The organism is Streptomyces sp. NPDC015661 (assembly GCF_043077765.1).
Taxonomy (GTDB): Bacteria; Actinomycetota; Actinomycetes; order Streptomycetales; family Streptomycetaceae; genus Streptomyces.
In genome coordinates this window covers 448,290-561,639 of sequence record NZ_JBIBST010000001.1, presented here as the reverse complement: position 1 = coordinate 561,639, position 113,350 = coordinate 448,290, and the positions used below count along the sequence as shown (strand labels likewise).

General features: G+C 72.9%; 102 protein-coding genes (2 of these 102 only partly in view). 70 read left to right on the top strand and 32 right to left on the bottom strand.

The genetic code is table 11. From position 1 onward, the window contains the following. The 8 genes from map to truA all read left to right on the top strand — a co-directional run. Positions 1 to 50: the 3' portion of a type I methionyl aminopeptidase gene (map, locus tag ACF07V_RS02640; protein WP_392151055.1), read on the top strand. 802 nt of this gene lie to the left of the window's left edge; 50 of the gene's 852 nt are visible here — the last part of the coding sequence; the start codon falls outside the window, past its left edge; the stop codon is at positions 48 to 50. A gap of 313 nt (positions 51 to 363) precedes the next feature. Beyond that, positions 364 to 585: a translation initiation factor IF-1 gene (gene infA / locus ACF07V_RS02635; RefSeq protein ID WP_003956442.1), complete on the top strand. Its 222-nt coding sequence runs from the start codon at positions 364 to 366 to the stop codon at positions 583 to 585. Between the two features lie 62 nt (positions 586 to 647). Continuing rightward, positions 648 to 761, top strand: a complete 114-nt coding sequence (gene rpmJ, locus ACF07V_RS02630) for a 50S ribosomal protein L36 (protein ID WP_003956441.1) — start codon at positions 648 to 650, stop codon at positions 759 to 761. A gap of 189 nt (positions 762 to 950) precedes the next feature. After that, positions 951 to 1,331, top strand: coding sequence for a 30S ribosomal protein S13 (rpsM, locus tag ACF07V_RS02625; protein WP_015035595.1), 381 nt, complete (start codon positions 951 to 953; stop codon positions 1,329 to 1,331). A gap of 66 nt (positions 1,332 to 1,397) precedes the next feature. Continuing rightward, entirely contained in the window at positions 1,398 to 1,802 is a 405-nt protein-coding gene (rpsK, locus tag ACF07V_RS02620; protein ID WP_003956432.1) for a 30S ribosomal protein S11, read from the top strand. Positions 1,803 to 1,959: 157 nt separating this feature from the next. Beyond that, complete coding sequence (locus ACF07V_RS02615) at positions 1,960 to 2,982, top strand: DNA-directed RNA polymerase subunit alpha (protein WP_004946635.1); 1,023 nt, start codon at positions 1,960 to 1,962, stop codon at positions 2,980 to 2,982. Between the two features lie 204 nt (positions 2,983 to 3,186). Continuing rightward, positions 3,187 to 3,657 carry a 50S ribosomal protein L17 gene (rplQ, locus tag ACF07V_RS02610; protein WP_189847048.1) on the top strand — a complete coding sequence of 157 codons (471 nt, stop codon included), beginning with the start codon at positions 3,187 to 3,189 and terminating at the stop codon, positions 3,655 to 3,657. Between the two features lie 81 nt (positions 3,658 to 3,738). After that, complete coding sequence (gene truA, locus ACF07V_RS02605) at positions 3,739 to 4,596, top strand: tRNA pseudouridine(38-40) synthase TruA (protein ID WP_392151054.1); 858 nt, start codon at positions 3,739 to 3,741, stop codon at positions 4,594 to 4,596. On the opposite strand, the gene ACF07V_RS02600 is transcribed toward truA, so the two are convergent. Continuing rightward, positions 4,567 to 5,550, bottom strand: coding sequence for a hypothetical protein (locus tag ACF07V_RS02600; protein ID WP_392151053.1), 984 nt, complete (start codon positions 5,548 to 5,550; stop codon positions 4,567 to 4,569). The two genes, truA and ACF07V_RS02600, sit on opposite strands and share 30 nt — an antisense overlap. 56 nt (positions 5,551 to 5,606) lie before the next feature. On the opposite strand from ACF07V_RS02600, the gene ACF07V_RS02595 reads away from it, so the two are divergent. From ACF07V_RS02595 to glmM, 4 genes are all read left to right on the top strand, one after another. Next, the gene (locus tag ACF07V_RS02595; protein WP_392151052.1) at positions 5,607 to 7,229 is read left to right on the top strand and encodes an ABC-F family ATP-binding cassette domain-containing protein; all 1,623 of its coding nucleotides are present in this window, start codon (positions 5,607 to 5,609) and stop codon (positions 7,227 to 7,229) included. 419 nt (positions 7,230 to 7,648) lie between these two features. Then, positions 7,649 to 8,092, top strand: a complete 444-nt coding sequence (gene rplM / locus ACF07V_RS02590; RefSeq protein WP_388844090.1) for a 50S ribosomal protein L13 — start codon at positions 7,649 to 7,651, stop codon at positions 8,090 to 8,092. A 44-nt stretch (positions 8,093 to 8,136) separates the two neighbouring features. Further along, positions 8,137 to 8,649, top strand: coding sequence for a 30S ribosomal protein S9 (gene rpsI / locus ACF07V_RS02585; RefSeq protein ID WP_015035601.1), 513 nt, complete (start codon positions 8,137 to 8,139; stop codon positions 8,647 to 8,649). A 115-nt stretch (positions 8,650 to 8,764) separates the two neighbouring features. Further along, a complete protein-coding gene (gene glmM / locus ACF07V_RS02580) occupies positions 8,765 to 10,123 on the top strand; it encodes a phosphoglucosamine mutase (RefSeq protein ID WP_392151051.1) in 1,359 nt (452 codons plus the stop codon). A gap of 87 nt (positions 10,124 to 10,210) precedes the next feature. Here glmM and ACF07V_RS02575 read toward each other — a convergent pair whose 3' ends face one another. Further along, entirely contained in the window at positions 10,211 to 11,158 is a 948-nt protein-coding gene (locus ACF07V_RS02575) for a DUF389 domain-containing protein (RefSeq protein WP_392151050.1), read from the bottom strand. An 18-nt stretch (positions 11,159 to 11,176) separates the two neighbouring features. After that, positions 11,177 to 12,229: a type I pantothenate kinase gene (coaA, locus tag ACF07V_RS02570; protein ID WP_392151049.1), complete on the bottom strand. Its 1,053-nt coding sequence runs from the start codon at positions 12,227 to 12,229 to the stop codon at positions 11,177 to 11,179. Positions 12,230 to 12,360: 131 nt separating this feature from the next. On the opposite strand from coaA, the gene glmS reads away from it, so the two are divergent. From glmS to ACF07V_RS02530, 8 genes are all read left to right on the top strand, one after another. Beyond that, positions 12,361 to 14,208, top strand: a complete 1,848-nt coding sequence (gene glmS, locus ACF07V_RS02565) for a glutamine--fructose-6-phosphate transaminase (isomerizing) (protein ID WP_392151048.1) — start codon at positions 12,361 to 12,363, stop codon at positions 14,206 to 14,208. A 7-nt stretch (positions 14,209 to 14,215) separates the two neighbouring features. Then, positions 14,216 to 14,584, top strand: coding sequence for a holo-ACP synthase (locus ACF07V_RS02560; protein WP_392151047.1), 369 nt, complete (start codon positions 14,216 to 14,218; stop codon positions 14,582 to 14,584). A 97-nt stretch (positions 14,585 to 14,681) separates the two neighbouring features. Beyond that, positions 14,682 to 16,139, top strand: a complete 1,458-nt coding sequence (locus ACF07V_RS02555; protein WP_392151046.1) for an NAD(P)H-hydrate dehydratase — start codon at positions 14,682 to 14,684, stop codon at positions 16,137 to 16,139. A 278-nt stretch (positions 16,140 to 16,417) separates the two neighbouring features. Continuing rightward, positions 16,418 to 17,275 (top strand): L,D-transpeptidase, encoded by an 858-nt coding sequence (locus ACF07V_RS02550; protein WP_392151045.1) that lies wholly within the window; start codon positions 16,418 to 16,420, stop codon positions 17,273 to 17,275. A gap of 20 nt (positions 17,276 to 17,295) precedes the next feature. Next, positions 17,296 to 18,444, top strand: a complete 1,149-nt coding sequence (alr, locus tag ACF07V_RS02545) for an alanine racemase (RefSeq protein WP_392151044.1) — start codon at positions 17,296 to 17,298, stop codon at positions 18,442 to 18,444. 6 nt (positions 18,445 to 18,450) lie between these two features. Further along, positions 18,451 to 19,614, top strand: a complete 1,164-nt coding sequence (locus ACF07V_RS02540) for an alpha/beta fold hydrolase (protein WP_392151043.1) — start codon at positions 18,451 to 18,453, stop codon at positions 19,612 to 19,614. A gap of 10 nt (positions 19,615 to 19,624) precedes the next feature. Next, a complete protein-coding gene (tsaE, locus tag ACF07V_RS02535; protein ID WP_392151042.1) occupies positions 19,625 to 20,125 on the top strand; it encodes a tRNA (adenosine(37)-N6)-threonylcarbamoyltransferase complex ATPase subunit type 1 TsaE in 501 nt (166 codons plus the stop codon). A 115-nt stretch (positions 20,126 to 20,240) separates the two neighbouring features. Continuing rightward, entirely contained in the window at positions 20,241 to 20,396 is a 156-nt protein-coding gene (locus ACF07V_RS02530) for a hypothetical protein (RefSeq protein WP_392151041.1), read from the top strand. An 82-nt stretch (positions 20,397 to 20,478) separates the two neighbouring features. Here ACF07V_RS02530 and ACF07V_RS02525 read toward each other — a convergent pair whose 3' ends face one another. Further along, positions 20,479 to 21,045: a hypothetical protein gene (locus ACF07V_RS02525; protein ID WP_392151040.1), complete on the bottom strand. Its 567-nt coding sequence runs from the start codon at positions 21,043 to 21,045 to the stop codon at positions 20,479 to 20,481. Between the two features lie 96 nt (positions 21,046 to 21,141). Between ACF07V_RS02525 and tsaB the strand changes: the two genes are divergently transcribed. From tsaB to ACF07V_RS02485, 8 genes are all read left to right on the top strand, one after another. Continuing rightward, on the top strand, positions 21,142 to 21,798 hold the full coding sequence (gene tsaB, locus ACF07V_RS02520) for a tRNA (adenosine(37)-N6)-threonylcarbamoyltransferase complex dimerization subunit type 1 TsaB (RefSeq protein WP_392151039.1): 657 nt from the start codon (positions 21,142 to 21,144) through the stop codon (positions 21,796 to 21,798). A gap of 20 nt (positions 21,799 to 21,818) precedes the next feature. Further along, the gene (gene rimI, locus ACF07V_RS02515) at positions 21,819 to 22,283 is read left to right on the top strand and encodes a ribosomal protein S18-alanine N-acetyltransferase (RefSeq protein ID WP_351192155.1); all 465 of its coding nucleotides are present in this window, start codon (positions 21,819 to 21,821) and stop codon (positions 22,281 to 22,283) included. Then, complete coding sequence (gene tsaD / locus ACF07V_RS02510) at positions 22,283 to 23,383, top strand: tRNA (adenosine(37)-N6)-threonylcarbamoyltransferase complex transferase subunit TsaD (RefSeq protein ID WP_392151038.1); 1,101 nt, start codon at positions 22,283 to 22,285, stop codon at positions 23,381 to 23,383. The genes rimI and tsaD overlap by 1 nt, the downstream gene beginning before the upstream one ends. An 11-nt stretch (positions 23,384 to 23,394) precedes the next feature. Continuing rightward, positions 23,395 to 23,640, top strand: coding sequence for a hypothetical protein (locus ACF07V_RS02505; RefSeq protein WP_190101912.1), 246 nt, complete (start codon positions 23,395 to 23,397; stop codon positions 23,638 to 23,640). A gap of 57 nt (positions 23,641 to 23,697) precedes the next feature. Next, positions 23,698 to 24,576: a polysaccharide deacetylase family protein gene (locus ACF07V_RS02500; RefSeq protein WP_392151037.1), complete on the top strand. Its 879-nt coding sequence runs from the start codon at positions 23,698 to 23,700 to the stop codon at positions 24,574 to 24,576. A gap of 99 nt (positions 24,577 to 24,675) precedes the next feature. Further along, positions 24,676 to 25,041 carry a YciI family protein gene (locus ACF07V_RS02495; protein WP_392151036.1) on the top strand — a complete coding sequence of 122 codons (366 nt, stop codon included), beginning with the start codon at positions 24,676 to 24,678 and terminating at the stop codon, positions 25,039 to 25,041. Positions 25,042 to 25,102: 61 nt separating this feature from the next. Further along, complete coding sequence (locus tag ACF07V_RS02490) at positions 25,103 to 26,308, top strand: RNA polymerase sigma factor (protein WP_392151367.1); 1,206 nt, start codon at positions 25,103 to 25,105, stop codon at positions 26,306 to 26,308. Between the two features lie 103 nt (positions 26,309 to 26,411). Next, complete coding sequence (locus tag ACF07V_RS02485; protein WP_392151035.1) at positions 26,412 to 27,077, top strand: hypothetical protein; 666 nt, start codon at positions 26,412 to 26,414, stop codon at positions 27,075 to 27,077. On the opposite strand, the gene ACF07V_RS02480 is transcribed toward ACF07V_RS02485, so the two are convergent. Further along, complete coding sequence (locus ACF07V_RS02480; protein ID WP_392151034.1) at positions 27,016 to 28,197, bottom strand: SAM-dependent methyltransferase; 1,182 nt, start codon at positions 28,195 to 28,197, stop codon at positions 27,016 to 27,018. The genes ACF07V_RS02485 and ACF07V_RS02480 overlap by 62 nt on opposite strands. 108 nt (positions 28,198 to 28,305) lie before the next feature. Between ACF07V_RS02480 and ACF07V_RS02475 the strand changes: the two genes are divergently transcribed. From ACF07V_RS02475 to groL, 4 genes are all read left to right on the top strand, one after another. After that, positions 28,306 to 29,247 carry a polysaccharide deacetylase family protein gene (locus ACF07V_RS02475; protein ID WP_392151033.1) on the top strand — a complete coding sequence of 314 codons (942 nt, stop codon included), beginning with the start codon at positions 28,306 to 28,308 and terminating at the stop codon, positions 29,245 to 29,247. Continuing rightward, on the top strand, positions 29,244 to 29,498 hold the full coding sequence (locus ACF07V_RS02470; RefSeq protein WP_392151032.1) for a hypothetical protein: 255 nt from the start codon (positions 29,244 to 29,246) through the stop codon (positions 29,496 to 29,498). The genes ACF07V_RS02475 and ACF07V_RS02470 overlap by 4 nt, the downstream gene beginning before the upstream one ends. Before the next feature lie 146 nt (positions 29,499 to 29,644). Further along, positions 29,645 to 29,953, top strand: coding sequence for a co-chaperone GroES (gene groES / locus ACF07V_RS02465; protein ID WP_017239619.1), 309 nt, complete (start codon positions 29,645 to 29,647; stop codon positions 29,951 to 29,953). A gap of 144 nt (positions 29,954 to 30,097) precedes the next feature. Then, positions 30,098 to 31,726, top strand: coding sequence for a chaperonin GroEL (gene groL, locus ACF07V_RS02460; RefSeq protein WP_189800352.1), 1,629 nt, complete (start codon positions 30,098 to 30,100; stop codon positions 31,724 to 31,726). Between the two features lie 62 nt (positions 31,727 to 31,788). Here groL and ACF07V_RS02455 read toward each other — a convergent pair whose 3' ends face one another. From ACF07V_RS02455 to ACF07V_RS02430, 6 genes are all read right to left on the bottom strand, one after another. Continuing rightward, entirely contained in the window at positions 31,789 to 32,487 is a 699-nt protein-coding gene (locus ACF07V_RS02455; RefSeq protein ID WP_392151031.1) for an ester cyclase, read from the bottom strand. Between the two features lie 48 nt (positions 32,488 to 32,535). Next, the gene (locus ACF07V_RS02450) at positions 32,536 to 33,555 is read right to left on the bottom strand and encodes a hydroxyacid dehydrogenase (protein ID WP_392151030.1); all 1,020 of its coding nucleotides are present in this window, start codon (positions 33,553 to 33,555) and stop codon (positions 32,536 to 32,538) included. A 17-nt stretch (positions 33,556 to 33,572) separates the two neighbouring features. Next, positions 33,573 to 34,424: a carbohydrate ABC transporter permease gene (locus ACF07V_RS02445; RefSeq protein ID WP_392151029.1), complete on the bottom strand. Its 852-nt coding sequence runs from the start codon at positions 34,422 to 34,424 to the stop codon at positions 33,573 to 33,575. Beyond that, positions 34,421 to 35,365, bottom strand: coding sequence for a carbohydrate ABC transporter permease (locus ACF07V_RS02440; RefSeq protein WP_392151028.1), 945 nt, complete (start codon positions 35,363 to 35,365; stop codon positions 34,421 to 34,423). Before ACF07V_RS02440 ends, ACF07V_RS02445 begins: the two co-directional genes overlap by 4 nt. A 4-nt stretch (positions 35,366 to 35,369) precedes the next feature. Next, a complete protein-coding gene (locus ACF07V_RS02435) occupies positions 35,370 to 36,686 on the bottom strand; it encodes an ABC transporter substrate-binding protein (protein ID WP_392151027.1) in 1,317 nt (438 codons plus the stop codon). Between the two features lie 102 nt (positions 36,687 to 36,788). Next, the gene (locus ACF07V_RS02430; protein ID WP_392151026.1) at positions 36,789 to 37,886 is read right to left on the bottom strand and encodes a LacI family DNA-binding transcriptional regulator; all 1,098 of its coding nucleotides are present in this window, start codon (positions 37,884 to 37,886) and stop codon (positions 36,789 to 36,791) included. 175 nt (positions 37,887 to 38,061) lie between these two features. On the opposite strand from ACF07V_RS02430, the gene ACF07V_RS02425 reads away from it, so the two are divergent. Further along, positions 38,062 to 39,903, top strand: a complete 1,842-nt coding sequence (locus ACF07V_RS02425; protein ID WP_392151025.1) for a DUF2264 domain-containing protein — start codon at positions 38,062 to 38,064, stop codon at positions 39,901 to 39,903. After that, a complete protein-coding gene (locus ACF07V_RS02420) occupies positions 39,900 to 41,426 on the top strand; it encodes a right-handed parallel beta-helix repeat-containing protein (protein WP_392151024.1) in 1,527 nt (508 codons plus the stop codon). The genes ACF07V_RS02425 and ACF07V_RS02420 overlap by 4 nt, the downstream gene beginning before the upstream one ends. A 5-nt stretch (positions 41,427 to 41,431) precedes the next feature. On the opposite strand, the gene ACF07V_RS02415 is transcribed toward ACF07V_RS02420, so the two are convergent. Both ACF07V_RS02415 and ACF07V_RS02410 read right to left on the bottom strand, forming a co-directional pair. After that, entirely contained in the window at positions 41,432 to 42,205 is a 774-nt protein-coding gene (locus ACF07V_RS02415; RefSeq protein WP_392151023.1) for an SDR family NAD(P)-dependent oxidoreductase, read from the bottom strand. A 28-nt stretch (positions 42,206 to 42,233) separates the two neighbouring features. Beyond that, entirely contained in the window at positions 42,234 to 42,920 is a 687-nt protein-coding gene (locus tag ACF07V_RS02410; RefSeq protein WP_392151022.1) for an MOSC domain-containing protein, read from the bottom strand. Positions 42,921 to 42,999: 79 nt separating this feature from the next. Here ACF07V_RS02410 and ACF07V_RS02405 point away from each other — a divergent pair, with 79 nt between their 5' ends. Further along, positions 43,000 to 43,893 (top strand): LysR family transcriptional regulator, encoded by an 894-nt coding sequence (locus ACF07V_RS02405; protein WP_392151021.1) that lies wholly within the window; start codon positions 43,000 to 43,002, stop codon positions 43,891 to 43,893. Positions 43,894 to 44,000: 107 nt separating this feature from the next. Here the strand turns inward: ACF07V_RS02405 and ACF07V_RS02400 are convergent, their stop codons facing one another. Beyond that, positions 44,001 to 44,375: a WhiB family transcriptional regulator gene (locus tag ACF07V_RS02400; protein ID WP_392151020.1), complete on the bottom strand. Its 375-nt coding sequence runs from the start codon at positions 44,373 to 44,375 to the stop codon at positions 44,001 to 44,003. A gap of 443 nt (positions 44,376 to 44,818) precedes the next feature. On the opposite strand from ACF07V_RS02400, the gene ACF07V_RS02395 reads away from it, so the two are divergent. The 4 genes from ACF07V_RS02395 to ACF07V_RS02380 all read left to right on the top strand — a co-directional run bounded on the left by ACF07V_RS02395 (position 44,819) and on the right by ACF07V_RS02380 (position 49,179). Beyond that, complete coding sequence (locus ACF07V_RS02395; RefSeq protein ID WP_003948568.1) at positions 44,819 to 45,430, top strand: response regulator transcription factor; 612 nt, start codon at positions 44,819 to 44,821, stop codon at positions 45,428 to 45,430. Between the two features lie 243 nt (positions 45,431 to 45,673). Further along, entirely contained in the window at positions 45,674 to 46,276 is a 603-nt protein-coding gene (locus ACF07V_RS02390; RefSeq protein WP_392151019.1) for a sigma-70 family RNA polymerase sigma factor, read from the top strand. 169 nt (positions 46,277 to 46,445) lie between these two features. After that, complete coding sequence (gene guaB, locus ACF07V_RS02385; protein ID WP_392151018.1) at positions 46,446 to 47,948, top strand: IMP dehydrogenase; 1,503 nt, start codon at positions 46,446 to 46,448, stop codon at positions 47,946 to 47,948. 106 nt (positions 47,949 to 48,054) lie between these two features. Beyond that, positions 48,055 to 49,179 (top strand): GuaB3 family IMP dehydrogenase-related protein, encoded by a 1,125-nt coding sequence (locus ACF07V_RS02380; RefSeq protein WP_086828596.1) that lies wholly within the window; start codon positions 48,055 to 48,057, stop codon positions 49,177 to 49,179. A 131-nt stretch (positions 49,180 to 49,310) separates the two neighbouring features. On the opposite strand, the gene ACF07V_RS02375 is transcribed toward ACF07V_RS02380, so the two are convergent. Next, complete coding sequence (locus tag ACF07V_RS02375) at positions 49,311 to 50,552, bottom strand: nucleotide sugar dehydrogenase (protein WP_392151017.1); 1,242 nt, start codon at positions 50,550 to 50,552, stop codon at positions 49,311 to 49,313. Positions 50,553 to 50,879: 327 nt separating this feature from the next. On the opposite strand from ACF07V_RS02375, the gene ACF07V_RS02370 reads away from it, so the two are divergent. The 6 genes from ACF07V_RS02370 (at position 50,880) to ACF07V_RS02345 (ending at position 64,072) form a co-directional block, all read left to right on the top strand. Continuing rightward, a complete protein-coding gene (locus tag ACF07V_RS02370) occupies positions 50,880 to 52,616 on the top strand; it encodes a glycerol-3-phosphate dehydrogenase/oxidase (RefSeq protein ID WP_392151016.1) in 1,737 nt (578 codons plus the stop codon). A 186-nt stretch (positions 52,617 to 52,802) separates the two neighbouring features. Then, positions 52,803 to 55,136 (top strand): protein kinase, encoded by a 2,334-nt coding sequence (locus tag ACF07V_RS02365; RefSeq protein WP_392151015.1) that lies wholly within the window; start codon positions 52,803 to 52,805, stop codon positions 55,134 to 55,136. A 158-nt stretch (positions 55,137 to 55,294) separates the two neighbouring features. Beyond that, entirely contained in the window at positions 55,295 to 58,558 is a 3,264-nt protein-coding gene (locus ACF07V_RS02360) for a protein kinase (protein ID WP_392151014.1), read from the top strand. Between the two features lie 220 nt (positions 58,559 to 58,778). Further along, positions 58,779 to 60,392 carry a protein kinase gene (locus tag ACF07V_RS02355; RefSeq protein WP_392151366.1) on the top strand — a complete coding sequence of 538 codons (1,614 nt, stop codon included), beginning with the start codon at positions 58,779 to 58,781 and terminating at the stop codon, positions 60,390 to 60,392. 167 nt (positions 60,393 to 60,559) lie between these two features. Beyond that, positions 60,560 to 62,227 carry a succinic semialdehyde dehydrogenase gene (locus ACF07V_RS02350; RefSeq protein WP_392151013.1) on the top strand — a complete coding sequence of 556 codons (1,668 nt, stop codon included), beginning with the start codon at positions 60,560 to 60,562 and terminating at the stop codon, positions 62,225 to 62,227. Positions 62,228 to 62,266: 39 nt separating this feature from the next. Next, positions 62,267 to 64,072, top strand: a complete 1,806-nt coding sequence (locus ACF07V_RS02345; protein ID WP_392151012.1) for a GMC oxidoreductase — start codon at positions 62,267 to 62,269, stop codon at positions 64,070 to 64,072. A 673-nt stretch (positions 64,073 to 64,745) separates the two neighbouring features. Here the strand turns inward: ACF07V_RS02345 and ACF07V_RS02340 are convergent. Beyond that, complete coding sequence (locus ACF07V_RS02340; protein ID WP_392151011.1) at positions 64,746 to 65,039, bottom strand: chorismate mutase; 294 nt, start codon at positions 65,037 to 65,039, stop codon at positions 64,746 to 64,748. Between the two features lie 386 nt (positions 65,040 to 65,425). On the opposite strand from ACF07V_RS02340, the gene guaA reads away from it, so the two are divergent. The 4 genes from guaA (at position 65,426) to ACF07V_RS02320 (ending at position 70,264) form a co-directional block, all read left to right on the top strand. Continuing rightward, the gene (gene guaA, locus ACF07V_RS02335; RefSeq protein ID WP_392151010.1) at positions 65,426 to 67,018 is read left to right on the top strand and encodes a glutamine-hydrolyzing GMP synthase; all 1,593 of its coding nucleotides are present in this window, start codon (positions 65,426 to 65,428) and stop codon (positions 67,016 to 67,018) included. A 123-nt stretch (positions 67,019 to 67,141) separates the two neighbouring features. Continuing rightward, entirely contained in the window at positions 67,142 to 67,930 is a 789-nt protein-coding gene (locus tag ACF07V_RS02330; protein ID WP_392151009.1) for a class II aldolase/adducin family protein, read from the top strand. Positions 67,931 to 68,117: 187 nt separating this feature from the next. Beyond that, positions 68,118 to 69,350 (top strand): hypothetical protein, encoded by a 1,233-nt coding sequence (locus ACF07V_RS02325; RefSeq protein WP_392151008.1) that lies wholly within the window; start codon positions 68,118 to 68,120, stop codon positions 69,348 to 69,350. 464 nt (positions 69,351 to 69,814) lie between these two features. Beyond that, entirely contained in the window at positions 69,815 to 70,264 is a 450-nt protein-coding gene (locus ACF07V_RS02320; protein WP_392151365.1) for a DoxX family protein, read from the top strand. A 156-nt stretch (positions 70,265 to 70,420) separates the two neighbouring features. Here ACF07V_RS02320 and ACF07V_RS02315 read toward each other — a convergent pair whose 3' ends face one another. Then, the gene (locus ACF07V_RS02315; protein ID WP_392151007.1) at positions 70,421 to 71,761 is read right to left on the bottom strand and encodes a PspC domain-containing protein; all 1,341 of its coding nucleotides are present in this window, start codon (positions 71,759 to 71,761) and stop codon (positions 70,421 to 70,423) included. Between the two features lie 156 nt (positions 71,762 to 71,917). Between ACF07V_RS02315 and ACF07V_RS02310 the strand changes: the two genes are divergently transcribed. Both ACF07V_RS02310 and ACF07V_RS02305 read left to right on the top strand, forming a co-directional pair. After that, positions 71,918 to 73,180 (top strand): PspC domain-containing protein, encoded by a 1,263-nt coding sequence (locus ACF07V_RS02310; protein ID WP_392151006.1) that lies wholly within the window; start codon positions 71,918 to 71,920, stop codon positions 73,178 to 73,180. Continuing rightward, positions 73,177 to 73,893: a LuxR C-terminal-related transcriptional regulator gene (locus ACF07V_RS02305; RefSeq protein ID WP_392151005.1), complete on the top strand. Its 717-nt coding sequence runs from the start codon at positions 73,177 to 73,179 to the stop codon at positions 73,891 to 73,893. Before ACF07V_RS02310 ends, ACF07V_RS02305 begins: the two co-directional genes overlap by 4 nt. A 176-nt stretch (positions 73,894 to 74,069) precedes the next feature. Here ACF07V_RS02305 and ACF07V_RS02300 read toward each other — a convergent pair whose 3' ends face one another. Next, entirely contained in the window at positions 74,070 to 75,179 is a 1,110-nt protein-coding gene (locus ACF07V_RS02300; protein WP_392151004.1) for an NlpC/P60 family protein, read from the bottom strand. A 344-nt stretch (positions 75,180 to 75,523) separates the two neighbouring features. Between ACF07V_RS02300 and ACF07V_RS02295 the strand changes: the two genes are divergently transcribed. Together ACF07V_RS02295 and pcrA are read left to right on the top strand one after the other, a co-directional pair. Further along, positions 75,524 to 75,877, top strand: coding sequence for a hypothetical protein (locus ACF07V_RS02295; protein ID WP_392151003.1), 354 nt, complete (start codon positions 75,524 to 75,526; stop codon positions 75,875 to 75,877). 131 nt (positions 75,878 to 76,008) lie between these two features. Then, entirely contained in the window at positions 76,009 to 78,459 is a 2,451-nt protein-coding gene (gene pcrA, locus ACF07V_RS02290; RefSeq protein ID WP_392151002.1) for a DNA helicase PcrA, read from the top strand. Positions 78,460 to 78,544: 85 nt separating this feature from the next. On the opposite strand, the gene ACF07V_RS02285 is transcribed toward pcrA, so the two are convergent. Next, the gene (locus tag ACF07V_RS02285) at positions 78,545 to 80,107 is read right to left on the bottom strand and encodes a M23 family metallopeptidase (protein WP_392151001.1); all 1,563 of its coding nucleotides are present in this window, start codon (positions 80,105 to 80,107) and stop codon (positions 78,545 to 78,547) included. 222 nt (positions 80,108 to 80,329) lie between these two features. Next, a complete protein-coding gene (locus ACF07V_RS02280; RefSeq protein WP_392151000.1) occupies positions 80,330 to 81,121 on the bottom strand; it encodes a lipase family alpha/beta hydrolase in 792 nt (263 codons plus the stop codon). 302 nt (positions 81,122 to 81,423) lie between these two features. On the opposite strand from ACF07V_RS02280, the gene ACF07V_RS02275 reads away from it, so the two are divergent. Beyond that, entirely contained in the window at positions 81,424 to 81,831 is a 408-nt protein-coding gene (locus ACF07V_RS02275; RefSeq protein ID WP_041130843.1) for a cobalamin B12-binding domain-containing protein, read from the top strand. A 296-nt stretch (positions 81,832 to 82,127) separates the two neighbouring features. Here ACF07V_RS02275 and ACF07V_RS02270 read toward each other — a convergent pair whose 3' ends face one another. Further along, the gene (locus ACF07V_RS02270; protein WP_392150999.1) at positions 82,128 to 83,792 is read right to left on the bottom strand and encodes a DUF5691 domain-containing protein; all 1,665 of its coding nucleotides are present in this window, start codon (positions 83,790 to 83,792) and stop codon (positions 82,128 to 82,130) included. A gap of 53 nt (positions 83,793 to 83,845) precedes the next feature. Beyond that, positions 83,846 to 85,192, bottom strand: coding sequence for an SWIM zinc finger family protein (locus tag ACF07V_RS02265; protein ID WP_392150998.1), 1,347 nt, complete (start codon positions 85,190 to 85,192; stop codon positions 83,846 to 83,848). Positions 85,193 to 85,339: 147 nt separating this feature from the next. On the opposite strand from ACF07V_RS02265, the gene ACF07V_RS02260 reads away from it, so the two are divergent. The 6 genes from ACF07V_RS02260 (at position 85,340) to sucD (ending at position 93,091) form a co-directional block, all read left to right on the top strand. Further along, positions 85,340 to 85,753, top strand: coding sequence for a hypothetical protein (locus ACF07V_RS02260; protein ID WP_392150997.1), 414 nt, complete (start codon positions 85,340 to 85,342; stop codon positions 85,751 to 85,753). A gap of 107 nt (positions 85,754 to 85,860) precedes the next feature. Continuing rightward, on the top strand, positions 85,861 to 87,018 hold the full coding sequence (locus ACF07V_RS02255) for an AAA family ATPase (RefSeq protein WP_392150996.1): 1,158 nt from the start codon (positions 85,861 to 85,863) through the stop codon (positions 87,016 to 87,018). A 50-nt stretch (positions 87,019 to 87,068) separates the two neighbouring features. Then, a complete protein-coding gene (locus ACF07V_RS02250) occupies positions 87,069 to 89,474 on the top strand; it encodes a DUF5682 family protein (protein ID WP_392151364.1) in 2,406 nt (801 codons plus the stop codon). Beyond that, positions 89,471 to 90,607 (top strand): VWA domain-containing protein, encoded by a 1,137-nt coding sequence (locus ACF07V_RS02245; RefSeq protein ID WP_392150995.1) that lies wholly within the window; start codon positions 89,471 to 89,473, stop codon positions 90,605 to 90,607. The genes ACF07V_RS02250 and ACF07V_RS02245 overlap by 4 nt, the downstream gene beginning before the upstream one ends. Positions 90,608 to 91,006: 399 nt before the next feature. Then, positions 91,007 to 92,185, top strand: coding sequence for an ADP-forming succinate--CoA ligase subunit beta (sucC, locus tag ACF07V_RS02240; protein WP_392150994.1), 1,179 nt, complete (start codon positions 91,007 to 91,009; stop codon positions 92,183 to 92,185). A gap of 21 nt (positions 92,186 to 92,206) precedes the next feature. Beyond that, the gene (gene sucD / locus ACF07V_RS02235; RefSeq protein WP_351189857.1) at positions 92,207 to 93,091 is read left to right on the top strand and encodes a succinate--CoA ligase subunit alpha; all 885 of its coding nucleotides are present in this window, start codon (positions 92,207 to 92,209) and stop codon (positions 93,089 to 93,091) included. A 102-nt stretch (positions 93,092 to 93,193) separates the two neighbouring features. Here sucD and ACF07V_RS02230 read toward each other — a convergent pair whose 3' ends face one another. Then, complete coding sequence (locus ACF07V_RS02230) at positions 93,194 to 94,705, bottom strand: helix-turn-helix domain-containing protein (protein ID WP_392150993.1); 1,512 nt, start codon at positions 94,703 to 94,705, stop codon at positions 93,194 to 93,196. A 119-nt stretch (positions 94,706 to 94,824) separates the two neighbouring features. On the opposite strand from ACF07V_RS02230, the gene ACF07V_RS02225 reads away from it, so the two are divergent. Beyond that, positions 94,825 to 96,441: a DUF6350 family protein gene (locus ACF07V_RS02225; RefSeq protein WP_392150992.1), complete on the top strand. Its 1,617-nt coding sequence runs from the start codon at positions 94,825 to 94,827 to the stop codon at positions 96,439 to 96,441. Between the two features lie 4 nt (positions 96,442 to 96,445). Here the strand turns inward: ACF07V_RS02225 and ACF07V_RS02220 are convergent, their stop codons facing one another. Further along, positions 96,446 to 97,183 carry a hypothetical protein gene (locus tag ACF07V_RS02220; protein WP_392150991.1) on the bottom strand — a complete coding sequence of 246 codons (738 nt, stop codon included), beginning with the start codon at positions 97,181 to 97,183 and terminating at the stop codon, positions 96,446 to 96,448. Between the two features lie 219 nt (positions 97,184 to 97,402). Between ACF07V_RS02220 and purN the strand changes: the two genes are divergently transcribed. Together purN and purH are read left to right on the top strand one after the other, a co-directional pair. Beyond that, positions 97,403 to 98,032: a phosphoribosylglycinamide formyltransferase gene (gene purN, locus ACF07V_RS02215; RefSeq protein ID WP_392150990.1), complete on the top strand. Its 630-nt coding sequence runs from the start codon at positions 97,403 to 97,405 to the stop codon at positions 98,030 to 98,032. Continuing rightward, the gene (purH, locus tag ACF07V_RS02210) at positions 98,007 to 99,572 is read left to right on the top strand and encodes a bifunctional phosphoribosylaminoimidazolecarboxamide formyltransferase/IMP cyclohydrolase (RefSeq protein ID WP_392150989.1); all 1,566 of its coding nucleotides are present in this window, start codon (positions 98,007 to 98,009) and stop codon (positions 99,570 to 99,572) included. Before purN ends, purH begins: the two co-directional genes overlap by 26 nt. A gap of 65 nt (positions 99,573 to 99,637) precedes the next feature. On the opposite strand, the gene ACF07V_RS02205 is transcribed toward purH, so the two are convergent. The 4 genes from ACF07V_RS02205 to ACF07V_RS02190 all read right to left on the bottom strand — a co-directional run bounded on the left by ACF07V_RS02205 (position 99,638) and on the right by ACF07V_RS02190 (position 103,299). Next, positions 99,638 to 100,099 carry a hypothetical protein gene (locus ACF07V_RS02205; protein WP_392150988.1) on the bottom strand — a complete coding sequence of 154 codons (462 nt, stop codon included), beginning with the start codon at positions 100,097 to 100,099 and terminating at the stop codon, positions 99,638 to 99,640. A 61-nt stretch (positions 100,100 to 100,160) separates the two neighbouring features. Further along, positions 100,161 to 101,039: a hypothetical protein gene (locus tag ACF07V_RS02200; RefSeq protein WP_392150987.1), complete on the bottom strand. Its 879-nt coding sequence runs from the start codon at positions 101,037 to 101,039 to the stop codon at positions 100,161 to 100,163. Positions 101,040 to 101,167: 128 nt separating this feature from the next. Next, positions 101,168 to 102,532 carry a protein kinase gene (locus ACF07V_RS02195; RefSeq protein WP_392150986.1) on the bottom strand — a complete coding sequence of 455 codons (1,365 nt, stop codon included), beginning with the start codon at positions 102,530 to 102,532 and terminating at the stop codon, positions 101,168 to 101,170. After that, positions 102,529 to 103,299: an FHA domain-containing protein gene (locus ACF07V_RS02190; RefSeq protein ID WP_392150985.1), complete on the bottom strand. Its 771-nt coding sequence runs from the start codon at positions 103,297 to 103,299 to the stop codon at positions 102,529 to 102,531. The genes ACF07V_RS02195 and ACF07V_RS02190 overlap by 4 nt, the downstream gene beginning before the upstream one ends. A 202-nt stretch (positions 103,300 to 103,501) precedes the next feature. On the opposite strand from ACF07V_RS02190, the gene ACF07V_RS02185 reads away from it, so the two are divergent. Next, a complete protein-coding gene (locus ACF07V_RS02185) occupies positions 103,502 to 104,935 on the top strand; it encodes a DUF2079 domain-containing protein (protein WP_392150984.1) in 1,434 nt (477 codons plus the stop codon). 103 nt (positions 104,936 to 105,038) lie between these two features. Here the strand turns inward: ACF07V_RS02185 and ACF07V_RS02180 are convergent, their stop codons facing one another. Next, the gene (locus tag ACF07V_RS02180; RefSeq protein ID WP_392150983.1) at positions 105,039 to 105,650 is read right to left on the bottom strand and encodes a hypothetical protein; all 612 of its coding nucleotides are present in this window, start codon (positions 105,648 to 105,650) and stop codon (positions 105,039 to 105,041) included. Positions 105,651 to 105,899: 249 nt separating this feature from the next. On the opposite strand from ACF07V_RS02180, the gene ACF07V_RS02175 reads away from it, so the two are divergent. The 3 genes from ACF07V_RS02175 (at position 105,900) to ACF07V_RS02165 (ending at position 108,602) form a co-directional block, all read left to right on the top strand. Next, positions 105,900 to 106,760: a bifunctional methylenetetrahydrofolate dehydrogenase/methenyltetrahydrofolate cyclohydrolase gene (locus ACF07V_RS02175; RefSeq protein ID WP_362653660.1), complete on the top strand. Its 861-nt coding sequence runs from the start codon at positions 105,900 to 105,902 to the stop codon at positions 106,758 to 106,760. Next, positions 106,702 to 107,226 carry a DUF3017 domain-containing protein gene (locus ACF07V_RS02170; protein WP_392150982.1) on the top strand — a complete coding sequence of 175 codons (525 nt, stop codon included), beginning with the start codon at positions 106,702 to 106,704 and terminating at the stop codon, positions 107,224 to 107,226. The genes ACF07V_RS02175 and ACF07V_RS02170 overlap by 59 nt, the downstream gene beginning before the upstream one ends. A 386-nt stretch (positions 107,227 to 107,612) precedes the next feature. Further along, entirely contained in the window at positions 107,613 to 108,602 is a 990-nt protein-coding gene (locus ACF07V_RS02165; RefSeq protein WP_392150981.1) for a malate dehydrogenase, read from the top strand. Between the two features lie 574 nt (positions 108,603 to 109,176). Here the strand turns inward: ACF07V_RS02165 and ACF07V_RS02160 are convergent. Together ACF07V_RS02160 and ACF07V_RS02155 are read right to left on the bottom strand one after the other, a co-directional pair. Continuing rightward, positions 109,177 to 109,911 (bottom strand): isocitrate lyase/phosphoenolpyruvate mutase family protein, encoded by a 735-nt coding sequence (locus tag ACF07V_RS02160; protein ID WP_392150980.1) that lies wholly within the window; start codon positions 109,909 to 109,911, stop codon positions 109,177 to 109,179. After that, the gene (locus tag ACF07V_RS02155) at positions 109,908 to 110,408 is read right to left on the bottom strand and encodes a carboxymuconolactone decarboxylase family protein (RefSeq protein ID WP_392150979.1); all 501 of its coding nucleotides are present in this window, start codon (positions 110,406 to 110,408) and stop codon (positions 109,908 to 109,910) included. The genes ACF07V_RS02160 and ACF07V_RS02155 overlap by 4 nt, the downstream gene beginning before the upstream one ends. A 47-nt stretch (positions 110,409 to 110,455) precedes the next feature. Here ACF07V_RS02155 and ACF07V_RS02150 point away from each other — a divergent pair, with 47 nt between their 5' ends. After that, positions 110,456 to 111,880, top strand: coding sequence for a PLP-dependent aminotransferase family protein (locus ACF07V_RS02150; RefSeq protein ID WP_392150978.1), 1,425 nt, complete (start codon positions 110,456 to 110,458; stop codon positions 111,878 to 111,880). Between the two features lie 3 nt (positions 111,881 to 111,883). On the opposite strand, the gene ACF07V_RS02145 is transcribed toward ACF07V_RS02150, so the two are convergent. Beyond that, positions 111,884 to 112,735: a hypothetical protein gene (locus ACF07V_RS02145; protein WP_392151363.1), complete on the bottom strand. Its 852-nt coding sequence runs from the start codon at positions 112,733 to 112,735 to the stop codon at positions 111,884 to 111,886. A gap of 125 nt (positions 112,736 to 112,860) precedes the next feature. Here ACF07V_RS02145 and ACF07V_RS02140 point away from each other — a divergent pair, with 125 nt between their 5' ends. Both ACF07V_RS02140 and ACF07V_RS02135 read left to right on the top strand, forming a co-directional pair. Further along, positions 112,861 to 113,160, top strand: coding sequence for a hypothetical protein (locus ACF07V_RS02140; RefSeq protein ID WP_392150977.1), 300 nt, complete (start codon positions 112,861 to 112,863; stop codon positions 113,158 to 113,160). Between the two features lie 15 nt (positions 113,161 to 113,175). Continuing rightward, positions 113,176 to 113,350, top strand: the beginning of a protein-coding gene (locus tag ACF07V_RS02135) for a glutathionylspermidine synthase family protein (protein ID WP_392150976.1). It continues 1,010 nt past the right edge of the window; only the first 175 of its 1,185 coding nucleotides appear in the window; its start codon is at positions 113,176 to 113,178; its stop codon lies off the right edge, out of view.

Below are 113,350 nucleotides of genomic sequence, written 5' to 3'. Positions count from 1 at the left end.
CGAAGCTCGCCGAGCTGGGCGTGACGGCGGCGCCGGACCCGCTGGCGTAGCGCGGCTTCCGGGCGCCGTGCGCCGAGTGGGCCCGGAGCCCCGGCTCCCCGGTCCGGCGGACGGAGTCCGCCGCAGCGGCCCGAAGCCTGTGAGGCGCCCCCGGGCGCCGAGCCCGGGAGGGCTGCGGCGGGGGCCGGTGTCCCGTCGGCGTAGCGGATTCGGTTCTCGCGTAATGATCTTCTACGGTGGGCAGACTTCCCGATTCGTCTTTTCCTGGGGCCTGACGTAGACTGATGCGTCGGCTCTCGTGTACCCGTGTGTCCGCACCCGGCGGCGAGAGTCGATCAAGGTAGCCGATTCGAAAGGCGAAGCGTGGCCAAGAAGCAAGGTGCCATCGAAATCGAGGGCACCGTGATCGAGTCCCTCCCGAACGCCATGTTCAAGGTGGAGCTCCAGAACGGTCACAAGGTCCTCGCGCACATCTCCGGCAAGATGCGGATGCACTACATCCGAATCCTCCCGGACGACCGGGTCGTCGTGGAGCTCTCTCCGTACGACCTGACGCGTGGCCGGATCGTCTACCGGTACAAGTAGATCTTGCCCGCACCCGCCCTTCCGCGCGGGTGGTGGCACTGACCCGGAGAACCTCACATCCCATGAAGGTCAAGCCGAGCGTCAAGAAGATCTGCGACAAGTGCAAGGTGATCCGCCGTCACGGCCGGGTCATGGTCATCTGCGACAACCTGCGCCACAAGCAGCGCCAGGGCTGACGCACGCCGACCGACCTGCATTTCGCAGTTCTTCGCGCGACGCATAGCAATACGTACATACGCAGAGCCCGTCCGACCGTGTCCCACGGTTGACGGCACCTCCGGCGGGGGCCGGGGACCCGACCTGTACCTCATACGGCAGCCGGGAACGGTTCTGCAGCAGACCCCCGAGAACACAGGAGCCATTGAATGGCACGCGTTTCCGGTGTTGACATCCCGCGCGAAAAGCGTGTGGTGGTCGCACTCACCTACGTCTTCGGCATCGGGCGTACCCGGTCCGAGGAGATCCTCGCCGCGACCGGCGTGAACCCGTCCACCCGTGTCCGCGACCTTGCCGAGGAAGACCTCGTCAAGATCCGCGAGTACGTGGACGCCAACCTCCAGACCGAGGGTGACCTCCGCCGCGAGATCGCCGCCGACATCCGCCGCAAGGTCGAGATCGGCTGCTACCAGGGCCTCCGCCACCGTCGTGGCCTGCCCGTCCGCGGCCAGCGCACCAGCACGAACGCTCGTACCCGCAAGGGCCCGCGTCGCGCCATCGCCGGCAAGAAGAAGCCGGGCAAGAAGTAGTCCTCAGCGGACGCTTGACCAGACGGTCTTCGCTGTAGGACCGACCACCTCCCGTAGGAGATTTAGATGCCCCCCAAGGGTCGTCAGGGCGCTGCCAAGAAGGTGCGCCGCAAGGAAAAGAAGAACGTCGCTCACGGCCACGCGCACATCAAGAGCACGTTCAACAACACGATCGTCTCGATCACGGACCCCTCGGGCAACGTGATCTCCTGGGCCTCCGCCGGCCACGTCGGCTTCAAGGGCTCGCGCAAGTCCACCCCGTTCGCCGCGCAGATGGCCGCCGAGTCGGCCGCTCGCCGCGCGCAGGAGCACGGCATGCGCAAGGTCGACGTCTTCGTCAAGGGTCCCGGCTCCGGCCGTGAGACCGCGATCCGCTCCCTCCAGGCCACGGGCCTCGAGGTCGGTTCGATCCAGGACGTCACCCCCACGCCGCACAACGGCTGCCGTCCCCCCAAGCGCCGCCGCGTCTGACGCACAGGCTGCTTGAGCAGGACTTTTCGGGCGGTGCGTCCCCTTGTGGGGCGTACCGCCCGTACCCTTGCAGTACGTGCAGCAAAACCATCGGGCCGCCGCCCGGTGGCTGTCGGGCGTCAAATAGTGGGCGTCCACGACTGAAGGAAACGCAGACATGCTTATCGCTCAGCGTCCGTCGCTGACCGAAGAGGTCGTCGACGAGTTCCGCTCCCGGTTCGTCATCGAGCCGCTGGAGCCGGGCTTCGGCTACACCCTCGGCAACTCCCTCCGCCGTACCCTCCTCTCCTCGATCCCGGGTGCCGCTGTCACCAGCATCCGCATCGACGGTGTCCTGCACGAGTTCACCACCGTGCCGGGCGTCAAGGAGGACGTCACCGACCTCATCCTCAACATCAAGCAGCTGGTCGTCTCCTCGGAGCACGACGAGCCGGTCGTGATGTACCTGCGCAAGCAGGGCCCGGGTCTGGTCACCGCCGCCGACATCGCGCCCCCGGCCGGTGTCGAGGTGCACAACCCCGACCTCGTTCTGGCGACCCTGAACGCCAAGGGCAAGCTGGAGATGGAGCTGACCGTCGAGCGCGGTCGCGGCTACGTCTCCGCCGTCCAGAACAAGCAGGTCGGCCAGGAGATCGGCCGTATCCCGGTCGACTCCATCTACAGCCCCGTGCTGAAGGTCACCTACAAGGTCGAGGCGACCCGAGTCGAGCAGCGCACCGACTTCGACAAGCTCATCGTCGACGTCGAGACCAAGCAGGCCATGCGCCCGCGTGACGCCATGGCGTCCGCCGGCAAGACCCTGGTCGAGCTGTTCGGTCTGGCCCGCGAGCTCAACATCGACGCCGAGGGCATCGACATGGGCCCGTCCCCGACGGACGCCGCCCTGGCCGCCGACCTCGCGCTGCCGATCGAGGAGCTCGAGCTCACCGTTCGTTCGTACAACTGCCTCAAGCGTGAGGGCATCCACTCCGTGGGTGAGCTCGTCGCCCGCTCCGAGGCCGACCTGCTCGACATCCGCAACTTCGGTGCGAAGTCGATCGACGAGGTCAAGGCGAAGCTGGCCGGTATGGGCCTCGCGCTGAAGGACTCGCCGCCCGGATTCGACCCGACCGCCGCCGCCGACGCCTTCGGCGCCGACGACGACGCGGACGCGGGCTTCGTCGAGACCGAGCAGTACTGAGAGCTCGGACCTCACGGTCCGTACCCGGGTGCGGGAGCGCTGTGCTTGATCGCGCCGCGCGGCGGAGCCGCAGATTGACTCCGCCCCCGCGCCCCTTCCGGCCTCGCCCCTTCGGGCGCGGCCGGATCTCCGACGGGTGACCGCCCGCTCGGACACTGACATCGGTACCTCATACGGCCGGTGCAGATCACAAGGAGAAACACCATGCCGCGTCCCGCGAAGGGTGCCCGCCTCGGCGGTTCCGCCGCGCACGAGAAGCTGCTCCTCGCCAACCTGGCGAAGTCGCTCTTCGAGCACGGCCGCATCACCACGACCGAGGCCAAGGCCCGTCGCCTGCGTCCGGTCGCCGAGCGCCTGATCACCAAGGCGAAGAAGGGCGACATCCACAACCGTCGCCTGGTGCTGCAGACGATCACCGACAAGGGCGTCGTCCACACCCTCTTCACCGAGATCGCCCCGCGTTACTCGGAGCGTCCGGGTGGCTACACCCGCATCACCAAGATCGGCAACCGTCGTGGCGACAACGCCCCGATGGCCGTGATCGAGCTGGTCGAGGGCGAGATCGCCAAGAAGGCGACCGTTGCCGAGGCCGAGGCCGCCACCAAGCGCGCCGTCAAGGAGGCCGACGAGGCCGCCGCCGTCGAGGCGACCGAGGACGAGGCGAAGGACGCGTAAGCGTTTTTCGTACGTTTCTCGTGAGCGGGCCCGTACCCCTGGGGTGCGGGCCCGTTCCCGTGTGTTTGAGAGGATCTCCGCGTGAGCGATGACGTGCAGGACGGGTTCGTACGGGTTCGGCTCGACCTTTCGTACGACGGCAAGGACTTCTCCGGCTGGGCCAAGCAGGCCCAGGGGCAGCGGACCGTACAGGGAGAGATCGAGGACGCCCTGCGGACCGTGACCCGGTCCAAGGAGACGTACGAGCTGACCGTCGCCGGCCGGACCGACGCCGGGGTGCACGCGCGCGGTCAGGTCGCCCATGTCGACCTGCCCGTGGAGCTGTGGGCCGAGCACCGCGACAAGCTGCTCAGGCGGCTCGCGGGGCGGCTCTCGCACGATGTGCGGGTCTGGTCCGTGGAAGAGGCCCCCGCCGGCTTCAACGCGCGTTTCTCGGCCGTCTGGCGGCGCTACGCCTACCGCGTCACCGACAACCCCGGCGGCGTCGACCCGCTGCTCCGCGGGCATGTGCTCTGGCACGACTGGGCCCTCGACATGGACGCCATGAACGAGGCCGCCACCGCGCTCGTCGGCGAGCACGACTTCGCCGCGTACTGCAAGAAGCGCGAGGGTGCCACCACCATCCGCACGCTCCAGGTGCTGCGCTGGGAGCGGCGGGACGACGGGATCCTGGAGGCGACCGTGAAGGCGGACGCCTTCTGCCACAACATGGTCCGCTCGCTCGTCGGCGCCCTGCTCTTCGTCGGCGACGGCCACCGGCCGGTCGACTGGCCCGGCAAGGTGCTCGCCGCAGGCGTCCGGGACTCGGCCGTCCACGTCGTACGCCCGCACGGGCTCACCCTCGAAGAGGTCGGCTACCCGGAGGACGCCCTCCTTGCCGCGCGCAGCAAGGAGGCCCGCAACAAGCGGTCACTCCCCGGGAGTTCCGGCTGCTGCTGAGGCCTGGGCGCGGCCCCGGGCGTAGATCTGGTTGAAGGCGAAGGTGCCGAGGTCGTCGCTGGTCTGGAAGACGGGCTTGTCGGCCGTGGTGACCTTCTTGCCGTTGGCGAAGCCGCCCTGGGTGAAGTACGCGTACCGGCCGATCGCGTTCGAGCGGCGCAGGCAGACGGTGGCGTGGCAGAAATCACCCACGCCCGCGCCCGTCAGGGGCGCGATGCCGCCGGTGGCCTGGTCCTTCGCCTTCTGGGCCGCCGCCTCGGACGGGAAGACGGCGACGCCGACGGTGATCGCCACGCCGTCCTTCACATAGGTGGCGCGGAGCACCCGCTGGCAGCCGTTCCGCTTCAGGACCGTGCCGAGGCCGCCCTGGGTGACGGCCGCGCAGTTGGTCGTCGCGGAGGTCGCGCCCTTCTTGTAGGCGCGGCCGTTCATGCTCATCTTCTTGCCCGGGAAGAGGCCCTCGGCGGTGAGCGGGGCCTTGTCCTTCTTCGGGTCCGAGATGTAGTCCTTCGGGTTCGGCGGGGGCGCCGGCGCCACCGAGGAGAAGGTCGGCTCCGGCGTCGGCGTGCCGGTGGCGGAGACCGTGCCGGTGGGGACCGGGCCGTTCTTGGCCTCGTCGTTCTTCTGGTTGGTGCTCACGACGGCCGTCGCGACGATCGCGCCCACCGCCACCGCGGCCAGGACGCCGCCGGCGATCAGCAGGAGGCGCTTGCGGCGGCCGCGCGAGGCGCTGGCGTCGGCGAGGGCGCCCCAGTCGGGGGTGTCACCGCTGCCCTGCGCGCCCGGGAACGGGTTCGGCTGCGCCGGCTGCTGGGGGTGCGGGTATCCGTACCCCTGCTGCTGCTGCTGCCCGTGCCCTTGCTGCGGCGGGTAGCCGTACCCGGGCTGCTGTCCGTACCCCTGCTGCCCCTGCTGCTGCGGCTCCTGCGGCCACTGCGGTCCCCCAAAGCTCATGCCGCGCATCCTAATCCGGTTGGGCCGGGCCTACGCGGGCGGTGACAATGCATCCCATGGGACATGTCGAGGCCGCGCATCTGGAGTACTACCTTCCCGACGGGAGGGTCCTCCTCGGGGACGCCTCCTTCCGGGTGGGGGAGGGCGCCGTGGTCGCCCTCGTCGGGGCCAACGGCGCCGGCAAGACCACACTGCTCCGGATGATCGCCGGGGAGCTCCAGCCGCACGGCGGCACGGTCACCGTCAGTGGCGGCCTCGGTGTGATGCCGCAGTTCGTCGGCTCCGTACGGGACGAGTCCACCGTCCGTGACCTGCTGGTCTCGGTCGCGCAGCCCCGGATCCGGGAGGCCGCGAAGGCGGTCGACGAGGCCGAGCACCTGATCATGACGGTCGACGACGAGGCCGCGCAGATGAAGTACGCGCAGGCCCTCAGCGACTGGGCCGAGGTGCAGGGGTACGAGGCCGAGACCCTCTGGGACATCTGCACCATGGCCGCGCTGGGCGTCCCGTACGAGAAGGCGCAGTTCCGTGAGGTCAGGACGCTCTCCGGCGGCGAGCAGAAGCGGCTGGTCCTGGAGTCGCTGCTGCGCGGCCCCGACGAGGTGCTGCTCCTCGACGAGCCCGACAACTACCTCGACGTCCCCGGCAAGCGGTGGCTGGAGGAGCGGCTGCGGGAGACCCGCAAGACCGTGCTCTTCATCTCCCACGACCGGGAGCTGCTCTCCCGGGGCGCCCAGAAGATCATCGCGGTCGAGCCCGGTCCCGCCGGGTCGGACGTCTGGGTGCACGGCGGCGGCTTCGACACCTTCCACGAGGCCCGGCGGGAGCGGTTCGCCCGCTTCGAGGAGCTGAAGCGGCGCTGGGACGAGAAGCACGCGCAGCTGAAGAAGCTGGTGATCAACCTGCGGCAGGCGGCCGCGGTCAGCCACGAGATGGCGTCCCGGTACGCGGCGGCGCAGACCCGCCTGAGGAAGTTCGAGGAGGCGGGGCCGCCGCCGGAGCCGCCGCGCGAGCAGGACATCCGCATGCGGCTGCGCGGCGGGCGTACCGGCGTACGGGCTGTGACCTGCGAGAACCTTGAGCTGACCGGGCTGATGAAGCCGTTCTCCCTGGAGATCTTCTACGGGGAGAGGGTCGCCGTCCTCGGCTCGAACGGCTCCGGCAAGTCGCACTTCCTGCGGCTGCTCGCCGGGGACCCGACCGTCGCCCACACCGGCGTGTGGAAGCTCGGCGCGCGGGTCGTGCCGGGGCACTTCGCGCAGACCCACGCCCACCCGGAGCTGGCCGGGCGGCCGCTCGTCGACATCCTGTGGACCGAGCACGCCAAGGACCGGGGCGCGGCGATGTCGATGCTGCGGCGGTACGAGCTGGAGCGGCAGGGCGACCAGTCCTTCGACAAGCTGTCGGGCGGGCAGCAGGCCCGGTTCCAGATCCTGCTCCTGGAGCTGGCGGGCACCACCGCGCTGCTCCTGGACGAGCCCACGGACAACCTGGACCTGGAGTCGGCGGAGGCGCTCCAGGACGGCCTGGAGTCGTACGAGGGGACGGTGATGGCCGTCACGCACGACCGGTGGTTCGCGAAGTCCTTCGACCGGTACCTGGTCTTCGGCTCGGACGGCGTCGTCCGCGAGACGAGCGAGCCCGTGTGGGACGAGCGGCGGGTGGAGCGGGCGCGGTGACGCCGGCCACGACCGGCGGACGGAGTCCGGCGCAGCGGGGCGAAGCCGGAGCGGCCCCCTGGGGCCGGGCCGTGCGAGGGCGGCGTGGGGGATGGGACGAGCGGCGGGTGGAGCGGGCGCGGTGAGCCGGGCACCCCGAAGCCGGGGAGGCCCCCAGGGGCCGGGCCGTGCGAGGGCGGCGTCAAGGGTGGGGGCGCTGCGGTCCCGCGGCGTTTTGACCCGCCCGGGGTGGCGCGGGTACTGTTGCGGTTTGTTATGCGTATTGGCTTCGTCGTTCTCACGCGAAGGGCCCTTACGCAGGTTCCCTGGAGCAGTTACCAGTGGCTCGCATACGGGCGTTGACCCGGCAGTGCAGGCCCCAGCTGCATGATCGCTTCAGGTGTCTGGACTCCATCCACTGAAGAAGCGAAGGCTACGAAGTGCGTACGTACAGCCCCAAGCCCGGCGATGTCACTCGCCAGTGGCACATCATCGACGCGCAGGACATCGTCCTGGGCCGTCTGGCGACGACGGCTGCGAACCTCCTGCGAGGCAAGCACAAGCCCGTCTACGCCCCCCACATGGACATGGGCGACTTCGTCATCATCATCAACGCCGACAAGGTTCACCTGTCCGGCAACAAGAAGACCCAGAAGATGGCCTACCGCCACTCTGGCTTCCCGGGTGGTCTGCGCTCCGTCCGTTACGACGAGCTGCTCGACAAGAACCCCGAGAAGGCCGTCGAGAAGGCCATCAAGGGCATGATCCCCAAGAACTCCCTGGGCCGTCAGATGCTCTCGAAGCTGAAGGTCTACTCGGGCGAGAACCACCCGCACGCTGCCCAGCAGCCGGTTCCGTTCGAGATCACCCAGGTCGCGCAGTAATTCCGGCCACACCCCCTAAGAACGAAAGAAATCTGAGGAGCATCGTGGCCGAGACCACCCCCGAGACCCCCGTCGACGAGTTCGAGGGCGTCGAGGAGTACACCACCGAGACCGAGCTCGTCGAGGGTGAGTACACCTCCGAGTCGCTCGCGTCCCGCTTCGGCGACCCGCAGCCGGCCGCCGGCCTGGGCCGTCGCAAGAACGCCATCGCCCGCGTCCGGATCGTCCCGGGCACCGGCAAGTGGAAGATCAACGGGCGTACGCTCGAGGACTACTTCCCGAACAAGGTCCACCAGCAGGAAGTCAACGAGCCCTTCAAGGTGCTCGAGCTCGACAACCGCTACGACGTCATCGCCCGCATCGCGGGTGGCGGTGTCTCCGGCCAGGCCGGCGCCCTGCGCCTCGGCGTGGCCCGTGCGCTGAACGAGGCCGACGTCGAGAACAACCGCCCGGCGCTGAAGAAGGCCGGCTTCCTCTCCCGTGACGACCGTGCGGTCGAGCGGAAGAAGGCCGGTCTCAAGAAGGCCCGCAAGGCTCCGCAGTACAGCAAGCGCTAATCACGCCTGCTCGCTGCTTTCGTACGCCCCGGCGGCACTGCCCGTGCCGTCGGGGCGTACGTTTTTTCATAACCTCTTTCTCTTTCGCTTGGGCACGTATTTTCGGAGGACAGCTGTGGGACGACTCTTCGGCACGGACGGCGTACGCGGCGTCGCCAACGCGGACCTGACGGCGGAGCTGGCGCTCGGCCTGTCGGTCGCGGCCGCGCACGTGCTCGCCGAGGCGGGCACCTTCGAGGGCCACCGGCCGACCGCCGTGGTCGGGCGGGACCCGCGCGCCTCCGGAGAGTTCCTCGAGGCGGCCGTCGTGGCCGGCCTCGCCAGCGCCGGCGTCGACGTGCTGCGCGTCGGCGTCCTGCCCACCCCGGCCGTGGCCCACCTCACCGGCGTCCTCGGTGCCGACCTCGGCGTGATGCTCTCCGCCAGCCACAACGCCATGCCCGACAACGGCATCAAGTTCTTCGCGCGCGGCGGCCACAAGCTCGCCGACGACCTCGAGGACAAGATCGAGGCCGTGTACGAGGAGCACCGCACCGGCGCCCCCTGGGAGCGCCCGACCGGTGCCGGCGTCGGCCGCGTCCGCGACTACGACGAGGGCTTCGAGACGTACGTCTCCCACCTCCTCTCCGTCCTCCCCAACCGCCTCGACGGGCTGAAGATCGTCCTCGACGAGGCCCACGGCGCCGCCGCCCGCGTCTCGCCCGAGGCCTTCACCCGGGCCGGCGCCCAGGTCGTCACCATCGGCGCCGAGCCGGACGGCCTCAACATCAACGACGGCTGCGGCTCCACCCACCTGGAGCTGCTCAAGGCCGCCGTCGTCGAGCACGGCGCCGAGCTGGGCATCGCCCACGACGGCGACGCCGACCGCTGCCTCGCCGTGGACGCCGCCGGCAACGAGGTCGACGGCGACCAGATCCTCGCCGTGCTCGCCCTCGCCATGCGCGAGGCCGGCGCCCTGCGCGGCGACACCGTCGTCGCGACCGTCATGTCCAACCTGGGCTTCAAGCTCGCCATGGAGCGCGAGGGCCTGAACCTCGTCCAGACCGCGGTCGGCGACCGCTACGTCCTGGAGTCCATGAAGGAGAACGGCTACGCCCTCGGCGGCGAGCAGTCGGGCCACGTCATCGTGCTCGACCACGCCACCACCGGCGACGGCACCCTCACCGGCCTGATGCTGGCCGCCCGCGTCGCCGCCACCGGCAAGTCGCTCGCGGACCTCGCCGGCGTCATGGAGCGGCTGCCGCAGATCCTCATCAACGTCAAGGACGTCGACAAGTCCCGGGTGAACACCTCCGGCGAGCTCGCCGCCGCCGTCACCGACGCCGAGCGCGAGCTCGGCTCCACGGGCCGTGTCCTGCTCCGCCCCTCGGGCACCGAGCCGCTGGTCCGTGTCATGGTCGAGGCCGCCGACATCGAGCAGGCCCGCGCGGTCGCGCAGCGCCTCGCGGACGTCGTGAAGTCCGCGCTGGGCTAGCCTTTCTGAGGCACCGTCATGCAAGGGTGAGGGCCCCCGCCGGGTTCGTCGAGTTCTGACGGCCGGTGGGGGCCCTCGTCCGTGCGGTCAGATCCTCGGGGCGCGCCGCCATCGGCCGCGCTGGGTGCGCCACAGCATCTTCTGCCCGTACAGGGTGAGCGTCCCGGACAGCATGATGCCGAAGAGGTTCAGCGTCAGCTGCGCGATCGAGCCCCACATCTGGGGCAGATCGCCGTAGCTGAGCGCCACCGCCGCGTTCGCGGCCGCCGGGACCGTCGTCACCGAGATCGCCACGCCCACCAGGGCCCCGGACTTGGAGGACGTCAGGGACAGGGTGCCGGCGATGCCCGCGAGCAGCGCCACGACGAAGGAGAACGGGTCCGGCTGCCAGATGAAGCTGGTGTTGGGGCGGTCCGCGTCCAGCTGCTCCTTGCTGAACAGCCCGAGTGCGTCCATCCCCAGGCTGAACACCGTCGTCGCCACCATCGCCGCCGTGAAGCCGACGAACAGCGCCATCAGCGAGCGCGCCGCCAGCTTCGGATGGCGCTGCACGACCGCCGTGCAGACCCCGGCCAGCGGGCCGAACTCCGGGCCGACCGCCATCGCGCCCACGATCAGGATCGCGTTGTCCAGGACGACACCGCAGGCCGCGATCATCGTCGCCAGGATCATGAACGCGCTGTACGTGATCGAGAGCGTCGACTCCTCGTGCGTCGCCCCCGCCAGCTGCTCCCAGATCACCGCGTCGGCGGGCTCGCCCGGGGCCTCCAGCTCGGCGGCGTCCGCCCGCGTCGACAGCGACAGGTCGATGTTCTCGACGGCGATCGAACCGTCCTCGTCGATCCTCAGTTCGCGCAGCCCGTGCAGCACTTCGTCACCCGCCTCGCGGGCCACGTCGCACATCACCACGTCGCCCGAGGGGTCCCGGGCCGCGCCGGTCAGCACCACCAGATGGGCGGTGCCGACCGTCGACTCGATCAGCCGGACCGCGGCGAGGGTGCGGTCGGGCGGGACGATCATCCTCAGATGCAGCATGAGGAGAGCGTACGGAGGTCAGAGCTTCCGCAGGCTCAGCCGCTGCACCTTGTGGTCGGGGCCCTTGCGGACGACGAGGGTCGCCCGGCCGCGGGTCGGGGCCACGTTCTCCAGGAGGTTCACCTTGTTGATGGTGCGCCACATCGTGCGGGCGTAGTCGAAGGCCTCGTCCTCGGAGACCTGCGTCCAGCGCCGGAAGTACGAGGACGGGTCCTGGAACGCGGTGTCGCGGAGCTTGCGGAAGCGGTTGAGGTACCAGCGCTCGATGTCCTCGGGGCGCGCGTCCACGTACACCGAGAAGTCGAAGTAGTCGGCGAGACCGACGCGGGTCCGGCCGTCCTTGCCGGGAAGCGCCGGCTGCAGGACGTTCAGGCCCTCCACGATGAGGATGTCCGGGCGGCGCACGACGAGCCGCTCGCCGGGCACGCGGTCGTAGATCAGGTGCGAGTAGACCGGGGCCGTGACCTCGTCTTTGCCCGCCTTGACGTCCGCGACGAAACGGGTCAGGGCCCTGCGGTCGTACGACTCGGGGAAACCCTTCCGGGACATCAGGCCGCGCGCCTTCAGCTCCTCCATCGGGTAGAGGAAGGCGTCCGTGGTCACCAGCTCCACGCGCGGGTGCTCCGGCCAGCGGGCGAGCAGGGCCTGGAGGAGGCGCGAGACGGTCGACTTGCCGACGGCCACCGAACCGGCGACCCCTATGACGAAGGGGGTGCCGCGCTGCTCGGCGTTCTCGCCGAGGAAGGTGTTCAGCGCGCCGCGGAGGCCGCTGGTGGCCTGCACGTACAGGTTGAGCAGCCGGGAGAGCGGCAGGTAGATGTCCCGGACCTCGTCGAGGTCGATGACGTCCCCGAGACCGCGCAGCCGCTCGACCTCGTCGGCGCTCAGCGGGAGCGGCGTCTTGTCGCGCAGGGCGCTCCACTCGGCCCGGGTGAGGTCGACGTACGGGGTCGCCTCGGAGGGCCGGCGCTGACCGGTCCCGTTCCGGGGAGTCCCCTGTCCGGCGCCCGCTCCGGTTCCGGCGCCGTCGCCGGGGGGTCCGTCGGGGCTTCGTGGCGGCGAAGTGATCACCCCGCCATTGTCGGGGGTCGGCGGGCTCCGTGGGCCGTGGGGTCGGTCACGCGCCGCCGTGGTTGACGCGGCCCGCGGCGACTCCGGTCCGGGTCCGGCCGGTGGGGCGGGTTCCGCCGTAGTCTGCCGTCATGTGCGGAATCGTGGGATACGTCGGCGGGCAGTCGGCGCTTGATGTGGTGGTCGCGGGTCTCAAGCGGCTCGAATACCGGGGCTACGACTCGGCCGGTGTCGCGGTGCTCGCCGACGGCGGGCTCGCCGCCGCCAAGAAGGCGGGCAAGCTCGTCAACCTGGAGAAGGAACTCGTCGACCGGCCGCTGCCGGGCGGCTCCGTCGGCATCGGGCACACCCGCTGGGCCACCCACGGCGGGCCGACGGACGCCAACGCGCACCCGCACCTCGACAACGCCGGGCGGGTCGCCGTCGTCCACAACGGCATCATCGAGAACTTCGCCCGCCTGCGGGAGGAGCTCGCCGAGCGCGGCCACACACTGCGCTCCGAGACCGACACCGAGGTCGTGGCCCACCTCCTCGCCGAGGAGTTCTCCTCCGCCGGGGACCTCGCCGAGGCCATGCGGCTCGTCTGCCGCCGGCTCGACGGGGCCTTCACCCTCGTCGCCGTCCACGCCGACCAGCCCGACGTCGTCGTCGGCGCCCGCCGGAACTCGCCGCTCGTGGTCGGCGTGGGGGAAGGGGAGAACTTCCTCGCCTCCGACGTGTCCGCGTTCATCGCGCACACGCGGTCCGCCATCGAGCTCGGCCAGGACCAGGTCGTCGAGCTGACCCGGGACGGCGTCACCGTCACCGACTTCGACGGGGTGCCCGCCGACGTACGGGCCTACCACGTCGACTGGGACGCCTCCGCCGCCGAGAAGGGCGGCTACGACTACTTCATGCTCAAGGAGATCGCCGAACAGCCCAAGGCCGTCGCCGACACCCTCCTCGGGCGGATCGACGCGGCCGGCCGGCTCACCCTCGACGAGGTCCGCATCCCCGACACCGTGCTCCGCGAGGCCGACAAGGTCGTCATCATCGCGTGCGGCACCGCCTTCCACGCCGGGCTCATCGCCAAGTACGCCATCGAGCACTGGACCCGGATCCCCTGCGAGGTCGAGCTCGCCAGCGAGTTCCGCTACCGCGACCCCATCCTCGACCGGCGCACCCTGGTCATCGCGATCTCCCAGTCCGGCGAGACCATGGACACCCTCATGGCGCTGCGGCACGCGCGGGAGCAGGGCGCGAAGGTGCTCGCCGTGTGCAACACGAACGGCTCGACGATCCCGAGGGAGTCGGACGCCGTCCTCTACACCCACGCCGGGCCCGAGGTCGCCGTCGCCTCGACGAAGGCCTTCCTCACCCAGCTCGTGGCCTGCTACCTGCTCGCGCTGTACCTCGGCCAGGTCCGCGGCACCAAGTGGGGCGACGAGATCCACGCCGTCGTCCGCGAGCTCGCCCGGATCGGCGACGAGGTCGAGCGCGTCCTGGAGACCATGGAGCCGGTACGGGCCCTGGCCCGGTCCCTCGCCGACAAGAACACCGTGCTGTTCCTGGGGCGCCACGTCGGCTACCCCGTGGCCCTGGAGGGCGCGCTGAAGCTGAAGGAGCTGGCGTACATGCACGCCGAGGGCTTCGCGGCGGGCGAGCTCAAGCACGGGCCGATCGCGCTCATCGAGGAGGACCTGCCGGTCGTCGTGGTCGTGCCCTCGCCGCGGGGGCGGTCCGTCCTCCACGACAAGATCGTCTCCAACATCCAGGAGATCCGGGCGCGGGGTGCCAGGACCATCGTCATCGCCGAGGAGGGCGACGAGGCCGTCGTCCCGTACGCCGACCACCTCGTCCGCATCCCCGCCACGCCTACGCTGCTCCAGCCGCTGGTCGCCACCGTGCCGCTCCAGGTCTTCGCCTGCGAACTCGCCACCGCGCGGGGCAACGAGGTCGACCAGCCGCGCAACCTGGCCAAGTCCGTGACCGTGGAGTGAGTGGGAAATGATCATTGGGGTGGGGATCGACGTGGCGGAGATCGACCGGTTCGCCGCGTCGATCGAGCGCACACCGGGGCTGCTTCAGCGGCTCTTCGTCGAACGGGAGCTGCTCCTTTCGAGCGGCGAGCGACGCGGGACCGCCTCGCTCGCCGTGCGGTTCGCCGCGAAGGAGGCCGTCGCGAAGGCCCTCGGCGCGCCGGGCGGGCTGCACTGGACGGACGCGGAGGTGTACGTCGAGGACAGCGGGCAGCCGCGGCTGCGGGTCCGCGGGACGGTGGCGGCGCGGGCGGCGGAGCTGGGTGTCAGGCACTGGCACGTCTCGCTGAGCCATGACGCGGGGGTGGCGTCGGCGGTGGTGATCGCGGAGGGCTAAGGCCCCGGCCCCCGTTGTGCCCACCCGTTCCGCTGCTTGCGGAACGCCTGCCCGCAACGGGCGGGCGCCGCCCGGTGGGGCGGGGCAGACTGCTGGCATGCGTACCGCTTATCGCGTGGAGACCGTCCGGGCCGCCGAGGCCGAGCTCATGGCCCGGCTGCCGCACGGCGCCCTCATGCAGCGCGCCGCCGCCGGGCTCGCCGCCGCCTGTTGCTCGCTGCTCGGGAAGGGGCGGGTGTACGGCGCCCGGGTCGTCCTCCTCGTCGGCAGCGGCGACAACGGCGGCGACGCCCTCTACGCCGGCGCCCGGCTCGCCCGGCGCGGCGCCGGCGTCACGGCCGTGCTGCTCGGGGAGCACGCGCACGAGGGCGGGCTCGCCGCGCTGCGGGCCGCCGGCGGACGCGTCGCCGACGAGCCGTTCGAGCCCCTCGCCCGCGCCGACCTCGTCCTCGACGGCATCACCGGCATCGGGGGACGCGGTGGACTCCGGCCCGGCGCCGTCCCCGTCGCCCGCGCCGCGCGCGGCTCCGACGCCGTCGTCGTCGCCGTCGACCTGCCCAGCGGGGTCGACGCCGACACCGGTGAGGTCCACGGGGAGGCGCTGCCCGCCGACGCGACCATCACCTTCGGGGCGTACAAGCCGGGCCTGCTCGTCGACCCCGCCCGTGAGTACGCGGGCGCGCTGCGGCTCGTCGACATCGGCCTGGGTGATGTCCTTCCGGGCGTGCCGGATCTGGAGGCCCTCCAGCACCACGACGTGGCGTGGCTGCTGCCCGCGCCGGGTGCCGAGAGCGACAAGTACCGGCGCGGTGTCGTCGGCGTCCTCGCCGGGTCCGTCCGCTACCCGGGCGCCGCTGTGCTGGCGGTGGCCGGCGCGCTGCGGGGCGGGGCGGGGGCCGTGCGGTACGTCGGCCACGCCGGCGACGCCGTGATCGCCGCGCACCCCGAGACCCTGGTGCACCCCGGTCCCCCCGACAAGGCCGGGCGGGTCCAGGCCTGGGTCGTCGGGCCGGGCCTCGGCGAAGGGCCGGGGGCCAAGGTCGCGGTCGGCGAGGTCCTGGACTCCGACGTCCCCGTCCTCGTCGACGCGGACGGCCTGCGCGGGCTCGCGCCGGAGGCCGTCCGGGCCCGTACGGCCCCGACCCTGCTCACCCCGCACGCCGGCGAGGCGGCGGCGCTCCTCGGCGTCGCCCGTGAGGAGGTCGAGGCCGGCCGGCTCGCCGCGGTCCGCGAACTGGCGGGCCGGTTCGGGGCGACGGTGTTGTTGAAGGGCTCGACGACGCTCGTGTGCGGGGCGGGTGGGACCGGCCCCGTGCGGGTCAACCCGACCGGGACCTCCTGGCTCGCCACGGCCGGCAGCGGGGACGTCCTCTCCGGCCTCGCCGGCTCCCTCCTCGCGGCCGGCCTCCCGGCCCTGGACGCGGCCTCCTGCGCGGCCTACCTCCACGGGCTCGCCGCGCGGCGGGCGTCCGAGGGCGGGGCGCCGGTGACGGCGACGGAGGTGGCGGACCGCCTGCGGGGCGCCTGGCAGGACGTGACGGCGGGCGGCGCGTAGGGGAACGGGCGGGGCCGACCCCGCGTGTAGGGGAACGGGCCGGGCCGACCCCGCGTGTAGGGGAACGGGCCGGGCCGACCTCGCGTGTAGGGGAACGGGCCCGGCCAACCTCGCGTGTAGGGGAACGGGCCCGGCCAACCTCGCGTGTAGGGGAACGGGCCGGGCCGACCCCGCGCGTAGCGGAACGGGCGGGGCCGACCCCCACACGGGCCAACCCCGTTCGCCCAGCCGTGGGTTCCGGCGCGCCCGTCCGGCGGGGGGCGGATTGGGTGGGTGGGGTGACCAGTTGGAGAAGTCGTACCGCGCCGTTGTTGTTCGTCCTCGCCGCCTCCCTCGCTCTCGGGCCCGTCGCCTCCGCCGCGTCGCCCGGCGGGGATCCCGATCCGCTCGTGCCCGGCGTCGCCGGGGGCGGGCGGGCCGAGTACCCGATGGACACGCCCGACCAGGTGCTGCCGCCCCTGCACGACGTGGAGGGCGGCGTCCCCGTGCCCGAGCCCGAGGAGGAGGTCGACGAGCTCGTCGAGTACCTGCCCCGGAGCGCCGTCGGAGCCGCCTGCACCGTCCGGGCCGGCATCCACCAGCGGCGGGTCGAGCGGCTCCTCGGGCTGCCCGTCGACGGGAAGCAGTCCGCCGCCGACTGCCGGGCCATCCGCGCCTTCCAGGTGAAGGAGAAGATCAAGCCGGCCGTCGGCTACGCCGGGCCCGTCACCTGGGCCCGCGCCGAGCTGCTCGCCGCCCGGAAGAACCTCGACCCCGCCCGGCGCTGCCCCGTGAAGACGTACGCCGTCGCCTGCGTCGACCTCGACCGTCAGCTCATGTGGGTGCGGAAGGGGAAGAAGGTCACGTACGCCGTGGTCAACATGCGCAGCGGGCGGCCCGGGTACGCCACCCGTACGGGCTGGCACACCGTCTACTGGCGCCACAAGGACCACTGGTCGTCCATCTACGACACCCCCATGCCGTACGCCCAGTTCTTCAGCGGCGGCCAGGCCTTCCACGCCGTCTACGGGCAGCTCGCCACGCCGGGCGGCAGCCGCGGCTGCGTCAATCTCAGCAACGGGAACGCGCGGAAACTCTGGGACGTCCTCCGTAAGGGTGACCGGGTCTACATCTGGGGAAAGCGGCCCGGCAGCTGACACCTGAGAGACTGGGCGCGATGACTGAGACACCTCCGCCCCCCAGGGCCCGCGCCGAGATCGACCTCGGCGCGCTGCGTGCGAACGTCCGCACGCTGCGCGCCCGTGTCGCCCCCCACGTCCGGATCATGGCCGTGGTCAAGGCCGACGCGTACGGACACGGCGCCCTGCGCTGTGCCCGCGCCGCCCTGGACGCGGGCGCGGACTGGCTCGGCACCGCCACCCCCCACGAGGCGCTCGCGCTGCGCGCCGCCGGGATCACGGACGTTCCCGTCATGTGCTGGCTCTGGACCCCCGGAGACCCGTGGGACCGGGGCATCGAGGCCGGGCTCGACATGTCCGTGAGCGGGATGTGGGCCCTGGACGAGGTCGTCGAGGCCGCCAGGGCGGTCGGGAAGACCGCCCGGATCCAGCTCAAGGCCGACACCGGGCTCGGGCGCAACGGCTGCCAGCCCGCCGACTGGCCCGAGCTGGTCGAGGCCGCGCTGAAGGCCGAGGTCGACGGGCTCGTCAAGGTGACCGGCCTCTGGTCGCACTTCGCCTGCGCCGACGAGCCGCACCACCCCTCCATCGCGGCCCAGCTGGAGGTCTTCCGCTCGATGCTGGACCACGCGGAGCGGGCGGGTGTCCGCCCCGAGGTCCGGCACATCGCGAACTCGCCGGCCACCCTCACCCTGCCCGAGGCCCACTTCGACCTGGTCCGGCCCGGCATCGCGATGTACGGCGTCTCGCCGAGCCCCGAGCTCGGCACCTCCGCCGAGCTCGGCCTGCGGCCCGTCATGTCGCTCAAGGCGAGCGTCGCCCTCGTCAAGCACGTGCCCGCCGGGCACGGGGTGAGTTACGGGCACCACTACGTCACCGAGGGGGAGACCACCCTCGGGCTCGTCCCGCTCGGGTACGCCGACGGCGTTCCCCGGCACGCCTCCGGGCGCGGGCCCGTCCTCGTCGGCGACCGCGTCCGTACGGTTGCCGGGCGGGTCGCCATGGACCAGTTCGTGGTCGACCTCGGCGGGGACACCCCCGAGCCCGGCACCGAGGCCGTGCTCTTCGGCCCCGGCGACCGGGGCGAGCCGACCGCCGAGGACTGGGCGGTGGCCGCCGACACCATCGCGTACGAGATCGTCACCCGGATCGGGGCGCGCGTCCCGCGGGTCTACCTGGGGGAGTAGCCCGCCATGGCGGAGTCGACTGGCAGCAGCTGGAGGCGTGCCGGGTTCGCCGGTGCCGCGATAGGCGTCCTCGCCGCCGGCGCGGCCGCCGGGGTCGCCGTCGAGCGGCTCACCGTCGGCCGCTCCGTACGGCAGAAGGCGCGGCTCGCCCTGGACGCCACCGGCCCGTACGGCGGCCTGCGCGGCACCGCCGGGCGGGCGCTCGCCGACGACGGGACCGTCCTCCACTACGAGGTGGACGAGGTCGAGGCGGATGCCCCGCCGGCCCGCCGACGGAGGCTCTTCGGGCGCCGGGAGCCCGCGCCCGTCACCGTCGTCTTCAGCCACGGCTACTGCCTCAACCAGGACTCCTGGCACTTCCAGCGGGCCGCCCTGCGCGGGCTCGTCCGTACCGTCCACTGGGACCAGCGCAGCCACGGCCGCTCCGGGCCCGGGGTCTCCCAGGCGGGGCCCGACGGGGTGCCCGTCTCCATCGACCGGCTGGGCCGCGACCTCAAGACCGTCCTCGACGCGGCCGCTCCCGAGGGGCCGCTCGTCCTCGTCGGTCACTCGATGGGCGGCATGACGGTGATGGCGCTCGCCGAGCAGTACCCGGAGCTGATCCGCGACCGGGTCGTCGGCGTCGCCCTCGTCGGCACTTCGGCGGGGAGGCTCGGGGAGGTGTCGTACGGGCTGCCGCTCGCCGGCGTCAACGCCGTCCGGCGGGTCCTGCCGGGCGTCCTGCGGGCCCTCGGCTCCCAGGCGGAGCTGGTCGAGCGCGGGCGCCGGGCGACCGCGGACCTCTTCGCCGGGCTGATCAAGAAGTACTCGTTCGCCTCGAAGGACGTGGACCCGGCGGTCGCCCGCTTCGCCGAGCGGATGATCGAGTCGACCCCGATCGACGTCGTCGCCGCCTTCTACCCGGCCTTCGCCGAGCACGACAAGGCCGAGGCCCTCGCCGCCTTCCGCGAGCTGCCGGTGCTGGCGCTCGCCGGGGACAACGACCTCGTCACCCCCAGCTCGCACACCGAGGCCATCGCCGCCCTGCTGCCGGACGCGGAGCTGGTCATCGTCCCGGACGCGGGCCACCTGGTGATGCTGGAGCATCCGGAGGCGGTCACCGACCGGCTCGCCGACCTGCTGGTGCGGGCCGGCGCCGTCCCGGCCGGGGAGACGTTCCGTACGCGCTAGGTTTGCGGGTATGGAAGCAGCACATCCGCCCGTCTCCGGCGCCACCCTCTCCGTCGACTCCCCGCAGCGGATGCAGGAGCTCGGCCGCCGGCTCGCGAAGATCCTCCGGCCCGGCGACCTCGTCATGCTCACCGGTGAGCTCGGTGCCGGGAAGACCACTCTGACCCGCGGCCTCGGCGAGGGCCTCGGGGTGCGGGGGGCCGTCACCTCGCCGACCTTCGTCATCGCCCGCGTCCACCCGTCCCTCGTCGGCGGTCCGGCCCTGGTCCACGTCGACGCGTACCGCCTCGGCGGCGGTCTCGACGAGATGGAGGACCTCGACCTGGACGTCTCGCTGCCCGAGTCCGTGGTCGTCGTCGAGTGGGGCGACGGGAAGGTCGAGGACCTGACCGACGACCGGCTGCACCTGCTGATCCACCGGGTGACCGGCGACACCGACGACGACCGGCGCACGGTCGTGCTGCGCGGGATCGGCGCGCGCTGGGCGGACGAGGACCTCGATCTGTTCTGACGCGGGGGTACGTAGGTTCCGACAACGTGTCGGGAAGGTGTTGCGTGGGTCGCACGAGCCGTGGTCACATGGATGCACGAGCTGGTTAGGTGTACCTAACCTACGGGAGGCAAGCATGGCGACGCCCGAACGCGCGGAACCCGGCCGGGACCACGTCTCGATGAGTGAGCTGCTCGCGTCCTGCGCGGCCGCCCGGGCCCTGTCGACCCCGCCGCCGGAGCAGCAGCAGCCGGAGCAGGAGACGGAGTCCGTCCGCGACGAGGCCGCCTAGGGTCCGCGCGTCAGAGAGGGCCTGCGCGTCAGGTAGGGCCGGCGCGTCAGAGGGGGCCGGCGCGTCAGGTAGGGCCGGCGCGTCAGGCGACGACGACGACCTTCGCGCCGATCACCGCGAACGTCCACATCGCGTCACCGTCGGCCCGCTTCATCCGGATGCCGCCGGTCTTCCGCGCCGGGTCCGGGGACGGCGTCGAGCCGTCGACCGCCGCGCTGAAGCCGATCGCCACGTCCTGGGCCGTCGCGAACCGCACCACGTGCTCGATCTTCACCCCGTCCGAACCGGTCACCGAACCCGAGCGCGAGGTCACCGCGTACGCCCCCGGCACCGGGTCGACCGTGCTCGGCCACACCGCGAACGTCCGGGTCGCCTTGCCCTTCCCGTCCACGATCCACACCCGGCGGTCCGTGAGCGAGTACACGACCCGCTCGCCGCTGCCCGAGTTCGCGGGGACGGCGAGGGGGTCCTCGGCGGGCTGCTTCGGGCCGCCGCTCGGCGAGACCGAGGGCACGGCCGTGCCCGGCGTCCGCGGCTTCACCGACAGATCGGCGGGCGCGTTCGCCGAGGCCTGGTAGGCGAGGACGCCGACCGCGACAATGGCCGCCGCCGTGAGCCCGGCCACGAATCCCGAGCTGCTCCGTGCCACCGTGCCCACCTCTCGTACGTACGTATCGAAGGGTGACGGTAGCAGCCGCCCGCCCGAGGTTCGGGGCAGCGTGCCCGGGAGCCGTAGGCTGTTCGCGTGCTGTTGCTCGCCATGGATACCGCCACCCCCGCCGTCACCGTCGCCCTCCACGACGGCGAGGCCGTCGTCGCCGCGTCGAGTCAGGTCGACGCCCGCCGTCACGGGGAGCTGCTGCTGCCCGCCGTCGACCGCGTCCTCGCCGAGGCCGGGCTGAAGCTCGACGCGGTCACCGGGATCGTCGTCGGCGTCGGCCCCGGCCCGTACACCGGGCTCCGCGTCGGCCTCGTCACGGCCGCGGCCTTCTCGTCCGCGCTCGGTGTGCCGGTGCACGGCCTGTGCACCCTCGACGGCCTCGCCTACGCCTCCGGGATCGACGAGCCCTTCGCCGTCGCGACGGACGCGCGCCGCAAGGAGGTGTACTGGGCGCGGTACGAGAACTCCCGCACCCGCGTGACCGACGCGGCCGTCGACCGGCCCGCCGACATCGCCGCCTCGCTCGCCGGACTCCCCGTCGTCGGCGCGGGCGCCCTCCTCTACCCCGAGGCCTTCCCGGACGCCCGCGAGCCCGAGCACCAGTCGGCCGCCGCGCTCGCCGGGCTCGCGGCCGAGAAGCTGGCCGCGGGCGAGGGCGGCTTCCTCGACCCGCTGCCGATGTACCTGCGCCGCCCCGACGCGCAGGTGCCGAAGAACTACAAGGTGGTCACCCCCAAGTGACGGGTGTGGAACTGCGCGAGATGCGCTGGTGGGACATCGAGCCGGTGCTCGCGCTCGAAGCCGAGCTGTTCCCCGAGGACGCCTGGTCGGAGGGGATGTTCTGGTCGGAGCTCGCGCACGCCAGGGGGCCGCGCGCCACCCGCCACTACGTCGTCGCCGAGGACCCGGCCGACGGCCGGCTCGTCGGGTACGCCGGTCTCGCCGCCGCGGGCGGCCTGGGCGACGTGCAGACGATCGCCGTCTCCCGCGACCAGTGGGGCACCGGCCTCGGTGCCCGGCTCCTCACCGACCTGCTGAAGGAAGCCACCGCCTTCGAGTGCGAGGAGGTCCTCCTCGAAGTGCGCGTGGACAACACCCGGGCCCAGAAGCTCTACGAGCGCTTCGGCTTCGAGCCCATCGGGTTCCGGCGCGGCTACTACCAGCCGGGCAATGTCGACGCGCTCGTGATGCGACTGATCGTTCAAGGAACTGGGACTGAGATCTGATGGCTGCTGACGAACCGCTGGTACTCGGCATCGAGACCTCCTGCGACGAGACCGGCGTCGGCATCGTCCACGGGACCACCCTCCTCGCCGACGCCGTCGCCTCCAGTGTCGACACCCACGCGCGCTTCGGCGGCGTCGTCCCCGAGATCGCCTCCCGCGCCCACCTGGAGGCCATGGTCCCGACGATCGAGCGCGCCCTGAAGACGGCCGGGATCTCCGCGAAGGACCTCGACGGCATCGCCGTCACCGCCGGACCCGGCCTCGCGGGCGCCCTGCTCGTCGGCGTCTCCGCCGCCAAGGCGTACGCCTACGCCCTCGGCAAGCCGCTCTACGGCGTCAACCACCTCGCCTCGCACATCTGCGTCGACCAGCTGGAGCACGGCAAGCTGCCCGAGCCGACGATGGCCCTGCTGGTCTCCGGCGGGCACTCCTCGCTGCTGCTCTCCTCCGACATCACCTCCGACGTGCGGCCGATGGGCGCCACCATCGACGACGCGGCCGGCGAGGCCTTCGACAAGATCGCCCGCGTCCTCGACCTCGGCTTCCCCGGCGGACCGGTCATCGACCGGCTCGCCAAGGAGGGCGACCCGGCGGCGATCGCCTTCCCGCGCGGCCTCAGCGGCTCCCGGGATCCCGCGTACGACTTCTCCTTCTCCGGCCTCAAGACCGCCGTGGCCCGCTGGATCGAGGCCAAGCGGGCGGCCGGCGAGGACGTGCCCGTACGGGACGTCGCCGCGTCCTTCCAGGAGGCGGTCGTCGACGTGCTCACCCGCAAGGCAGTCCGGGCCTGCAAGGACGAGGGCGTCGACCACCTGATGATCGGCGGTGGCGTCGCCGCGAACTCGCGGCTGCGGGCCCTCGCCCAGGAGCGCTGCGAGCGTGCGGGGATCCGGCTGCGGGTGCCGCGTCCCGGCCTGTGCACGGACAACGGCGCGATGGTCGCGGCCCTCGGCTCCGAGATGGTCGCCCGCAACCGGCCGGCCTCGGACCTGGAGCTGTCCGCGGACTCCTCGCTGCCGGTGACGGACCCGCACGTGCCCGGCGCGTCGCACGACCACGACCACGTGCACGAGGTCAGCAAGGAGAACCTGTACTCGTGAGGCTCACGCTCATGTGGGAGGCCCGGGCCGCTCAGGGCCGGGGCGCCGAGCTCCTGGAGTGGGCGCGGGCCCGGGCCCGGGTCCTCGCCCGGGAGCCGGTCCGCCGGGAGATCTTCCGGGCCCCGCAGGACCGGGTCCTCGTCCTCACCTGGTGGGAGGCGGAGACCTTCGACGCCGAACTGCCCGAGCTGCCGGAGCCGGACGCGGAGCTGATCACCCGTCCGGTCCACCGCTGGCGCTTCGAATCGGTCGAGTAGGCGATTCCCGGCCGGAAATAGAGCAACCTTTCGATCGTTTCGGGCATCCCACAGCGCGTGAAGAAGACGATCGCGCTGTGGGCGGCCCTGACCGCCGCCGCCGTCCTGGTGACCGGCTGTACGGCCTCGGCGGCCGAGGAGCGCGGAGCCGGCGCTCCCGCTCGGACGGCGTCCCCGGCCACGGGGGAGTCCGGGGAGACCGGAGACTCCGGGAAGGCCGGCGAGGCCGGGCGCGAGGCCCCCGGTGCCGCCGCGGCCGCCGCGTACCGGAAATGGGGCCTGAAGCCCTTCGCCGCCCCGCCCGCCCCGCCCGCGGTCAAGCCGGTCGTCCGCCCGGCCGGCGGGCCGGTGCCCGTCATCAGCGAGATACCCACCCGCGAGAAGATCGTCTTCATCACGATCGACGACGGGGCCGAGAAGGACCCCGAGTTCGTCCGGATGATGAAGGACCTCGACGTTCCGGTCACGATGTTCCTCACGGACTCGGCCATCCGCGCCGACTACGGGTACTTCGCGCCGCTCGTCGCCCAGGGCCACGGCCTCGCCAACCACACCCTCACCCACCCCAACCTGCGCACCCTCTCCCAGGAGGGGCAGCGCCGGGAGATCTGCGGCCAGCAGACGAAGCTGAAGGAGCGGTACGGCACGACCCCACGGCTCTTCCGCCCGCCGTACGGCAACTGGAACGAGGCCACGCGCGCGGCGGCGGGGGAGTGCGGCGTCGACGCGATCGTGCTGTGGCGCGAGTCCATGCAGATCAAGAACATGCAGTACCAGCGCGGCGACAGGAAGCTGCACCCCGGCGACATCATCCTGGCCCACTTCCGGGGCCCGTCCGAGCTCAAGGGCCGGACGATGACCGAGATGACGGCGACCATGCTGCGGAAGATCCAGGAGCAGGGCTTCACGGTCGCGCGCCTGGAGGACTACGTCTGAGAAATTCTCCGGGCGCGGTGTCGATGCGGACGGCTCCCGTTCGACGTAAGTGTGGACGGCGGGGAACGGCCCCGCCCACCGCACCACCGAGGAGTCGTCATGCCCCGCTTCCTGTCCCTCGTCCGCATCGAGGAGAACACCATCGACATGGAGAGCGCCGACCCCGGCTTCGAGCAGCGCATGGGCGCGCTCTTCGAGGAGATCACCAAGGCCGGCGCCATGGTGGACACGGCCGGGCTCAGGCCGACCGCCGAGGCCACCCGGATCACCTGGTCGGACGGGACGCTGTCGTTCACCGACGGCCCGTTCACCGAGACCAAGGAGGTCGTCGGCGGCTACGCGATGCTCCAGTGCAAGGACATGGCCGAGGCCGTCGAGTGGGGGAAGCGCTTCCTGGCCGTCCACCCGCCGCACTGGAAGGTCGGCCTGGAGGTCCGCGAGGTCGAGGAGATGCCGGAAGGCTGACCCGCGCTGTGCTGTCATACGAGATGTGACGGTGGAGAGCACGCTGGAGACGGTCTTCCGGATGGAGTCGGCGCGGATCATCGCCACGGTGGCGCGGATCGTCAGGGACGTCGGCATCGCCGAGGAGATCGCCCAGGACGCGCTCGTCTCCGCCCTGGAGCAGTGGCCGCGGTCGGGGGTCCCGGAGCGCCCGGGAGCCTGGCTGACGGCCACCGCCAAGCACCGCGCCGTCGACCTCGTGCGGCGGCGCGAGACGTACGCCCGGAAGCTCGCCGAGGTGGGCCGGACGCTCGCGGAGGAGTCGTACGACCCCGAGCCGTCCGGCCCGGGCGACATCGACGACGACGTCCTCCGGCTCGTCTTCACGACCTGCCACCCGGTGCTCTCCGCCGACGCGCGGGCGGCGCTCACGCTGCGGCTCGTCGGCGGGCTGCGGACGGACGAGATCGCCCGCGCCTTCCTCGTGCCGGAGGCGACGGTCGCGGCGCGGATCACCCGGGCCAAGCGGACGCTCGCGAGGACGGGCGTGGAGTTCGAGGTGCCGTACGGGGAGGACCGGGCGGCCCGGCTCGGCTCCGTCCTGGAGGTCGTCTACCTGATCTTCAACGAGGGGTACGCGGCCACCGCGGGCGACGACCTGCTGCGGCCCGGCCTGTGCGAGGACGCGCTGAGGCTCGCCCGGGGCCTGGCCGCCCTGATGCCGGGGGAGAGCGAGGTGCACGGCCTCGCCGCCCTGCTCGAACTCCAGGCGTCCCGGACGGCGGCAAGGACCGGCCCCGACGGGCGGCCGGTGCTCCTCGCCGACCAGAACCGCAGCCGCTGGAACCGGCTGCTGATGCGCCGTGGATACGCGGCCCTCGCCCGGGCCGGGGACGGCCGCTCCTACGGGCCGTACGCCCTCCAGGCCGCGATCGCCGCCTGCCACGCGCGGGCCGCCTCGTACGAGGCCACGGACTGGCCGACGATCGCCGCGCTGTACGCCCGGCTCGGCACCCTGGCACCGTCCCCGGTGGTCGAACTGAACCGCGCGGTCGCGGTGTCGATGACCGAGGGCCCCGAGGCCGCCCTCCGGATCGTCGACGCCCTCGCCGCCGAACCGGCCCTGGCCCGCTACCACTTGCTCCCGAGCGTCCGGGGCGACCTGCTGGCCAGGCTCGGCCGGACGGCGGAGGCGCGGGCGGAGTTCGAGCGGGCGGCCGAACTCACCCGCAACGAGAGCGAGCGCGAACTGCTGCTCGGGCGGGCGCGGAAGTCGGGCGCGGCGTAGGGGGAGTTGGGTGTGGTGACGGGGGCAGGGGGGCGAGCGTCCGGGCGGAGGGTCCCAGGGGGTGTCCGGTCTCCTCGGCGAGGAGCACCTTAGGGTGCTGGACATGTCCCCGCGTACCCCGCTTCCTCCTCCGCCTCCGCCCGCCGAGCTCCAGAGCTGGCCCGACCGGGACGCGCGGCTCGCCGACCGGGCGCTGGCGCTCGACGAGTTGGGGCGGCGGCTGCTCGGCGCCGGGCGGCTCGCGCTCTTCCTGCTCTGGTTCTTCCTGCTGGAACTGGGCTGGTCGCTGATCGGCGTGCTGCTGACCGCGCTCGGCGCACCGCTCGCCGACCCGATGACGACGATGCTCGGGGTCTTCGCGGCGGTCCCCGGCATCGGGGTCTTCGTGACGTCCGTGTGGCTGACCGTCCGCAGCCTGCGGCGCGACCGGACCGTCCGTGAGCGCCTGGCCCTGTGGGCGGCCCTCGACCGGCACGGTCCGACGGACGCCCGGCTGCGCGCCCCCGTCCTCAGTGCCGGCTGGCTGCTGCTGTCCTTCGCGATGTGCGGGGTGGGCCTCTGGCTGGGCTTCGCGGTCCCGGCGGGCGCCGGTCGCGACGACGGTTACGGCGTGGTCGCGTACGGCATGGGCGCCGCGCTGATCCTGTGGGTCACGGGGCTGACCGGTCTGGCGAAGGCCGTCGGCCACTACCGCTTCGCGGTGCGGCTCACCGGCCCCCGCCGGCCGGCCGGCCGATCAGCATCGTCGGGGCTCCCGCGACCCGAGTGAGGAGGACGGTCGCCGCGTGCGGGCCCTTCGGCTTCACCTTGCGGCGGATCTCCTCCGGTTCGACCGCCGAGCCGCGCTTCTTCACCGTCAGGGTGCCGACCTCCCGCTCCCGCAGGAGGGCCTTCAACTTCTTCAGGTTGAAGGGGAGTTCGTCGGTGATCTCGTAGGCGGCGGCGTACGGGGTGGGGGTGAGGGTGTCCGCCGTGACGTACGCGATCGTCTCGTCGATCAGGCCGCCGCCGAGTTCCTCCGCCACCTCGGCGACCAGGTGCGCGCGGATGACGGCGCCGTCCGGCTCGTACAGGTAGCGGCCGACCGGGCGGACCGCCGGGTCGGGCAGTCCCCGGCCCGTCAGGGTGGTCCCGGAGGGCAGCAGGGTGGCCCGGCGGGCGCCCGGCTCCGTGCCGAACCAGAGCACGGCCTCCTTCACGTCCCCGCCGTCCGAGATCCACTCGGCCTCGGCCTCCTCGGGCACCGCCTCGTGCGGGACGCCCGGCGCGATCTTGAGTGCGGCGCGCGGGGCCCTGCGAGCCGCCCCGATCGCCCAGGAGAGCGGTGGGGAGTACGCCTCGGGGTCGAAGATCCTGCCCCGGCCGCCGCGCCGCGCCGGGTCGACGAAGACCGCGTCGTAGGGGCTCGTGTCGATCTCCGTCACGTCGGCGCACCGCACCTCGATCAGCTCCGCGAGGCCCAGCGCCTCGGCGTTGGCCCGGACCGCCGCGGCGGTCAGCGGGTCCCGGTCGACGGCGAGGACGGAGATCCCGGCGCGGGCGAGGGCGATCGCGTCGCCGCCGATCCCGGAGCAGAGGTCCGCGACGCTGCCGACGCCCATGGCCTTCAGCCGGGCCGCCCGGTACGTGCCCACCGAGGCGCGGGTCGACTGCTCGACGCCGTTCGGCGTGAAGTACATCCGGTACGCGTCCTCGGCGCCGAACTTCGCCACCGCCCGCTGCCGCAGCCGCGCCTGCCCGAGGGCCGCGCTGACCAGCTCGGCGGGGTGGTCGCGGCGCAGCCGGGAGGCGATCGCCAGCTCCTGGGCGGGGTCGTAGTCGCGCAGGGCGGCGAGGAGCGTCTGCCCCTCGGGGGTGAGCAGGGCGGCGAAGGAGGCGAGGTCGGTCACCGTCCCATTCTGATCCCTGGAAGGGTGTGGGCCGGCCGGGGGACGGCGGGGGCGGTACGGCGGTGTCGCGGCCCGGAAGGGGCTTCCGCGCTGACAGGATGCGGCGCCATGCAGCTCGTACGACAAAAGGACCAGATGATGGCAAAAGGTGTGCACCGCTCCCGTCGGACGTTCGGGGCGGCGCTCGCCGTGGCCGCCCTCGCCTCCGCCGCCACGGCCTGCTCCGGCAGCGCCGAACCCGAGCGCGGCGCCCCCGCCCCCGCCGCCGAGAAACAGGCCCCCGCCGCCGGCGCCCTCAACGCCTACGTCGAGAAGGTCCGCGCGCAGCGGGCCGCCCGCGTGCTCGCCGCCAAGAAGTGGGGCCTCGCCAAACCCCCGCTCGACGCGCCCGCCCCGCCCAAGGTCAAGCCGAAGATCACCACCCGCAAGGGCTTCGAGACGGACGGCGAGGGCCTGCCGCCCGTCTTCACCACCGTGCCGACCAAGCAGAAGGTCGTCTTCCTGACGATCGACGACGGCGCCGAGAAGGACCCCCAGCTGCTGAAGATGATGAAGGAGCTGCGGATCCCCTACAGCGCCTTCCTCAGCAACTACCTCGTCAAGGACGACTACGGCTACTTCGCGAAGATGCAGAAGTCGGAGGAGTCCGGCGTCTCCCTGCACAACCACACCCTCAACCACCGCTACCTGCCCGGACTCTCCTACAGCGAGCAGAAGCGCGAGATCTGCGGCATGCAGGACGTCATCGAGAAGCAGTTCGGCAAGCGGCCCCCGCTCTTCCGCCCGCCCTACGGCAACTACAACGAGGACACCCTGCGCGCCGCGAAGTCCTGCGGCGTCAAGGCGGTCCCGCTCTGGGCCTCCGAGGCCTTCCCCGACCACATGGAGTGGCGCGAGTGGGACCGGGACCTGCACCCCGGCGACATCGTGCTCACCCACTTCCGGGGCAAGGAGGACTGGAAGGGCACCATGCCGGACATGATCCGGCGTGTGATGAACGTGATCACGTCGAAGGGGTACGCGGTGGCGAAGCTCGAGGACTACGTGTGAGCACGAGGGCACACCGGCGGGTCGCCGCCCTCGCCGTGACCGGGGCGCTCCTCGCCCTGCCCGCCTGCGCCTCCTCGGTCGACCCGATCGAGCGGCTCGGCCGGAAGGCGGCGGAACGGGTGAGCCCCCGGCCCACCCCGGTCGAGACCGTACGGGCGGCGCCGGACAGGAAGAGCTGCGAGAGGGCTCCGGCACCCCGTACGGTCACGCCACGGAGCGATGAATTGGCACTCCGCTTGACCGAGTGCTAATCGCGGTCATAGTCTCGGCTCTGGCACTCCCCACTGGAGAGTGCCAACACAGCGACGGGCAGGTCCGGCACCCGCGACGACGGATCCACCTGGTCGCCACCTCAGACAGTTAACCCCGTGAGATCTCCGAAGGGGGAGGTCGGATCGTGACGACCACCAGCTCCAAGGTTGCCATCAAGCCGCTCGAGGACCGCATCGTGGTCCAGCCGCTCGACGCCGAGCAGACCACCGCCTCTGGCCTGGTCATTCCGGACACCGCCAAGGAGAAGCCCCAGGAGGGCGTCGTCCTGGCCGTGGGCCCGGGCCGCTTCGAGAACGGCGAGCGCCTGCCGCTCGACGTCAAGACCGGCGACATCGTGCTGTACAGCAAGTACGGCGGCACCGAGGTGAAGTACAACGGCGAGGAGTACCTCGTCCTCTCGGCTCGCGACGTGCTCGCGATCGTCGAGAAGTAGTACGGGGGTCTGGGGGTCGCCCCCCAGAAGACTCTGTACCGAAGTATCTGAACCAGATGCTTTGAGCTGCGCCCCCTGACCCCGCACCGGGCGTCCGGGGGCGCAGTTCGTTCCACCCCATTCCGAGAGGGCTGAACCGCTCCCATGGCGAAGATCCTGAAGTTCGACGAGGACGCCCGTCGCGCCCTTGAGCGCGGCGTCAACAAGCTTGCCGACACGGTGAAGGTGACGATCGGCCCCAAGGGCCGCAACGTCGTCATCGACAAGAAGTTCGGCGCCCCCACCATCACCAACGACGGTGTCACGATCGCCCGCGAGGTCGAGATCGAGGACCCGTACGAGAACCTCGGCGCCCAGCTCGTGAAGGAGGTGGCGACCAAGACCAACGACATCGCGGGTGACGGCACCACCACCGCCACCGTGCTCGCCCAGGCCCTGGTCCGCGAGGGTCTGCGCAACGTCGCCGCCGGTGCCTCCCCGGCCGCCCTGAAGAAGGGCATCGACGCCGCCGTCAAGGCCGTCTCCGACGAGCTGCTCGCCACCGCGCGCCCGATCGAGGACAAGTCCGACATCGCCGCCGTCGCCGCGCTCTCCGCGCAGGACCAGCAGGTCGGCGAGCTCATCGCCGAGGCGATGGACAAGGTCGGCAAGGACGGTGTCATCACCGTCGAGGAGTCCAACACCTTCGGCCTGGAGCTCGACTTCACCGAGGGCATGGCCTTCGACAAGGGCTACCTGTCCCCGTACATGGTCACCGACCAGGAGCGTATGGAGGCCGTCCTCGACGACCCGTACATCCTGATCAACCAGGGCAAGATCTCCTCGATCCAGGACCTGCTGCCCATCCTGGAGAAGGTCATCCAGGCCGGCGCCAGCAAGCCGCTCCTGATCATCGCCGAGGACGTCGAGGGCGAGGCCCTCTCCACCCTCGTCGTGAACAAGATCCGCGGCACGTTCAACGCCGTGGCCGTCAAGGCCCCCGGCTTCGGCGACCGCCGCAAGGCGATGCTCGGCGACATGGCCACCCTCACCGGTGCCACCGTCATCGCCGAGGAGGTCGGCCTCAAGCTCGACCAGGCCGGTCTCGACGTGCTGGGCACCGCCCGCCGCGTGACCATCACCAAGGACTCCACCACCATCGTCGACGGTGGCGGCAACGCCGAGGACATCGCGGGCCGCGTCGGCCAGATCAAGGCCGAGATCGAGTCCACGGACTCCGACTGGGACCGCGAGAAGCTCCAGGAGCGCCTCGCGAAGCTCGCCGGCGGCGTCTGCGTGATCAAGGTCGGCGCCGCGACCGAGGTCGAGCTCAAGGAGAAGAAGCACCGTCTGGAGGACGCCATCTCCGCGACCCGCGCCGCGGTCGAGGAGGGCATCGTCTCCGGTGGTGGCTCCGCGCTCGTCCACGCCGTCAAGGTCCTCGAGGGCAACCTCGACAAGACCGGCGACGAGGCCACGGGTGTCGCGGTCGTCCGCCGCGCCGCCGTCGAGCCGCTGCGCTGGATCGCCGAGAACGCCGGCCTCGAGGGCTACGTCATCACCTCGAAGGTGGCGGAGCTCGACAAGGGCCAGGGCTTCAACGCCGCGACCGGCGAGTACGGCGACCTGGTCAAGGCCGGCGTCATCGACCCGGTGAAGGTGACGCGCTCCGCCCTGGAGAACGCCGCCTCGATCGCCTCCCTCCTCCTCACCACCGAGACCCTCGTGGTGGAGAAGAAGGAAGAGGAGCCGGCGGACCACGGCCACGGCCACGGTCACGGCCACTCCCACTGAGGCAGCTGACTGACCACTGAGGCCCGGTGTCCCCGTCGCGGGGGCACCGGGCCTCGTGCTGTTCAGGCCTCCACGGCGCCGAGCTGCCCCATGAGCCCGAGCATGTCGTACTGCCACCAGCCCTCGACGGCCTTGCCGTCCTCCCGGAAGCGGTGGACGACCATCCCGGTCATGCTCACCTCCATCCCCGTCGGCTGGATGCCCATGAAGTCGCCGACATGGGTGCCGTTCCAGGTCCAGCGGGTGCAGACCCGGTCGCCGTCGGCGATCTGGTCCTCGACGGTGAAGGTGAAGTCGAAGGCCGCCCGCCACATCTCGGCCTCGCGCCGCACCGCGTCCATGCCGTACGCGTCGCTCGGGTTGCTCGGATCGTGGTCGTGGTACCCCTCGGCGAACACCTCGTCGAGCGGCGGAAGCTCCCCGGGCATCGAGACCAGCTCGAAGAAGCGGCGGGAGGCGGCCTTGTACATCTGCTCGTCCCGGACCACGTCCAGATCGGTGAAGGTCGGCATCTCGTCACAGAGCGCGACCATCTCCCGGAAGATCCGGTCGGTCTCGGGGAGCTGCGAGTTCCGCATGGCCACGTCGTACGAGGGGAACTCGACGATCTCCACGACGTGCGAGGCGTCGGAACGGTCCTTGCCGACGATGCTGTGCGTCGCGGTCCGCTTGCCCTTGGTCTGCTCGACCCACCGGTCCATGAGCCGGTTCAGGTCCTCGACCCGGCTCGTCTTGCAGTCGATGATCTGCACGAAAGTCATGACGCCTCCCGACCCAGGTAGGACCTTTCCAGTCTAGGCCGGGGGCGGCTACGCCGATCGCTGGAGGTCCGAGGCCCGTACCTCCTCCAGGAAGGGTTCCCCCCTCCCGTAGCGGGCCACCTCCTCCAGGGCCTGGTCCGTCATGCGGTGGAGTTCGTTGCCGAGGGAGCCGGCGACGTGGGGGGTGAGGAGGACGTTCGGGAGCGTCCACAGGGGCGAGTCGGGCGGTGGGAGTTCCGGGTCCGTCACGTCGAGGATCGCGTGGAGGCGGCCCGAGGCGAGGTGCGGGAGGAGGGCCGGCTCGTCGACGAGGGAGCCGCGGGCGGTGTTGATCAGCGTGGTGCCGTCGGGCATCGCGGCGAGCTGGGCGGCGCCGATCATCCCGTGCGTGGCGGGGAGTTGGGGCGCGTGGACGGAGACGACCGTGCTGCGGGCGCAGAGTTCGTCGAGGTCCACGAGTGCGGCGCCGGGCGGCGGGGTCGTCACGTACGGGTCGTACAGCAGGATCTCGAAGTCGAAGGGGCGCAGGAGTTCGACGACCCGGCGGCCGATGCGGGAGGCGCCGACGATGCCGATCGTGCGCCGGTGGTTGCCCCAGGCGGCGGATTCGGCCAGCCAGGAGTCGTCGGCGCGGAGTTCGGCGTAGCGCCGGGCGGAGCGCAGGACTCCCTTGCCGGCGAAGAGGATCGCGGCGAGCGTGTACTCGGCGACCGGCAGCGCGTTGGCCGCGGCGGCCGAGGTGACGCGGATGCCGCGCTCCCAGCACGCGTCGGTGATGTGGTGCTTCACGGACCCGGCCGCGTGGACGACGGCCCGCAGACGGGGCGCGCGGTCGAGGACCTCGGCGGTGAGCGGGGTCGCTCCCCAGCAGGTCAGGAGGATCTCGGCCTCGGCGAGGGCGGCGGCGACCGGTGGGCCGGGCGCGGTCAGGTCGTGGGCCACCAGGTGGGGGTCGGTGTGCGCGAGCCGGGTCAGGCGGGTGCGGTGGGCGGGTGTGAGGAGGCGTTCGTCCACGCCCCGGCCCATCGCGAGCAGGAGGTTCGGGCGGTTGTCAGTGGTCGGGTGCATCGTGGTACCTGTGCTCCTCACTTGACGCTGCCGGCCGTCAGACCGGCCTTCCAGTGGCGCTGGAGGGAGACGAAGGCGACGACGAGGGGGACGACGGCGAGCAGGGATCCGGTGACGACGAGGGGGTAGTAGTCGGGTTCGGCGTGGGCGTTGCTGTTCCACGCGTACAGGCCGAGGCTCAGGGGGAAGAGCTTCTGGTCCGAGAGCATCACCAGGGGGAGGAAGAAGTTGTTCCAGACGGCGGTGAACTGGAAGAGGAAGACGGTCACGAAGCCGGGCATGACCATGCGCAGGCCGATGGACCAGAAGACGCGCATCTCGCCCGCCCCGTCGATACGGGCGGCCTCCAGGGCCTCGTCGGGGATGTAGCCGGCGCAGAAGACCCGGGAGAGGTAGACGCCGAAGGGGTTGACGAGGACGGGGATCAGGACGGCCCAGTAGGTGTTGACGATGCCGACCTCGCTGGCGAGGAGGTACATCGGCAGGGCGAGCGCGGTGGTGGGGACGAGCACGCCAAGCAGCACGAGGCCGAAGAGCTTCTCCTTGCCCCGGAAGTCGTAGACGTGGAAGGCGTATCCGGCGGCGACGCTGATCAGGGAGCAGGCGAGGGCGCCGACTCCCGCGTAGAGGAGGCTGTTGGCGTACCAGTGGAAGTAGACGCCGTCGTTGTAGGCGGCGAGCCGGGAGAGGTTGCCGCCGAGGTCGAAGCCCTCGAAGGAGAAGGCGTTTCCGGCGAGGAGGCCGCCGGCGTCCTTGGTGGCGGCGGTGACCAGCCAGACCAGGGGGAAGAGCATGTAGACGACGGCGAGGACGAGGGCGCCGTTGACGGCGGCCCGGGAGAGCCACGGCTTCTTCGTACGGGTGCTCATGCCGTCTGCTCCTTCCGGGCGGGGGCGGGCTGCCGCGACGGAGCCTGCTGCGGTGCCGTGCCCGCCTTCCGGCGCCCGGTCAGCCTGGTCACCGCGAAGGAGAGCAGCGCCGCCGTCAGGGCGAGGAGTACGGAGGCCGCGGCGGCGAGTCCGTAGTCGTTGCGGTCGAAGGCCGCGGTGTAGGCGTACATGTTCGGCGTCCAGGTGGAGGTGACGGCGGAGCCGGTGCCCTTGTTGAGGATGAGCGGCTCGGTGAAGAGCTGGAGGGAGCCGATGATCGTGAAGAGGGCGACCATCGCGAGGGAGGCCCTGACGAGGGGGATCTTGATGGCGAAGGCGATGCGCCAGGCGCCGGCGCCGTCGACGGTGGCGGCTTCGATGACGGAGCGGTCGATGGCCTGGAGGGCGGCGTAGAAGATGACCATGTTGTAGCCGAGCCATTCCCACAGGGCGATGTTGACGACGGACGGCAGGGTGCCCTCGGGGGAGAAGAAGTCGAAGCCGATGCCTCCGGTCTCCATGGCCTGCACGACCGGGCTGAGCTGGGGTGTGTAGAGGTAGACCCAGATCAGGGCGGCGATGATGCCGGGGACGGCGTGCGGCAGGAAGAGCGCGAGCTGGAAGAAGCGGCGGGCGCGGGCGAGTGCCGAGTCGAGCAGAAGGGCGAGGCCGAGGGCCCCGGCGAGCAGCAGCGGGATGTAGAGCAGGCAGTACCCGAGCAGGACGCCGAAGCCCTCCAGGAAGGCCCGGTCACCCAGCGCCGCGGTGTAGTTGTCGAGGCCGGTGAAGACGGTCTCGGTGCCGCCGAAGCCCAGTCCGGACTGCTTCTCGGTGAAGAGGCTGAGCCAGACCGCGTATCCGATCGGCACCACCATCACCGCGGTGAACAGGACGAAGAAGGGGGTCAGCAGGAGTGCGGCGGCGCGGGTGCGGGCCTTCACCGGCTCAGCCCTCGACCTTCAGGCCGCGCTTGCCGAGTTCGGCGACGGTGGCGTCGTGGCCGGCCTTGACGGCGTCGGCGATGCCGGGGCCGCCCTGTGCGATCTTGCCGAAGTTGTCCTTGATGGCGGTGTTGGTGGTGCCGGTGGTCGGGCCCCAGGACCAGTTGGGGTTGATGGAGGCGCCGGCGGCCTCGAAGAGGGTGTAGATGTCCTGGCCGCCGTAGAAGCTCGCGTCGAAGGCCTTCTTGGCGACGGGGCGGAGGTCGGCGGCGGCGGGGAAGGCGCTGGAGGTGCCGGAGGCGATCCGGGCCTTGATGCCGGCCTCGGTGGTGGACATCCATTCGGCGAAGGTGACGGCCGCGGCCTTCTGCTTGCTGTCCTTCGTGACGGCGAAGGAGGTGCCGCCGAGCATGCCGCTGGCGGGCTTGCCGTCCCAGGTGGGGATGGGGGCGACGGCCCACTTGCCGGTCATCTCGGGCACGTTGCCCTTGAGGACGCCGGCGCCCCAGGAGGCGCCGAGGTAGCCGACGGTGGTGCCGTTCTTGAGGGAGCCGACCCACTCGGGGCTGAAGGAGGCGTCCTTCTGGACGAGGTCGGCGTCGAGGAGGCCCTGCCAGTAGGAGGTGACCTTGGTGGTGGCCGGGTCCGTGGTGGTGATCTTCCAGGTGTCGTTCTCGGCCTTGAACCACTGGGCGCCGGCCTGCCAGGCCATGGCCTCGAAGGTGGTCGGGTCGTCGGGGAAGAAGGTGGCGATACGGGCCTTGGCGTCGGCCTTCTTGACCTGCTCGGCGGCCTTCCTGAAGGCGTCCCAGGTGGTGGGGACCTCGACCTTGTACTTCGCGAAGAGGTCCTTGCGGTAGAAGAAGGCCTGCGGGGCGGCGTCGAAGGGGACGGCCCAGGACTTCCCGCCGAGGGTGGTGAGTTCGACGGTCTGCGGGAGGAGCTTGGCGCGGTCGGCCTCGGTGAACTGGTCGCCGATGTCCTGGAGGGCGCCGGAGCTCACGAACTCGGGGAGCGAGGCGTACTCGATGGAGACCAGGTCGGGGGCGTTGCCCGCCTTCACGGCGTTGGAGATCTTCGCGTAGCCGCCGGCGGTGCCGGAGGGGATCTCCTCGAACTTCACCTGGATGTCGGTGTGGGAGGCGTTGAAGGCGTCCACGACGTCCTTGGAGCCCTTGGCCCAGCCCCAGAAGGTGATGGTCACGGGGCCGTTCGGCTTGCTTGCGGTGTCGTCACCGCCGCCGCCGCAGGCCGTGAGGACGGCCAGGGCGGTGGCGGTGCCGGCTATGACGCGGGACGTTCTGCTCCAGGTACGGGTCACGGCACGGCTCCTGAGGGCGGGGCGGCTGGGTGGTTGTGGCCGTGATCCTGTGACCGTTCATGACCGAAGTCAAGAGCGAAAGATTGATTGATCGAAAAAAGATCAAACTGAGGGTGTCGTGCTCGCCCCGCACGAGGCCCGTACCCGCAGCCACGGCAGCAGGCTCAGATGGCGCCGCGCCGCGTCCTCGCCGGGGGCCTCCGTGAGCCGCTCCACCAGCAGTTCCGTGGCGTGCCGGCCCACCTGCCGCTTCGGCGGGGCGACCGCCGTCAGCGGGGTGTCGGCGAGCGCGGCGACCTCGTCGTCGTACGCGATCACGGCCAGGTCCTCCGGAACCCGCACGCCCAGCTCGGCCAGGCGCTGCACGATCTCGATCGCGTCCACGTCGTTGTGGACCAGGGCCGCGCTCGCCAGGCCCGAGCCCACGGCCTCGTGCAGCGCCCGCACCGCCCGCTCGAAGCCCTCCGGGTCCGCCTCCGCCGGTACGGACTCGATGACCGGGCGGGGCTCCTTCAGGCCCAGCGTCCCCAGCGCCTCGGCGTAGCCCGCGCGCACCGCGAACGCGGTCGGGGAGTCCCGGCGGGCCACGAGCAGGGGCGTCGCGTGGCCGAGCGAGAGCAGATGGCGCAGGGCGAGCAGCACGCCGTGGGCGTGGTCGGAGGCGACCCGGTCAAGGCCGTCGAGCGGGCTGCCGGGCTCGGCGCGGCGCTCCAGGAGGACGGCCGGCACGGGCAGCTCGGCCAGCCAGTCCCCGTACGCGAGCCGGTCCTCGGGCAGTCCGCGCCAGCCGGGCGCGACGAGGACGCCCTCGGCGCCCGCCGCGAGGAGGCCCTCGGTGCGGGCGCGGTCCTCCTCCGGCCGGTAGTCGGAGATCCGCAGCACGAGCCGTGCCCCGGCGCGGGCGGCCGCCTCGTGCGCGCCCCGGATGACCTCGGCGAAGTAGTACGTGGCGGAGGGGACGAGCAGGCCGAGGACCAGGCCCTCGCCGGAGCGTCCGGCGCCGGCGGCCCCCTGCTGCGGCCAGGAGACCTGGCCGTGCACCCGGTCGAGCAGGCCCCGGCCGGCCAGGACCTCGACGTCCCGGCGGGCGGTGACGGGGGAGACCCCGAGGCGTTCGGCCAGTTCGGAGACGCGGGCGGTGCCGCGCTCGCGCACCAGGGCCAGCAGTCGGTCGTGTCGTTCGGCAGCACTCTCGCGCACGGCGCAGTTCCCCCTCGCGGTGGTGGTGGTCCGTCGAGCCTAGCTCCAGAAATGATCGAACGACAGAAGTTTCGATCATTCGCTCCGATTCCCTTGACGTTCGATCGGAGTCTGTTCAGGATTCCCGGCGATGCAGACAGCGACGCAGACGTCGCAGGGAGCCCCAGGGAGCATCATGCCCACGCCGCCCGAGAACCGTGAGCTCAGCCCGTACACCGGCTGGACCCGTGCCCACTGGGAGGCCGCGGCCGACCGGCTCCTCCTCGACGTACGCCCCTTCGCCTCGCCCGGAGGCGGCCTCGTCGACCTCCCCGGGCCCCGCCCCAGCTGGTCGGGACCCCGCTCCGACGGCCTGGAGGGCTGGGCCCGCACCTTCCTCCTCGCCGCCCTCCGGGTCGCCGGCGCCCGGGGCGAGGACCCCCACGGCCACCTCGACCGTTATGCCCGAGGTCTCGCGGCCGGGACGGAGAAGCCCGGACGGGAGGACGAGGACTCCTGGCCCCTGATGGCCGGCACCCGCCAGGCGGTCGTCGAATCCGCCTCGATCGCCCTCGGCCTCCGCCTCACCCGCCCCTGGCTCTGGGACCGCCTCGACGACCGCACCCGACGACGGGTCGCCGACTGGCTCCTCCCCGCCCTCGGACCCTCCCCCGTCGACAACAACTGGTGGCTCTTCGGCCTCACCGTCGCCGGCTTCCTCCAGGACGCCGGGATCGAGACCGACCGCGCCTCCGCCACGATCGACCGCTCCCTCGCCAGGATCGAGGACTGGTACCTCGGCGACGGCTGGTACAGCGACGGCGACAACCGCGCCTTCGACCACTACAACGCCTGGGCCCTGCACTTCTACCCCGTCCTCCACGCCCACTTCGCCGGCGACCGGGACCTCCTCGGCCGGTACGGCCCACGGCTGCGGGCCCACCTCGACGCGTACGTCCACCTCTTCGACGCGAACGGCGCCCCCCTCCCTCACGGGCGGTCCCTGATCTACCGCTTCGCCGCGGCCGCCGCCCCCTGGCTCGGCACCCTCACCGGCCACACCCCGCTCACCCCCGGCGCCACCCGCCGCCTCGCCTCCGGCACCCTGCGGTACTTCCTCGACCGCGGCGCCACCGACGAGCGCGGGCTCCTCACCCTCGGCTGGCACGGCCCCCACGCGCCGCTCGTCCAGGAGTACTCGGGACCCGGCTCCCCCTACTGGGCTTCCAAGGGCTTCCTCGGCCTCCTCCTGCCCGCCGGCCACCCCGCCTGGACCGACCCCGAGGAACCCCTGCCCGCCGAACGCGCCGACACGGTCCTCCCCGCCGCCCCCGCCGGACTCCTCGTCCAGACCACCGCCGCCGACGGGCTCGTACGCCTCCACAACCACGGCAGCAACCACGTCCACAGCGCGCCCGGTGAGCAGGACGACCCCGGCTACGCCCGCCACGCCTACTCCACCCGTACGGGACCCACCACGGGAACCGCCGACAACCACTTCGCCCTGCTCGTCGAGGGACGGGCCACCTCGCGCGGCCCCGCCACCCCGCTCGGCACCGGCCCCGACCGGGCCGCCTCCCGCCACCACCCGCTGCCCGGCGTCCGCGTCGTCTCCGCGACCCTCGTCCACGGCCGCGCCGAACTCCGCGCCCACCTCGTCCTGGGCGCCCCGGAAGGCACCCCCGTACGCCAGACCGGCTGGGCCGTCACCCCCGACGGCCCCCACGCCCAGCTCCACCCGGTGCACGGATACCGCCCCGAAGCCGCCGAACTCCCCACCGGGGAAACCCTTCAGGGCCCCGGCAGCCGCACCCTCGCCCTGCACGGCACCACCCGCGGACCCGCCGCGCTCTTCGTGGCCCTCGCTTCCCTCACCGCCGCACCCGACCCCGCCCCCGTGTCGGACCTCGCAGACGTCCGGGTCACCGGCCCCCACACCCTCACCGTGACCTGGCAGAACGGCACCACCGCACACCTCGATCTCGAAGAGCTCGAAGCCCTCGATGCCCTCGAAGCCCCCGATTCGGAGGACCTGTGACCCAGCGCCGTACGTACACCGCGCTCGCCGCCCTCACGCTGTCCCTGCTCGCGGCCGCCCCCGCCCAGGCCGCGCCACCGCCCGGCGACCGCCACTACGTCGACTGCTCCGCGCCCGCCCCCGGCGACGGCTCCGTCCAGCACCCCTGGACCACCCTCGCCGAGGCCAACGCCCACCCCTACGGGCCCGGTGACCTGCTCCTGTTCAAGCGCGGCACCACCTGCACCGGCACCCTCGGCCCCCGGGGCTCCGGCTCCGCCGCGTACCCCTTCACCATCGCCGACTACGGGGACGCGGCCGGGCGCGCGGTCATCGACGGGAACGGCGCCCACGACGCCGTACTCCTCGCCGACAGCCAGTACCTGCGCCTCACCCGCCTGGAGATCACCAACGCCGCCGCCCCCGGCACCGAGCGCAACGGCGTACGGCTCCGCCTCGCCGACTTCGGCGCCGCCAAGGGCATCACCCTCGACCACCTGTCGATCCACGACGTGCGCGGCGGCGACTTCAAGACCATCACCGGCTCCAGCGCCATCCACATCGCCGTCGAGGGAACGACCGTCCCCAGCTGGTACGACGGCCTGGAGATCCACCACAACGACATCCGCGACGTCGACCGCGAGGGCATCTACTTCAAGTCGCGCTTCTCCAAGCGCGACCTGGTCGGCAACCAGCAGGACCCGAACGTCTACCCCGGAGCCTGGACCCCGAGCCTGAACGTCCGGATCCACCACAACACCCTGACCTCGCTCGCCGGCGACGGCATCAAGATCGACACGACCTCCGGCGCCCAGATCGACCACAACCGCCTCGACGGCTTCCAGCTCCGCTCCAAGGCCGCCAACGCCGGCATCTGGACCTTCAACACCGACGACACCGTCATCGAGTACAACGAGGTCTCCGGCGGCGGCAACACCAAGGACGGCATGTCCTTCGACGCCGACGGGGCCTCGAAGGGCACGGTCTTCCAGTACAACCACAGCCACGACAACGCCGGCGGCTTCCTGCTGATCTGCCCCTACAGCGGCGCCAAGACCCTCGACACGGTGGTCCGTTACAACCTCAGCGTCGACGACGGCGCCCGGCTCGTCCAGAACTGCTGGGGCCCCATCCTCAACACGCAGATCTACAACAACACCTTCGTGAACAGGACCGCGCGTCCCGGCTACCTCGTCCAGGACGACGCCGGCAGCCCCGCCACCACCCAGCACGAGCTGTCGATCCGCAACAACATCTTCGTCAACGAGGGCGCGAGCGGCGGCTACGCCTTCAAGAACCCCACCCCCGGGCTCTCCTTCTCGCACAACCTCTTCCACGGCGTCGCCATGACCCGCCCCAACCCCGGCGGCGTCGACGCCGACCCGCTGCTCCGCCCCGACCTGCGGCTCGCCGCCGGCTCCCCGGCCCTGTCCGCCGGCACCCCGATCACGGACAACGGCGGCAGGGACTGGTTCGGAAACGCCGTGTCGGCGACGGCGGCTCCCAACGTCGGGGCGTACGAGGGACCGGGACTGCCCTCCTAGGAGGCCTACTCCGGGCCGTACTTGCGGCCCGCCTTCGAGGAGACCCCGCCGAGCAGGCCGCGCGGCGCCAGCTTCACCACACCCATCAGGGCCTTGTAGCGGGGGTCCGGAATCGACAGGGTCTTCCCCCGCTCCAGGTCGGTGAGCGCCGCCGTCACCAGCTTGTCCGCGTCGAGCCACATCCAGCCCGGGATGTTGTCCGTGCCCATCCCGGCCCGCTCGTGGAACTCGGTGCGCACGAAGCCGGGGCAGAGCGCCATCAGCCGCACCCCGCTGCCCGCGAGGTCCCGCGCCGCGCCCTGGGTGAACTGCACGACCCAGGCCTTCGAGGCGCCGTAGGTGCCGCGGGGCACGAAGGCCGCCACCGACGCCACGTTCACCACGGCGCCCCGGTGGCGGCCCTTCATCGAGGCGGCGGCCGCCGAGGTCAGCCGCAGCACCGCCTCGCAGTGCACCGTCAGCATCTTCAGCTCGTCGGCCATGGAGACCTCGAGGAAACGGCCCTTGTTGCCGAAGCCGGCGTTGTTCACCAGCATGTCCACCGGCTGCTTCGGGTCCGAGAGCCGGGCCTCGACGGCGGCGATGCCCTTCTCGTCGGAGAGGTCCGCCGCGAGCACCTCGGCCTCGACGCCGTGCCGGTCGTGCAGCTCCGTCGCCTGCTCCCGGAGCCGCTTCACGTCCCTGGCCACGAGCACGACATCGTGGCCGTCCGCCGCCAGTCTCCGTGCGAAGGCGGCCCCGATGCCCGCGGTGGCGCCCGTAATCAGTGCAGTCGTCATACGGGCAACCTAGTGCCCCTCCCGCGGACTACGCCCGGCCGTCCTCCCGGGCGTACTTCTCCTTGTACTGGCGGGCGAGCGCGAGGAGCCCGGACTCCATCCACTCGGCTGCGGCCAACATGTCGGGCAGCAGGGCGCGTTCGGTGGTCGCCGCGCGGTGGAGACGCGCCACGGTGATGTCGTGGTCCGGCCGGTGCACCACCGTGATCGGATCGCCGGCCCGCACCTCGCCCGGCACGATCACCCGCAGCAGCGCGCCGGGACCGGCCTCGGACTGCGTGAAGCGCTTCACCCAGCCCTTCTCCTCGACGAAGCCCGCGAAGGTACGGCACGGGATGCGGCCACCGGTCACCTCCAGGACCACCTCCTCGCCGATCCGCCACCGCTCGCCGATCAGGGCGCCGTTCACGTCGAGGCCCCGGGTGGTGAGGTTCTCGCCGAAGGAGCCGTTGGCCAGTTCGCGGCCGAGCTCCCGCTCCCACAGGTCCATGTCCTCCCGGGCGAAGGCGTACGCCGCCCGGTCGTCGCCGCCGTGGAAGCGCAGGTCGCAGACCGCGTCGCCGGCGACTCCGCTCGCCCCGACACCGGGCGCCCCCGGTGCCTCGATCCGTACGGGCCCCTCCACGGGCCGCTTGTCGATGCCCGTCATCCCCGAGGCGGCGTCGGTGTACTCCACGGGCCTGGCGCGGCCCACATTCACGCTGAGCAAGGTCATGCGGGCACTGTACGGGCGCAATCTCAAAGGCGCTCGCGAGAATGGGCGGCTTCACCCAAGAGTCGCTTATGCTGGACGCATGATCGAGGCACGCCACCTCCGCGTCCTGCGCGCCGTCGCCGCCACCGGCTCCTTCTCGGCCGCCGCGCGCGAACTCGGCTGCACCCAGCCCGCCGTCAGCCAGCAGATGAAGGCGCTCGAAGCCTCCGCCGGCACGCCGCTGCTGATCCGCACGGGACGCGAGATGCGCCTCACCCAGGCCGGCGAGGTCCTGGTGCGCCACGCCTCCGGCATCCTCGCCGGGCTGACCGCCGCCGAGGAGGAGGTCGCCGCCATCGCCGGGCTCCGGGCGGGCCGCGTCCGCCTGGTCTCCTTCCCGAGCGGCAGCTCGACCCTCGTGCCCACGGCGCTCGCCGCGCTGCGGGCCGCGCACCCCGGCACCCGGGTCTCCCTCGTCGAGGCCGAGCCGCCGCGCTCGATCGAGATGCTCCGCGAGGGCGACTGCGACATCGCGCTCGCGTTCCGGTACGGGGCGGGGCAGGCCGAGTGGGACGACCTGGTGGTCCGCCCGCTCCTCGCCGACCGGCTCGTCGGCCTGGTGCCCGAGGGGCACCGGCTCGCCGGGGCCGGCTCGGTCGGCATCGCGGAACTCGCCGACGAGTCCTGGATCGCGGGCTGCCCGCGCTGCCGCCGTCAGCTCGTGGACGTCTGCGAGGACGCGGGCTTCACGCCCCGCATCGACTTCGCCACCGACGACTACCCGGCCGTCGTGGGCCTGGTCGGCGCCGGTCTGGGCGTCGCCGTCCTGCCCGAGCTGGCCATCGAGTCCGTACGGCCCAAGGGGGCGCGGACCGTGGCCGTGGAGCCGGCCGTGGAGCGGGAGATCGTGGCCCTGACGCTGCCCGACCTCGCGCAGGTCCCGGCCGTGGCGGCCACGCTCGACGAGCTGATCCGCGCCGCCACGCGCGCGTAGTCAGCGACGCGCGCGGGCGCGCGGGTCCGTTCGGGTGGCGCTCGGCCCGTGATGCTCAGCTCGTGGTGCTCAACTCTTGGTGCTCAGCTCGTTGGAGAAACGTTCCTTCACATACGTTCCCCGATGGATGTCATGGACGTCATGGGTGTCACGGACGCGGCCGACGTGACCGGCGGGGAGGCCGGTGCCGTCGTGATCAGACGATTGCGCGCGCGTCCCATGAGTTCTTCGCGTTCGTCCTCGGTGAGGCCGCCCCATACGCCGTAGGGCTCCCGCACGGCGAGTGCGTGTGCCGCGCACTCCGCGCGCACCGGGCACCGCATGCAGACCTCTTTCGCCGAGTTCTCACGCGCACTCCGTGCCGCGCCGCGCTCTCCCTCGGGGTGGAAGAACAGGGAGCTGTCCACCCCGCGGCAGGCCGCGAGGAGTTGCCAGTCCCACAGATCGGCGTTGGGTCCGGGAAGGCGGGAGAAATCTGCCATTGCGCTTGTCCCCTTGAAACCGTGTCGAACGGATAGGTGGGCGGGTGGATGGCTGATCGCCGGGGCTCCTCGGGTCCCGACAGGTCCGGTAGCTACACCTACTGTCGAAGTAGATGTAAATATGACTCATTGCGAATCTAGCCACAGACACTGCGAAAAGGGAAGAAAACCCGCTAAATGGGGCATAGCTTTTGATGTGGGGACGAACGACCTGCGACACTCCGCTCCATGTACGACCCGCGCACGACCTCTCACGTAGAGTGCCGAAGGCTGCTGTCCGACCCGTAACTCTTTCGAGTGACCGTCGTTGAGAGTGCGGAGGCGGTTGAAGGAACAAGCGATCGGGCAAACGTCCGAGAGCGTCAACCGCACAGGTGACGATACGTACAGCCCTGGAGGCTCAAGGTGACGCGCAACAGCTGCGAGAGCCGCGGAGGTCAGGCATGACATCCGTCCTCGTCTGCGACGACTCCCCGCTTGCCCGAGAGGCGCTCCGCCGCGCGGTCGCGACCGTGCCCGGCGTCGAGCGCGTGACCACCGCGGCCAACGGCGAGGAAGTCCTCCGCCGCTGGGGCGCGGACCGCTCGGACCTGATTCTGATGGACGTACGCATGCCCGGTCTGGGCGGCGTGGAGACCGTCCGCCGGCTGCTCTCCGCGGACCCCGGCGCCCGCATCATCATGCTCACGGTCGCCGAGGACCTCGACGGCGTCGCCCTCGCGGTCGCCGCGGGCGCCCGTGGCTACCTGCACAAGGACGCCTCGCGCGCCGAGCTGCGGGCCACGGTCACCCAGGCGCTCGCCGACCCGACCTGGCGGCTCGCCCCGCGCCGCCTCCGTTCGGCCGAGATGGGCGCCGCGCCCACCCTCACCGCGCGCGAGATCCAGGTCCTCGAAGGCATGAGTCACGGCCGGTCCAACGCGGAGATCGGGCGCGAGCTCTTCCTCTCCGAGGACACGGTCAAGACGCACGCCCGGCGCCTCTTCAAGAAGCTCGGCGCCTCCGACCGGGCGCATGCCGTCGCGCTCGGATTCCGCTGGGGCCTGGTCCGCTGAATCGCAGGTCACCTGCCCTTTCCCCGTCCTCGCCCGCGTCCGTCGTGGGGTGGACGGGGCGGGCTTGTGTCACTTACTCGCGGAATGCCGCATCCTTGAGATGTGGAGTTCCTCGGGGACGAGTCGATCGAGCGGGACGGGAGGGCGCGGGAGATGAGTGCCGGCGCACCTGCTCATAACGCTTCGGTGCACAACTACGGACGCGGTGCCACGAACGCGGAGGCGTCGGGGCACCATGGAGCGATGCGCGACGACGAGACCGTGGGTACCCCCATGCCTGCCGGGCAGGGGGAGATCGGCGCGCTCGTCCGCCGTGCGGTCGACGGCGACGCGCAGGCCACGCACGACCTGCTCGCGCGCGTCCACCCGCTCGCCCTGCGGTACTGCCGCACCCGCCTCAACCGGCTGCCCGGCGACGCCCGGCACTTCGTCGAGGACCTGGCCCAGGAGGTCTGCGTCGCCGTCCTGATGGCGCTGCCGCGCTACAAGGACACGGGCAGGCCCTTCGAGGCCTTCGTCTTCGCCATCGCCGGACACAAGGTCGCCGACCTCCAGCGGGCCGCCATGCGGCACCCCGGGTCCACGGCCGTCCCCTCCGACGAGATGCCCGAGCGGCCCGACGACTCCCTCGGCCCCGAGGAGCGTGCCCTGCTCAGCGACGACGCCGAGTGGGCCAAGAAACTGCTCGCCAACCTCCCGGAGAACCAGCGCGAACTGCTCGTGCTGCGGGTCGCGGTCGGACTGACCGCCGAGGAGACCGGCCAGATGCTCGGCATGTCCCCGGGCGCGGTCCGGGTCGCCCAGCACCGCGCCCTCAGCCGGCTCCGGGCGCTGGCCGAGCAGTGATCCGACCGCGCGCACTGGCCGGGCAGTAAGCCTTGCCGGGCGCCGTCATCCCTTTCGTACACGTGCGAACGTCCAAAGCTTCCCGGTGATCTTGCTCGTGGAATGAGACACCGCTCAAGCCCGTTAGCATGGACATCCCGCACCGATCAAGGCCATTTGGGAAGGTGTCATGACTGCCAACGTCGACGGAGTGCCCGAGAAATTCGCGACACTCGGGCTGACCTACGACGACGTGCTGCTGCTGCCGGGCGCGTCCGACATGGCGCCCGACCAGATCGACACCGCCTCGTACATCTCGAAGAACGTGCGGGTGAACATCCCGCTGCTCTCCGCCGCGATGGACAAGGTCACCGAGTCCCGCATGGCGATCGCCATGGCGCGACAGGGTGGTGTCGGTGTGCTGCACCGCAACCTCTCCATCGCCGACCAAGCGAACCAGGTCGACCTCGTGAAGCGCTCCGAGTCCGGCATGGTCTCGGACCCGATCACGGTCCACCCGGACGCGACGCTCGCCGAGGCCGACGCGATCTGCGCCAAGTTCCGCATCAGCGGCGTCCCGGTGACCGACCCGGCCGGCAAGCTGCTCGGCATCGTCACCAACCGCGACATGGCCTTCGAGTCGGACCGCAGCCGCCAGGTGCGCGAGGTCATGACCCCGATGCCGCTGGTCACCGGCAAGGTCGGCATCTCCGGCGTGGACGCCATGGAGCTGCTGCGCCGCCACAAGATCGAGAAGCTGCCGCTCGTCGACGACGCGGGCATCCTCAAGGGCCTCATCACGGTCAAGGACTTCGTCAAGGCCGAGAAGTACCCGAACGCCGCCAAGGACAAGGAAGGCCGGCTGCTCGTCGGCGCCGCCGTCGGTGTCGCCGGTGACGCGTACGAGCGCGCCCAGGCCCTGATCGAGGCGGGCGTCGACTTCATCGTCGTCGACACCGCGCACGGCCACTCCCGCCTGGTCGGCGACATGGTCGCCAAGATCAAGTCGAACTCCTCGGTCGACGTCATCGGCGGAAACGTCGCCACCCGCGACGGCGCCCAGGCGCTGATCGACGCCGGTGTCGACGGCATCAAGGTCGGTGTCGGCCCCGGCTCCATCTGCACCACCCGCGTGGTCGCCGGCATCGGCGTCCCGCAGGTCACCGCGATCTACGAGGCCTCCCTCGCCGCCAAGGCGGCCGGCGTCCCGGTCATCGGCGACGGCGGTCTGCAGTACTCCGGCGACATCGCGAAGGCCCTGGTCGCCGGCGCCGACACGGTGATGCTCGGCTCGCTGCTCGCGGGCTGCGAGGAGTCCCCGGGCGAGCTGCTCTTCATCAACGGCAAGCAGTTCAAGTCGTACCGCGGCATGGGCTCGCTCGGCGCCATGCAGTCCCGCGGCGAGCAGCGCTCCTTCTCCAAGGACCGCTACTTCCAGGAGGGCGTCGCCTCCGACGAGAAGCTCGTCCCCGAGGGCATCGAGGGCCAGGTGCCCTACCGCGGCCCGCTCTCGGCCGTCGTCCACCAGCTGGTGGGCGGTCTGCGCCAGTCGATGTTCTACGTCGGCGGGCGCACGGTGCCGGAGCTTCAGGCGAACGGCCGCTTCGTCCGGATCACCTCGGCGGGCCTCAAGGAGAGCCACCCGCACGACATCCAGATGACGGTCGAGGCGCCGAACTACAGCAGGAAGTAACACAGCGCGACGCGTGGGGGCGGTTCCGGCATGTGGCCGGAGCCGCCCCTCACGCTTGTGTCGGGGATACTGGTAGGCGCAGACGTAGAGGGAAAGGCCACACATCGTGACTGAGATCGAGATCGGGCGCGGCAAGCGCGGCCGCAGGGCGTACGCGTTCGACGACATCGCCGTCGTGCCGAGCCGGCGCACCCGGGACCCGAAGGAGGTCTCGATCGCCTGGCAGATCGACGCCTACCGCTTCGAGCTGCCGTTCCTGGCCGCCCCGATGGACTCGGTCGTGTCGCCGCAGACCGCCATCCGCATCGGCGAGCTGGGCGGCCTCGGCGTCCTGAACCTGGAGGGTCTCTGGACCCGGTACGAGGACCCGCAGCCGCTCCTCGACGAGATCGCCGAGCTGGACGAGGCGACCGCGACCCGCCGTCTGCAGGAGATCTACGCCGCTCCGATCAAGGAGGAGCTGATCGGGCAGCGCATCAAGGAGGTGCGCGACTCCGGTGTCGTCACCGCCGCCGCGCTCTCCCCGCAGCGCACCGCCCAGTTCTCCAAGGCCGTCGTCGACGCCGGCGTGGACATCTTCGTCATCCGCGGCACGACGGTCTCCGCCGAGCACGTCTCGGGCGCGGCGGAGCCGCTGAACCTGAAGCAGTTCATCTACGAGCTGGACGTCCCGGTCATCGTCGGCGGCTGCGCCACGTACACCGCGGCCCTGCACCTGATGCGCACCGGCGCGGCGGGTGTCCTGGTCGGCTTCGGCGGCGGCGCCGCGCACACCACCCGTAACGTCCTGGGCATCCAGGTCCCGATGGCGACCGCGGTCGCCGACGTGGCCGCGGCCCGCCGCGACTACATGGACGAGTCCGGCGGCCGGTACGTGCACGTCATCGCCGACGGCGGCGTGGGCTGGTCCGGCGACCTGCCGAAGGCGATCGCCTGCGGCGCCGACGCCGTGATGATGGGCTCCCCGCTGGCCCGTGCCACGGACGCGCCCGGCAAGGGCCACCACTGGGGCATGGAGGCCGTCCACGAGGACGTGCCGCGCGGCAAGCTGGTCGACCTGGGCATCGTCGGCACCACCGAGGAGATCCTCGCGGGCCCGTCGCACATCCCGGACGGCTCGATGAACTTCTTCGGCGCCCTGCGCCGCGCGATGGCCACCACGGGCTACAGCGAGCTCAAGGAGTTCCAGCGCGTCGAGGTCACCGTCGCGGACGCCCAGCACAAGCGCTGAGCGCCGACGGCTTCGTCCTGAGGTCCTGAGGTCCTGAGGTCCCGAGGTCCTGAGGTCCCGAGGTCCTGAGGTCCCGAGGTCCTGAGGTCCCGAGGGCCCCGCACCGGTCGGTGCGGGGCCCTTCGGCGTCCTCAGAGGCGGTGCGCCGCCCCCGCGGGGGTGGCGCCGCGGGTGTCGAGGAGGAGCTGGGCCTTCACCGAGAGGCCCTGGAGGTCGTACGTGCGGTGGTGCTGGAGGAGGATCGTCAGGTCGGCGTGGGCGGCGGCCTCGTAGAGGGAGTCCGCGCGGGGGACGGGGAGCTCGCGGACGCGCCAGTCGGGGACGTGGGGGTCGTGGTAGCTGACGGCCGCGCCGAGGTCCATGAGGTGGCGGGCGATCTCGTCGGCGGGGGAGCCCTGCCGGTCGGGGAGGTCGGGCTTGTACGTGATGCCGAGCAGCAGGATGCGGGCGCCGCGGGCCGACTTGCCGTGCTCGTTGAGGAGGGTGGCGGCGCGCCGGACGACGTACTGCGGCATGCGCTCGTTGACCTGGCCGGCGAGCTCGACGAGCCGCAGCGGGCGGTGGGCGCCGACGGTGTCGACGGGGACGCCGTGGCCGCCGACGCCGGGGCCGGGGCGGAAGGCCTGGAAGCCGAAGGGCTTGGTCTCGGCGCAGCGGATGACGTCCCACAGGTCGACGCCGAGTTCGTGGCAGAGGACCGCCATCTCGTTGACGAGGGCGATGTTGACGTGCCGGAAGTTGGTCTCCAGGAGCTTGACCGTCTCCGCCTCGCGGGGGCCACGCGCGCGTACCACCTTGTCGGTGAGCCGGCCGTAGAAGGCGGCCGCGGACTCGGTGCAGGCCGGGGTGAGGCCGCCGATGACCTTGGGGGTGCCGGCGTAGCCGTGGGTGCGGCTGCCGGGGTCGAGGCGGCCGGGCGAGTACGCGAGGTGGAAGTCGCGTCCGGCGCGCAGGCCCGAGCCCTCCTCCAGGACCTCGCGGAGGAGGCCCTCGGTGGTGCCCGGCGGGACCGGGGACTCCAGGAGGACGGTGGTGTGGGGGCGCAGCCGGGCGGCGAGGGCGCGGGCGGCGTCGGTGACGGCGGTGAGGTCGAGGGTCCGGTCGGGGCCGGGGGCGGTCGGGGCGCAGAGGACGGCGGTGCGGACCCGGCCGAGCTCGGCGGGGTTGGTGGTCGGCCGGAAGCCCCCCGCGAGCATCCGGCGGATCTCGGGGGTGGTGAGCGAGCCGTCGACCGGGGAGCGGCCGGCGGCGAGTTCGGCGACGGGGCGGGGGTCGGTGTCGTAGCCGATGGTGTCGATGCCTGCGGCGGTGGCGGCCTGGGCCAGGGGGAGTCCGTGGTGGCCGAGGCCGATGACGGCGAGATCAGCGGGCATGGGGGGTGGGCCGTCCTTCCCAGTAGCCGGAGGGGACGCGACGCGCAAGCCCGGTGGCCGGAACGGGTCGAGCGCAATGTCAGACTAGGCGTAAATATGACCGATATGCGGCATTGTGCGGTCGAAGGTCGCCGAGTGTTATCCACAGGTCCGCGGCGAGGCGGTGGCTGAAGTCGCGGGACCGGGCCAGAATCGAGCTGTGAGCCGGACCACACGGGCCCGGTTCACGGTTCGTGTACGCACGGCCGGTGCACACGTGCGGCGCCTGCGCCGCACGTGTGCGCCCGCCGCGCGCCGGACAGACGGAGGACGACGGGAGGCAGCAGCGTGAGGACAGCGACACTGGGACCCGCCGAGCGCGCCGAGGCGCTCGCGGCCATGGCCGAGCGAGAGCTGGACGTGCTGGTCGTCGGCGCCGGAGTCGTCGGCGCCGGAACCGCCCTCGACGCCGCCACGAGAGGGCTCTCCACCGGCATCGTGGAGGCCCGCGACTGGGCCTCCGGCACCTCCAGCAGGTCCAGCAAGCTCATCCACGGCGGCCTGCGCTATCTGGAGATGCTCGACTTCGCCCTCGTGCGGGAGGCGCTCAAGGAGCGCGGACTCCTCCTGGAGCGGCTCGCCCCCCACCTGGTGAAGCCGGTCCCCTTCCTCTACCCGCTCCAGCACAAGGGCTGGGAGCGGATCTACGCCGGCTCGGGCGTCGCGCTGTACGACGCGATGTCGCTCTCCTCCGGCCGCGGCCGCGGCCTCCCCGTCCACCGGCACCTCTCCCGGCGGAACGCCCTGCGCGTCGCGCCCTGCCTGAGGAAGGACGCCCTGGTCGGCGCCCTGCAGTACTACGACGCCCAGATGGACGACGCCCGCTTCGTCACCACCCTCGTGCGGACCGCCGCCTCCTACGGTGCCCGGGCCGCCAGCCGGGCCCGCGTCACCGGCTTCCTCCGCGAGGGCGAGCGGGTCGTCGGCGCGCGCGTCCAGGACGTCGAGGCGGGGGTCGCGTACGAGATCAGGGCCAAGCAGATCGTCAACGCCACCGGTGTGTGGACCGACGACACCCAGGCCCTCATCGGGGAGCGCGGCCAGTTCCACGTCCGCGCCTCCAAGGGCATCCACCTCGTCGTGCCCAAGGACCGCATCCACTCGACCACCGGACTGATCCTGCGCACCGAGAAGTCCGTGCTGTTCGTCATCCCCTGGGGACGCCACTGGATCATCGGCACCACCGACACCGACTGGGACCTCGACAAGGCCCACCCCGCCGCCTCCAGCGCCGACATCGACTACCTCCTGGAGCACGTGAACACCGTGCTCGCCACCCCGCTCACCCGGGACGACGTCCAGGGCGTCTACGCGGGCCTGCGGCCGCTCCTCGCCGGCGAGTCGGACGCCACCAGCAAGCTGTCCCGCGAGCACACCGTCGCCCACCCCGTCCCCGGCCTCGTGGTCGTCGCCGGCGGCAAGTACACGACGTACCGCGTCATGGCGAAGGACGCCGTCGACGAGGCGGTGCACGGCCTCGGCCCTGGGGCATCCCCTGCACGAAGCGCTTGGGGAAGCGTCGCCCCCTGCGTCACCGAGGACACCCCGCTCCTCGGCGCCGAGGGCTACCGCGCCCTGTGGAACGCCCGGGCCAGGATCGCCGCCGGAAGCGGGCTGCACGTCGTCAGGGTCGAGCATCTCCTCAACCGCTACGGCTCCCTGACGGAGGAGATCCTCGACCTGATCGCGGCGGACCCCGGACTCCGCGAACCGCTCGCCGCGGCCGAGGACTACCTGCGCGCCGAGATCGTCTACGCCGCCTCGCACGAGGGCGCGCGCCACCTCGACGACGTCCTCACCCGGCGGACCAGGATCTCCATCGAGACCTTCGACCGGGGCACGCTCAGCGCCCGCGAGTGCGCGGAACTGATGGCACCGGTCCTCGGCTGGGACGACGGCCAGATCGCCAAGGAGGTCGAGCACTACGAGAAGCGGGTGGAGGCCGAGCGCGAGTCGCAGCGCCAGCCCGACGACCTGACGGCGGACGCAGCGCGGCTCGGGGCCCCCGACATCGTGCCGATCTGACGGGACGTCCGGATCCCCGTCCCCCGGGAACCTCGGGGGTGCCCGGGGGCGTCGTATCCCGGAGTGCGGACCCGGGGGCGCCACCCGTCCCGAGGTGAGGGACAATGGCCTCTCTTCCAGGGCGGGTTACCGCATCGCGCGGGAAGCGGCAGACGCGGCGAAGATCAGGGATCGCAGAGGGGACGCATGTCGGAGGCGGAGCAGTCGCGGGACAAGGCGAGGGACCCCAGGCGGGACGCCGCCGCGGGGGCCGCGACCGACGGCGACCGAGGAGCGGTCCCGGCCGCGCGTGAGTCGGCACGGGACACCGAGGACCCGCAGGTCAGCCGGGGTGCGCAAGCCCCGGAGGGCGCGCGTGGACCGGAGCGGGGCGTCGAGGACGCGCAGCCCGCGAAGGCCCCCGGGGACGTGAGGGACGCTCAGGAGATGAAGGGCCCTCAGCACGCCCCGGCGGAAGGGGCGACGGGTTCGGGCGCGGCCGCGACCGGGACCGCCGGTGACGACGCCGTCGCGAACGGGCGGCTGCGCGGAACCGAGCCGTCGACCGGACGGGCCGGTTTCGGCGCCGGGGACGGCGACGGCGAGAGCGACCGCAGGCCGGCCGCCGGCGGCACGCGCGGCGGCGACAGGCTCCGCAAGGAACCGGCCGGCGAGGGACGGCTGCTCGCGGGCCGCTACCGGCTCGGCGCGGTCCTCGGCCGCGGTGGCATGGGCACCGTGTGGCGCGCCGTCGACGAGACCCTCGGCCGCACCGTCGCCGTCAAGGAGCTCCGCTTCCCCACCAGCATCGACGAGGAAGAGAAGCGACGCCTCATCACCCGGACCCTGCGCGAGGCCAAGGCCATCGCCCGGATCCGCAACAACGGCGCCGTCACCGTCTACGACGTCGTCGACGAGGACGACCGCCCGTGGATCGTCATGGAGCTCATCGAGGGCAAGTCCCTCGCGGACGCCGTCCGCGAGGACGGCACGCTCACCCCCCGGCGCGCCGCCGAGGTCGGCCTCGCCATCCTCGACGTGCTGCGCTCGGCCCACCGCGAGGGCATCCTGCACCGCGACGTGAAGCCGTCCAACGTCCTCATCGCCGAGGACGGCCGGGTCGTCCTCACCGACTTCGGCATCGCCCAGGTGGAGGGCGACCCCTCCATCACCTCCACCGGCATGCTCGTCGGCGCCCCCTCGTACATCTCCCCGGAGCGCGCCCGCGGCCACAAGCCCGGTCCCGCCGCCGACATGTGGTCGCTGGGCGGTCTCATCTACGCCGCGGTCGAAGGCAGCCCGCCGTACGACAAGGGCTCGGCCATCGCCACCCTCACGGCCGTGATGACCGAACCGGTCGACCCGCCGAAGAACGCCGGCCCCGAGCTGGAGAAGGTCATCTACGGCCTGCTCGCCAAGGACCCGGCACAGCGGCTCGACGACGCCGGCGCCCGGGTCCTGCTGCGGGCCGTGCTCGACGCGCCCGAGGCGCCGCCCGCGGCCTCGCCCGAGGCCACCACCGTCATACCGCTGCCGCCGCGCCCCGAGCAGGCCCCGGTGGCCCCGGCGGCCGACCGGGGCCCCGACGCGGCCGCCGAGCGGATGCGCGGCGCGCTGAACTCCGTACGGAACGCGGCCGCCTCCGTGAAGGCCGAGCCGAAGCCCGCGCCGCGACCGGCGACCGAGCCGCTGCGGGGCGGCGGGAAGCCCACCCCGACCCGCGCCCCGCTGACCGACGTCGTACCGCGCCGGACTCTGGTGATCATCGCCGCGGTCGCCGTCCTCGCCGTGCTCGGGACGATCCTCGCGGTCTCCCTCGGCGGCGGGGGCGACGAGGGCAACCAGGGCAAGGGCGACGGGGGCACCACGGCCTCGGCCGGCGCCTCGACCGGCGGCTCGGCCGGCTCCGGCGGCGCCCAGGGCCAGTCCTCGGGCGGCGGTCCCGGCCAGCAGGGCGGCACCCAGCCCGGCGACAACGGCGCCACGGGATCGACGGGCAGCACCGGCGGCACCACGGGGTCCACGGGCGGGCAGAACGGCACCACGCCCTCCGGGAAGCCCGGCGCCGACGCCGGGAAGCAGCTGCCCGCCGGCTACACCCTCGTCACCAACGGCCCGCTGCACTTCTCGATGGCGATGCCGGCCTCCTTCAAGCAGCGCTCGATCCCGGGCTACTCGCTCGGCGCGATCTTCAGCGAGAGCGGCGGCTTCCCGCGCGTCCAGGTCGACTACAACGGCAGCCCGAAGGACGACGCGGCGAGCGCCTGGGAGCTCGCCCGGTACGGCGTGGCCGCCACCAGCCAGGACTACAAGCACCTCGGCATAAGGACGGTCTCCTACAAGGGCTACCCGACCGTCGCCGACTGGGAGTTCGAGCGCACCCAGAAGGGCATCCGCGTCCACGTCCTCAACCGCGGCTTCAAGGTCGACGCCACGCACGGCTACTCCATCATGGTCAGCTGCGCGGCGGACGAGTGGAACGGCGCCGAGTGCAGGACGCTGCGGGAGACGGCGTTCGCCACGTTCAGCCCCAAGGACTGACCGCTGGCACGTATCGTGAGGTTCGTGGACCGAACTCAGCCGAACAGAGCCGCCAACTGCTCGGTGCCGGACCGGAACTGACGGAACTCGCGTGATCCCGCCCGATCCCGAGGGATCCGCGGGGCCACGGGGGACAGCGTGCGCGCGGGGGAGGCGTCGTGGACGACTACGCGGGAAGGGTGCTCGCCGACCGCTACCGCCTGCCGCTGCCGCCGGCGGACGCCGACGCGTACGAACCGGTGGAGACGCGCGCGTTCGACACGTACAGCGGGCAGGAGGTCCTGGTCCGCCAGGTGCCGCTGCCGGAGTTCGTCGACGCCGAGGTCCTCGACGGCCGGGGCGGTCCCGCCGGGCCCCACGGCGGCACGGGCGCGGCCACCCGCCGGCCGGCCGAGCCCGTCGTGCGCCGCGCCATCGAGGCGGCCCAGGCGGCCGCGCAGATCCCCGACCATCCCCTGCTCGACCAGGTCTTCGACGTCTTCGCGGAGGCCGGATCGCTGTGGATAGTGAGCGAGCGCGTGGCGGCCAGACCGCTGGCCGCGCTCCTCGCCGAGCGGCCCCTCAACCCGTACCGCGCGGCCGAGATAGGCGCCGACGTCCTCACCGCCCTGCGTGCCCTCCACGCCCACGGCTGGGTGCACCGGAACATCACCGCCCGGACCGTGCTCGTCTGCGACGACGGGCGCGTGGTCCTCAGCGGCCTCGCGGTGGGCGCCGCCGAGGAGGCCCTCTGCGGCTACGCCCCGGTCCCGGAACAGGCCGACGAGTTCGCGCCGCCCCCGACCGCCGAGCCGGAGCTCCACGAGCCGGAGCTCCACGAGCCGGAGCTCCACGAGCCGGACGAGCCCGAGCCGGGTGCTCACGCGGCGGGTCCGTATGCGGCGGAGGGGTACGGGGCGAAGGCTTACGGGACGGAGGAGTACGAGGCGGGGGAGTACGAGGTCGGGGCGTACGGCTCCGAGGTGTACGGCTCCGAGGCGTACGGCTCCGAGGGGTACGCGCGTGAGCCGTACGAGCGGGAGCCGTACGCCCTTGAGCCGTACGAGCGGGAGCCGTACGCGTTCGGGCCCGTCGACGCGTACGAGTCAGAGGTGTACGACCCCGAGGCGTACGACGTCGAGGTGTACGAGGAGATCGGCGAGGAGCCGGAAGGCGGGTCCGGTGGCGAGCCGTACGCGGCCTCCCCCGACCGCCACGGGGCCCCGGACGCGGACGACACCGGCACCGACACGGGCACCGGTACCAGCACCGAACCAGGCACCGAACCAGGCACCGGTCCCGGCACCGAACCAGGCACCGGTCCCGGCACCGAGCCAGGCACCGGTCCCGGCACCGACGCCGGTCCCTACGGGGCCTACGGTGCCGACCCCTACGGGCGGGCCACGCCGGCCGTCGCCGAGACGCAGCCCGTGGCCGCGCCGCCCACCGCCGACGTGCGGGCCGCGCGGGCCGGGGCCATCGCCGCGTACCGGGCCGGTGCGCGGGCCGCGGCCCGGCTCGGCGAGACCGGGGCGCTCCCCGTCCAGCGCCCCGCGCCGCCGGAAGGACCCGAGCCGCCCCCGCCGCCCACGGCACAGGCGTCCGGAGCGCCCGAACCGCAGTGGTGGGCCCGGGTGGCGGACGACGAGGAGGACGACGAGGACGACGGCGACGAGCCGTACGGCGGCGGCCCGCAGGCCGGCCCGCCGCCGCGGGTGATGCTGGCCGGCAGCTGGAGCGACGGCCCGCACGCCGCGCGGGACGGCTCGGGGCCGATCCCGGCCGGCGGGGGCTCGGTGCTGCCCGGTTCGGGCCGCCCGGCGCTGCCCGCCGGCTACACGGCGGCGAACCCCGGTCCCGCGCGGCTTCCGGCCCCCGCCGCGCCCCGCGAGGAGGCGCCGGTCGCGATCCCGGCCCAGGGGCACCGCGGTCCCACCACGCGGCTCGCCGCCGAACGGGCCCGCCAGACCCGGATCGCGGTCGTCGGCGCGGTGACCGAGCGCTGGGCGCCGGAGCAGGCCGGACCCGTGCACGAGAACTGGCGCCTCGCCCCGCCGATCACACCCGCGACCGACCTGTGGGCGCTCGGCGCGCTCCTCTACCGGGCCGTCCAGGGCCATGCACCGTACCCCGAGGACAGCGCGGCCGAGCTCGTCCAGCTGGTCTGCGCCGAGCCGCCGGCCTTCGCCGAGGAGTGCGGGCCGCTGCGCCCGGTCGTGGAGTCGCTGCTGCGCCAGGACCCCACCGAGCGCCCCGACTTCGAGGAGCTGCGCGGCTGGCTGCGCTCCCTGGTCCGCTCGGCGCCGGAGCCGGAGGCCGGGCTCGGAGTCGTACCGCTGCCGTCCTTCGACGAGGCGCGGCTGCCGATCGTGCGCCAGCGCGGGGAGCTGCGCCGGTGGCGCGGGGGAGCGGGGGCGGGCCGCCATCGCAACAAGCGTGGCAAGGACCCGGGGCCGGCGGCCCGGCGCCAGGCCTCGCGGGACCCCGAGCGCGGACCCGGGCGCGGACCCGGACGCGGCCACGACCTCGGCCACGACCTCGGCCACGACCTCGAACACGACGGGGAGTTCGGCCACGCGTACGGGCACGCGCGCGTACAGCCGGATCACCGCGAGGAGTTCCGCGACGAGTCCCGGGGCGGCGGCTTCCGGGAGATGTTCCGCGAGGACTTCGACGAGGAGATCCCGCAGCGCGCCCCGCGCGCGCCCCGGTCCTCCGCGCGCCCGTCGTCCTCCCGGACACCGGGCTCCCCGCGCTCCCTGGGCCGTACGCTCCTGATCCTCGTCTTCCTGCTGCTCGCGGGAGGCGTCGCGTACGCCGTCCTGTTCATGCCCCGCGAGGGCGAGCAGCCCCGTACGCCGACCGTCACCGCCACCGGCCCGGCCGCGACCACGAAGCCGTCCGCCGCACCGACCGCGAAGCCGTCGGCGGAACCGACCACCGCACCGGCCACCACCCCGGCCCCCGCGGACAGTTCGGCCCCCGTGCTCGCCGCCGGATACGACCTGCGGCAGGACCCGGAGGGCTTCCGGATCGGGGTTCCGAAGGGATGGCGACGCAGCCAGATCAACGACGCCGGGCAAGTGCGCTACACCGGCGGCGACTTCACGCTGATCGTCGTCCCCGGGCGGGACAGCGTCCGGGACAACGGCTCGGACCCGCTGGCGTACCAGAACGACAAGGAGCGCGAGCTGGCGCCGTACCGGTCCTCCAGCTGGTCGCGGGTGGAGAAGGCGCGCCGGGTGGACATCGGCCGGACGCCGACGGCCGAGGGGTACTACACCTGGCTGGACAGCACGGGACGCGAGGTGTTCGTGCGCAACCTCGCCCTGATCGACGGCGGTCGGTACCACGTCGTGCAGGTCATCGGGCCGGAGAGCGAGCGTGACAAGGTGTCGGAGATCTACGAGCAGGCCACGAAGGGGTTCCGTCCGGGGCGCTGACGTCCGGGAGGCTGATACGAATGTCCCATCGGCCCCCGGTCACAGTGCTGTTCCTATGACCGCCCCGAGGTTCCGCCGCCCGTACCCCCCTCCGTAACCTGGCATCAGAAGGAACGGGCGGGGGCAAGTGGAACATTCTCAGAGCGCTTCTCAGAGCACAGGATCGGGGCTGCTGCTCGCCGGTCGCTACCGGCTGGGCGAGTCCATCGGGCGCGGCGGCATGGGCAAGGTCTGGCGCGCGCACGACGAGGTGCTGCACCGTGTGGTGGCGGTCAAGGAGCTGACGGCGGGCCGGTTCGTGGCCGAGGCCGACCGGCTCGTGCTGCACGCCCGTACACAGAAGGAGGCGCGGGCCGCCGCGCGGATCACGCACCCGGGTGTGGTGACCGTCCACGACGTCCTGGAGCACGACAACCGGCCGTGGATCGTCATGCAGTACGTCGACGGGCCCTCGCTCGCCGACGCCGCCAAGGAGGCCGGCACGATCGAGCCCCGCGAGGCGGCCAGGATCGGGCTGCACGTCGTCGGAGCGCTGCGCGCCGCGCACGCGGCCGGGGTGCTGCACCGGGACGTCAAGCCGGGCAACGTACTGCTCGCGCGCGACGGGCGCGTCCTCATCACCGACTTCGGGATCGCGGCGATCGAGGGGGACTCGACGATCACCCGGACGGGCGAGATCGTCGGCTCCATCGACTATCTGGCGCCCGAGCGGGTGCAGGGCGGCGATCCGGGCCCCGCCTCCGACCTGTGGTCCCTCGGCGCCACGCTCTACACGGCGGTGGAGGGCACCTCGCCGTTCCGCCGCACGTCCCCGATCAGCACCATGCAGGCCGTGGTGACCGAGGAGCCGCCGCACCCGGAGAAGGCGGGCCCGCTGGCCTCCGTCATCGTGGCCCTGCTGCGCAAGGACCCGGCGCAGCGGCCGCGCGCGGACGAGGCCGAGCGGATGCTGCTCGACGCGATGGAGGGGCGTGCGCCGGCGGCGGCCCAGGCGTACGTGCCGACCCAGCGGGTGGCCAGGGAGGACCTGGACGCGGCGGCGCGCGAGGCCCAGGAGGCGGACGGTACGGGTACGGAGGTCCTGGCGGGCGGGACGCGGAAGGCCACGGCGCAGTGGCCCCGGTCGGGCGGGCAGCCCCAGCCGTCCTCCGCACCTCACCAGCCGCAGGGGTCCCACCCCACCCTCGTGCCTTCCTCCCCGACCCCCTCCGGCCGTGGCCGCTGGCGTTCGGCCGTGCTCGCCGCGCTGCTCGCGGGGGTCGTCGCCGGCGGGGCCGTCTTCGCCGCCATGAACTACGCGGGCGGCGGCCGCGACGGCCGTGCCGACGGTGGCCGGACCACACCGGCGACCGCCCCCGCCACCAAGGGCGCAGGGGACGGCGTCCCGGCCGGCTGGCACCGCGTCGAGGACCCGGAGGGCTTCAGCCTCCTCGTACCGGACGGCTGGAAGCGTCAGACGGAGGGCGACCAGATCGACTACACCCCGGACAACGGCCGCCACCGCATCCGGATCAGCATCGACAAGAGCCCCGACTTCGAGAACCCGTACATGCACGCCCTCGACCTGGAGCGCCAGTTGGGGAAGCGCATGGACTACGACCGGATCAAGCTCCTCCAGACCACCTACCGCGACCAGGTCCGCTCGTGTCTCTGGGAGTTCACCTGGACCGAGAAGAAGACCTTCCCCGGGCCGCGGCACGCGATCGACCAGATGTACTACGAGGACGACGGCACCGAGTACGCCATCTACATGTCCTCGCCGGAGTCGAGCTGGCAGACCACCCGGGAGCAGTTCGACATCGTCGTCCAGCACTGGCGCGCACCGGAGAGGTGAGGGGGCGGCCCCTGGGGGGCGGAAAAATCTCCGCGGTCGGCCTCCGGTGGCCGTAAGCCCCTGATCAGGACTTATGTGCCAGTGATCGCTGGCGCGATGTGCGGAGAGGGTGAAAACGCGTTACCGACGGGTACCCAAAGGTCGGAACGCGGCCTACGCTCGCCCTCATGACGGACTCGCAGGCCACCGCCGCCCCCACGGTTCCCGCCGACACCGCCGCAGAGGCGGCCCGCCCGGCCGTGCCCGCCGACGCGACCAACCCGGTCGCGCCCGCGCCCGCCGGTGTGCGGACCGCCGCCGACGTCGTCACGCCGGAGCTGGTCGCGCGGCTCACGCGCGGGGTCGTCGGCTCCGGCCGGACCGCCAACCACACCCCCTTCACCGGGGAGAAGCTGGCGGACCTGCCCGAGTCCACCCCCGAGGACGTCGCCGAGGCCTTCACGCGCGCGCGTGAGGCCCAGGCCGTCTGGGCCAAGACCCCCGTCCGGACCCGCGCCGCCGTCCTCCTGCGCTTCCACGACCTCGTCCTCCAGCGGCAGGGCGAGGTCCTCGACCTCATCCAGCTGGAGACGGGCAAGGCCCGCCTGCACGCCCACGAGGAGGTCCAGGCGGTGGCCGTCGCCGCCCGCCACTACGGCCGCAAGGCCTCCTCCTACCTGCGCGCCAAGCGTCACACCGGCGTCGTGCCGACCCTCACCAAGGTCACCGAGCTGCGCCAGCCTCGCGGGGTCGTCGGCCAGATCGCCCCCTGGAACTACCCCCTCGAACTCTCCGTCGGCGACGCCCTCCCCGCCTTCGTCTCGGGCAACGCCGTCGTCATGAAGCCCGACACCGAGACCGCGCTCACCGCGCTCTGGGCCCGTGACCTGCTCATCGAGGCCGGACTGCCCGCCGAGGTCTTCCAGGTCGTCCTCGGCGAGGGCCCGGTCGTCGGCCCCGAGGTCGTCAGGCACGCCGACTACGTCTCCTTCACCGGCTCCACCCGCACCGGCCGCGAGGTCGCCCGGGGCGCCGCCGACCGGCTCGTCGGCGTCTCCCTCGAACTCGGCGGCAAGAACGCGATGCTCGTCCTCAAGGACGCCGACATCGAGAAGGCCGCCGCCGGAGCCGTCCGCGCCTGTTTCTCCTCCGCCGGACAGCTCTGCATCTCCATCGAGCGGCTGTACGTGCACGAGTCGATCGCCGACGCCTTCCTGGAGCGCTTCGCCGCCCGCACCAAGGCCATGCGCCTCGGTGGCTCCCTCGCGTACGGGGCGGACATGGGCTCCCTCGTCGGCGAGCGGCAGATGGAGGCCGTCACCCGGCACGTGGAGGACGCGGTCGCCAAGGGCGCGAAGCTCGTCGCCGGCGGCGTCGCCCGCCCCGACATCGGCCCCCTCTTCTACGAGCCCACCATCCTCGACGGCGTCGAGGCCCCGATGGCCGTCTGCGGCGAGGAGACCTTCGGCCCGGTCGTCTCGGTCTACCGCTTCACGGACGAGGACGAGGTCGTCGAGCTCGCCAACGCCACCCCGTACGGCCTCAACTCCTCCGTCTGGACGAAGGACTCGCGCCGCGGCCACGCCGTCGCGGCCCGGCTGCGCACCGGAACCGTCAACATCAACGAGGGCTACGCGCCCGCGTACGGCAGCGTGCAGTCCCCGATGGGCGGCATGAAGGACTCGGGGCTCGGCCGCCGGCACGGCTCCGAGGGCATCCTCAAGTACACCGAGGCGCAGACCGTCGCCCAGCAGCGGCTGATCCCGCTCGCGCCGTCCTTCGGGATGGACGACGAGAAGTACGCCGCGTTCATGAGTGCGTCCCTGAAGGCGATGAAGGCCCTGCGCCTGCGCTGACCCTCCGTCCCACCCGCCCCTTTTCGTACGAGGAGAGCCATGACCGCGGTACCCCCTGCCCAGAATCAGGGCGAGGACAGTTCGTACGACTACGACGTCCTCGTCGTCGGCTCCGGCTTCGGCGGATCGGTCACCGCCCTCCGCCTCACCGAGAAGGGCTACCGGGTCGGCGTCCTGGAGGCCGGGCGCCGCTTCGCACGCGACGAGCTGCCGAAGAACTCCTGGGACCTGAAGAACTTCCTGTGGGCGCCGACGCTCGGCATGTACGGCATCCAGCGCATCCATCTGCTGGGCAACGTCATGGTCCTCGCCGGCGCGGGCGTCGGCGGCGGTTCCCTGAACTACGCCAACACCCTCTACGAGCCGCTCGCGCCGTTCTTCGACGACCCGCAGTGGAAGGACATCACCGACTGGCGTGCGGAGCTCGCGCCCTACTACGACCAGGCCAAGCGGATGCTGGGCGTGCGCCTCAACCCCACGATGACGCCCTCCGACGTCCACCTGAAGGCCACGGCCCAGGCGATGGGGATCGGCGACACCTTCCACATGGCGCCGGTCGGCGTGTTCTTCGGGGACGGGGAGGACGGCGACGGGACGGCGAAGGCGAAGCCGGGCGGCGAGGTCGCAGACCCGTTCTTCGGCGGCGCGGGTCCCTCCCGCAAGGCCTGCACCGAGTGCGGCGAGTGCATGACCGGCTGCCGCCACGGCGCCAAGAACACCCTCAACGAGAACTACCTCTACCTCGCCGAGAAGGCGGGCGCTGTCGTCCACCCGATGACCTCGGTCGTCGCGGTCACCGAGGACTCGCGAGGCGGCTACGCGGTCAGGACCCTGCCGACCGACAACAAGAAGAAGGGCGCGGGCCGGACCTTCACCGCCCGCAAGGTCGTCATCGCCGCCGGCACGTACGGCACGCAGACCCTGCTCCACCGGATGAGGGACACCGGGCTGCTGCCCCGCATCTCCGCCCGGCTCGGCGAGCTGACCCGTACGAACTCCGAGGCGCTGGTCGGCTCGCAGACCACCGACCGGCGCTACCGCAAGCGGCACGGCAAGGACCGGGTCGACTTCACCAAGGGCGTCGCGATCACCTCGTCGATCCACCCGGACGACAACACCCACATCGAGCCGGTCCGCTACGGCAAGGGCTCCAACTCCATGGGCGGCATGACGGTCCTCCAGGTGCCGTACGGCGCCCACCGGGTGCGCAGGTGGCTGCTCGAACTGGTCAAGCACCCCGGGCTCGCGGCCCGCTCGCTGTCCAACCGGCGCTGGTCGGAGCGGACCATCATCGGGCTCGTCATGCAGTCCCTGGACAACTCGCTGACCACCTACCGCAAGCCCGGCGGCATCGGGAAGGGCCTGCTCACCGCCCGCCAGGGCCACGGCGCCCCCAACCCGACGCAGATCGAGGCGGCCACCCAGGCCGCCACCCTCCTCGCCGAGGAGATCAACGGCTTCGCGGGCTCCAACGTCGGCGAGCTGATGGGCACCCCGCTGACCGCGCACTTCCTGGGCGGCTGCCCGATCGGCGCCGACGGTGAGACCGGCGTCATCGACCCGTACCACCGGCTCTTCGGCCACCCCGGGATCTCCGTCGTCGACGGCGCGGCCGTCTCCGCCAACCTCGGCGTCAACCCGTCCCTGACGATCACGGCCCAGGCGGAGCGCGCCATGTCCTTCTGGCCGAACAAGGGCGAGGAGGACCCGCGCCCGCGGCAGGGGGAGGCGTACGTACGGCTCTCGGCGGTCGAGCCGAAGTCCCCCGCCGTCCCGTCCGAGGCCTTCGGCGCCCTGCGGCTGCCGTTCCTGGGGATGCCGGCGGTCCCGCCGAGGAAGGACTGAGCCCGCTCACAGCGCCCGCTCGCGGCCCGTGCGCGGTTCGCGCGCGGGCCGTACGCGGCCGTACGTGGTCCGTACGCGCGAAAGGGCGCTGCACCCCCCTCCGAGTGCAGCGCCCTTCCAGCTTTGGTGTTGCTGCATAGATGACCTTCGGTCCCCGCGATTGGTTGTAGCGGTTGCACAGGATCTTTGTGTGACGCGCGTCACGTCCTGTGAGTGGAGGTTCGGCGGACGTGAAAAGGGCCCCGCGCTCGCGATTCCGGTCGCGGCGCGGGGCCCTCGAGGTCGGCACCGGTGTCAGGGCAGCGGCGGTGCCGAGCGGGGCGGCGCCGGGGGGTTGCGCCGCGTGGGGGAGGGGATCGGGGGGATCAGGGGGACGGGAGGATCGGGAGATCGGCCGGTTGCGGCCGGCCCCGGGCGTCCCCGGGACCGACCGCCCTTTCTGGGTGACCGGGCTGCTGTCCCCTGCTGCCCGGTCACACGCGCTGGTGCGAGGTCCCACGACGTACCGGAGAGGTACGCCACACGCCCCAGCGAAGCCACGCGTGGTTTCTACGGGCCCGCCCCTGGCTGGCACGGACACCCGGACCAACGAAGCCCGGCCGGAGCCGGTCACGCGCCGTACGGGTGAGGGCGCTCCCGAACTCGGGTACGGGAGCCCACCCGCACGCGTCCCTCAGATGCGGCCCCGGCACAGCTCCAGCATCGTCATCGCGAGCGCCGTGCCCGGCTTGCCCAGCGCGTCCCTGTAGTGGCCGAGGACCTCCATCTCGCGGGTCAGGTTCACCCGGCGGCCGCCGGAGGAGATCCGGGCCTCCTGGATGACGGCCGACACGGCCATCCGTTCCTGGATGAGGCCGATGATCCGGTCGTCGAGGGCGTCGATGCGCTCACGGGCGCCGCCGATCAGCGTCGCCGCCTCGTCGGTGCGGGCGCCGGTCTTCTCGGTCGTGGCGGTGTTCGTCGTCATGGTGGGGCTCCTCGGGGTGTCGGACGCCCTGGAGCGACATCGCCCGGAGACAAGCAGAACGCCCCGGGCCTTGTCGGCCCGGGGCGCCTGGGAAGTCGCTTGTCAGTTGCTCAAGCAGCACGACCATGGCAGCCGGTGGGCCGGTTGCCATAGGTAAAGACGAAGGTCGGGTGCTTGCGCATGGCGACAGTATGGACCCCGCCCGGCGCCCGGCGGCAACTCGGGCCCGGATCGTGAGACGAAGGCCACTCCGGTTCGGATGGTGAGACGAAGGGCAAGTGCGCCGCGCCGGTAGAATCGACAAATAGCCCCCCTTTCGAGGGAACGCCGGGGAACCCCCGGGGGACCTCCGAGGGAACCTCTCCTACCGCCGGAAGGCCGCCGTAGTGTCATCAGCGACTCCCGCTGCCGCGCCCGACGTCTCCAACCCGGACGTAGTCCTCGTTGTCGACTTCGGCGCCCAGTACGCCCAGCTCATCGCCCGTCGCGTCCGTGAGGCGCGGGTCTACAGCGAGATCGTCCCGTCCACCATGCCGGTGGCCGAGATGCTGGCCAAGAAGCCGAAGGCGATCATCCTCTCCGGCGGTCCGTCCTCCGTGTACGCCGAGGGCGCCCCGCGCCTCGACCGCGCGCTCTTCGAGGCGGGCGTCCCCGTCTTCGGCATGTGCTACGGCTTCCAGCTGATGGCGACCACCCTCGGCGGCACCGTCGACAACACCGGCGCCCGCGAGTACGGCCGGACCCCGCTGCACGTCTCCAAGGCCGGCTCCACCCTCTTCGAGGGCACCCCGGTCGAGCAGTCCGTGTGGATGTCGCACGGCGACGCCTGCTCCGCCGCCCCCGAGGGCTTCACCGTCACCGCCTCCACGGACGTCGTGCCGGTCGCCGCCTTCGAGAACGACGAGAAGAAGCTGTACGGCGTCCAGTACCACCCCGAGGTGCTGCACTCCACGCACGGCCAGCAGATCCTCGAGCACTTCCTCTACCGCGGCGCCGGCATCGAGCCGAGCTGGACCACGGGCAACGTGATCGAGGAGCAGGTCGCGGCCATCCGTGCCCAGGTCGGCACCAAGCGCGCCATCTGCGGTCTCTCCGGCGGCGTCGACTCCGCCGTGGCCGCCGCGCTCGTGCAGAAGGCCATCGGCTCGCAGCTCACCTGCGTGTACGTCGACCACGGTCTGATGCGCAAGGGCGAGACCGAGCAGGTCGAGAAGGACTTCGTCGCCGCCACCGGCGCCAACCTGGTGGTCGTCGACGCGCAGGAGCGGTTCCTCGACGCGCTCGCCGGCGTCTCCGACCCGGAGACCAAGCGCAAGATCATCGGCCGCGAGTTCATCCGCGTCTTCGAGCAGGCGCAGCTGGAGATCCTCCAGGAGGAGGGCCCCGAGGTCGCCTTCCTCGTGCAGGGCACGCTCTACCCGGACATCGTCGAGTCCGGCGGCGGCACCGGCACCGCCAACATCAAGTCCCACCACAACGTGGGCGGTCTCCCCGACGACATCGAGTTCGAGCTCGTCGAGCCGCTGCGCCAGCTCTTCAAGGACGAGGTCCGCATGGTCGGCCAGGAGCTCGGCCTGCCCGAGGAGATCGTCCAGCGCCAGCCGTTCCCCGGCCCCGGCCTCGGCATCCGCATCGTCGGCGAGGTCACCAAGGAGCGCCTGGACCTGCTGCGCGAGGCCGACGCCATCGCCCGCGAGGAGCTCACCGCGGCCGGCCTCGACCGCGAGATCTGGCAGTGCCCGGTCGTCCTGCTCGCCGACGTCCGCTCCGTGGGCGTCCAGGGCGACGGCCGCACCTACGGTCACCCGATCGTGCTGCGCCCCGTCTCCTCCGAGGACGCCATGACGGCCGACTGGTCGCGCCTGCCCTACGAGGTGCTGGCCAAGATCTCGACCCGCATCACCAACGAGGTCGCCGACGTGAACCGTGTCGTCCTCGACGTCACGAGCAAGCCGCCGGGCACCATCGAGTGGGAGTAAGCCCTCCCGCACGCGCACGAGGCCGCCGTCCCCGCACTCCGGGGCGGCGGCCTCGCCGCTTCCCGGCCCGGATGTCCGTCCGGACTCTGGTGACTTGACCGGCCGGGCGTTACCTTCCGGCGCATGAGCGTGATACCCGACCCCGTCCCCGTCGAACGGCTCCACTTCGCCCTGCCGCCCGTCCACGCGACGGCCGAGGAGGAACGCACCCACCGCAAGCAGCGGCTCGCCGGCGCGCTCCGGCTCTTCGGACGGCTCGGGTACGAGGAAGGCGTCTCGGGCCACATCACCGCCCGCGACCCGGAGTACCCCGACAGCTTCTGGGTGAACCCCTTCGGGGCGCCGTTCGAGGACCTCACCGCGAGCGACCTCATCCTGGTCAACGGCGACGGACAGGTCCTCCGCGGCGGCCACCACGTCAACCAGGCCGCCTTCACCGTCCACGCCCAGGTCCACCGGGCCCGGCCCGACGCCGTCGCCGTCGCCCACACCCACTCCGTCCACGGGCGGGCCCTCGCCGCGCTCGGTGGACTCCTCGACCCGATCACCCAGGAGGCCTGCGCCTTCTACCAGGACCACGCCCTCTACGACGCCTACACCGGCGTCACCGTGGACGCCGAGGAAGGCCGCCGGATCGCCGTCGCCCTCGGCACCTTCAAGGCCATCGTGCTCCGCAACCACGGGCTGCTCACCGTCGGCACCTCCGTCGACGCCGCCGCCTGGTGGTTCATCGCGCTCGAACGCTGCGCCCAGGTCCAGCTCGCCGCGCGGGCCGCCGGCAAACCCGTGCTCATCGACCACCGCGAGGCCGTCGCCACCCGGGAACAGCTCGGCAGCGACCTCGTCGCCTGGATCAACTACCAGCCCCTCTGGCGCAGGATCAGCCGAACGGACCCCGAACTCCTGTCGTAACACCATCGCCTCACCCTTCTGTACGTCAATGAGATGGCGCGGCAATCACTCTCCGGCGGGGCGCACGCGGCAGGCGCGGGAGCCGCCGGTACGGCACAATTCCGTGGAATCAACGGCTGGTTGGCCCTTCGGGGAGCGCCGGGACGCATCGACGCGGGCCGTGAAGTGAGCTCCGGGAGTGAGCACCGTGGCGGTTCAAGAGGCGAGACAGTACGGCGAGCACGCGACGGCCTGCGCCGGCTGTGCCCACTGCGGGCAGGCAGGACACCGGCGGGCCGTCGCCGCCTTCCTGGCCCGGCGCGACGAACTCGCCGCCGGGCACGGTGTCCCCGCGGCCGTCGCCCACTCCCCGGTCGCCGCCCGCCAGTGGGTCTCCGACGAGCTCGCCCAGTCCGCCCGCGCCGTGGCCGCACGCGGCCGGGAGGCGGGGCTCGCCTGGCTCGACCGGGTACGGAGCGGGGGTCTCGGCGCGGTCTGGGGCGCCGTCGTGGCCCTCCTCCTCGGCCAGGCCCTCACCGCCATCGACGGCGGCTGGACCGGTGCCCGCACGGCCGGCCTCTGCACGGCCCTGGTCCTCGCCGTCCTGCTCAGCGCCGCCGCCCACGCCCACCGGGCCCGCGGCGGTCTCCTCGCCCCGCTGATCGGCGAGGACAACCGGCTCTCCACCACCCGCGCCGTCGCCGCCGGCTGGCTCCTCCTCCTCGGCTACACCCTTCTCTACCTCGCCTTCCGCTCCCCGGGCGGGACCGCCTTCGGCCTGGCCCGGGGCGCCGGCCTGCTGACCGTCCTCGGCCTCGTCGCCTCCGTCACCGTCACCGCCCGTCTCGTCGTCGCCCTGGGCATCGCGGCCGGCCGCCTCCAGAAGGTCCGCGCCGACCGCCCGCGCGCCGCCGACCTGGTCTGCGACGACAGCGGCCGGGCCGCCCTCGCCGACGTCCAGTACCTCCTCGTCTCCGGCGCCGTCCTCGCCCTGGCCGCGGTCGGTCTGGCCCGCGACCCCGACCGGCTCCCCGAAGTGCCCTGGTCCCTCGTGCTGCTCGTCGGCGTCTCGGCGGCCTGGCACCTGGCCGCGAAGTGCACCGAGGGCGTCCGCCCCACGATCCACTCCGTGGTCCGGTCCCGGGAGGCGGGCGACCTCGACGCCCCGATCCGCACGGGCGACGACATCGAGATCCGCGGCTGCGGCTTCGTCCCGCCCGGCGCCGGCGCCCCCGACCCGCTGACCCGTCTCGTCGTGCGCATCGGCCCCGTCCACGCCCATGTGCCGCTGGTCCCGGTCCCGGGCGGCTTCGCCAACCCCACCGACGCGTCCCTGACCGTCCCCCTCCCGGCGGACGTGGAACCGGGCCGGGTGGAGGTCTCGGTCGTCACGGCGGCCGGTGTGGAGACCAACCGGGTCACGATCGACGTCGTGGACTGAGCGTCCGGCCCCCTTCCCGCGTCCCGGACACCCGGTGCGAGGAGAATCGTCCGCGAACAGTCGTACGGGGCGTGGAGAGGTGACCGACGATGACGGGACAGACGGACCGACCGCACGACCCGAGCGACGACCCGGGCGGCACCGGGGACCCGGGCGGGTCCGCCGGCTCGGGCGGCACCAGGGGCCCGGCGGGCGGGCCCGCAGGTTCGGGCGGGGCCCGGGGCTCGGCGGGCGGGTCCGCAGGTTCGGGCGGGGCCAGGGGCCCGGCGGGCGGGTCCGCAGGTTCGGGCGGCACCAGGGGCCCGGCGGGCGGGCCCGCAGGTTCGGGCGGGGCCCGGGGCTCGGCGGGCGGGTCCGCAGGTTCGGGCGGGGCCCGGGATGCCGGCGGTGCCGGCGGTACCGGCGATGACGGTGCCGGCGGGCGCTTCGTCGAGCGCAGGGCCACCTTCGACCAGTGGCGGGCGATCGCCTCCCGCTACGCCCTCCTTCCGCTGCGGATCTTCCTCGGGGTCACCTTCGTCTACGCCGGACTCGACAAGCTCACCGACTCCGCCTTCTTCGCCGACACGGGCAGCGGCTCCATCGGCGAGATGATGCGCGGCGTCCGCGACAGCTCCGCGATCCCCGCCCTCGTCGACCTGGCCCTCAACAACCCGACCGGCTTCGGATACGCCATCGCCTTCGGAGAGCTCGCCGTCGGGCTCGGGACCCTCTTCGGCCTCTTCGCCCGGCTGGCGGCGCTCGGCGGCGCCCTGATCTCACTGAGCCTCTGGCTGACGGTGAGCTGGCAGGTGCACCCGTACTACCTCGGCAACGACCTGGCCTATCTGATGTCCTGGCTCCCGCTGCTGCTGGCCGGGGCCCCGGTGCTCTCACTGGACCGGCTCCTCGCCGAACGGCGCCGTATTCGATAGGCGACCCAGGTCGCGACGGCGGCGGTCCCCAGTCCGCCGCACAGCACCGGGACCACCGCGTACCACGGGGTCGTCCAGGCGCCGGCGGCGTCGCCCGCGTAGAGCGCAGCCAGCGCGAGGGCGGTCAGGCCGACGAGCAGCCGGCCGGGGCGGAACTCATGAAGCAGCACGGGTGACCTCCACCTGTCCGAGTCCGACTTCCAGCGAGAGGTTCAGGGTGCCCGCCGGGGTCGTCCCGGCCGGCGGGGTGAGCGTCCGGGTCACGTCACGGTCCGGCGCGATGTCGATGTCGCCGGCGGGCGCCCCCGGCAGCTGCAGATCGCCCAGACCCACCTGGGCGTGCAGCTTCACCACCGCGCTCTTCGGGACGATCACCTTGAGCTGCCCGGCGCCCACGGAGGCGCGCGTCGTCACCGTCGTGCCGGCCGGGAGCGGGAGCCGGGACAGATCGAGCGTCCCGACCCCGGTGCCCAGCCCGTAGTCCGGCTGCACGGCGGCCACCGAGGCGGGCTGCCACGCCTCACGGACCCATTCCGTGGCGATCCGGTCCGGCAACGCCGAGGCCAGTGCGAGCAGGCCCGCCGTGACCACGGTCAGGAAGACCGTGCCGAACCCGGTCCGCCCGAGGAAACTGCTGACGACGAGGCCGAGGCCGAACACGGCCAGCGCGGCCGCCAGGCCGATCTGCAGGCTGGTGCCCAGTGGGTGGCTGTCCCACGTCAGGCCCGTGCCGAGGCCGCCCGCGAGCAGGGCGAGCAGGAAGACGAGACCTCCGATGGAGAACGGGCTCCGGCGGACGGAGGGCGTCGGACGCCCGGCCGCCGACGGGTCGGGACCCCACTGACTGCCCGGCTTCGGCACCTCGCCGTTCACCTTGCCGTCCTCGTCGAGGAGTCCGTGCGGACCCCACAGGTAGCCGACGGCCACCTTGCCCGTCGAGCCGTCCTTGACGATCGGGTCCCTCCACCAGGAAGGGGACTCGTAGATCGGCGGGGCCTTCGTCTCGGGCGGCGCCTCGGCGACCGTGAGGACCGTCGCGGACTCCGCTCCGCCCTCGGTCTCGCCGCCGGCCCGCCGCCTTTGCGACCAGACCGCCGCCCCGCACACCGCCAGCGTCAGCGTCAGCGTGAAGCCGAGCAGCTGCCCGCTGTGCAGCGTCGACAGGAAGATCCCGCAGCCGATCAGCGCCATCAGCAGGGCCGCGAGGGAGGCCCCGGACACCCGGCCCGTCAGCAGTCTGCGCCCCTCGCTCTCCTCCTCGCCCGCGAGCGGGATCAGCAGCCACGCGAAGCCGTAGAACACGAGCCCCAGGCCACCCGTCACCGCCAGCACGCCGATCACCACCCGGAATATCACCGGGTCGAGGTCGAAGTACCGCCCGAGACCTCCGCAGACGCCGCCCACGACGTTGCTTCCGCGCGAGCGCCGGAGCGGCGGGGCGGGATCGGCCTCCGCCGGCGGCGGGGCCTCGTGCTGCGAAGGCATCGAACTCGTCATGCCTCCATGGTGACGGCCCGTGACGCCCGGCGGCACCGGGACCGACCCTGGCCCGACCCTGATATTCGCGCGGCCGCCGCCCCCGAGTCCGTACCAGGGACGATCTCAGGGCGGACCCTGATGTCCGGGGCGGGCCGGACGTGTGACGATCGGTGCATGTCCGCAACCGCTCGTGTCACCGAGACCGACGAACCACCCGTGCGCAGGCTCTACCGGAGCGCCGACGGGCGGTGGCTCGGCGGTGTCGCGCGCGGCCTCGCGGGCCACCTCGGCCTCCCGGTCGTCTGGGTGCGCGCGCTCTTCGTGGTGCTGTCGTTCTCGAACGGCCTCGGCATCGTGCTCTACGCGGTCTTCTGGATCGTCGTCCCCCTCGGCGTCGGCGGCCGGTCCGCCCCGCGCTCCCTCTTCGAGACCACCCCGGACGGGCGGCGCAGACTGCGCAAGCCCGACAGCGGGCAGGTCGTCGCCCTGATCGCGCTCGGCATCGGCATCGCGGCCCTCGTCGGGAACATCAGCGTCGACAACGAGACCGGGCGCTACATATGGCCCCTCCTCCTCATCGCCGTCGGCGTCGTCCTCGTCTGGAGACAGGTGGACAACGCCCGCCGGGCCAGTTGGACCGACTCCGGGCGCCACAGACGGGCGCTCCAGATCGTCCGCGGCCTCGTCGGCGTCGGCCTCGTCGGCACCGGTCTCGCGGTCTTCGTGGTGGTCCGCGGTTCCGTCGCCCAGCTCGGCACGGCCCTCACCGCCGCCGTAGCGGTCCTCACCGGCATAGCCCTGCTCGCCGGCCCCTGGCTGGTCCGGATGTCGCAGGACCTCACGGAGGAGAGGACCATGCGCATCCGCGCCCAGGAGCGCGCCGAGGTCGCGGCCCACGTCCACGACTCCGTGCTGCACACCCTGACACTGATCCAGCGCAACGCCGACGACGCCGGCGAGGTCCGCCGTCTCGCCCGCGCGCAGGAGCGCGAGCTGCGGAACTGGCTGTACAAGCCCGAGGGCACCGGCCGGGACGAGGAGCCGGAGACGCTCGCGGAGGCGGTGAAGCGGGCGGCGGCCGAGGTCGAGGACAAGCACGGGGTCCCGTTGGAGGTGGTCGTCGTCGGCGACTGCCCCCTCGACGAGAAACTGACCGCGCAGATGCAGGCCGCGCGCGAGGCGATGGTCAACGCCGCCAAGTACGGTGGCGAGGGCGGGGCCGTGCAGGTGTACGCCGAGGTGGAGGGGCGCACGGTCTTCGTGTCGGTCCGGGACCGGGGACCGGGCTTCGACCTGGATTCGGTGCCGGAGGACCGGATGGGCGTACGAGAATCGATCATCGGCCGTATGCAGCGCAACGGCGGTACGGCCCGGCTGCGGCCGGCGCAGGGCGGGGGCACCGAAGTGGAGCTCGAGATGGAGAGGGCGGACGGATGAGCGACGAGACCGGAGCAGTGACCGGAGCCGATGCGGGGGCGCCGGGCACGGAGCGTCGGGTGCGGGTGGTGCTCGTCGACGACCACCGGATGTTCCGCACCGGGGTCCAGGCCGAGATCGGCCGGACCGAGATCACCGGCGTCGAGGTGGTCGGCGAGGCCGCCGACGTCGACCAGGCGGTCACGGTCATCACCGCGACCCGCCCCGAGGTCGTCCTCCTCGACGTGCACCTGCCGGGCGGCGGCGGGGTCGAGGTGCTGCGGCGCTGCGCGAGCCTGATGGGCGCGCACGAGAACCCCGTCCGTTTCCTGGCCCTGTCGGTCTCGGACGCGGCCGAGGACGTCATCGGGGTGATCCGTGGCGGTGCCCGCGGCTATGTCACCAAGACGATCACGGGCACCGATCTGGTCGACTCGATCTTCCGGGTCCAGGAGGGCGACGCCGTCTTCTCGCCGCGCCTCGCCGGTTTCGTCCTGGACGCCTTCGCCTCGACGGACGCGCCGCCGGTGGACGAGGACCTGGACCGGCTCACCCAGCGGGAGCGGGAGGTGCTGCGGCTGATCGCCCGGGGATACGCGTACAAGGAGATCGCCAAGCAGCTCTACATCTCGGTGAAGACGGTCGAGTCGCACGTCTCGGCGGTGCTGCGGAAGCTCCAGCTCTCCAACCGCCACGAGCTGACCCGCTGGGCCACCGCCCGCCGCCTGGTCTGAGCCGGGCCGACCAGGTCCGAACGGGGCCGAGCTGGGCTCACCGGGCCGACCAGGTCCGAACGGGGCCGAGCAGGGCTCACCGGGCCGGACCAGGTCCGAACGGGGCCGAGCAGGGCTCACCGGGCCGACCAGGTCCGAATGGGCCCGAGCAGGGCTCACCGGGCCCGAGCCGGGGTTCAGCCGACGCGGGTCGCCCCGGCGAAGGGCATCTCGTCGATGGGGGCGATCCGCACCGGGGCGCCCGGCCGGGGGGCGTGGATCATCTGGCCGCCGCCGATGTAGAGCCCGACGTGGCTGATGCCGGAGTAGAAGAAGACCAGGTCGCCGGGGGCGAGCTGGGAGCGGGAGACCCGCGTGCCGGCGTTGATCTGGGTGTACGTCGTGCGGGGCAGGGAGACGCCGGCCGCGCGCCAGGCCGCCTGGGTGAGGCCGGAGCAGTCGTACGCGGAGGGGCCCGTCGCCCCCCACACGTACGGCTTGCCCAGCTGGGCGCGGGCGAAGGAGATGGCTGCGGCGGCCCGGGCGTTCGGGGCGGTCACGGGCCCGCGCTCACCGCCCGAGGAGCGGTCGGCGCGCACCGTCGGGGAGCCGCCGGACGTGCCGCTCGAACCGTCGGCCCCGCTCGTGGTGCCGTGGCCGTCCCGGGCCGCGGCGGCCGCCTCGTACCGGGCGCGTTCCTCCTCGGTCAGCCGGGCGAGCAGCGTCCTGGCCTCCGCCAGCTTGCCGACCACGGCCGCCTTCTGCCGCCGCAGCTCCGCCTCGTGCCCGCGCAGTGCGGTCAGCTTCCCCGCCGACTCGGCGCGCAGCTGCCGGATCGCGGTGAGCTCGCGCCGTACGGCCGTGACGGCGGCCGCCTGCCGGTCCCCGGCCTTCTCGGCGAGCGCGGCCCGTTCCAGGTACTGGTCGGGGTCGGAGGTGAGGACGAGCTGCACCGCGGGGTCGAGCCCTCCGCTGCGGTACTGGGCGGCGGCCATGGCCCCGAGCGCGTCCCGGGCGGTGTTGAGCCGCTCGGTCCTGCGGGCGGCCTCGTCGCGCAGCCGGTCGAAGGCGGCGCGCGCCTCGTCGGCCTTCTCCTTCGCCCCGTTGTACCGCTCCGTCGCGACCTCGGCCCCCTCGTAGAGCCGGTCGACCTTCGCCCTGACCTGGGCGGTGGTGGGCCGGGGGTCCGCGTGGCCGGACCCTTCGAAGAGCGTCGCCGTCGCCGCCGAGGCGAGGGCGAGGGTGGCGGCCGTGCGGACCGCCGAGCCGCCGAGGGGGGACTGTTTGGACTTCCGGTGCGCTGCCACGAGGGCGGGTCACATCCTCTTCCCTGAGGGGGACGGTGCCCGCCGGGCCGACGGCGGGCCGCACAGGGGAGACGGACCGCCGCCGGTTTTCTCGGCGGGGGTGACCGACAGCCGCCGGATCGCCGGCGGTGGTGGGGAGCCGGTCACCTGGTGGAGGACGCTAAACCTGGGGTCACGGCCGGACGGGGAGTTGAACGTTATTGGCGTCAGTTGACGTGTCGGGGACCGATCTCTTTCACCTGGAGTGAGGGGCCGGGGGCATTCCGGAGATCGTCCGACCGAAGCGGCGGGGGGAGTGGACCCGGCCGGAGAGCGGTGCTAGGGCCCCGGTTAGGCTCCGCCCCATGGACGTACTCATCAATGTCTTCGTCGCCCTGCACATCGTCGGTATCGCCTCCCTCCTGGGCGGCTTCCTCACCCAGATGAAGGCGATGGGCGCCGGTACGGCCCGCTTCAGCCCCGCGATGCTGCACGGCGCGCTGACCATGCTGATCACGGGCGTCGCGCTCGTCGGCCTCAACCAGGCCGACGACCAGACCGTGAACAACCTCAAGGTCGGCATCAAGCTGGCGATCCTCGTCGTGATCCTCGGTCTCGTCTACGTCAAGCGGGACGAGGAGAAGGTGGACAAGGGCCTCTTCGCCGCCGTCGGCGGCCTGACCACGGCGAACATCTTCATCGCGACCCTCTGGGTGTGAATCACGGCGCTCTGGACGGGGAGCGCGGCCCTCTGGACGGGAAGCGCGACCCTCTGGGTGTGAGCCCTTCCACAGCCCGCGTCCCGAAGGCGGGCCCGGATGTCGGTGGGGCGTCCTAGACTCGTGAGGCGATGAGCAGCCTCTTTGACGACAGCTTCCTGGCCGGCCTCCAGAACCACTCCTCGGAGGAGCCCCCGCCCCACCCCGAGGACGACGAGCACGGCTCCCCGGCCACGGAGGAGGTCCCGCACGACCTCTTCGGGGAGCACTTCGACGCGCCCCCGCCCGCCCGGGACGCGCACTACCGCGACGGCCATCCCCGGCCCGTCGTGGATGCCGCCGCGCTCCTGGAGGGGCTGAACGAGCAGCAGCGCGCCGCCGTCGTCCACACCGACACCCCGCTGCTCATCGTGGCCGGTGCCGGCTCCGGCAAGACCCGGGTCCTCACCCACCGCATCGCCCACCTCCTGGCCACCCGGCACGTCCACCCCGGCCAGATACTGGCGATCACCTTCACGAACAAGGCCGCGGGCGAGATGAAGGAGCGCGTCGAGCAGCTCGTCGGACCGCGTGCGCACGCGATGTGGGTGATGACCTTCCACAGCGCCTGCGTCCGCATCCTGCGCCGCGAGTCGAAGAAGCTCGGCTTCACCTCCTCCTTCTCGATCTACGACGCCGCCGACTCCAAGCGGCTGATGTCGCTGGTCTGCCGGGACCTGGACCTCGATCCGAAGAAGTTCCCGCCGAAGTCGTTCAGCGCCAAGATCTCGAACCTCAAGAACGAGCTGATCGACGAGGAGACCTTCGCCGACCGGGCCGCCGACGGCTTCGAGAAGACGCTCGCCGAGGCGTACCGGATGTACCAGGCGCGGCTGCGCGAGGCCAACGCCCTGGACTTCGACGACATCATCATGACGACGGTCCATCTGCTCCAGGCGTTCCCCGACGTCGCCGAGCACTACCGCCGCCGCTTCCGCCACGTCCTCGTCGACGAGTACCAGGACACCAACCACGCCCAGTACACCCTCGTGCGGGAGCTCGTCGGCACGGGCTACGAGGACCTCGGCCCGGCCGAGCTGTGCGTCGTGGGTGACGCCGACCAGTCGATCTACGCCTTCCGCGGCGCGACCATCCGCAACATCCTCCAGTTCGAGGAGGACTACCCGGACGCGACGACGATCCTCCTGGAGCAGAACTACCGCTCCACCCAGACGATCCTCTCCGCGGCCAACGCCGTCATCGAGCGCAACGAGTCCCGCCGCCCCAAGAACCTGTGGACGAACGCGGGCGCGGGATCGCAGATCACCGGCTACGTCGCCGACACCGAGCACGACGAGGCCCAGTTCGTCGCCGACGAGATCGACCGGCTCACCGACGCGGGCGAGGCCAAGGCCGGGGACGTCGCCGTCTTCTACCGGACCAACGCCCAGTCCCGTGTCTTCGAAGAGATCTTCATCCGCGTCGGACTGCCCTACAAGGTCGTCGGCGGCGTGCGCTTCTACGAGCGCAAGGAGGTCCGGGACGTCCTCGCGTACCTCCGGGTCCTCGCCAACCCCGAGGACAACGTCCCGCTGCGCCGCATCCTCAACGTCCCCAAGCGGGGCATCGGCGAGCGCGCCGAGGCGATGATCGACGCCCTCTCCCTGCGCGAGAAGATCACCTTCCCGCAGGCCCTCAAGCGGGTCGACGAGGCGTACGGAATGGCCGCGCGCTCGGCGAACGCGGTGAAGCGGTTCAACGCGCTCATGGACGAGCTGCGCACCGTCGTCGAGTCCGGTGCCGGCCCCGCCGTCGTCCTGGAGGCCGTCCTGGAGCGGACGGGCTACCTGGCCGAGCTCCAGGCCTCGACCGACCCGCAGGACGAGACCCGGATCGAGAACCTCCAGGAACTCGCCGCCGTCGCCCTCGAGTTCGAGCAGGAGCGCGGCGAGGAGCCCGCGACCCTGGCCGAGTTCCTGGAGCAGGTCGCCCTCGTCGCCGACTCCGACCAGATCCCGGACGAGGACGAGGAGGGCCGGGGCGTCATCACCCTGATGACCCTGCACACCGCCAAGGGCCTGGAGTTCCCGGTGGTGTTCCTCACCGGCATGGAGGACGGCGTCTTCCCGCACATGCGCGCCCTCGGGCAGACGAAGGAGCTGGAGGAGGAGCGGCGCCTCGCGTACGTCGGCATCACGCGCGCGCGTGAGCGGCTCTACCTCACGCGCTCGTCGATGCGCAGCGCCTGGGGCCAGCCCTCGTACAACCCGGCCTCGCGCTTCCTGGAGGAGATCCCGCCCACGTACCTGGAGTGGAAGCGGACCGGTCCGATGGCGAAGCCCGCCGGGCCGACCTCGGGGATCACCTCCTCGCTCTCCTCCTCGCGTGCGCGCTCCGGTCCCTCCGGCTTCGCGACCCGGCGCGCCGGCGAGAAGCCGGTGATCTCCCTGCAGGTCGGTGACCGTGTCACGCACGACCAGTTCGGCCTCGGCACCGTCGTGTCGGTGACGGGCGGGGGCTCGGACGCCCAGGCGACGATCGACTTCGGCGACGACAAGCCGAAGCGGCTGCTGCTGCGGTACGCGCCGGTCGAGAAGCTGTAGCGGGACGGCAGGACGGCAGGACGACAGGAGAAGGGCCCCGGCAGCTGCTGCCGGGGCCCTTTCTCGTACGGATGCGGGGGGAAGCTCAGCTGGTCGGGTCGAGGCCGTGGCTGCGCAGCCAGGGCAGCGGGTCGATCGCGGAGCCGCCGCCGGGCCGGACCTCGAAGTGGAGGTGCGGGCCGGTGGAGTTGCCGGAGTTGCCGGAGTAGGCGATGACGTCGCCGGCCTTGACGTATCCCGAGCGGATCTTGGTGCTGCTGAGGTGGCAGTACCAGGTCTCGGTGCCGTCGGGGGCGGTCACGATCGCCATGTTGCCGTAGGCGCTGTTCCACTGCGTACGGACGGTGCCGTCGGTCGCGGACATGACGGGGGTGCCGTACTGCACGGGGAAGTCGATGCCGGTGTGCAGGGACATCCAGTTGACGCCGGCCTGGCCGAACCGGGCGCTGAGCTGGTGCAGCTTCACCGGCAGCAGGAACTTGGGGCGCAGCGCCTCCTTGCGGGCCGCCTCCTCCTCGCGCTTCTTCTTCTCGGCGGCCTGGCGGGCGCGGAGGTCGATGCGCTCCTGGGTGCGGCTGGCGCGGTCGCCGAAGTCGCGGGCGTCGGCGCTGAGCGCGGCGAGCTGGGTGTCGAGCGCGCTGTTGGCGGCGACCTGCTTGACCGAGGCCGGGTCGGCGGCGGCGAGCGTGGTCGTGTCGTCCTTCTGCCCGCCGGCCGTGGAGGGGCCGGTGAGGCCGCCGACGGAGGCGGCGGCGATGCCGGCGACCCCCATGACGCAGGCGGAGGGGACCGCGACGGTCAGCAGCGCGGACCGCTTGGCCGGGGTGCGGCGACGGCCGCGGCCGCCGCCGGAGGAGCGGCGCACGGGGCGGCCGGCGAGGGGCGCGTCGGTACGGACCTCGACGGCCGGCGCGTCGACCGTCGGGTCGTCGGCCTCGTAGCCCTCGTAGTCGTAGTCGTACGCGTCGTCCTCGCCGTCTTCGAGACCTTCGAGGGCCTCCGGCTCCCCGGCGTCGGCCGGGTCGTCGGCCTGGGCGTAGGGCTCTTCGGCCTCGTCGGCGACGTACTCGAAGGCGAACTCGGCGGTGTGTTCGGCCTGCGGGGTGTGCGGGGTGTACTGCTGGGGGACGACCGGCTCGGGCTCCGGGGTCGCGTGGTTCCACGCGGTCGCGTCGAAGGCGCCGGTCTCGGTGGCGAAGGCGGGGGCGGCCCACTGGCCGGTGGCGTCGTAGGCCTCGTAGCCGTACGTGCCCTGGGCGGCGTACGCGCCGGCGTGGGCGGTCTCGTACTGGCCGGTGTGCTGGGCCTCGGTCCAGGCGGCGGCGTTCCACTGCCCGGTGGTGTCGTACTGGCCGGTGGTGTCGTACTGCGGGGCGGCCGTCGGGTACGCGCCGGTGGCGTCGTAGCCGGCGGCGGCGTTCCACTGGCCGGTGGTGTCCCACTGGCCGGTCGTGTCGTACTGCCCGGTGGTGTCGTACTGCCCCGTCGTCGCGTACGTGCCGGTGGCCGCGTACTGGCCGAGGTCCCACTGGCCGCTGTGGTCGGCCTGACCGCCGGGGTAGGCGCCGAACAGCGGGTCGATGGCGTAGCTGCCGGTGGTGTGGGCGCCGTCTCCGACGTACCCGGCGTGGGGGTGCTGGTCGTTCACCAACGTCTCTCTCGCCTCGGCAGCAGGACCAGTCCGGGGCGGGCCCGTGAGGGGTGTCCCGGGGGTAAGCAGTGGCGCGACTGTACCCGGCGGTATGCGCGGCGGACAATCTTCGGCGGGGTTTGGGCCCGCAGGAAACGGGCAATCGACCGTCTTTTGCCAGGTCGGGTGGAGAGCTTTGGCCTTGTGTTCGATGAACGTTCGAAGAACGGTGTCGTGCGGTCAGGCGACGGAGGTGGCTCCCGGCCCTTCTTCCCGCGTCCCGGAGGCGCCCGGACCGCCCGCGTCGAGGGCCTCCAGGACCCCGGCGGCCACCGTCGGATGCACCGGCAGCGCGAGATGGCCGATCCCGCTCACCCGCACGTTGTGCACGAGCAGGTCGGGATGGTCGAGACGGGCCGTCTCCACCGGCACCATCACCTGGTCCAGATCGCTCCAGAAGCTCACGAACCGGGTCCGGCAGCCGGGCGCGGGCCCGGTGAGCTCCCGCAGGACCTCCGAACCGGGCCGCATCTGCCGCACCAGCGGATGCGCGTCGGCGAGCGGGGCCACCGTGGTGCCGGAGTGCGGGGTGCCGAGCGTGACCAGGGTGCGCACCCGAGAGTCGCCGCCCAGGCGCTGCACGTAGTAGCGGGCGATCAGCCCGCCCAGGCTGTGCCCGACGATGTCGACCTCGGCGTGTCCGGTGAGGTCGCGGATCTCGTCCACCCGGCGGCCGAGCAGCTCGGCGGCGGCCCGCAGGTCGCAGGTGAGCGGGGAGTAGTTGAGCGACTCGACGCAGTCACGTCCGTGCCGGGTGAGGGAACGGCGCAGCAGGACGAAGACCGAGCGGTTGTCGACGAAACCGTGCAGCAGGACGACGGGGCGGCTGCCCGGGGCGATCGTCGTGGCCGGCGCGGCGGGGGAGAGCCGCTCGGCGACGATCCCGGACGGGTAGAGGACGAGATGGCCGGTGAGGATCGCGACTTCCAGCGCGGTGGCCTTCATCAGGGCGGTGACCTTGGCGAGCTCCATGGGCCGGCCTCCCGAACGGCACGCGGGGCCGAACGGTACGCCGGTCCGCCGCGCCCCCGCGCCGCACGGACGGCGGCACGGGGGCGCGGCGACCTCGTCGCGGCTCCCTTCGCGACCGGCCCCGCTCGCGGCTGGTGGGCCCAGGAGGAGGGCCCGTAAGCGGGGACGGCGCAGAGCGAACATGTCCCACGTGTGATTTCCCCCTCGGTCGCCACCGCGAAACGGCCGGGTGCGGGATGCTGGAGATAACGTTCGTTCACCTCCCCGGCAAAGAGGCGCGGGGGTCGCATGTGGAGGCATTGATGGGTGTGAGCGGTCCGATCCGCGTGGTCGTCGCCAAGCCGGGTCTCGACGGACACGATCGCGGGGCCAAGGTGATCGCGCGGGCGCTCCGCGACGCCGGCATGGAGGTCATCTACACCGGGCTCCACCAGACGCCCGAGCAGATCGTCGACACCGCGATCCAGGAGGACGCCGACGCGATCGGCCTCTCGATCCTCTCCGGAGCGCACAACACGCTGTTCGTGAAGGTCCTGGAGCTCCTCAAGGACCGCGACGCGGAGGACATCAAGGTCTTCGGCGGCGGCATCATCCCCGACGCGGACATCCCCCCGCTGAAGGAGAAGGGCGTCGCGGAGATCTTCACGCCGGGCGCGACGACCGCGTCGATCGTCGACTGGGTGAACGCGAACGTCCGCGTCGCCGCGTGACCCGCTGCGCGGTGCGCAGGTCATGACAGGGCCCTCCTGAGCGGGGGCCCTGTCGCCGTCCCGGCGGGGTTCGCTCCGGTGGAATGCGTCCCGGCGGGGTTCGTCCCCGTGGATTCCGTCCGGCGGGGTTCGTCCCGGCGGGTGTGGTTCCGGTGGAGTGCGTCCCGGCGGGGTTCGTCCCCGTGGATTCCGTCCGGCGGGTTTGTCCCGGCGGGTGTGGTTCCGGGGGAGTGCGTCCCGGCGGGTTCGTCCCGGCGGGTGTGGTTCCGGGGGCCGGGTTCCGGCGGGGCCGCGCCTCAGGGGCTGGAAGGCTGTACGGGGCCGGGCTCCGGCGGTGTGAGTTCGGCGCGCATCGCCGCGCGGAGCCGGAGCGTCGAGACCAGGCGCTGGAAGGCCTCCGCCCAGTAGTCGCCCGCGCCGGGCGAGTGGTCCTCCGCCTCGTCGGGGCGGGCCGTCAGGGACTCCAGCTGCCGTGCCGCCTCCGGGGCGAGGCAGCGCTCCGCCAGGCCCATCACCCCGCTGAAGCTCCACGGGTAACTGCCCGCCTCCCGCGCGATGTCGAGGGCGTCGATCACCGCCTCGCCGAGCGGCTCCGCCCACGGGACGGCGCAGACGCCGAGCAGCTGGAACGCCTCGGAGAGACCGTGCGCCGCGACGAACGAGGCGACCCAGCGCGCCCGTTCCTCCACGGGCAGCGTCGAGAGGAGCTGGGCCCGCTCGGCCAGGGACGAGGTGCCGGGGCCCGTCGCGGGCGGGATCGCGGGGGACCCGAGCAGCGCCCGCGACCAGGCCGGGTCCCGCTGCCGCACGGCGGCCCGGCACCAGGCCGCGTGCAGCTCGCCCTGCCAGTCGTCGGCGACCGGCAGCGCCACGATCTCCTCCGGGGTGCGGCCCCCGAACCTGGCCGGCCAGGCGGGCAGCGGCGCCGCCTCGACGAGCTGGCCCAGCCACCAGGAACGCTCGCCCCGGCCCGCCGGGGGCGTCGCCACCAGACCGTCCCGCTGCATCGCCGCGTCGCACTCGTGCGGCGCCTCGACGGCGATCGTGGGGACCGGGGCCGTCCGGTCCAGGCCGACACAGGTGGCGGCGCGGACCGCCATCCGGCCCGCGAGGGCGGAGGCCGGCAGGGCGGAGAGCAGCTCGGCGGCGGTGGCCCGGACGTTACGGCTCCGGTCGCCGAGGGCCTCCTCCAGGAACTCCTCGTCGGCGTCGGAGAGTCCGGTCCGCAGCGAGTCCACGAACATCAGCCGGTCCTCCGCCCGCTCGGCGGCCCAGGTGGAGGCGAGCAGCGCGCGGCCGGCGGCCGGGTCCTCGGTCCGTACGGCGGCGAGCAGGGCGACCCGCTCGGCGAACAGGCCCTCGTCCCACAGGACGCGGACCCCCTCCGCGTCCTGCGGGGACGGGAGGTCGCCGCCCGCGCCCGTGCCCCGGAGGGCGAACCTCCACTCGGGGTTGAGCCGGGCCAGCCACAGCCCGCGGGGACCGGCCAGACGCAGCGCCCGGGGCCGCAGATCGGTGCGGGCCCTGGCCGCGTCGAGCAGCGCCGGCAGGGTGGCGGGCGGGGCCTTGTACCCCTGCCGGTTGGCGAGGACCAGCCACTGGGGGAGCAGCTCGGCCAGGTCGGGGGCGGACCCGCGGCGCCCGGCGGGCGAGGGCGCGGCCCGGCCGGCGAGCAGCTGGTCGAGGCGGCGCCGGGCGGCCTCGGGCAGCGGCGCGCGAGGGTCCTCGGGCGCGGGCTCCGGCAGGGGCGCGGCGGGCCCCGGCCGCAGCCCCGCCCTGCGTCGTACGGTGTGCAGCGCGGCCGCGTCGAGCAGCGCACCCGGCATGTCCCGGGCCGGCGTCGCGCCCGCGAGCCCGGCGGGCGGCCGCCGGTCCGTGCCGAGCAGCGCCGAGCTGACGAGCTCCTCCCACGCCGCGTCGTCGGCGGGGGGCGTGGTGGCGGTGGTCGTGGTGGTGTCCATGGAGCTCCTCCCGTGGGCCGGTGCGCGGTGGTCGGGTCCCTTGTGGGTGGGCGTCATATGAGGGGGACCGTCTCGCCCGGGGCCTCCGGCGACCAGGCGGCGAGCGGGGTGAACCCCCGGTGCCCGCACTCCCCGAAGACGGTCACCGGGGCGCCGCCGGACAGGGCGACGAGGCGCCAGAGGCCGGGCCGGGACTGGGCGGCGGGCGTCAGGGGCAGCGCCTCGCGGCCGTCGGCGTCGGCGAGCTGCCAGCCGTACTCCGCGGGGGCCGGGACGACCCCGCTCAGCGTCACGGGCCAGGACTCCAGCCACGGGTCCTCGGCGAGCGCGCGGCCGTACGCGTCGAGGGCCGCGCCGACCGGTCCGCCCTCCGGCGGGGCGACGGGGCCCGCGACGGGGACGAACTGCTCGCCCGGCTCCGCCCGCAGCCGGCCGGAGCCGGTGTGCGGGGTCAGTTCGCCGTCGAGGAGCGCGCCCACGGGAAGCGCGAGCAGGGGAGCCCTGCCCGCCGCGCCGAAGGAGAGCAGGAGTGCGGTGCGGCCGGTCGTCGTGCCGTGCAGCCAGATCCGACGGGTGGTCAGCCGGGCGTCCGCCGCGTCGTACTGCGCGAGGACCAGCCAGTGGTCGCGCACCGGGACGCCGTCGGCCGGGGCGGTGAGGCCCACCCGGGTCCGTACCGTCGTCGCGAACGGGGCGGGCAGCCGGTCCGCGGCCAGCCACGCCCGGTCCAGGAGGTGGGTCAGCGCGCACTCCTCCAGGAGCCGCACGGGCCAGCCCGGTCCCGAGCCCGGTATGGCCCCCAACTCCCGGACCCGCCCCGCGAGTCCCGGCGCCTGGGCGTCGACCATGCGGGCCGCCGTCTCCTCCCACCACCCGTACCCCGCCTGCCCGCTCGCGGCGAGACCGCCGCGCAGCAGATCGGCGAGCCGCTGCTCCAGCTCCTGTGCGCCCGAGGTGATCCGGGCCGCCCTGCGCTCGGCCCTGCGCCGCGCCGCCTCCGGGTCCGCCGGCGCCCCCGGGGCCGCCTCCCCGTCCGGCCGGCCTGCGCTCGGGGTCCGGGTGCGGCGTCCGGTGAGCCACTGCTCGGCCCAGTCGGGAGCGGTGGCGTCCTCGGCGGCGATCCCGTCCGTCGCGCGGAGCAGCAGCAGGCCCAGCGCGTGCTTGCAGGGGGACTTCCGGCTGGGGCAACCGCAGGAGTACGCGGGGTCCTTGGTGTCGACGACCGTCCGGTACGGCGTGCTGCCGCTGCCCTTGCACACGCCCCAGACGGCGCCGTCCCCGCACCCGGTCTCCGACCAGGGCCCGGCCGTGCCGAGCTCGCTCCCCGCTCTGCGCGACGCCTCGTCAGGAGCCAGTGCCAGCACCTGTTCCGCAGTCCAGCGCACCCCCATGCCATTCATGTCCCCGACGGTAGAGGCCGCCACTGACAACGCCCTTGACCTGGCGGTTCGGTGAGGGGGGCGGGACGGTAGGTGATTTGACTTTACCATCCCTTTACGATTCTCTGCGGCGATCGACGAACCGCACCAGACCGCCCAGGGGACCCCATGAAGCGCACTGTCCGCACCGCCGTCTCGGCCCTCGCCGTCACCGGCCTCGCCCTCGGCCTCGGAGCCTGCTCCGAGGCCGCCGAGAAGGCCGTCGACCAGGTCGACAAGGCCGTGAACGAGACGTACGAGGTCACGTACGAGGTCAGTGGGAAGAGCATCGAGTCCATCGACTACCACGCCGGCGGCGGCACCGCGATGGAGCCGAAGGTCGAGTCGGAGAAGAAGCCGGCCACGCCCTGGAAGAAGACGGTGACCCTGAAGGGCATCATGCCGCCGGCCGTGATGCCGATCTCCCTCGACCCCGCCGACCTCACCTGCAAGGTCATCCACGACGGCAAGGTCATCAAGGAGGCCAAGGGCGAGCAGGCCATGGCGGGCGGATGCGTCGCCGTCTCCCCGGTCGCCGGCTGACCCTCCCTCACCTCTCCAACCGCCCCTGACCGGCGGAGACATCCCGTTGTCAGTGGCATGGTGCACCGTGGATCGCACAGCAGGTCGAACGATCTGGAGGGGGATCCATGCCCGTGCCCGAAACCATCGCCACGCCCGGTTCCGGTGTCGAGACGGACACCGGACCGGGACGGCCGCAGACCGCCACCGAGGCCCTGCGGCCGCACGCCGAGCACGCCTTCGCCCATGAACTCGCGGCCCTCGCCGCCGCCGACGACCGGCCCCGGCCCGCCCGCTGGCGCCTCTCGCCCTGGGCCGTCGCCACCTACCTCCTCGGCGGCACGCTCCCCGACGGGACCGTCGTCACGCCCAAGTACGTCGGACCGCGCCGCATCGTGGAAGTCGCCGTCACCACCCTCGCCACCGACCGGGCGCTGCTCCTGCTCGGCGTCCCCGGCACCGCGAAGACCTGGGTCTCCGAGCACCTCGCCGCCGCCGTCAGCGGCGACTCCACCCTCCTCGTCCAGGGCACCGCCGGCACGCCCGAGGAAGCCATCCGGTACGGCTGGAACTACGCCCGGCTCCTCGCCCACGGCCCCACCGGGGACGCCCTCGTCCCCAGCCCCGTGATGCGCGCGATGTCCCGGGGGAAGACCGCCCGGGTCGAAGAACTCACCCGCATCCCCGCCGACGTGCAGGACACCCTCATCACGATCCTGTCCGAGAAGACCCTGCCCGTCCCCGAACTGGGGGAGGAGGTGCAGGCCGTCCCCGGCTTCAACCTGATCGCCACCGCCAACGACCGCGACCGGGGCGTCAACGAACTCTCCAGCGCCCTGCGCCGCCGCTTCAACACCGTCGTCCTCCCGCTGCCCGCGACCCCCGAGGCCGAGGTCGACATCGTCGCCCGCCGCGTCGCACAGCTCGGACGCTCCCTGGACCTGCCCGCCCCGCCCGACGGGGTCGACGAGATCCGCCGGGTCGTCACCGTCTTCCGCGAGCTGCGGGACGGGGTCACCACCGACGGCCGGACCAGGGTCAAGTCCCCCTCGGGGACCCTCTCCACGGCCGAGGCCATCTCCGTCGTCACCGGCGGACTCGCCCTCGCCGCCCACTTCGGCGACGGCGTCCTGCGCCCCGCCGACATCGCCGCCGGCATCCTCGGCGCCGTCGTCCGCGACCCGGCCGCCGACCGCGTCGTCTGGCAGGAGTACCTGGAGACGGTCGTGCGGGAGAGAGACGGCTGGAAGGACTTCTACCGCGCCTGCCGCGAGGTGACGGCGTGACCCCCACGGGCACGGCGTCGGACACGACACGCGCGCCGGACACCGGCGACGTGCCGGGCGCCGGGGCCGCGGGGCCGGTCGTGGCGTCCCCGCCCGACCGGGCCGGCCCCCTCCTGCTCGGGGTGCGGCACCACGGGCCCGGGTCCGCGCGCGCGGTGCGGGCCGCCCTGGAGGCGCGGCGCCCCGCCGCGGTGCTCGTCGAGGGCCCCGCCGAGGCCGACGCCCTCGTGGCGCTCGCCGCCGACCCCGGCATGCGGCCGCCCGTCGCGCTGCTCGCCCACGCCGTGGACGACCCCGGGCGGGCCGCGTTCTGGCCGATGGCCGAGTTCTCGCCCGAATGGGTCGCGATCCGCTGGGCCCTCGACCACGGCGCCGCCGTCCGCTTCGTCGACCTGCCCGCCGCCCACACCCTCGCCGCCGCCGACCCCACCTGGAGCGACGGGGAGGACGAGGTGAGCGGGAGCGGCCCGCGGATCGACCCGGTCGCCGAACTCGCCAGGACCGCCGGGTACGAGCACGCCGAGCGCTGGTGGGAGGACGTCGTCGAGCTGCGCGGGGACGGCGACCCCACCGCCCCCTTCGAGGCCCTCGCCGAGGCCATGGGCGCCCTCCGCGAGACGTACGGGGAGGGCGGCCACCCCCGCGACCTCGTCCGCGAGGCGTACATGCGGCTCCGGCTGCGCGCCGCCCGCAAGGAGTTCGGGGACTCCGTCGCCGTCGTCTGCGGCGCCTGGCACGTCCCCGCGCTCACCCGCAGGACCACCGTCGCCGCCGACAAGGCCCTCCTCAAGGGCCTGCCCCGCGCGAAGACCGAGCTGACCTGGGTGCCCTGGACCCACCGCAGGCTCGCCCGCCGCTCCGGCTACGGCGCCGGGATCGACGCGCCCGGCTGGTACGGGCACCTCTTCGCCGCCCCCGACCGGCCCGTCGAACGGTGGATGACCAAGGTCGCCGGCCTCCTCAGGGCCGAGGACCACCCGGTCTCCTCCGCCCACGTCATCGAGGCCGTCCGGCTCGCCGAGACCCTCGCCGCCCTGCGCGGCCGCCCGCTCCCCGGCCTCGACGAGACGACAGACGCCGTCCGCGCCGTCCTCTGCGAGGGCTCCGACGTCCCGCTCGACCTCGTCCGCGACCGGCTCGTCGTCGGCGACGTCCTCGGCGAGGTCCCCGCCGCCGCCCCCGCCGTACCCCTCCAGCGCGATCTGGCCCGCCGCCGGCGCACCCTGCGCCTCAAGCCCGAGGCCCAGGAGCGCGAGCTCGCCCTCGACCTGCGCAAGGACACCGACGGCGAGCGCAGCCGCCTGCTGCACCGGCTGCGGCTCCTCGGCGTCCACTGGGGCGATCCGGCCACCGGAAGAACCGGCACCGGCACCTTCCGGGAGACCTGGCGGCTGCGCTGGGAGCCCGAGCTGCACGTCCAGGTCGCCGAGGCCGGCGTCTGGGGGACCACCGTCGAGGCCGCCGCCACCGCCAAGGCCGAGTCCCGCGCCCTCGCGGCGACCGCGCTCACCGACATCACCGCCCTCGCCGAGCAGTGCCTCCTCGCCGGGCTCACCGGCGCCCTGCCCGTCGTCATGCGGGCGCTCGCCGACCGGGCCGCGCTCGACACCGACGTCGCCCACCTCGCCGAGGCCCTGCCGGCCCTGGCCCGCTCCCTGCGCTACGGCGACGTCCGCGGCACCGGCACGGCCGCGCTCGGCGAGGTCGCCGCCGGGCTCGCCGAGCGGATCTGCGTCGGCCTTCCGCCCGCCTGCGCCGGCCTCGACGCGGACGCCGCGACCCGGATGCGGGACCGCATCGACGCCGTCCACACGGCGATCGCCCTCCTCCAGGACCCTCCCGGCGCGCCCGCCGCACCGACCGGGCCCGGGACGAGCGCCGAGGCCGGGCACCCCGACGAAGGCGCCGCCGCGCCCGGCCGCCCGCCCGGCGCCCCCGGCCCCGACCTCCTCCACCGCTGGGCCGCGGTGCTGCGCCGGCTGGCCGAGCGGGACCGGATACCGGGCGTTCTCCGGGGCCGGGCCGCCCGGCTGCTGCTCGACGAGGGGCGGATCGCCGACCGGGAGGCCGCGGTGCTCATGAGCCGCGCCCTCTCGCCCGGCACCCCGCCTGCCGACGCCGCCGCCTGGGTCGACGGATTCGTCGGCGGGGCCTCCGGCGGCGGGCTGCTCCTCGTCCACGACGAGCGGCTCCTCGGACTGGTCGACGCCTGGCTCAGCGGCGTGCCGGACGAGGCCTTCGCCGATGTCCTGCCGCTGCTGCGCCGCACCTTCTCCGCGTACGACACGGGCGTCCGCCGCACCCTCGGCGAGCTCGTCGCCCGCGGCCCCGGGTCCGGCGGGCCCGGGCCCGCCGCGCCCGGCACCCCCGGCTTCGGTGCCGGTCACGACCGCGCGCGGGCCGACGCCGTGCTCCCCCTGCTCCACCTCATCCTCGGAAAGGAGGCCCTCGTATGAGCACGACCATCAGCGACGACGAGCGGCTGCGGCGCTGGCGGCTCGTGCTCGGCGGCGGCGAAGCCGACGGCACCGGCCGGGCGCTCACCGGCACCGACGCCGTCATGGACCGGGCCCTCGGCACGCTCTACGACCGCTCGGGCGACCGCTCGGGCGGGCTCGGCGCCTCCGCGCCCTCCGTCGCCCGCTGGCTCGGCGACATCCGCACGTACTTCCCGAGCTCCGTCGTCCAGGTCATGCAGCGCGACGCGATCGACCGGCTCGGGCTCGCCACCCTCCTCCTGGAGCCGGAGATGCTGGAGGCCGTCGAGCCCGACGTGCACCTCGTCGGCACCCTGCTCTCCCTCGGCGGAGCCATGCCCGAGACGACCAGGGAGACCGCCCGGGCCGTCGTCCGCAAGGTCGTCGACGACCTGGAGAAGCGCCTCGCCGCCCGCACCCGCGCCACCCTCACCGGCGCGCTCGACCGCTCCGCCCGGATCAGCAGGCCCCGCCACCGCGACATCGACTGGGACCGCACCATCCGCGCCAACCTCAGGAACTACCTGCCCGAGCACCGCACGGTCGTCCCCGAGCGGCTCGTCGGCCACGGGCGCGCCTCCCGGGCGGTCAGGAAGGAGGTGGTGCTCTGCATCGACCAGTCGGGCTCCATGGCCGCCTCCGTCGTCCACGCCGCCGTCTTCGGCGCGGTCCTCGCCTCCCTGCGGACGCTCGCCACCCGCCTCGTCGTCTTCGACACCTCCGTCGTCGACCTCACCGAGCAGCTGGACGACCCCGTCGACGTCCTCTTCTCCACCCGGCTGGGCGGCGGCACCGACATCAACCGCGCCCTCGCCTACTGCCAGTCGAGGATCACCCGCCCCGCCGACACCGTGGTCGTCCTCGTCAGCGACCTGTACGAGGGGGGCATCCGCGACGAGATGCTGAAGCGGGTCGCGGCGATGAAGGCCTCCGGGGTGCAGTTCGTGAGCCTGCTCGCGCTCTCCGACGAGGGCACGCCCGCCTACGACCGGGAGCATGCCGCCGCCCTCGCCGCGCTCGGCGCCCCCGCCTTCGCCTGCACCCCGGACCTGTTCCCGGAGATCATGGCGGCCGCTCTGGAGAAGCGCCCCCTTCCGATACCCGAGGCCTGACGGCCGGGTGCGGAATCCGTCGTCCCCGGACCACCCACACGGGTGCCCGCGGGCCGACTGAGGTCCATATCACACTCGTACCGGAACGGCCCTCACCCCGGCGCCCGGCGCGTCGTGAGCGCCCCGGAGGCCAGTCCCCGCCTGCCGCGGGGGGTCCCCGGACCCGCCCCGCCACCCCTACGGACAGCCCTCCGGTCCGTACGGTCTGTGACCCGTATCACCGCTCTGTTGTGATCTGCGATTTAGGGACCCACGGCCCTCGGGGATAACCTGCGAGACGGACATGCCGCGTCCACGGACTCCGTGCACGCCTCCCTTGTGACAGCGCAGTCACGTTGCCCTTCGCGGCACGCCCACGCAGACAACGAACCGCGATCATCAGAAAAGGGACGGACGCGCGTGGACCTGTTCGAGTACCAGGCGAGGGACCTCTTCGCCAAGCACGGTGTACCGGTGCTGGCCGGTGAAGTCATCGACACGCCTGAGGCGGCGCGCGAGGCCACCGAGCGTCTTGGCGGCAAGTCGGTCGTCAAGGCGCAGGTGAAGGTCGGCGGCCGCGGCAAGGCCGGCGGCGTCAAGCTGGCCACCACCCCGGACGAGGCCGTCGCCCGCGCGACGGACATCCTCGGGATGGACATCAAGGGCCACACGGTCCACAAGGTGATGATCGCGGAGACCGCTCCGGAGATCGTCGAGGAGTACTACGTCTCGTACCTCCTCGACCGCACCAACCGCACCTTCCTCGCCATGGCGTCCGTCGCCGGTGGCATGGACATCGAGGAGGTCGCCGCGACGACCCCCGAGAAGCTCGCGAAGGTGCCGGTCGACTCCAACAAGGGCGTCGACATCGAGAAGGCCCGCGAGATCGTGGCCCTGGCGCAGTTCCCGGCCGACGTGGCCGAGAAGGTCGCCGAGGTCCTCGTGACCCTGTGGAAGACCTTCGTCGCCGAGGACGCGCTCCTCGTCGAGGTCAACCCGCTGGCCAAGGTCGCCTCCGGTGACATCCTCGCCCTCGACGGCAAGGTGTCCCTGGACGAGAACGCCGACTTCCGCCAGCCGGAGCACGAGGCGCTCGAGGACAAGGCCGCAGCCAACCCGCTCGAGGCTGCCGCCAAGGCCAAGGGCCTCAACTACGTCAAGCTCGACGGCGAGGTCGGCATCATCGGCAACGGCGCCGGCCTGGTCATGTCGACCCTGGACGTCGTCGCGTACGCCGGTGAGAACCACGGCGGCGTGAAGCCGGCCAACTTCCTCGACATCGGTGGCGGCGCCTCCGCCGAGGTCATGGCGAACGGCCTGGAGATCATCCTGGGCGACCCGGACGTCAAGTCCGTGTTCGTCAACGTCTTCGGTGGCATCACCGCCTGTGACGAGGTCGCCAACGGCATCGTCCAGGCCCTGGAGCTCCTCGCCTCCAAGGGCGAAGAGGTCACCAAGCCGCTGGTCGTGCGCCTCGACGGCAACAACGCGGAGCTGGGTCGCAAGATCCTGTCGGACGCCAACCACCCGCTCGTGCAGCGCGTGGACACCATGGACGGCGCGGCCGACAAGGCCGCCGAGCTCGCGGCTGCGAAGTAAGGGACAGGGGAAACCACAGCCATGGCTATCTTCCTCAACAAGGACAGCAAGGTCATCGTCCAGGGCATGACCGGTGCCACGGGCATGAAGCACACCAAGCTCATGCTGGGTGACGGCACCAACATCGTCGGTGGCGTGAACCCGCGCAAGGCCGGCACCTCCGTCGACTTCGACGGCACCGAGATCCCGGTCTTCGGCACCGTCGCCGAGGCGATGGAGAAGACGGGCGCCAACGTCTCCGTCCTCTTCGTGCCGCCGGCCTTCGCGAAGGCCGCCGTCGTCGAGGCCATCGACGCCGAGATCCCCCTCGCCGTCGTCATCACCGAGGGCATCGCCGTCCACGACTCCGCCGCGTTCTACGCGTACGCCGTGGACAAGGGCAACAAGACCCGCCTCATCGGCCCGAACTGCCCCGGTCTCATCACCCCGGGCCAGTCCAACGCCGGCATCATCCCGGGCGACATCACGAAGCCGGGCCGCATCGGCCTGGTCTCGAAGTCCGGCACGCTGACGTACCAGATGATGTACGAGCTCCGTGACATCGGCTTCTCGTCCGCCGTCGGCATCGGTGGCGACCCGGTCATCGGCACCACGCACATCGACGCCCTCGCGGCGTTCGAGGCGGACCCCGACACCGACCTGATCGTCATGATCGGCGAGATCGGCGGCGACGCCGAGGAGCGTGCGGCCGACTTCATCAAGGCCAACGTCACCAAGCCGGTCGTCGGCTACGTCGCGGGCTTCACCGCGCCCGAGGGCAAGACCATGGGCCACGCCGGCGCCATCGTCTCCGGCTCCTCCGGCACCGCCCAGGCGAAGAAGGAGGCCCTCGAGGCCGCCGGCGTCAAGGTCGGCAAGACGCCGACCGAGACCGCCAAGCTGGCGCGCGCCATCCTCGCGGGCTGAACGGGCTGAAACGCACAGCAGCCTGAGAGGCAGTACGTGAGAGGGCCCCGCCCCTCCCGGGAGACCGGGTGGGGGCGGGGCCCTCTCGCATGTCCGGACGTGTCACTCGGCCGCCGGGACCAGCCGCTCCGGGCCCGGGTTGGGCTCGGCGCGCAGCTTCTCGCGCAGCTCCAGGTCCTCCGGGCGGAGCTTCTGCGGGCCGCCGCGCACGGGCACGCCGTTGACGGTCTCGCCGGGGGCGTTCACCGGGATGTAGCGGGTCGGCGCGGTCGCCGCCGTGAAGCCGGTGACCCCGATGAGGACCGCCGTCACCCCGAGCACCGCCCGCGTCCACTTCCGGGCCCGGCGTTCGCTGCCCGTCCGGACCGCGCGGGCGGCCGGCAGGGTCACCGTCGGCGCCTCCGCGACCAGCGCGCTCAGCCGTCGGTGCAGGGCCTCGGGGGCGGCGAGCTCCGGGATCCGCTCCCCGATGAGGGTACGGGCGTGCAGCAGCCGGTTCGCGGCCGCCGGGGTGCTCGCCTCCGTCTCGGCCGCCGTCTCCGGCAGGTCCAGGCCGAGCCCGTCGTAGAGCAGGACGGTCCGGCGGTACGGCGCCGGCAGTTCGAGGAGCGCGCCGAGCAGGGCCCGCCGGTTCGCCTCGGCCGGCGGCGAGTCGGGGTGCTTGTGGGCGCGGCGCAGCCGGTGCCAGGGGGAGAGGGCGTACTCGTAGGCCGTCGCCCGCACCCAGCCGACCGGGTCCGCGTCCACGGCGACCTCGGGCCAGTGCTGCCAGGCGTGGTGGAAGGCGCGCTCGACGGCCTCGCGGGAGAGCCGGCGGCGCCCGGTCAGCAGATACGTCTGGTGGACGAGGCCCGGCGCGACGTACGCGTACAGCGCGTCGAAGGCCTCCTCGGGGGTGAGACCCGGTGCGGCCGCTGCCGCGGGGGGCTCGGCCGCCGCCGGTTTCAGCCGCTCCGGCGGCTTCGAGCCGCCTTTGCGGGCGGGGCCGGGAGCGATGGCGGGGACGGGGGACGGGGCCCGCGGCGGCTTGGCGGCCCGCTTGGCGGCGGCCTTGGGCCGGACGTTCCCCGAGGCGGAGGGCAGGGGCTGGGCGGTGGCCGGGGCGGGTGCCTGCGGCTGCGACCGGGCCGGCTGGGCCTGCGGCCGGGCCGCGCGGGCCTGGGCCTCGGCCCGGGCGGGCTGGGCCTGGGCGGGCTGGGCCTGGGCGGGCTGGGCCTCGGCCTCCGCCTGTGCTTGGGCCTGTCGGCCCTCGGTCCGGCCCGCGGCCCCGGCCTGCAGGCCCTCGGTCCCGCCCCCGGCCTCGGCCCCGGCCTGGGTCTGCCGGCCCGTGGCCCCGGCCTCCTCCGGTCGTGTCGGCCCGAGCCCTTCGGGCCCGGGCTCGGCCGTGAGCGGGCCCTCCGGCTCGTCCGTGCCGAGCAGCCGCGCGTACGCCTCGCGCTTGCGGCCCCGGGGCGTCGAGCGCCCGGTCTCCCAGGCCCTCACCGTGGCCTTCGTGACGCCCATGGCATCGGCGACCTGCTCCTCGCTCAGGGCGAGGGCCTCACGCAACCTGCGCCGCTCCTTCGGGGGCGGCAGGGTGACGGAGGATGCGGAATCCGCGGTGCTCCGGCTCATCGGTGTCGACCTCCCGCAGAGCTGCTATGGGCGGAAAAGTACATAAACGTATCTTGAGCGACACAACGGAGGTTTGCCTGTTACGCGGCAAAAGCGCGTGTCGTTGGGAGCATGACCCCGTGACCCATGTGACCGAGCACCCCCTGGTCCAGGGCGGCCGTTCCGCCGCGCTCGCCACCGCCTGTGTCCGGGGCGGGGTCGCCGCCGGGCTCGGTCTCGGCGCCCTCGCGGTCCTGGTGATCGTGGCCTGGATCAGCTCCCCGTACCCCGACAGCGGTCCCGCCGGCGCCCTGCACGTCGCCGCCGGGATCTGGCTGCTCGCGCACGGCGTGGACCTGGTCCGCACGGACACGCTCTCGGGCCTGCCCGCGCCCCTCGGCATCGTCCCGCTGCTCCTCGTCGCCCTGCCCGTCTGGCTCGTCCACCGGACCGCCCGCGACACCCTCGACCCGGGCGACGACGGCGCCCGGCCGCGCCCCTCCCCGGGCGGCGCCGTCGCCGCCGTCGCCGGGGGATACCTGCTGGTCGCGGCCGCCGTCGTGGTCTACAGCGAGAGCGGCCCGCTCCCCGCCGACCTGCTCACGGCAGGCCTCTGGCTGCCCGCCGTCGTCACCGGCGCGGCGGGCGCGGGCGTCTGGACGGCGCTCGGCCGCCCGTTGCCGGGGCAGCGGCAGGCGGCCGCCGCCCTGCGCGCCGCGGGGCTCGGGACCCTGACGCTGCTCGGCGGCGGCGCGGTCGCCGCGGCGGTCTCGCTGGCCTGGCACGCGGGCCGGGCACAGGCCTCGTTCGAGGGCCTCGCGGGGGAGTGGTCCGGTCGGGTGACGGTCCTGCTGCTCGTCCTCGCGCTGCTGCCGAACATGGCCGTCTGGGGAGCGGCGTACGGCCTCGGGCCGGGCTTCACCCTCGGTACGGGCGCGCTCGCGACGCCCCTGGGCCTCGTCGGCGATCCGACCGTGCCGCCCTTCCCGCTCCTGGCCGCGCTGCCGGCCGAGGGGCGCGGCACCTGGGTCCACTGGGCGACCGCCGCGGTCCCGCTGGCCGCGGCGGTGGTGCAGGGCGGCCGCGTGGGCCGGGCGGCGCGGAGCTGGGCGGCCCGGGAGGCGGCCCTGACGGCGCTCGGCGCGGCCTGGGGGTGCGGGGCGGTCGTCGCCGTCCTGGCGGGCGCGGCAGGCGGCCCGCTCGGCACCGGTCGGCTCTCGGCGTTCGGCCCGGTGTGGTGGCAGGCCGGCGCGGCCGCGGTGCTGTGGGGGGTCTGCGTGGGGGTTCCGGTGGCGCTGGGGGTACGGGCCTGGGGCCGCCGGGTGCCGCGCTCCCTGAGGCCGAAGCCCGCGCCGGCCCCCGTGGCGGCGGTCGCCGTGCCCGCCGGGGCCCCCTCCGGCACCGCGGAGCCCCGGCCGGAGGCCGCCGCGCCCAAGACGGTGGACGCGCCGGTGGCCCCGGAGGCCGGCAGCACGGGGCGGGACCCCGCGGGCGACGCGTCCACCGGCCCGTACACAGACGCGTACACCGGCCCGTACGCAGACGCGTACACCGGCCCGTACGCAGACGCGTACACCGGCCCGTACGCAGACGCGTACACCGACCCGATCGGCGACCCCTTCGGCGACCCGGGCTTCGAGCCGTACGACTACCTTCCGGCGGCCTGGGAACCCTCCCTGCCGCCGCCCCCCATCGACCAGAAACCCCCCATCGACCAGAAACCCCCCGTCGACCAGAAGCCGGCCCCCGACCAGTAGGGGACTACTCCCGCACCCCGAAGCCCGCGCGCAGCGGCTTCGGCAGGAGGTCGTTGCAGGCCAGCTGGCCCGCGTGGGTCAGGGCGTCGTCGCGGCACTCGTAGAAGTCGCGGTAGACGAGCTGCATGGTGAAGCCCACCGCGACGATCATCAGGGCCAGGCTCGCCGCGACGAGACCGCTGATCGCCGCCGTCCGCATCGAGCGGAGCGGGGCGATCGCGGCGGACGCCCCCGCCGGCTGCCCCTCGGAGGGAGCCGCAGGGGTCGGGGACGGCGACGGCGGCTGTGATGTCGACGACAGTTCCGCGGCCGTCCTCGGCTTGCTGCGCAGCGAGCTGATGGCCCAGTAGAGACCGAGGGCGCCGAGCAGCAGCGCCAGCTCCGGGATCTCGAAGATCGCGAAGAAGAAGGCCCACATGCCCGCGAGGATCGCGTACCGCGCCCGTCGCTGGGCCGGGTCCGTCGGGTCCCAGCGCATCCCCGGGCCCTTCCCGGGCCCGCCCTGCCCCGGGCCGCCCTCCGGCCCGCCTCCGCGGCGCTCCGGCCCCCGGCCGAAGCCGTCCTGGGAGGGGCCCGGCTGGCGCGGGCTCCAGCGGCCGTCGGACGGCCCCGACGAGTCCGGGGTGCCGGACGTGTCGTCGTCCGAGCCCTCCGGTCGCCGCGGCTGCCACGGCTGATCCGGCCGGCCCTCGGGCGGCGGCGCGAACGGGTTGTTGTCGTCCGTGGACTGGCGTTCCGGCATCTGCTGAACGTCTTCCCTCTGTCGTCGTGACCGCGGCCGCACCCACGGCCCTTGCTGGCGTCGGACCCTGACGCTACCGCCCTGCTCCGCCCCCGTCCCGTGGGGGCCGTCCCGTGTGCCGGTATCGTTGCTGACGGTCGAGCCATTCGTAGGGTTCCCCGTATCGAGGGGCACGATTCGTTCGTACGACCGCACAAACACCACGGAAAGAGTGACCCAGTGGCTGCCGCCCGCCTCGTCGTCCTGGTCTCCGGCTCCGGCACGAACCTCCAGGCCCTGCTCGACGCGATCGCCGCCGACCCCGAGGGCTACGGCGCGGAGATCGTCGCCGTCGGCGCCGACCGCGAGAACATCGTGGGTCTGGAGCGTGCGGAGCGCGCCGGTCTCCCCACCTTCGTGTGCAAGGTGAAGGACCACGCGACCCGCGAGGAGTGGGACCGCGCGCTGACCGAGGCCACCGCGGCGTACGAGCCGGACCTCGTCGTCTCGGCGGGTTTCATGAAGATCGTCGGCAAGGAGTTCCTCGCCCGCTTCGGCGGCCGGGTCGTCAACACCCACCCGGCGCTCCTCCCCAGTTTTCCCGGTGCCCACGGGGTGCGTGACGCCCTCGCCTACGGCGCGAAGGTCACCGGATGCACCGTCCACTTCGTCGACGACGGTGTCGACACCGGCCCGATCATCGCCCAGGGCGTGGTCGAGGTGCGGGACGAGGACGATGAAGCCGCTCTGCACGAGCGCATCAAGGAAGTCGAGCGCTCGCTGCTCGTCGACGTCGTGGGGCGTCTCGCCCGGCACGGCTACCGCATTGAGGGACGAAAGGTTCATGTCGGTGAACACGGACACCGTTAAGCCCATCCGCCGCGCGCTGGTCAGCGTCTACGACAAGACGGGGCTCGAGGAGCTGGCCCGCGGTCTGCACGAGGCCGGTGTCGAGCTCGTCTCCACCGGCTCCACCGCCGGGAAGATCGCCGCGGCCGGGGTCCCGGTCACCAAGGTCGAGGAGCTGACCGGCTTCCCCGAGTGCCTCGACGGGCGCGTCAAGACCCTCCACCCGCGCGTGCACGCCGGCATCCTCGCCGACCTGCGCCTGGAGTCGCACCGCGCGCAGCTCGCCGAGCTCGGCGTGGAGCCCTTCGACCTGGTCGTCGTGAACCTCTACCCGTTCCGCGAGACGGTCGCCTCCGGCGCCACCCCGGACGAGTGCGTCGAGCAGATCGACATCGGCGGCCCGTCGATGGTCCGCGCCGCGGCCAAGAACCACCCGTCGGTCGCGATCGTCACCAGCCCGGAGCGGTACGCCGACGTCCTCGCGGCCGTCAAGGCGGGCGGCTTCGACCTGACCGCCCGCAAGCGGCTCGCAGCCGAGGCCTTCCAGCACACCGCCGCGTACGACGTGGCCGTGGCCTCCTGGTTCGCCGACGACTACGCGGCCGCCGACGACTCCGGCTTCCCGGACTTCCTGGGCGCCACTTACGAGCGCCAGAACGTCCTGCGCTACGGCGAGAACCCGCACCAGGGCGCCGCGCTGTACGTCGACGGCACGGGCGGCCTGGCCGAGGCGGAGCAGCTGCACGGCAAGGAGATGTCGTACAACAACTACACGGACACCGACGCCGCGCGCCGGGCCGCGTACGACCACTCCGAGCCCTGCGTCGCGATCATCAAGCACGCCAACCCGTGCGGCATCGCGGTCGGCGCCGACGTCGCCGAGGCCCACCGCAAGGCGCACGCCTGCGACCCGCTGTCCGCGTTCGGCGGCGTCATCGCCGTCAACCGCCCGGTCTCCGTCGCGATGGCCGAGCAGGTCGCCGAGATCTTCACCGAGGTCATCGTGGCCCCCGGCTACGAGGACGGCGCGGTCGAGATCCTCGCCAAGAAGAAGAACATCCGCGTCCTGAAGGCCGAGGGCGCCCCGGCCAACCCGGTCGAGGTCAAGCCGATCGACGGCGGTGCCCTCCTCCAGGTCACCGACCGCCTCCAGGCCGAGGGCGACGACCCGGCGAACTGGACCCTCGCGACCGGCGAGGCGCTCTCCGCCGAGGAGCTCGCCGAGCTCGCCTTCGCCTGGAAGGCCTGCCGCGCGGTCAAGTCCAACGCGATCCTGCTCGCCAAGGACGGCGCCTCGGTCGGCGTCGGCATGGGCCAGGTCAACCGCGTCGACTCCGCGAAGCTGGCCGTCGAGCGGGCGGGCGAGGAGCGGGCGCGCGGTTCCTACGCCGCCTCGGACGCCTTCTTCCCCTTCCCCGACGGCCTGGAGATCCTCACGGCCGCCGGTGTGAAGGCGGTCGTCCAGCCGGGTGGCTCGATGCGCGACGAGCTCGTCGTCGAGGCGGCGAAGAAGGCGGGCGTGACGATGTACTTCACGGGCACGCGCCACTTCTTCCACTGATCCAGGTGGCATAAGACGGAGGGCCCGCCGGTACGCACGTACCGGCGGGCCCTCCGTCGTTCGGCTCAGCTCATCCAGCGGTCACAGGAGTTCACCCACTGGTGGGACCGGATGTTGTTGGCCATGTTGTTGCCGTCGCTGAAGGTGTTCCGCGAGAGGTTGTCGACGAAGAACTCCTCGGCCTTCAGGCAGTTGTAGCCGCCGCCGTAGTTCGTGAGGTAGGAGAACTTCACGATGGAGTAGCTGCCGGTGTAGCCGGCGTTGATGACGGACTCGGCCCTGTCCCACGCGCCGGAGAAGCCGCCGCCCGACGCGTTCCAGTCGGAGTCGTTGCCGGCGGCGGCGCCGAGGTAGCCGTAGCAGTACGTGCTGTCGTAGGCGTACACGTTGCCGTTCCGGCCCGGCCAGATGTCGTTGCAGTGGTTGCTCGCCGTGCCCGAGGTCGATGCCTGGGCCGCCGTGGCGGGGGCGACGAGGCCTGCGACCGCGAGGCCGAGGGCGGCGACGGACATACCGATCTTGCGCATGGTTCGCTCCTTCGGTGGGTGGTGAGGGTGGGTGGTGCGATGGGTGGTGCCGGTGGGTCCTTCAGACCCGGGCGCCGGTGATCCCGGCAGCCCGCTCGTAGGCCCCGCGCTGGAGTCGGCGATGGGTGTCGAGCTCCTCGCCGTACGTGGCGCGCAGGGCGTTCAGGTAGTGCGTCTGGCGCTCGCGGGCCACGGTGGCCAGCGAGGTCTCGCGGGCGCAGCGGGCCTCGGCGACCGCGGTGCGGGTCTCGCTCGCGAAGTCCCGCACACGGGCCGCGGCGTCCCGTGCGGCCGTGGGGTCGGGGTAGGCGTGGCCGGCCCGTCGCATGCAGGCCGCCCAGCCCGCGAGGGCGGTCGTGAACCGCTTGTCCCGCAGGATCTCGGGGACGTACAGGGGCTGCAGATTGGTGACGGCCTTGTCGGCCCGGAACCAGGCGTCCGGGTCCCCGTACAGCTTCCGCTCGGCCTCTTCGGAACAGCCGCCGAGCCGTTTGCGGACGGTCGCCGTGCCGCCGGGGAGCTTCGCGCTGAGGATCCTGGCCCGGCGGCCGCCGTCCAGCGCCTCGTCGTAGGCCTCGCGGCGCTCGGCGGAGAGGCCCGTGCGGTACGTGCCGTTCGGATTCGTCCGCCGGTACCGGTCGGCCGCGGCCGCGATCCGGCTGCCGTAACCGTGCTTCCGCGCCCACTCGACGTCGTCGTTGACGTAGCCGGGCTCGCGGCTCTCCTCCAGGCTGTACCGGGGGCTCGTCCAGTACGAGAAGCCGGCCCGGTTCATGCACTGCTTGATCAGCACCTCGTCGGCGTCCGAGATCCGCAGCTGCTCGGCCTGCGTCAGCTCCCGCTCCGGCGGGGCGGCGGCGGTGTCCGGTCGCGAGCAGCCGGTCGTCACCGCCGCGACGACGGCGACGACCGTGACCGCGCGCACGAGCAGGTGCTTCATCGTCGGCCCCCCCTGGTGACTGCGCCGCCCGTCCGCGGCGCAGTCACACCATGCGGCCGCCACCGGCCGCGGGGTACCTCGTAACTCCTAGGGCAGCGCTTCGGGCACGCGACGCCCCAGGTCAGGGCTCAGCAGGTCTTGGCCCAGGTGTGCGAGGCGATCGGCCGGTCGAGGGTGAGGTCGCGGCGCGCGCCCTGCGGGATGCAGCCCAGGCCGCCCTTCAGGTTCTTCTCCGCGAAGTAGGCGACGTGGACGAAGCCCTTGGGGTCGGCGGAGCCGTTGTTGAAGACCGAGCGGGGCGTCCGTGTCCGGGCCCAGCTGCAGATCGTGTCGCCGTCGAACCACTCGGGATCGTCGTTCAGCCAGTCGCACATCTCGCCCCGGCCGCCCGCCTCCGAGAAGAAGCAGACGTTGCCCGGGGCGCAGCGCTCGTACCCGGCCGCGGTGGTCTTCACATCGGTGTTCCTCACGTCGGTGTTCTTCGTGGCGGTGGTCCCGCCCGGTTCCTCGCGCAGGGAGTTCAGGCCGAAGCCCGCCGCCGTCAGCACGGCGAGGGACACGGCGAGGAGCGGGACGAGCCGTCCGCGGCGGCGGGGCATCCGGCCCGCGGCCGCCTCCCGGACCCGGCGGAGAAGGGACGCCGCGTCGTGGGCGGCCCGCTCCTCGTGGGTGCGGCTCAGGCAGTCCGTGACGATCTCCCGCCAGGTTTCCGGGAGCTCGGGGGAGAGGCGGAGTTCCTCCTCACCGCGCGCGTAGCGCAGGGTGGCGTCCCGGCGGGCGGTCGGCGTGCCGCCGGACAGCGGGGAGGAGCCGGTCAGGACGAGGTGGGCGAGCACACCGAAGGCCCACACGTCGGAGCTGGGGCGGATCCGGGCGCCCCGGTCGCCGACTTCCGACCAGAGCAGCTCGGGCGGGGTGTAGTCGGGTGTGGCGAAGCCGGAGGCGTAGGCGTGACTGCCCTCCAGCTCGCTCGCCGTGCTGAAGTCGCCGAGCCGGACGGTGCCGTCCTTCATCAGCAGCACGTTGGCCGGCTTGAGGTCGCCGTGCACCCAGCCCGCCGTGTGCAGCTGGTGCAGGCCCTCGCAGATCTGGACGAGCAGCGCGGGTCCTGACGGGGGCGGCCCGGCGTTCCGGGAGAGGAGCGACTGGAGCGGGCGCTCCGCCTCCTCCAGTACGAGGACGGTGGCGCCGTCCAGCTCCGGGTGCGCCGGGTCGTCGACGGTGAGGGTCTCGTACAGCCGGATCAGGCGGGGCGAGCGGAGCCGGCTGAGGAGCTCCACCTCGCGCTCGGCGAGGTCGCGGAGGTGGCGCAGCTGGCGCGGGGTGCGGGTGCCCGTCGGCAGGAACTTGAGGGCGGCCCGGGCGGGGGACGCGGAGGCGTCGAGGTGGCGTGCCGCGTAGACGCTGCCGAAGGCTCCCGCGCCGAGCGGGCGCTCCACGACCCAGTCGCCGATCCGGTAGCCGACCGGCACGGTCAGGGGGAAGGCGGTCATCTCGCCACCTCCGCCAGGGTCGACAGGTCGTCCTCGCGGACCAGGTCGAAGCGGAGGGCGAGGGAGACCAGGGACTCCTTCTTGCCGTTGAGGCGCGGGCCCCCGTCGGGCGCCTCGGGCCCCGGCTTGAGCCGTAACTTCACGGCCAGGTAGTCGATGTTCCACTGGACGGAGGCGCGGTTCACCGCCGGCCACAGCGGGCGCAGCCGGCCCACGATCTGCTCGACCGTCGGCAGCGGCGCGTGCGGGGCGCCGCGCAGGCGGGACTCGCAGAGGGCGGCGAGGACGAGGAAGTAGCGCTTGGTGCGGTCGAGGGGGAAGGCGAGCGCGGTCGGCTCGCCCTCGCCGGCGGTCTGCGCGCACTCCACGTAGTCGTGGCGGGGTGCCCAGACGCCGAAGTCGAGCAGGTCGCCGCCGGCCGGCAGGACGACCCGCGAGAACTCGAACGGCACCGGGGCGTCGACCCGCCCCGGCGCGATCTTGATGTGTTCCCCGGCGCCCTCCGGGTTCTCGACGACATAGGTCGAGGCCGTGCTGAAGTTGCTGAGGGTCCAGTAGCTCGCCGTCGCGCCGATCTCTCCGGCGGTGCGGGACACCCCGGGGTGGGGGATGTCCAGATGACGACGCCGTTCGCCGGCCGTGCGAGGGGTGGTGGGGCCGGGGTCGTACGGGGTGGTGCGGCCGAAATGGAGTCTTTCGCCGGGCGCCAGCCTGACCTGGCTTCCGGGGTCCGCGGCGTGTGCGGGCACCACGATGATGCTGTACATGACGCTTCCTTTCCCCGAGGTCTGCGGGGGTCAGGCTAGGAAGCTCCGATAAACGAATGCAGAACGTCACCGTCCGGGTACGGAGCCGCGGCGTGGCGTGTAGGGCCGGGGTCGTGGGGGCCGGCTGCCACAGATCCGCCGAACGGGTGGACTCTGGTCTAATGGGTTGCTCTTTTGTCGGCCGCCGGTAGTGGGGGACGTGGTGTTGGACGTACTGAACAGGCCCGCTGCGGAGTCCACCCACGCGGAGCCGTCCGACGGCCTCTCCCCGGCCCCGATCCGTCCGTACCTGATCCTCGCGGGCGTCCTGTGCGGCCTGTACTTCCTGTACTCCTGGGTGCAGTACGCGCACTTCCGCACGCCCTCCTGGGACCTCGGGATCTTCGGGCAGTCGGTCCGGGCGTACGCCGAGTTCCGGGCCCCCGTCGTCGACATCAAGGGCCCCGGCTTCCCCATACTCGGCGACCACTTCAGCCCCGTCACCGCGCTGCTCGCGCCGCTGTACTGGATCTGGCCCTCGCCGGTCTCCCTGCTCTTCGGGCAGGCCGCGCTCTTCGCCGCCTCCGCCGTCGTCGTCGGCCGCACCACCCAGCAGATCCTCGGCAGCCGGGCCGCCGGCATCGGCCTGACGATCGCGTACGGCCTGTCCTGGGGGCTCCAGGAGGCCGTCAAGTCCGACTTCCACGAGATCGCCTTCGCCGTCCCGCTGCTCGCCCTGACCTGCCGGGCGCTGCTCCTCGGGCGCTGGACCGCGGCCGCCGCCTGGTCCGCCCCGCTCGTCCTGGTCAAGGAGGACATGGGGCTCACCGTCGCGATGGTCGGCGCGGTCCTCTTCCTGAAGGGGCGGAAGCGGCTGGGCGCGGCCCTGGCCGGCTTCGGCGTGGCGGCCTTCGCGCTGACGGTCCTCGTCCTGATCCCGGCGGCGAGCAAGCTCGGGCAGTACGACTACTGGTCGAAGATCGAGAAGACCGGCACGGGCGCCGACACCTCCTTCGGGCAGGTGATCGGCGACGCCCTCGCCTCCGGCGAGCGCTGGGAGATGGTCTTCTACCTGCTGGCGATCACCGGCTTCCTCGCCCTGCGGTCCCCGCTGGTCCTGCTCGTCCTGCCGACCCTCGGCTGGCGCTTCCTCTCCCAGGACGCCAACCACTGGGGCATGCACTGGCACTACAGCGCGATCCTGATGCCGGTCGTCTTCCTGGCCCTCGTGGACGGCGTCCGCGCGGTCCGCACCTCGCCGCGCGCCTGGCTCGTCTCGTACGGGAAGGTCGTGATCCCGGTCGCGACGGCGGTCGCGCTCGTCCTCGCCGCGAACCTGCCGCTGCGGGAGCTGCTGAAGTCGGAGACGTACCGGACGGACACCCGGACCCTGGAGGCGCGGGCGGCGGTCGACGCGGTGCCGGAGGGGGTGAGCGTCGAGGCGGACGTCTCGCTCCTCGCCCAGCTCACGGCGGACCGCCGGGTCTACTGGGTGGGCACGTCGAAGGGGGTCACGCCGGACTATCTCGCCTTCGACCTGCGGGGCTGGGGTCAGCAGGTGTCGGACCCGGCGCAGCTGGCTTCGCAATTGCATCCGGAGGCGCGGTACGCGATCACCTACCGCTCGGACGGCTTCGCGGTCCTGAAGCGGCAGTGACGGCGGTCGCCGAGCGGGGGCCGTGACGGCGGTCGCCGTGCCGGGGCCGTGACATGCGTGAGGGGCGGGATCCGTGTGGATCCCGCCCCTCACCGGTTCACGCTCAGTACTGCTGCTGGTTCCGGTTGAACCAGGCCGAGCCGTCCGACTTCGCCGTGAAGACGATGATCATGACGCCGAGGGCGAGGCTGACGACACCGAGCGGCAGCGAGAAGAGGCTGAACAGCACCGCGAACGAGGCCCAGACGATGGCGCCGATACGGACGCCGTTGCCGCCGGACTTGAACTTCGAGGCGAGCACCATGCCGAGGATCGCGAAGATCAGCGAGATGACGCCGGCGCCGATCATGATGCCCTGGCCCAGGTTCGCGAAGGTCTCCTCGTCACCGGACAGACCGCCCTGCTTCTCCAGCTCGCTGGTGAAGGTGAAGGAGACGGCGATGGCGCCGATGCCGCCGAGCACGTTGAGGGCGCTCATGATCCACAGCATCACGCGCGCGGACTTCACACCACCGGGCATCTCCATGGCCGCGCCCGGGTACCCGCCGCCGTACGGCGAGACCGGCGGGGCCGCCGGGTAGCCGTAGCCCTGCGGCGGCACGCCCTGCGGGGCCTGCTGCGGGTAGCCGTACCCCGGCTGTCCCTGCGGCTGGCCGTAACCCGGCTGCTGTCCCTGCGGCTGGCCGTAGGGGTTGTTCGGATCGCCGAAGCTCATCGCGGGATTCCTCCGTGAATTTCTCTGTGCGGGGACGACGCGGCCCGCGCGGAGGACCTTCACGGCATTTGAGCGGATTCCCCCCGGCACTTTCCGCGGTACTACGCGGATCATCGTCGTCGCAACGTCGACTTTTTGTCCAGTCGCTATGTCGCGGAGTTGTGCAGATGCAACCTGTCGTTCCGCTTCGCCGGCCGCTGCGCGGGAGCGAATTGGAACAAGGCGGGGGTCATCCGGGAGGATGTCTCCATGAGCGCCCAGATTCTCGATGGCAAGGCCACCGCAGCCGCGATCAAGTCCGATCTGACCGTCCGTGTGGCGGCCCTGAAGGAGAAGGGCATCACGCCCGGCCTGGGCACCGTCCTGGTCGGCGACGACCCGGCCAGCCAGAAGTACGTCGCCGGAAAGCACCGCGACTGCGCGGAGGTCGGCCTCGCCTCCATCCAGCGCACCCTGCCGGGCACCGCCACCCAGGAGGAGATCGAGGCGGTCGTGCGGGAGCTCAACGAGGACCCGGCCTGCACCGGCTACATCGTCCAGCTGCCGCTCCCCAAGGGCATCGACGAGAACCGCATCCTGGAGCTGATGGACCCGGCCAAGGACGCGGACGGCCTGCACCCGACCAACCTCGGCCGGCTCGTCCTCAACGAGCCCGCGCCGCTGCCCTGCACGCCGAACGGCATCGTCACCCTGCTCCGCGCCCACGGCGTGGAGATCAACGGAGCCGAGGTCGTCGTCGTCGGCCGCGGTGTCACCATCGGGCGCCCGATGCCGCTCATCCTGACCCGCCGCTCCGAGAACGCGACCGTGACCCAGTGCCACACCGGCACCCGGGACCTCTCGGCGCACCTGCGCAACGCGGACATCATCGTCGCGGCGGCCGGCGTACCGCACCTGATCAAGCCCGAGGACGTGAAGCCGGGCGCGGCCGTCCTCGACGTCGGCGTCTCCCGCAACGGCGAAGGCAAGATCGTCGGCGACGTCGACCCGGGCGTCGCCGAGGTCGCCGCCTGGATCTCCCCGAACCCCGGCGGCGTGGGCCCGATGACCCGTGCCCAGCTGCTCGTCAACGTCGTCGAGGCCGCCGAGCGCGCGGCCGCGGCGCTCTGACGTGAGCTCCGGGACCCCGGGCGCGCCCGAGAACCCGGACGGGGCGTCGGGTGCGCCCGACGCCGGGGCGACGGGCAGTCCCCGGCGGAGGCTCACCACCGACACCGCGCGCCCCGAGGGCGGCGGCCGGGCGGCCCCCGGCGACGCCCCGGCGCCCGCGCGTCAGTGGCCGCTGCTCACCGTCCTCGTGCTCGCCGGGCTCGGCCTGCTCGTGGTGGGCACGGACCCGTTCCCGCAGGCCTTCCGGGTGGGGGCGATCCTGGTCGGGGCCGCGCTGCTCACGGGCGCGGCGATGCGCCGGGTGCTGCCGTCCGTCGGCATGCTGGCCGTCCGCTCCCGCTTCACCGACATGATCACGTACGGGGTGATGGGCGGCCTGATCGTGCTGCTCGCGCTCATGGTCCAGCCGGCGCCCTGGCTGCGGATCCCGTTCCTGGAGGACGTACTCCACCTCACGGTGACGTAGCCCTTCCGCCTCGTGAGGCATGGTGACGACGCCCGCCCTCTCCCCCGTGGGAGGGCGGGCGCCGTCACGATCAAGGGTCATGTACGTGCCAAGGCTGGTTCAAGCGCCGTCGGCGCGCTGTGGCACGGAAGTGACCATTCCGCTACGTCGGCCCCGCGGTGGACTCCCCTGCTCCGGCCCCGTGACGGGCTCCGCCGCACGGCCCCCGAGGCCTCTCCGGACGGGTGGCAGTGAGCCGGACCACAAGGGGGTGGGGATTCGAGGGGGTCCGGGTCGGATAGCCTGACCGCTGGATATCTCTTCATGTCGAGACACCGATCGATCAAGAGAGCTATCCCGCACCAGGGGCAGGGACCCCCACCGCCAGCTGTCTTACGGAGATCGCCATGACCCGCACTCCCGTGAATGTCACCGTGACCGGCGCGGCCGGCCAGATCGGCTACGCGCTGCTCTTCCGCATCGCCTCCGGCCACCTGCTCGGCGCGGACGTGCCGGTCAAGCTGCGCCTCCTCGAGATCCCGCAGGGCGTGAAGGCCGCCGAGGGCACCGCCATGGAGCTCGACGACTGCGCGTTCCCGCTGCTCAAGGGCATCGACATCTTCGACGACCCGAACAAGGGCTTCGAGGGCGCCAACATCGGCCTGCTCGTCGGCGCCCGCCCGCGCGGCCCGGGCATGGAGCGCGGCGACCTGCTCGCCGCCAACGGCGGCATCTTCAAGCCGCAGGGCGAGGCCATCGCCGCCCACGCCGCGGACGACATCAAGGTCCTCGTCGTCGGCAACCCGGCCAACACCAACGCCCTGATCGCCCAGTCCGCCGCCAAGGGCGTCCCGGCCGAGCGCTTCACCGCGATGACCCGCCTGGACCACAACCGCGCCCTGACGCAGCTGGCCCAGAAGACCAACTCCTCGGTCACGGACATCAAGCGCCTCACCATCTGGGGCAACCACTCCGCGACCCAGTACCCGGACATCTTCCACGCGGAGATCGCCGGCAAGAACGCCGCCGAGGTCGTGGGCGACGAGGCGTGGCTGGCCGACACCTTCATCCCGACCGTCGCCAAGCGCGGCGCCGCGATCATCGACGCCCGTGGCGCCTCCTCCGCGGCCTCCGCCGCGAACGCCGCCATCGACCACGTCTACACCTGGGTCAACGGCACCGCCGAGGGCGACTGGACCTCCATGGGCGTCCCGTCCGACGGCTCGTACGGCGTCCCGGAGGGCCTCATCTCCTCCTTCCCGGTCACCTGCAAGGACGGCAAGTACGAGATCGTCCAGGGCCTGGAGATCAACGACTTCTCCCGCGCCCGCATCGACGCCTCCGTCAACGAGCTCTCCGAGGAGCGCGACGCGGTCCGCGAGCTCGGCCTGATCTGAAGCTGAACCCAGCTTCCACACTCCCGGCGCCCCCGGACCGTACGACCGACCGTACGGCCCGGGGGCGCCGTCTTTCCCGCCGCCCCCGTTGTGCGCGCGGGCCCCGCCGGGACGGCGCCGCCGCCCCCGTTGTGGGCATGCGTTCCGCCGGGGCGGTACCCACCCACCCGCCCCCGTTGTGGGCAGGCGTTCCGCAAGGGGCGGTGCCCCCGCCCGCCCCGTTGTGGGCAGGCGTTCCGCAAGGGGCGGAACGGGTGGGCACAACGGACCCGCGCCCTGCCGGCGCCAGAGGCTCCCGCGCCTGAACCCGCACCGCGAGTGACGGCGCACAGGTGGTGCGGGTCCAGGCGCGGAACGCGGAGGCGCCGCTGAGGGCGCCGTCCCGTGTGCCCACCCGTCCCGCCCCAGCGGGACGATTGCCCACACGGGGGGTGGGCGAGGGGCGCCGCCCCGGACGGGCGCGGGCCCGCACGGGGGGTGGGCGAGGGGCGCCGCCCCGGACGGGCGCGGGCCCGCACGGGGGTGGGCGAACGGCGCCGCTCCGTCGGGTGCGGGCCCGCACGGCCGGTCGGCTTCAGGCGGTGTCCGTTTCACGGAGGGTCTTCGCCAGGGACCGCACTCCCTCCAGCGCCCGCACCAGCAACCCGTCCCCGAACGTCGCGCGCGTCGCGCCCAGGCCGCCCAGTTCCGTGAAGGTCGGCCCGCCCGGGACGGCCAGCGCGTTGACGGGCAGTTCGCCGAGGCCCGCCCGCAGGGCCGGCAGATCGGACGGCGGCGCCGCGATCGGGTACACGCAGTCCGCGCCCGCCGACGCGTAGAGCCGCGCCCGGGCGACCGCCTCGGCCAGAGGGTCGGACGCCCCGCGGATGTACACGTCCACGCGCGCGTTGACGAAGAGCGAGGGGCCCGCCGCCGCCCGTACCTCCGCCAGCCACTCCGCCTGCGCCTCCGGGTCCTTCAGCGCCCGGTCGGGACCGCTGTCCTCCAGGTTGACGCCGACGGCGCCGGACTCCCGTACCCGCTCGACCAGTTCCGCCGCCGGAAGGCCGTACCCGCCCTCCAGGTCCGCCGTGACGGGTACGGACACGGAGCGGACGATCCGCGCCACGGCGGCGAACATCTCCGCCGCCGGGGTCGCCCCGTCCTCGTACCCGAGGGACGCGGCGATCCCCGCGCTCGGCGTGGCGAGCGCCGGATACCCGGCCGCCTCGAAGGCGCGGGCGCTGGCCGCGTCCCACGGCCCCGGCAGCACCAGCGGGCCGTCCCCGGGCAGCCGCCGGTGGAGGGCCCGCAGAGCCTCGGCGGTCATGCGGGGCGCGGGGTGTAGTGGCCGGGCGTCATCCGGGTGGTGACGCCGATCCGGTTCCAGGCGTTGATCGTGACGATCGCGGCGATGACCCGGGCGAGCTCGGTCTCGTCGAAGTGCGCGGCGGCCCGCGCGTACACCTCGTCGGGCACGAAGCCGTCGGTGAGGACGGTGACGGCCTCGGTCAGCGCGAGCGCCGCGAGCTCCCGCTCGGTGTAGAAGTGCCGGGACTCCTCCCAGGCGGCGAGCTGCACGATCCGGTCGATGCTCTCGCCCTCCGCCAGCGCGTCCTTGCTGTGCATGTCGACGCAGAACGCACAGCGGTTGATCTGCGAGGCCCGGAGCTTGATCAGGTGGTACAGGGTCGGGTCGACGTCCTTCGCGGCCGCCGTCTCCAGCCGGACCATCGCCCGGTAGAACTCGGGGAGGTGCTCGGGGAGGGACATCCGGGGCGGGTGCTCGTGGGCGTACAGGGTCTGCTCGGTCTCTACCGTCGTCATGCCGACCACCGTACGAAGCCGATGGCTCAGCGGTATGGTCCATTTCCATGGCGAACGACTGGGCCAGTTTCGGGGCCGACCTCCATCTGGACCTCCGGGGCACCCGGCTCCGCGCCGGCCTCATGGACGCCCTGCGGGAGGCGGTCCGCAGCGGCCGTCTGGAGGCCGGCACCCGGCTGCCGTCCTCGCGCTCGCTCGCCGCCGACCTCGGCATGGCCCGCAACACCGTCGCCGACGCGTACGCCGAGCTGGTCGCCGAGGGCTGGCTCACCGCCCGGCAGGGCTCCGGGACCCGCGTCGCCCGCCGGGCCGCACCCCGTCCGCCGGCGCCGTCCGGCCCGTGCCCGCCGCCCCCGCCGGCCGGCACGGGCCGGGGCCGGCCCGCCGCGCCCGCGCACAACCTGAGGTCCGGCACCCCCGACCTCGCCTCCTTCCCGCGCGCCGAGTGGCTCAAGGCCTACCGCCGGGCGCTCACCGACGCCCCCAACGAGGCCTTCGGGTACGGCGATCCGCGCGGCAGGCCCGAACTGCGGGCCGCGCTGGCCGAGTACCTCGCCCGCGCCCGGGGCGTGCACGCCCGGCCGGAGCGGATCGTGATCTGCGCGGGCTTCGTGCACGGCCTGATGCTGATCGGCCAGGTGCTGCGGGCCCGTGGCGTCCGGGACGTGGCCGTCGAGGCGTACGGGCTCGGGCTCCACGACGACCTCCTCAGGAGCGCCGGTCTCGGCACCCCCGCCCTGGCCTTCGACGAACGCGGCACGAGGACCGAGGAGTTGGCCGGTCTCGACGGATGCGGGGCGGTCCTCATGACGGCCGCCCACCAGTACCCGCTGGGCGGCGCCCTGCCCCCGGACCGGCGGGCGGCGGTCGTCGACTGGGCGCGGGCCTCCGGCGGCCTCGTCCTGGAGGACGACTACGACGGGGAGTTCCGCTACGACCGGCAGCCGGTCGGAGCCCTGCAGGGCCTCGACCCCGAGCGCGTCGTCTACTTCGGCACCGCGAGCAAGTCCCTCGCGCCCGGACTCCGCCTCGCCTGGATGGTCCTGCCGGAGGGCCTGGCGGAGGAGGTGGCGGCCGCGAAGGGGGCCGTGGACTGGTCGTCGAGCGCGCCGGACCAGCTGGCGTTCACCGAGTTCCTGCGCTCGGGGGCGTACGACCGGCACGTACGGGCGATGCGGCTGCGCTACCGGCGGCGCCGCGACCAGCTGGTGGCGGCCGTCGCCGCGCACTCGCCGGAGACCCGGGTCAGCGGCATCGCGGCCGGCCTGCACGCCGTCCTGGCCCTCCCGCCCGGCACCGAGCAGGCCACCCTGCGGGCCGCCGCCTGGCGCGGCCTCGCCGTCCAGGGCGTCAACCAGTTCCGCCGCCCCACGGTGCCGGCCACCCTCGACGGTCTGGTCGTCGGCTACGCCACACCCCCGGACAGCGGCTGGCAGGGTGCCCTCCAGGCGCTGTGCGGGGTCCTGCCCTGAGGCTCAGGAGGGAGTGGTCGGCTCCGCGGCCGGCTCCGGCCGCGGAGCCGGGGCCGGGGCCTCGCCGAAGCGGGCCAGGGTCAGGGAGCCCGCCACGGCCACCGCGAAGCCGACGATCGCCAGCCAGCCGAGTCCCTCCCGGGTGCGGTCCCCGAGCCAGGTCACGCCGACGATCGCCGGGCCGATCGTTTCGCCCAGCACCGCGCCCGCCGTCGCCGTGGTCACCGAGCCGCGCTGGAAGGCCGAGGTCAGCAGCAGGAACGCGGACCCGCCGCCGACGAGGAGCGCGTACCAGACGGGGTCGGTGAAGTCGATGCCCTCGATCAGCCGGACCGCGACCTCCACCACCCCGAAGCCGATCCCCGCCCCGAGGCCCAGGACGAGCGCCCGGGACCGCACTGGCAGCCGGCCCGCCACCACACCGAGCAGCAGGACCCCGAAGGAGATCCCGAGGAGCACCCAGTCCAGCGCCTCCGAGGGTTCCCGGTGGCCCTCCCTGCCCGAGGCCAGCGCCAGCATCGCGAGCCCCACGCAGACCAGGGCCACGGCCCCCCACTCCGCCCGGCTGAGCCGCACATGGAGCAGCCAGGAGGCGATGACGGCCGTGACCGCGAGACTCGCGGCGAGGGCCGCGCCCACCACGTAGATGGGGAGGGTCCGCAGCGCCACGATCTGCAGGACGAAGCCCAGGCCGTCCGCGCCGAGGCCGGCGAGATAGCGCCACTGCCGCAGGGCGCGCCACATCAGCGCGATGTCGACGCCACCGCCCGTTCCCGGCTCGGCGGCCCGCGCCGCCATCGCCTGGAGGACCGAGGCGGCGCCGAAGCAGACGGACGAGGCGAGCGCACACATCATCCCGAGAAGCACAAAGCGACTCTAGGGCGTGAGGCCGGAAACGTGAGGCCGGAAAACACCGGCCTACACTGTGCGGTCGCGAGGCGCGCGCGACGCGTCCGCGAGGCGAAGGGGAGGCGACGGACATGCGCAGGCTGAGGTCGAGCACGGTGGTGCTCGGCGGTATGGGTGTGCTCGCGGCGACGATCACCGCGTGCGGCTCGGAGCCGGACAAGCGGTGCGTGGACCCGCTCACCCGGGAGGAGCTGCCGAGCTACGAGTGCCAGAGCGGCGGCGGCAGCGACGACGACAACGGCTCCACCACCCACCGCGGCTCGTACTACTACGGCGGCTCCGTCCGCGACCGCAAGGTGAGCGGCGGCAGCTTCGACAAGACCGCGGTCGACACCGGAGGCTTCGGCTGCTCCGGCACCGGCGGCGGCTGAGGCGGGCCCGGCACCATGGAGCGCCACACCATCGAGCCCCGGCCCGGCTGGCAGGAGACGGTCGAGGAGCAGGGGCTCGTCTATCCGCTGACCCGCCACCCGGACGGTTCGCTGCGCCCGTACTGGGACGAGAGCGCCTACTACTCCTTCTCGCTGCCCGAGGTCGAGGCCCTGGAGGAGGTCGTCGAGG

Coding starts and splice junctions, on each gene's coding strand:
- rpmJ (WP_003956441.1), top strand. CDS start 648: ATGAAGGTCAAGCCGAGCGTCAAGAAGATCTGCGACAAGTGCAAGGTG.
- rpsM (WP_015035595.1), top strand. CDS start 951: ATGGCACGCGTTTCCGGTGTTGACATCCCGCGCGAAAAGCGTGTGGTG.
- rpsK (WP_003956432.1), top strand. CDS start 1,398: ATGCCCCCCAAGGGTCGTCAGGGCGCTGCCAAGAAGGTGCGCCGCAAG.
- ACF07V_RS02615 (WP_004946635.1), top strand. CDS start 1,960: ATGCTTATCGCTCAGCGTCCGTCGCTGACCGAAGAGGTCGTCGACGAG.
- rplQ (WP_189847048.1), top strand. CDS start 3,187: ATGCCGCGTCCCGCGAAGGGTGCCCGCCTCGGCGGTTCCGCCGCGCAC.
- ACF07V_RS02600 (WP_392151053.1), bottom strand. CDS start 5,550: ATGAGCTTTGGGGGACCGCAGTGGCCGCAGGAGCCGCAGCAGCAGGGG.
- ACF07V_RS02595 (WP_392151052.1), top strand. CDS start 5,607: ATGGGACATGTCGAGGCCGCGCATCTGGAGTACTACCTTCCCGACGGG.
- ACF07V_RS02575 (WP_392151050.1), bottom strand. CDS start 11,158: ATGCTGCATCTGAGGATGATCGTCCCGCCCGACCGCACCCTCGCCGCG.
- glmS (WP_392151048.1), top strand. CDS start 12,361: ATGTGCGGAATCGTGGGATACGTCGGCGGGCAGTCGGCGCTTGATGTG.
- ACF07V_RS02560 (WP_392151047.1), top strand. CDS start 14,216: ATGATCATTGGGGTGGGGATCGACGTGGCGGAGATCGACCGGTTCGCC.
- ACF07V_RS02555 (WP_392151046.1), top strand. CDS start 14,682: ATGCGTACCGCTTATCGCGTGGAGACCGTCCGGGCCGCCGAGGCCGAG.
- alr (WP_392151044.1), top strand. CDS start 17,296: ATGACTGAGACACCTCCGCCCCCCAGGGCCCGCGCCGAGATCGACCTC.
- ACF07V_RS02540 (WP_392151043.1), top strand. CDS start 18,451: ATGGCGGAGTCGACTGGCAGCAGCTGGAGGCGTGCCGGGTTCGCCGGT.
- tsaE (WP_392151042.1), top strand. CDS start 19,625: ATGGAAGCAGCACATCCGCCCGTCTCCGGCGCCACCCTCTCCGTCGAC.
- ACF07V_RS02530 (WP_392151041.1), top strand. CDS start 20,241: ATGGCGACGCCCGAACGCGCGGAACCCGGCCGGGACCACGTCTCGATG.
- rimI (WP_351192155.1), top strand. CDS start 21,819: ATGCGCTGGTGGGACATCGAGCCGGTGCTCGCGCTCGAAGCCGAGCTG.
- tsaD (WP_392151038.1), top strand. CDS start 22,283: ATGGCTGCTGACGAACCGCTGGTACTCGGCATCGAGACCTCCTGCGAC.
- ACF07V_RS02505 (WP_190101912.1), top strand. CDS start 23,395: ATGTGGGAGGCCCGGGCCGCTCAGGGCCGGGGCGCCGAGCTCCTGGAG.
- ACF07V_RS02495 (WP_392151036.1), top strand. CDS start 24,676: ATGCCCCGCTTCCTGTCCCTCGTCCGCATCGAGGAGAACACCATCGAC.
- ACF07V_RS02490 (WP_392151367.1), top strand. CDS start 25,103: ATGGAGTCGGCGCGGATCATCGCCACGGTGGCGCGGATCGTCAGGGAC.
- ACF07V_RS02485 (WP_392151035.1), top strand. CDS start 26,412: ATGTCCCCGCGTACCCCGCTTCCTCCTCCGCCTCCGCCCGCCGAGCTC.
- ACF07V_RS02475 (WP_392151033.1), top strand. CDS start 28,306: ATGCAGCTCGTACGACAAAAGGACCAGATGATGGCAAAAGGTGTGCAC.
- groL (WP_189800352.1), top strand. CDS start 30,098: ATGGCGAAGATCCTGAAGTTCGACGAGGACGCCCGTCGCGCCCTTGAG.
- ACF07V_RS02455 (WP_392151031.1), bottom strand. CDS start 32,487: ATGACTTTCGTGCAGATCATCGACTGCAAGACGAGCCGGGTCGAGGAC.
- ACF07V_RS02450 (WP_392151030.1), bottom strand. CDS start 33,555: ATGCACCCGACCACTGACAACCGCCCGAACCTCCTGCTCGCGATGGGC.
- ACF07V_RS02445 (WP_392151029.1), bottom strand. CDS start 34,424: ATGAGCACCCGTACGAAGAAGCCGTGGCTCTCCCGGGCCGCCGTCAAC.
- ACF07V_RS02425 (WP_392151025.1), top strand. CDS start 38,062: ATGCCCACGCCGCCCGAGAACCGTGAGCTCAGCCCGTACACCGGCTGG.
- ACF07V_RS02415 (WP_392151023.1), bottom strand. CDS start 42,205: ATGACGACTGCACTGATTACGGGCGCCACCGCGGGCATCGGGGCCGCC.
- ACF07V_RS02410 (WP_392151022.1), bottom strand. CDS start 42,920: ATGACCTTGCTCAGCGTGAATGTGGGCCGCGCCAGGCCCGTGGAGTAC.
- ACF07V_RS02405 (WP_392151021.1), top strand. CDS start 43,000: ATGATCGAGGCACGCCACCTCCGCGTCCTGCGCGCCGTCGCCGCCACC.
- ACF07V_RS02400 (WP_392151020.1), bottom strand. CDS start 44,375: ATGGCAGATTTCTCCCGCCTTCCCGGACCCAACGCCGATCTGTGGGAC.
- ACF07V_RS02395 (WP_003948568.1), top strand. CDS start 44,819: ATGACATCCGTCCTCGTCTGCGACGACTCCCCGCTTGCCCGAGAGGCG.
- ACF07V_RS02390 (WP_392151019.1), top strand. CDS start 45,674: ATGCGCGACGACGAGACCGTGGGTACCCCCATGCCTGCCGGGCAGGGG.
- guaB (WP_392151018.1), top strand. CDS start 46,446: ATGACTGCCAACGTCGACGGAGTGCCCGAGAAATTCGCGACACTCGGG.
- ACF07V_RS02375 (WP_392151017.1), bottom strand. CDS start 50,552: ATGCCCGCTGATCTCGCCGTCATCGGCCTCGGCCACCACGGACTCCCC.
- ACF07V_RS02365 (WP_392151015.1), top strand. CDS start 52,803: ATGTCGGAGGCGGAGCAGTCGCGGGACAAGGCGAGGGACCCCAGGCGG.
- ACF07V_RS02355 (WP_392151366.1), top strand. CDS start 58,779: ATGGGCAAGGTCTGGCGCGCGCACGACGAGGTGCTGCACCGTGTGGTG.
- ACF07V_RS02350 (WP_392151013.1), top strand. CDS start 60,560: ATGACGGACTCGCAGGCCACCGCCGCCCCCACGGTTCCCGCCGACACC.
- ACF07V_RS02345 (WP_392151012.1), top strand. CDS start 62,267: ATGACCGCGGTACCCCCTGCCCAGAATCAGGGCGAGGACAGTTCGTAC.
- ACF07V_RS02340 (WP_392151011.1), bottom strand. CDS start 65,039: ATGACGACGAACACCGCCACGACCGAGAAGACCGGCGCCCGCACCGAC.
- ACF07V_RS02330 (WP_392151009.1), top strand. CDS start 67,142: ATGAGCGTGATACCCGACCCCGTCCCCGTCGAACGGCTCCACTTCGCC.
- ACF07V_RS02315 (WP_392151007.1), bottom strand. CDS start 71,761: ATGACGAGTTCGATGCCTTCGCAGCACGAGGCCCCGCCGCCGGCGGAG.
- ACF07V_RS02310 (WP_392151006.1), top strand. CDS start 71,918: ATGTCCGCAACCGCTCGTGTCACCGAGACCGACGAACCACCCGTGCGC.
- ACF07V_RS02305 (WP_392151005.1), top strand. CDS start 73,177: ATGAGCGACGAGACCGGAGCAGTGACCGGAGCCGATGCGGGGGCGCCG.
- ACF07V_RS02295 (WP_392151003.1), top strand. CDS start 75,524: ATGGACGTACTCATCAATGTCTTCGTCGCCCTGCACATCGTCGGTATC.
- pcrA (WP_392151002.1), top strand. CDS start 76,009: ATGAGCAGCCTCTTTGACGACAGCTTCCTGGCCGGCCTCCAGAACCAC.
- ACF07V_RS02280 (WP_392151000.1), bottom strand. CDS start 81,121: ATGGAGCTCGCCAAGGTCACCGCCCTGATGAAGGCCACCGCGCTGGAA.
- ACF07V_RS02275 (WP_041130843.1), top strand. CDS start 81,424: ATGGGTGTGAGCGGTCCGATCCGCGTGGTCGTCGCCAAGCCGGGTCTC.
- ACF07V_RS02270 (WP_392150999.1), bottom strand. CDS start 83,792: ATGGACACCACCACGACCACCGCCACCACGCCCCCCGCCGACGACGCG.
- ACF07V_RS02265 (WP_392150998.1), bottom strand. CDS start 85,192: ATGAATGGCATGGGGGTGCGCTGGACTGCGGAACAGGTGCTGGCACTG.
- ACF07V_RS02260 (WP_392150997.1), top strand. CDS start 85,340: ATGAAGCGCACTGTCCGCACCGCCGTCTCGGCCCTCGCCGTCACCGGC.
- ACF07V_RS02255 (WP_392150996.1), top strand. CDS start 85,861: ATGCCCGTGCCCGAAACCATCGCCACGCCCGGTTCCGGTGTCGAGACG.
- ACF07V_RS02245 (WP_392150995.1), top strand. CDS start 89,471: ATGAGCACGACCATCAGCGACGACGAGCGGCTGCGGCGCTGGCGGCTC.
- sucD (WP_351189857.1), top strand. CDS start 92,207: ATGGCTATCTTCCTCAACAAGGACAGCAAGGTCATCGTCCAGGGCATG.
- ACF07V_RS02230 (WP_392150993.1), bottom strand. CDS start 94,705: ATGAGCCGGAGCACCGCGGATTCCGCATCCTCCGTCACCCTGCCGCCC.
- ACF07V_RS02220 (WP_392150991.1), bottom strand. CDS start 97,183: ATGCCGGAACGCCAGTCCACGGACGACAACAACCCGTTCGCGCCGCCG.
- purH (WP_392150989.1), top strand. CDS start 98,007: ATGTCGGTGAACACGGACACCGTTAAGCCCATCCGCCGCGCGCTGGTC.
- ACF07V_RS02205 (WP_392150988.1), bottom strand. CDS start 100,099: ATGCGCAAGATCGGTATGTCCGTCGCCGCCCTCGGCCTCGCGGTCGCA.
- ACF07V_RS02200 (WP_392150987.1), bottom strand. CDS start 101,039: ATGAAGCACCTGCTCGTGCGCGCGGTCACGGTCGTCGCCGTCGTCGCG.
- ACF07V_RS02195 (WP_392150986.1), bottom strand. CDS start 102,532: ATGACCGCCTTCCCCCTGACCGTGCCGGTCGGCTACCGGATCGGCGAC.
- ACF07V_RS02190 (WP_392150985.1), bottom strand. CDS start 103,299: ATGTACAGCATCATCGTGGTGCCCGCACACGCCGCGGACCCCGGAAGC.
- ACF07V_RS02180 (WP_392150983.1), bottom strand. CDS start 105,650: ATGAGCTTCGGCGATCCGAACAACCCCTACGGCCAGCCGCAGGGACAG.
- ACF07V_RS02175 (WP_362653660.1), top strand. CDS start 105,900: ATGAGCGCCCAGATTCTCGATGGCAAGGCCACCGCAGCCGCGATCAAG.
- ACF07V_RS02165 (WP_392150981.1), top strand. CDS start 107,613: ATGACCCGCACTCCCGTGAATGTCACCGTGACCGGCGCGGCCGGCCAG.
- ACF07V_RS02160 (WP_392150980.1), bottom strand. CDS start 109,911: ATGACCGCCGAGGCTCTGCGGGCCCTCCACCGGCGGCTGCCCGGGGAC.
- ACF07V_RS02155 (WP_392150979.1), bottom strand. CDS start 110,408: ATGACGACGGTAGAGACCGAGCAGACCCTGTACGCCCACGAGCACCCG.
- ACF07V_RS02150 (WP_392150978.1), top strand. CDS start 110,456: ATGGCGAACGACTGGGCCAGTTTCGGGGCCGACCTCCATCTGGACCTC.
- ACF07V_RS02145 (WP_392151363.1), bottom strand. CDS start 112,735: ATGATGTGTGCGCTCGCCTCGTCCGTCTGCTTCGGCGCCGCCTCGGTC.
- ACF07V_RS02140 (WP_392150977.1), top strand. CDS start 112,861: ATGCGCAGGCTGAGGTCGAGCACGGTGGTGCTCGGCGGTATGGGTGTG.